Below are 115,343 nucleotides of genomic sequence, written 5' to 3' on the forward strand. Positions count from 1 at the left end.
CATTAAGCCAGGACAGTTATGATTGCGTTAACGGTCATTGCGAGGAGAGAAGCGACGAAGCAATCCTTCTGTCCCAAACCAAACCTGCAAAGAAAAACGGTCATTAGGAAGAGCTAAGCGATGAAGCAACCCTTTGGTCCTAAACCATTCCTGCAAAAAACTTGTTATAAATCTCCATTTATTTTATCTTGCCATATAAATTCTTTTTCAGACGAATACTGTTGCTGTCCTTATGCATGTATTTTCATCTAATTCCTATAACTATGAAAGCAAAATACTTTCTGACTGTACTCTTGTCTTTCTCTTTTTATCTTTTGTCTTCCCAGGTACCTGAAGGCTTTAATTATCAGGCCATAGCGACCTATTCAGGAAGTCCTGTTACAACAGCTATCACTGTCCGTATTACAATTCAGGAATTGGAAACAGGTGGAGTGACTTACTGGATTGAAGATCACCTCGGTGTTATACCTAATTCCCAGGGATTGTTCAATATTATTGTCGGAACAGGAAGTAAGGTAACTGGTTCAACAGCCGCCGCATTCGCTGATATTGACTGGAGTGTATCGACAAAGTATCTGAAGACCGACATAGACTACCTCGGATGGAAACCTATGGGTGTATCTAAGTTGCAATCAGTACCCTATTCAATGGTTGCAAAAGACCTTGTAAACCCGGTTGATAAGCTTGGAATAAAGGGTGTGACAACCAATATGGAAGAGGCTCTGTTTGAAGTTAAAAATAAGGATGGTCAGACTGTGTTTGCAGTCTACAATGAGGGAGTCAGGATATATGTTGATGACGGTTCAAAGGGCTCAAAGGGTGGTTTTGCAATCGGGGGGTTTGATGTGGAAGGAAAAGGATTAGTCCCGGGACCAGAATTATTGGTTGTAGATCCGACTAAAATCAGAATGTATATCGACAAGGCCGCTGCTGTAAAATCACCAAAAGGAGGATTTGCTATCGGTGGATTTGGAGAAGCAAAGGGCGATGAACAGACCTATATGAGGATTACAAATGATTCAACAAAGTTTTTTATTAATGATGATCCTTTAGGCAAGGGGCCGAAGGGAGGTTTTGCCATTGGAGGTTTTGATGAAGCAAAAGGAGTTAAGAACTTCTTCAATGTTGAGAGTCCGTTAGCGACACCAGCCATTATTAATCCATCTCAGAACAGAATATTATTTCATCCTCTGAAGAACGCATTTCTGGTTGGCAGGGTCTTAATTACTGATGTAAATAATGTTGGAGAAAACTCATTTGTGTCTGGCTATGAATCAATTGCAAAAGGAAATTTCTCACAGGCACTGGGTTATAAGGCAAAAACAGCTGGAGAGGGTTCAACAGCAATTGGGAATGATGCATACGCACAGGGAAAAAACTCATTTGCTTTTGGTGACTCAGCATTTGTATTAGCTGACGATGCTTATGCTATCGGAGCGGGGGCCCTGGCTACAGGAAGAGGATCGTTTGCAATTGGTTCAAAAGATAAACTGTTTGGAGATAATTTTGAGTTGTCAACTTCCGCAACCGGACTTCTGTCTATGGCAATAGGGTTAGATGCTGATGCCGAGGGATCGGAATCATTCGCAGCCGGAATTGGTGTAAAAGCAACAGGAATTGGTTCAATTGCTCTTGGCCGGTCTGCCATGGCAAGTGGTGATTTTTCAATGGCACTGCAGGGCACGGCAAGCGGAATGGGGTCTATTTCTATCGGAGGAGGGACTGCTACTGGTTTAAATTCTTTAATTATAGGACTGGGAACCTCAAGTGGTTGGAGCTCGGCGGTTATCGGTAACGGAGAAGCTTCAGAAGAATATTCAATTGCTCTTGGAAATAGTGCAACGGCTACAGGAAAGTTTGCTATAGCAGCCGGACTTGAAACAACGGCTCAGGCTGCAGGAAGTTTTGTAATAGGTTCATATAATGTTATTTCAGGCAACAATACTACTTTAATAAACACTGATCCGGTATTTGTAATTGGAAACGGGACTTATGTAACACCTTCAAATGCATTTACCGTTCTGAGAAACGGAAAAACAGCAATTGGTCACGATGCACCCACACAGATGCTGGACGTAAACGGGCAGGTAAGGATCAGAGGCGGAAACCCTGTTGCAGGTAAAGTCTTAACTACTTCAGGGACTGACGGAACGGCTACATGGGAAAATATAGTAATAGGTGCCCATAATCATAGTACAGCAGATTTAACATCAGGAACCTTGACTGTTGCCAGGGGAGGAACCGGTGATAATAGTTTGACAGCAAATAAAGTCCTGGTTGGAAACGGGACCTCTGCATTATTACAGCCTACTAATCTTCATTGGGATAATACGAACTCCAGTCTTGGGATTGGAACAGCTTCACCTGGTACATACAAACTTAGTGTAACATCCTCGCTTGGTGGATTAACATCAGCCACCGGTAATTTTGAAAATACAAATACAACAAACGGGATTGCACTAAAGGCAACAACAAATTCTTCTGATGGCACAGCCCTTTTTATTCAACAGGGCACAGGATATTCCTTAAGGTGTGATGGTTATGATCCTTCTTGGTTTGTGGCGATGGCAGTAAAAGGAAGAAATGTTGGGATAGGTACATCATCACCAGGACAAAGACTTGACATTATCGGAGGTTATGGACGTGTTGAAACAGGGTACAGTTGGTTAACCAATTCAGATATCAGGTATAAAAAGAATATTTCAACACTTACAAGTTCTCTCGAAATGGTTATGAATCTTCGCGGAGTAAGATTTGATCTCATTGATGATGAAGATATTGTCAAAGGTTCGGGAAAGTACATAGGTTTTATTGCTCAGGAGCTTGAAACAATGTATCCTGAATTTGTGGTAACAGAGTCAAATGGCTATAAGTCAGTTGCATACGATAAAATGAGTGCAGTGCTTGTTGAAGCTGTTAAAGAACAGCAAAGTCAGATTGAAGCCCTAAAGGCTGAACTCCAACAGATCAAAGCCCTGCTTCAAAATCAGGACTAATGTAATTTAGTTTTGACTGACTTTCAGGGGTTGCTTCGGCACTGCGTGCCTCGCAATGACGTGCACATAAGTTTATTTTGTCCTTTTGCCATGACAATTATGAAAACGTTAACGGTCATTGCGAGGAGCTCAGCGACGAAGCTACCCTTGAACCTATAAAAAAAACTTGGTTTAAATTTCCATTTATTTTAACTTTCCAAGCAAATTGCTTGTTTAATACATGTAGAGAATATCATTTTCAAATTTTCAAACTGATTAATTTTCAAATTCTCATACCTATGAAAACTAAACTCCTCTTGACCGTCCTTTTGTCTTTTTCCTTTTATCTTTTGTCTTCTCAGGTCCCTCAGGGCTTTAATTACCAGGCTCTTGCCGGTGATGCATCAGGTAATCCGATAAGGAACACAGTGCTTCAGGTAAAAATAAGCATCCTGTCAGACACTATTGTTCCAAAAATATTGTGGGAAGAGTTACATTCAACAGTAAAAACAAATGCGCATGGGGTATTTTCCCTGGTAGTGGGATCAGGAGTCAGACAAGCGACATCTACTGCACTTACTTTTAAAGCAATTAACTGGTCAACTGCCCAAATGTTCCTCAAGACACAGATCTTTTATCAGAATGCATGGAAGAGCATGGGTAATGCAAAACTATGGAGCGTGCCTTATGCTATGGTGGCTTCAAATTTTTCTGCAAAGGTCGATAAGTTAAAGGTAAGCGGACTGGCCACATCTCCTGATTCAGCACTCTTTGAAGTAAAAAATCTTAATGGACAGACTGTTTTTGCAGTTTACAATGAAGGGGTTAGGGTTTATGTTGATGATGGTATTGCTAAAAGCCCGAAGGGTGGTTTTGCTATCGGCAGTTTCGGAACAGACAAAGGTGTTTCTCAAAACTACCTTACCGTTAATTCTGATAGTGTAAGGGTATATGTCGACAAAAAAACAGGAAAAGCACCCAAAGGAGGGTTTGCCATTGGTGATTTTGGAAGTGCCAAAGGTGCATCCGAGAGCTTTATGCAGCTTACTCCTGATAACTATTTCATTGGACACAACAGTGGTAAAAACATTACTACCGGGAAATTTAATGCCTTCCTGGGATACCGATCAGGTTATAAGAATACTTCAGGATCATCCAATACATTTTTCGGTGATTCAGCCGGACTCAATAATACTTCCGGAATAGAGAATTTATTCATGGGCAAAAATGCCGGACTTGGTAATAAAGATGGCAGCTGGAATGTGTTCCTTGGTAAGGATGCAGGTTATGCCAGTGAAACAAGTGTATCCAATGTTTTCATAGGAAATGAAGCAGGCAGAATGGCAAAGCATACTGCAACAAGCACTGCTTCTTATAATGTTTCAATAGGTACTCTCGCCGGATACTATAATAATGGAAATTTTAATGTTTTTGTCGGACAGGAAGCAGGTTATTCGAATGAAAAAGGAAAGCAGAATGTTTTCATCGGAATGGGTGCCGGATATTACAATGATACAGCAAGTTACAATGTTGCCATAGGCACTGATGCCGGTTATAATAACATGGGAAAAGCAGGTGTCTTCATTGGAAACTTTGCAGGTTATAACAATGTGGGGGCTAACTATAATGTTTTTATTGGTAATAATGCAGGAACAAGCACGAATTCAGGTGATAAAAACGTTATTCTGGGAAGCGATGCCGGTTATGATAATACAACAGGAAGATTCAACACTTTTATAGGTAATCTGAGCGGTTCCTCGAATACCACAGGTGGCTGGAATGTCTATGTGGGCAACAGTGCGGGAGAAACTGCAACCGGAAACTATAATACAGTTATGGGAAATGTTGCAGGACAGGCGGTTACCGGAGATTATAATACAATTTATGGTTTTCAGTCAGGCTACGAGACCACCTCAGGTATTGGAAATGCATTCTTTGGTCATCAGTCAGGTCATGAAAATATTTCCGGTTCTTACAATACATACATCGGACCCAGCGCAGGATATTATAATACTTCAGGTTCAAAAAATGTCATGATCGGATTCGAAGCAGGCGCATATGAATATGGAAGCAACAAACTTGTTATTGCAAATGGCTGGTCATCAACACCAAGCTCATCATCCCTGCTTTATGGCGACTTTTCAACATCCCAGCTCAGGTTAAACGCAAGTGTTGGAATTAATGCTGCTCCATCAACTTTCTATAATCTGTATGTTTCAGGTTTGGTATATGCAACAGGCGATTTTTGGACCGGATCTGATATACGATTAAAGCAAAATGTTAAGTCGATTGATAGAGATGGAGTCATTGATAAGGTGAAAGAAATGGATGTTATAAAATACAATTACAATACAGAAAGTTCAAAGGGTATTCCTTCTGAGGAAAATAAATACATAGGGATTATTGCCCAGGAGATTGAGAAGTCTTTCCCTGAGCTCGTCAGAACCGATGAAAAAGGGTTTAAAGCAGTAAATTATAACGGTTTAACAGCTGTCCTGCTTCAGGCCATAAAAGACCAGCAGAAACAGATTGATTTGCTAAAGGAGGAAGTTGAAATGCTTAAGAAGAAATAGGGGCTCCTCCTGCGCTAAAGCTACGGAGGACGCGGTGGGTGCTGGGTGCTGGGTGGGTGCTGGGTGCTAGTCGCTCAGCGCTCTAATCTCAACGCTCTACGCTCTACGCTTTACGCTATGCTCTGTGCTCTGTGCTCCGTGCCCTGTGCTTACTTATCAATGACCCCCGACCCGATAACCTCATCGCCCTCATACCATGCCGCGAACTGACCGGGGGCAATGCCGCGCTGAAGAGTATCGAATACAATATACATTCCGTTTTCGCGGCAGAAAAGACGTGCTTTCTGCAGTGGCTGACGATACCTTATCCTCACCATGTATTCACGGGTTTCACCCGGATGCATTTGCATATCAGTCCTGATCCAGTGTGTTTCATCTTTTCTTATGAAAAGGCCCTTTCTGTTGAGTCCGGGATGTTCCTGTCCTTCACCTACATATACAATATTATCGGCTACATCAGTGGCAATAACAAACAGAGCTTCCTTATGTCCGCCAACATTCATTCCCTTCCTCTGACCAATTGTAAAAAAATGAGCGCCATTGTGCTGACCGATAACTTTGCCATCTGATCTTACATAACAGGCCGGATCAGTAATATTTGTTAACAATTCATCAGTGACATCATTCTCAATCCCATCAACCTTCGCCCTCCGAAGTTTTAACGAAGGAGGGTCAACTATTTCTATTATATCCCCTTTCTTAGCCTCAAGTTTCTGCTGAAGAAAAGTCGGAAGATGTACCTTACCTACAAAGCAGATCCCCTGGGAATCTTTTCGCTGAGCCGTTGCCAGTCCAAGTTTTTCTGCTATTTCCCTTACTTCAGGTTTTTTAAGATCGCCAACAGGAAAGAGGGCAGTGGAAAGTTGTTCCTGGCTGACCTGGCATAGAAAATAACTCTGATCTTTATTACTGTCTGTTCCTGCAAGCAGTCTGTGAACAAGTGTACCATTAACACTTATTGTTTCCTTTCTGCAGTAATGTCCGGTGGCAACAAAGTCACCGCCAAGTTTTCTGGCTTCCTCAGCAAATGAATCAAATTTTATCTCTCTGTTGCAGAGTACATCAGGATTTGGAGTTCTTCCTTTTTCATATTCTGCAAACATATAGTCGACTACCCTCTGACGGTATGGTTCGCTCAGATCAACCTGATGAAATGGTATTCCGAGCTTTTTGGCTACCATCTCAGCAAACATAAGGTCATCTTCCCAGTGACAATCACTTTGAAGCAAGCCGGTTGTATCGTGCCAGTTCTTCATAAACAGACCTATAACCTCATAGCCCTGATCTTTGAGTACCCACGCTGCTACGCTTGAATCCACACCACCTGAAAGCCCTATGACAACCTTCTTTTTCACTTTGCAAATATAGCAAAAGTTAAGCCCCCTTTAGGGGGTTTGGGGGCAAAAATATCGTAACTTTAGTCCATGGGAAAAGGTACTCTGACCATATACAGCGCATCGGCAGGATCGGGAAAAACATACACACTGACAGGCATTTACCTTTCAGCACTCTTCAAATCGAGATATAATTACCGGAGGATTCTTGCGGTTACTTTTACAAATAAAGCTACCGCTGAAATGAAATCGAGGATACTCGATAATCTTCATAAAATCTCTGCGGGAGAAAAATCAGAATACCTGTCTTCACTGATAGCCGAAACAGGAAAAAGTGAAGAGTTTATCAGAACCGAGGCCAAAGCAATCCTGAATTCAATTCTTCACGATTATTCACGGTTCTCAGTATCTACAATTGATAGTTTTTTTCAAAAAATACTCAGAGCTTTTGCAAGGGAAGCAGGATTGCATTCAGGATTCAATATTGAGCTCGATCACAGTGTAATACTGTCAGCCGCAATTGATGAGATGATTGATTCTGCCAAAGATAACCCGCAGCTGAAGAAGTGGCTGACAAGCTATGCGATGTCAAATATTGATGATGAGAAAAGCTGGAACCTGAAGAATGGTATTACACGGCTTGCAGACGAGCTGTTTAAGGAAAAATTCAAGATCCTTTCTGAGAGCGAAAGATCAAATCTTGAAAACAAGCAGTTCCTGCTCGATTATATTGAAAAGATAAAATCGTTGATTGCATCATTCGAAAAGAAACTTACCGAATCAGGGACTCTTGGTTTGATGATCTATTCGACATTTGAGCTAACAGATGATATGTTTTACCGGAAGGGACAGGGAGTTCCCCGGTTACTGAAGTCCTTTGCCGCAGGGAATATTATTGCGCCAAACAGCTATATCAGGGAAGTTATGTCTGATCCGCCACGATGGTCGACCGGGAAGATGGCGCCGCAGCTTCAGGATGCAATAAGCGATGGCCTGGAAAATATTGTCAGGGAAGCAATAAGCTACTATGATGAGAACATAAAAAAATATAATACTGCCAGTGTTGTACTTAAAAATATTTATGCATTAGGTATACTCTCGGATGTACTGTATTACGTACACAGTATAACGACATCTGAAAACAGCTTTCTTCTTTCGGATGCTGGTGACGTCCTGAATCTTATTACTAAAGGCGACCAGTCTCCCTTTATTTACGAAAAGGCAGGCAACAGATTTGAGAACTTTATGATTGATGAGTTTCAGGATACTTCAATTATTCAATGGAATAATTTCAGACCGCTCATAGAGAACAGTATGGCTGAAGGGTTTGATAATCTTGTGGTTGGCGATGTAAAACAGTCAATTTACCGTTGGCGAAACAGCGACTGGCAGATCCTTGGACGGGTACTGAACAGTCAGGTTGATAATGACAGGTTTCTAAGTAAACCACTGACAACAAATTGGAGAAGCAGTTCAAATATTATCAGTTTCAATAATTCACTGTTTACGATAATACCCCGGCAGGTGGACCAGTCACTTTCTGAAGATAATCTTACTGTAAGTTTTGCTGATCTCTATTCTGAAGCAGTACAGATCGATCCGGGTAAAAAGCCCGGCGGATATGTTCGGCTTGAATTCATTGAGAATGACAAGGAAAAGGAATGGCAGGAGACTGTTCTTGAACGTCTGCCCGGCATAATCAGAACACTTCAGGATAAGGGCTATGGGGCGTCAGATATTGGCATTATTGTAAGGGATGGAAAGGAGGGGGCAAGGGTTCTCAAAACGATCATTAACCACGCAAATAATCTGTCTGACGGGGAAAGAGTTCAGTACAATTTCAGTGTTGTTTCAAATGATTCTCTGCTGCTTTCCAATTCCCACGTTATTAACTTTATCATTTCGGTTCTTACAGTTGTTAATGATCCTTCCGACATGATCAGCAGAGCTGCAATGCTCCGTTTATATCTGATGGCTAAAGGTGATGAAAATGCAGACAAGGCTCCTCTTGTAAGCAATAATCTGATTGAGGATTCACAAAGATTTTTTCCTGAGGATTATGTTATTACTCTTGAAAGAATAAAACAAATGCCTCTTTTTGAGGCCGTTGAGAATATTATCGGCTTCTTTCATCTTGGTGATTATTCCCGGAATGTGGCTTACCTGAATACTTTTCAGGATTATGTTGTTAGTTTTTCAGGAAGCGGAAATTCTGATTTTCATTCTTTCCTCGACTGGTGGGAAACTACCGGAATAAAGAAATCAGTTGTTCTGCCATCGAACCAGGAAGCTATGCGCATACTTACCATTCATAAATCGAAGGGTCTCGAGTTTAAGGTGGTAATTCTTCCATTCCTTTCGTGGAATCTCGATCACATGGCTTCAAATCAGCCTGTTCTGTGGGTAACTCCATCAGAACCGCCATTCAATGAGTTAGGAGTTCTACCTGTTAAATACGGTAAGGATCTGTCCGAGACAATTTTCAGTGATTCTTTCAAAGAAGAAAAACAGTCTGTCTATCTCGACAATATTAACCTATTGTATGTGGCCATGACAAGGGCGATAGATGTTATCTATGGATTTTCGGTAAATAATCCGAGATCTGAGAGTACCGTAGCAGGTATTCTGAAAAATGCTGTCAGTGCTGTTAGCAGCGGAGTGGATTCCGTAATGCCTCTATCAAAGTATTATGATGCTGAAAAAGGTGTGTTTGAATATGGAGAGATTACAGAAAACAGAAGGGCTGATCTTACTCCTGTTAATATTTCTTCTAAGGATTATCATGTTAGTCAGAAAATGGAATCATTAAAACTCAAACTTCATGGCGAAAATTATTTTTCTGGTGATGATGCAGAACTCAGGAAGAAAATTAATTACGGTAAGTTAATGCATGAGGTATTTGAAGGCATAAATACCCCGGATGATCTCCCTCTCGCAATCAGGAAACTCGTTTTGGAAGGAAAACTGCCTGAGGAAGAGTCAGGTAGTCTCGAGAAACGAATCCTTTCCCTGATAAATACACCTGAGGTCTCAGAATGGTTTAATCCGGGAAATGAGGTAATGAATGAAGCTGGTATTCTTTTAAAATCAGGTGATACCAGAAGGCCCGACAGGGTGATTTTTAAGGATGGAAAAGCAACCATAATCGATTTTAAATTCGGAGAGGAGAGTGACCGCTATATTGAACAAGTTGAGCTCTACCGCCGTTTAATAGTTGATATGGGCTATAATAATACCGAAGCTTTTATCTGGTACGTCGACAAAAATAAAATTGTATCTGCTTAAATGTCAGTAATAATCAACGAAAACAGGGTTTTTCCATGGGGGCATGATCGCAGATTCAATGCATATTCAAACTATTTCAGAAGGATCTATGGAGCCAGGGTTCAGAAGGTTTCAATCGATGCCGGGTTTACTTGTCCTAACCGCGATGGTTCGAAAGGGTCTGGAGGTTGTACTTATTGCAATAATGATGCATTCAATCCGTCATATTGCCTGCCTGAGAAATCTGTCTCTCAACAGATTAAAGAGGGAGTAGAGTTTCACAAATGGAGATACAGTGAGGCTGTTTCATATCTTGCTTATTTTCAGGCCTTTTCAAATACTTATGCGCCTGTTGAAACTCTCAGAAATCTATATGAGGAGGCTTTGAATTTTCCTGAAGTTATAGGACTTATTATCGGAACCAGACCAGACTGTATTGATGATGAAAAGCTGGCACTGATAAAAGAGCTCTCTTCCAGTAACTATGTTGCTGTAGAGTACGGAATAGAATCGTGTTACAACAAAACACTGAAAAGGATAAACCGTGGTCATTCATTCGAAGAAGCTGTCGACGCGGTTGAGAGAACAGCTTCTCTTGGAATAAATACTGGTGCTCACTTTATTTTCGGATTGCCCGGCGAAACCAGGGATGAGATGCTTGACCAGGCAGAAATTATTTCACACCTTCCCCTGAAAACGGTTAAGTTTCACCAGCTTCAGATTATCAGGGGTACGGCTATGGAGACGGAATTTCAGCTCAATCCTGCAGATTTTCAGCTGTTTGGATGGGATGAATATCTTGAATTCTTCATACGATTTCTTGAACGACTTAATCCCAACATCGTTGTAGAGCGTTTCACAGGCGAAGCTCCTCCAAGGTTTCTGACAGGAGAGGGGTGGGGCAAGAAGCGTACCGATCAGATTGTCAGTCTTATTGAGAAGAGAATGGAGGATTTGGATACCTGGCAGGGACGACTCTATCAAGACAAAATTTAACTGCCCCCTGCCCGCTCCGCGGCCTTCCCCCTAAAGGGGGATTAATTCCGTAATATATTGAAATATAGATATATGCATAGATTAGCCCCCCTTTAGGGGGGTTGGGGGGCAAATTCCTCCGCGGCTCTCTGCGGTAAAATCATTTACTATCAATTTAACTGTATTCCCTCCTTCGATATTTATCTGGAATCCATTCCTCAAATCTTCTCCTGAAACAAACATTTCAGTTTTACTGTTATCGGGTTTTATACTGTAGGTTTTTCCTTTTTCAACAGTAAAGTACTCCGGAAACTGATTGATTCTGGGCCAGTCGACTGGCAGATGCAGAAAATCAGAATGTCTTTTATTATCAAACATTATTCTGCCCTTCCAATCCTCGGCAGCATAAATTGTAATGTAAAGCAACCCGTTTTTCTGTTCTGCACCTATCTCTAGATCGCTTCTCCATGGCTGCAGATATGTTCCCTGAGTCTTCCACAGGCAATACATTATTGTTGTACGGGCAAAGTTACCGTCTCCATGCCAGCCCTCAATAATTCCTGAGGGTTGCTGCTTGTTCCACATCACTTTTATTTCGCTGTCGATCCATAATTTTGCCGATGCCACCGGTTCTCTGGTGTAAAGATTAAGTGCACCCTCTATTGCATCTGCATAGCCGTCCTGACTGGTGCCTTCCCATGCAAAATTTCTGTATTTTTCATTTAGAACACCCAGAGCTTCCAGCACAGGAGTTCTGTATTTTTCAATTTTGTCGAGAAGGTAAACAGTATAAAAACCGTTTAGTGTATAACCGAAGTTATCTGCTGTTGCCGCATCAACAGGTTTCCCATTAACCGGATCGACGGAATTATAGAAAAGGCCGTCCTTGTTCCTTCCGATTTCAAGGATGCGGTCAAGCATTTCATATAATGGTTTTTTATAAGTCTCTTTTTTTGCCTTATCTGAATAGGAAACAGCAGCATATAACTCACACAATCCCGATACAATTTCACAGCCATGATCTCTTAGTCGTAATACCTTGAAATTACGAGTAGGATGGTTGTTTCCTAAAAGATAATAATCGCCAAGTCTGACAGCAAGGTCAAGATATTTTTTCTCACCTGTGATCCAGTATAATCGTGAAAGAGACTGAAGCATATCTCCGTTTACCTCAGGATCGTCAGAAATAATATTCCCATAAGGAGTTCGCATTGGAGCATATTTCCAGCAATCATCTACAATAGAAATCATCCTTTCTGACCATTCACTTGGTCCCAACCATTCGAATAGAGGTATTAGTCCGTCCTTAACATACTCTGCCGAACCAAATATTATATCAGATATTACAGTATCATTATTTGCAAATCCTTTCTTTGAAAAGGAATAAGTATCGGGAAGTGAGCCTAGTCTCGACGTCAGTCTCTTTTCCGTTTTAAGCATCTCCGTCATGGTTCCTTCGTACAGATTTCTGTCGAGAAGTGCTGTTGTAAGTACCATAAATGGATAATTATCAGCAGCACAATCCTTTGCATTCCAAATGTCTTTACTGTTTTTGTCATTTATATTACGCGGAATCAGACCTGTTGCCGGGTCTCTGAGAGTTAGCCATCCATTTACAAATTTCAGGCTGCGGTTAAATCCTTCATTTACAAGTTTACCGTTTTGTATTGCCTGGTTAAAGATCTTCTCAGCGTCCTCTGTATTTGAACCTGCTGACTGAGCTAATCCGTTAAGTGTAAATGATACACTTAATATAAATAAAAAGTAAATAGATTTCATTTGAATATCTTTAGGTCTAAACAAATATAATCACTTTAGGGGTGTCCCGTAAGCTTCGTTTGATTAAATTTGAGATCATTTAAAACTCTTGACCGCAAGACTGCACGACCGCAAGACCGCAAGACAAATGTACATGGAATATTTTCTCGAAAGCATAGCCAAATCACTTCATTCAGAGTACGGAAACGCTCTTAACAGGCACTGTCTGGTCTTTCCGAACAGGAGGGCTGGTCTTTACTTTCTGAAATATCTTGCTGCAAGGATAGATAAGCCGGTATGGGCTCCGTCGATACTCACAATAAATGAGTTGTTCAGGTCATTTTCCTCTTTACAGGTTGCAGGTAATGAAACACTTCTGTTCGAACTTTATAAAATATACCGCAGAATAAGCAAGACGCCAGAAAGTTTCGATGAGTTTTATTTCTGGGGCGATATGCTGCTAAGCGATTTTGATGATGTTGACAAGTACCTGACAGATGCATCTGCATTATTCAGTAATGTGCAGGACATCAGGAATATTGATCAGCAATTTGGTGGATTAACCGGGGCTCAGGTAGAGATACTGAGAAGGTTCTGGGTAAACTTCGATCCTGAAAAGCCGACAAATGAAAAAACAGGTTTTATCAGCCTCTGGTCCATTTTATTAACTCTCTATACTGACTTCAGAGATGTTTTAAGGAGTCAGAACCTTGCTTATGAAGGAATGGTTTTCAGGGAGGTTGCAGAAAAATCTGGTGCAATTCTAAAAGATGTAACGACCTGGGATCTTGTACACTTCATTGGATTCAATGCTCTTAATGAATGTGAAAAAACAATAATGCTGAGTTTAAAGCGGGCTGGTAAAGCAAGATTTTACTGGGATTATGATAACTCCTTTATTAAAGAAGGCAACCACAATTCAGCAGGCTTCTTTTTACAGGAAAACCTTAAATTGTTTGGCAATGATATGCCTTCCGATTGGTCGTATGATACCATGCTGTCTGTATCGTCAATAAAAGTTAAACGTCGTGTAATTGAGGCATCATCAGATGTGGCGCAGGTGAAACTTATCTCCCAATTGCTCGCAGAATTGCCCGATCTAACATCGGGGAATGCCCACCATACAGCTGTTGTTCTGGCAGATGAGAATCTCCTTATGCCAGTACTCACAAGCCTGCCGGAGGATACAGGTGACATTAATATTACCATGGGTTATCCTCTTAAACAAACCCTGGTTTATACTCTTGTCAGACACCTGATGGAGCTTCAGAGAACTTCCCGCGTGACTGATGGTGTTATACGATTCAGTTACAAAGAAGTAATAAATGTACTCCGGCATTCGCTTATGAAAGGATTTCTTGATGAGTCGGATGAGATTATAGCAGAAGAAATTATAAAGAACAATCTGGTCTGGATACCGGCTTCAAGGTTCTCAGGTTCAGTAAATCTGTCAGGGATTTTCATCAAGCCTTCAACACCTTCATCGCTTGCTGAATATTTCAGAAATATCCTTTCACTTATTGCCCTTGATGAAACTTATCTTAAGGATCAGTCGGCGGATAATGCTGTTCAGAGAAGTATAAGGAATGAGTTTATTTACAGGATTGTAATATCAATCAACAGACTTGATCCTATCGTAAATAGCGGGGATGTAACTTTCACATCTGAAACTTATATCAGAATCCTAGACAGGATGCTTCGTATGCAGTCTGTTCCATTTTCCGGAGAACCATTGTCGGGTGTTCAGATTATGGGAATTCTGGAGACAAGAGCCCTGGATTTCAGGAATCTGATAATGCTTTCAGTCAATGATGGTGTGATGCCGGCGTTATCCTCAGCTTCCTCCTTTATCCCCTTTACTCTTCGCGAAGCCTTCGGACTTCCATCTGTCAACCATCAGGAGTCGGTTTATGCCTATCATTTCTACAGACTTCTTCAAAGAGCAGAAAATGTGACTTTTACATATAATTCTAACTCTGAAGGATTAAGAAGTGGTGAAATGAGCAGATTTATTCTTCAGATGAAATATGATGATCTGCTGAAACCTGATTTCTCTGATCTTAGCTTTGAAATCAAGACTCAAAGCCCGGTAAGTGAAGTCCTGAATAAAAGTGAGGAGCATAATAATATTCTTAGATCAAGGTATCTGGCTGAAAACAATGGCAGGGTTTTGTCTCCTTCAGCAATTAATACCTGGCTCTATTGCCGCATGAAATTTTATTACCAGTATGTCAATCTTTTAAAGGAACCAGATACGGTAGTAGCAGATATTGATCCGGCAATGCTCGGGAATATTTTGCATGACCTGATGAGGAGGCTCTATACTGAATACAAGGGAAGGGTGCTTTCTAAAGAGACTGTGCATACTATATTAAGTAACGAAGTCTTACTTCAGAATACAATTAATGAGTCGATCAGTGCGGAATTCAATAAGAGCAGCGAAGGCTTTATCAACGGAAATGAATTGATAGTGAGGGATGTATTATTAGTCTACCTGAAAAAAATCCTTAATACTGATGAGAAGCTGGCCCCAATTACTCTTATGAATCTTGAAGATTCTTTCAGTGTAAAAATTGATACAATTTCAGATGGAAAAGATATCGGTATAAGGACCGGCGGAAAAGTAGACAGAATTGATATGGTATCGGGTGTAACAAGAATAGTCGATTACAAAACCGGTACTGTGGCAGAGACAGTAAACTCAATAGCTGACCTGTTTGCCAATGACAGAAAGAAAGATTATGACGGATGGCTTCAGACTCTGTTATACTGTGAAGCCTGGTTTTCATCAAATAATTCAAAAACACTCTATCCTTCAATTTACAAAATAAAAAAATTGTCAGGTGGCGTTTTTTCAGATAAGCTGAAACTCAGGACAGAAAGTAAATCAGAGCTGATCGTTGATGATTATAGTCTTGTAAGGGAAGAGTTTTTATCGGAATTAAAGCGTATAATTTCTGAGATCTTCAGTATGGATGAACCTTTTATTATGACGACTGAAATAAGGGCAAAATGTTCATACTGTCCGTATCAGAAATTATGCATGAGGTAAATAATCAATGAGTCGCAGTTATCGTTTTTTTTATAATTTGGCTAATTCTTTATATGCTAAACAGATGGTTACAGGGTATTCCAGTTATACGATTGAAGTAAAAAATGTAAAGTTCATTGCGGATGATGGCCGTACCTGCCCGAGAACTGCAATAGTAACACTTCACGATGAAAAGGGTGAAGAGGTTGGAAATGAGTTGTTTGGTGCAGTTGATGTTAACCAGATTTATACTCTGATCAAGGAAGGCAAAGACGTTAATCTGGATAATTTTTATATTTCTGAGTTTTCCCTCTCATCTTACAGAAGGCATAACGGACTTGATAAAAAAGAACCGGTACTGATAAAGGGATTCTCTGCCAAGAATGCTTTTTTTGAAGCAAAGGTGAGTACAGATTTTTCCTTCTCTTCTTTTCCTGATGGTGAGATAAGTTTTGATGGCACCCATTTTGCGCGTGGTAAAGTACTCTTTAACGGATCTGCATTCGGCAAAGGGAATGTGATCTTTTCTAATACACTCTTCAGAGATGGAAATATTGAGTTTACAGGATCTGTTTTCGGGGAAGGCGATTTCTTGTTTAAAAACTCAATAATAAAAGATGGAGTAAAAGATTTTCAGGATATCCAGTTTGGTAACGGAGAGGTAAGCTTTGCAAATACCGAGTTTAACAGAGGGGAATTACTCTTCATAAACACACGTTTCAATAGCGGACGATTTAATTTTAAAGTGGCCAGGATAGCAGGAGGTAAGGTTGACTTTCATTATTCTGTTTTTGGCGATTGCGAGATAATGTTTGAACGTACCGAATTCGGTAACAGCAGAGTTGATTTCAGGACTGTTGACTTTGGTTCAGGTAGGATAAATTTTAACCGTTCGGTATTTGGTAACGGCGAAGTTGATTTTGAGGGAGCTTCGTGTAAATCAGGTAAGATCCAGTTCAAGAAAGCTGAGATGGGTTCAGGTCTTAAGAATTTCAACCTTATGGAGATGGAGGATACCGACATAAGTTTTGAAAGAACTGAATTTGGCGATGGCGATGTAACTTTTTATGAATCAAAATTTAATACCCTTTCACTAAAGTCCTGCCATCTTGATCATTATTTTGATCTCAGGCTTGCAAAAGCAAATCTTCTGGATATTACAGATACCATTGTAAGGGATATTATTGATCTTGAGCCATATGATTTCCCCGTTGAAGTTAAAACTCTTGATATGTCGGGTATGAGGCTTCTGGGAAAATTATACATTGACTGGAGGCATAATAAGTGTAAAGAAGCCATCATCGGACAGGAGGGAACTACACTGCGTCAAAAGGCTGACCAGTTCAGAATACTAAAGGAAAATTTCAGAAATACAGGAAAGTATGAAGATGAAGATGAGGCTTATATTATGTTTAAGCGTTATGAGGCAAGCTCCATACTTACAGAACAGAAGGAAAAGGGTGGAATTAAAAAGATAACCAGTTACATTCCTTACGGATTTCAGTGGTTTCTTTTTGACAAGATCGGTCTATATGCTACATCGCCTGGAAGAGTTCTTATCAGTGTGGTATTCTTCTGGATGTTTTTTGGATCAAGCTATTATGTTGCTGAACTGATCGGACTGGGAAAAACCGTTTCATCGGTAGGTAATCCTGATAATCTCACAGTATTTGTCCAATCATTCTATCATGCAGCGATTACCTTTTTCACTATTGGATATGGTGATACTTACCCAATGGGTTTTAGTCGCATTATTGCAAGTTTCGAAGGATTTATGGGCGTATTTATGATGTCCTACTTCACAGTTGCATTTGTCAGAAAAATACTCAGATAGAGTTATTCCATTTCACGCTGAAGTGCTGCCATCTTAATGGCTGTAACAGCTGCTTCATCACCTTTATTGCCGTGTTTACCTCCGGCTCTGTCTGCTGCCTGCTGCTGGTCATTAGTTGTGAGAACACCAAAAATAAAAGGGAGATTATACTCCATATTTAACTGAGTAATGCCCTGTGTTACTCCCTGGCAGATATAGTTAAAATGAGGTGTTTCACCCTGAATAACACATCCGAGACAGATTACCGCGTCGAGGTCGTCGTATTCAGCGAGAAACTGTGCACCGAGAGTAAGCTCAAAACTGCCGGGTACATGTTTGATAACAATATTATTATCTGTTGCACCATGTTTCTTCAGGGTACTGATGGTGCCATCGAGTAATGCCCAGGTTATTTCTCTGTTCCAGTCAGATACAACTACTCCAAACCTCATTTTTTTTGCGTCCGGGACACTTTCCGGATTATAAGCTGAAAGATTGGTGGTACTCATTATGATGTGGTTTAAAAATAAAACGCATCAGTCTCTGATAAATTGAGCCGGATGCGTTGTTTTATAATTGAAAGGTCGCTCTTTGAAAAACTACTTGATAAGAAGCTTTACCCTTGCAATGTACTTGTCGATTGTTGTACCTTCAGTGCTCTCCGGATACTCAGTCTCTATTCTTTCATATACTTTAAGTGCCTCTGAAAACTTTCCGCTTAATTCATATAATTCACCGGCTTTCAGAAGATAAACAGGTGTATTAAATGAATTCTTTGCAAAGTCAGCAGCTTCAAGATATTTAGCAATTCCCTTTTCTGTATCACCCAATTCAACATAAGCGTCACCTGTGGCACCAATAGCCAGCGATCCAATCACTTTATCCTTTTTAGAATATTTATTAAGATAGTCAATTGCTTCCTGATAATTTCCCAGATGCAGATTGCAAATGCCGGCACCATAGAGTGCAAGATTTCCTGAACTGGTAAATTTATAGTCTTTTGCTATATCGATAAATCCCAAATAGTTACCATCGCCATTAAGAGCAAGTTTCAGTGAGTCCATTTCAAGATAGCGTTCAGCCTGATACATCTGTGACTGAGCTTCTGAGTTCCTGTTATTAAGATACATCTTGCCTAGCCATACCAGACCTACAACTGCAACAATAACTCCCAATCCGATTATTAAAGTTTTATAATTCTCCTCAAGAAAATGTTCTGTCTTGCTCAGTGTCTGTTCAACGTTTGAAATAGTCTGTGGATTTTCGTCCTTTTTGTTCTTAGCCATACTGGTCTTTACTTATTTACTTCAAAAATTTCCACCGCAAAAGTAATTTTTTTCGGGTAATTCTGAAACAATTATTCTAAAAAATAGAAAATAAGGTGAATTGAGTGTTTCTTTTTAACTTTGCATTCAGAATGATAACTTATTTTCAGTTTGAATGTATTTAAAAAAGCTTTCCCTGACTAACTTCAAAAACTATGAGCTTAATGAGCTTGAGTTTTCTCCTAAAATAAACTGTTTCACAGGCAATAATGGAGTTGGCAAAACAAATATCCTTGATGCCATCCACTATCTGTCTCTTACAAAAAGTTTTTTTAATAATATTGACAGCATAAGTATCAGGCATGGTGAGGAATACTTCATAATTCAGGGAACATTCTCAAGAGACGGTGAAGATGATACGATTTACTGTGTATTTCAGCGACAGAAGCAGAAATTGCTTAAGCGTAACAACAAGGAGTACCAGAAACTTTCAGATCATGTCGGGAGATATCCTGTTGTTATGATTTCACCAGCCGACAGTGCTCTGATAACAGAAGGAAGTGAAGACCGCAGAAGGTTTATGAATAAGATCATCAGTCAGTATAATTCTGTTTATCTCGATTCAGTTCTAAGATACAGTAAAGCTCTTCAGCAGCGGAATAAGCTTCTTAAAGATTTCAGATCCTCCGGAAAGTTTGACATTGATGCGCTGGCTATATGGGACTCCCAACTGGTGAAATATGGTGAGTATATTTACACTGAACGGAAAATCCTTGTAAATGAACTTATTCCGGTATTCCAGGAATATTATTCGATGATCTCATCCGGAAGAGAGAAAGTGAGACTAAAATACAGGTCGCATCTTGACGATTGTGGTTTTCAGGAATCTCTTGATAACTCTTTGTCAAAAGACAGGTTTCTTGAGTATACAACCGTTGGAATTCATAAAGATGACCTTGTACTTGAGATGGATGATTTTCCTGTAAAATCTCTCGGGTCACAGGGTCAGCAGAAGTCCTACCTGGTTGCACTTAAACTTGCCAAATTTGATTATATTAAACGAAAAGCCGGTTTCTCACCGGTACTGTTACTTGATGACATTTTCGATAAATTTGATGCTGACAGGGTGGAGCAGATAATCAGGCTGGTGGGTAATCACCGGTTCGGGCAGATATTCATTACAGATACTCACCAGAACAGGCTCCAGGATATTCTCTCTTCACATAATGCTGATTATAAGCTTTTCAGAATAGCAGACCTGACTATTGAAGAAGTAGCTCATAACGGGCTGGCATAAAAATGAGAAGGAGTAAAACCATATCTCTTGCCGAGGCACTTAAGGATTATGTCAGAGAGATGAATCTCGAAGGCAAACTTAATGAAGTAGGAGTCATTAACTCCTGGGAAGAGGTAGTGGGAAAAGCAATAAGCTCCCGGACTTCAAAGATTTATATCAAAGATCACATCCTATATGTTCATCTGAACTCGTCCGTTGTGAGGAATGAACTATTAATGCTTCGTCAGGCAATCAAGGAGAAACTCAACGAAAATGCTGGATCTGAAGTAATTAAGGATATTGTTTTTAGATAATTATCTGACCTCCTGATCCTTGATACAAATTTGCAAACAGGTATTATGACACTCCTGCTGAAGGCCGGAGATCCCTCATCCATTCACTCGATATCCACTTGTTATTTAGATGTTTGCTGGGTGAATTGATTCGGGATGACAGGTTGTTTTGGTTCATAGGGAGGAAGGAAGAAACGGCGGTTTGCTCTTAAAAATATGAATTCTGAATTCCCCCGGGGCAAACCGCCGTTTCTTCCTTCCTCATACCTCTCACCAAAAATGGTGTCATCCTGAATTCATCCTTCCTGAAATTTCTCAATATCCCACAATTAGAAAAGGATGAATGAAGGATCTCCGGGGTTCAGCAGGAAATTATCATATATTTATTAGTCGCCCTTAATCTTTTATAATATACTCCCCCATTGAAATCAATATCGACTTTTTCAGGTTTTTATTCGAAACTAAATGAAAGCTTTTGCCAGCATAATTCAGAATGGCCTTATTGTTTCCAATATCAATTCTCACTTCTGCAGTATTATCATTATGTAATATGAAATCAGCCAGCAACAATGCTTTCTCAATACCATCGCCGCGTTTGAAATTCCAGACCTCATCAGGCAGGGCCAGTCGTTTGGAATCATAGATTGATTCATTAGGAAAGGTCTTCAGAATGTTGTATACTTCTTCTGTACTTTTCCCGTTCAGATCAATAAAGCATACCGGATTTCTTTCAATTGCTGCTTTTATAAACGGCAGCCAGTCTGTTCTGTCCATCTGTCTGTACACATACATAGCCAGAAGGGCCTGCTCAGATTTATCAGCAAGTTTATTTATGTGTGATATGATCTTATCCCTGGTGTCGTCAGTTGAAATATGCAAGGCTGTTGTGCTAATATATTCCTTGTTAAAAAGAGGAATCCTGGGATCGACAGAAATGAAGTTCTTAATTTCAACAAACATTTCATGAATTATAGATTCATATTCAGCACCTGCTGATTTAATAAATTCTTCTTCAATCTTTTTGAGAGTTTTCCCTGAACTGTTATCAAGGATATCCTCAAAATTGTTCAGCAGTATCTTTCCCTGAATGGGGCTGAGGTGAAACTCGTCACCCTCAATTTCTTTTACAAGAGCTGCTCTGGTTTCAGCGGATGCGTTGAATTTACTGTTGTGTTCATATTCAAACATTTTTTCAAGAGAAATGAATCTTTGTTTCCCTGAGCAGTCGCACATGTACTGGAAAAGAGATTTGTACCTTGATTTAAATCTCAGGAAATTAATAAAAATGAGATTTGTTAAATCAGTAACCAGAAACTCTTTTAGTTTAACGGAAAAGTGCTCATAGGCTTCCCTGTCTATAGTAGCCTCATTGTAAAGTGTATGTATATAACCAGAGATATGCGATACAATGGTTACCTTCTCATTCTCCATAGCTCTGCGGGCTTTTTCAGAAAGAGAGGTACCGTTAAACCACATGTTTTTAGTTACAATGCGTCTGTTGTTTGTTATGAGGCCATCTTTTTCAATAATAAAATTCTGTGAATGGAGCGGTGTGGCAATCAGAAAAATTTTCTCCAGGGGAATTCGTCCGACTACAAACATAGCTGCTGCATAAAGTGCAGATAATGAGACGCATTCTCCGGCACCAGTTGTGAAATTTTCCTTGTGCCTGAATGCTCCCATTGCCTCAATGGTTTCTGTTTTCCAGTAAGGGATTACGTCGGTATCAAATTTGTCAAGCCCAAAATGTTTTCTTATATCGATATCAAAGTAATACTTATCTCCTTCATAACCGAATAAGGCATTTGACTGTCTAAGCAACTCCACATCGAAAAAGTCGCTGAACCTTTCTATCTCATCTGTTTTGGTAGTAAGTCCCCATGTAGAAAGATCCAGGTTAAATACATAATTCTGGATAATATATTGCTTTATTCTGTTTGCTTTGTTTGTAAAGCTCTTCTTTTCAATATCCTTAAACCATGGGTCATCTCTCCATTTCCATAGTTCCGGAGACATTATATCTGCAAGAACAAGAGGATAAAACAGATCAGGAAATATGAATATCTCCATATCTGAAAGAGTATAAGCAGAAGAGTACTTTTCAAGAGTTTTTCTGTCGGAAAAGTCCTTTTTTAGAATTGAGTTCATAAATTGTTTTAAGTCTACAAGTCTAATAACACTTAATGGTTATTAAAGTTTAATAGAACCTCTCAATTCCGGAAAAGAAGAAGTTAGCTTCTATAATAGCGTTTTCATAACTGTCTGATCCGTGGACCGCATTCATCTGAACAGAAACTGCAAAAGTTTTACGAATCGTTCCCGGTTCTGCTTTGCTTGGATCAGTCGACCCTATGAGCTTTCGAAATGCTTCAACTGCATTCTCATGCCTTAAGATCATAACAACCACCGGCCCTGAGGTCATAAATTCAACTAAACCTTCATAAAAAGGTTTGCCCTTATGAACAGCATAAAATGATTCGGCCTGGGGAACTGTCATCTTAACCATACGCATGGCAGCAATCTCAAAACCGCCTTCATTGATCATTGCAAGGATAGGCCCGGTTTTTCCTGTTCTGACTGCGTTTGGCTTAATTATCGAAAATGTAAAGTCGCTATACATATCTTGCTTATTAGGTACTTAACTACAAAATTGGTCTTCAGGAATATTTTTTATCTTTAACAACTTAAAAACAGTAGCAAAAGTGATAGATTTATCCAAATATACAAAAGAATTATCGAAACTTTTCTCTTCGTCCGGGAATATACTCCTCATTTGTCATATAAATCCCGATGGCGATGCAATAGGTTCGCAACTCGCTTTATTTCATTATCTGAAATCAACTGGTAAGAAGGTCACAATGTTATCACCCAATCATCTGCAGGAGTTTTTAAAATGGATGGATGGAGTAGAGGAGATAAAAATCTTTATTAAGGAACAGCGAAAGTGCCGTAAGATTATTGCAGAAGCTGACCTGATAGTGATGCTCGATTTTAATCATCCGTCAAGACTTGGTGAAGCCCAGGAGGCAGTTCTGAAATCAAAAGCCAGGAAAGCTATTATAGATCATCATCTCGATCCGGCTGATTTTGTTGATCTAATAATTACGATGCCATCAAAATGTTCTACATCAGAATTGGTTCATGAGATTATTTGCGAATTGAATGAGGAACCTTTTATCAGCAAACCATATGCAGAATCTTTGTATGTCGGGATTGTGACTGATACTGGTAACTTTGAGCATGGAGCATATTCTCCGAGAACTTTCAGGATTGTTGCTGAACTACTTGAGGCGGGAATCGAAAAGGATAAGATACTGAACCTGATCTATAACAACTTTTCTGCCGATCGTCTTCGCCTGCAGGGCTATGCATTGAATAAGAGGATGATTGTTCTCCCTGAACTAAAAAGTGCCTATATTTTTCTTACTAAAGAGGATTTAAAGGAATATAATCATGTTAAAGGAGATACCGAAGGATTTGTGAATATGCCTTTGTCGATAAAAGGAATTCATTTTGCTGCTCTTTTCATCGAAAAGGATAACTTCATAAAACTCTCTTTCCGTTCAAAAGGTAAGTTTCCCTCGAACGAATTTGCCTCACTCTATTTTGCAGGCGGCGGGCACCTTAATGCTTCGGGTGGCGAATTTTTCGATACTCTTGACAATACAATAGCTCATTTTCTTACAGCTCTGAAAGAGAATTACTGGAGATTTGAGGAATAGCTAAAGTCCTATGCAAAAGATACTTATATTTTCATACTTCATCTTATTTATTCTTTCATCATGCCGGAATGCCTCTGAAAAGCCTGTTGTTGATAACAAACCCGGAACGGATGAAATGGCTGAACTAAACAGATATTTTGTACAAAAGGACAGGGAGAGGATTCAAAATTATGCAGAACGGAAAGGATTAAATTTAATAGAGTCACCAACAGGTCTGTGGTATCAGATTATCAAACAGGGTGATGGTACTGGCTATTCAGATAATGACAGGATTGTCTTTGAATATGAATGTTCACTGCTTGACGGAACCAAATGTTATTCATCACAAACACTTGGTCCTAAGGATATTGTATTGGGAAGAAGTAGTCTTGAACCAGGATTAAATGAAGGTTTAAGAATGCTTAAACCCGGCGGAGAGGCTATCTTTATTTTACCGCCTTTTCTTGCTTTTGGTTTGCCTGGTGATGGAAAAATGATTCCTTCCAGAGCTGTTATTGTCTATAATGTTAATATCTTGCAGCCCGAATAATTTTATTAAAAATAATGCGTTAAATAACAATCAGTAAATTTTTAAAATTCAGTTTATGATGAAGAAAAATAGTTTTATTTCACTCTTGATTATTTCAACAGTTCTGGCCTTTACTCTCATTTCTTGTGATCCATCCAAAAAATATATTGAACAGGAAGAAGATCAGATCCAGGATTATCTGAAAAGCAATCCTAATCTGTCATTTGAGCAGAAACCAAGCGGTTTATATTATGTTACTATTCAGCAGGGTACAGGTATAATACCTGTTAAACATGATACTGCTTATATTAAGTATACCGGCAGGTTTCTCAGCGGAAATATTTTCGATACAAATGTAGGCACCAACGATACACTTTCTGTTCCTGTCGATGAAGGCTGGATGATTCAGGGTTTTGATGAAGGTATTACATATATGAAAGTTGGCGAAAAAGCACAACTTCTGATTCCATCGAAACTGGCCTATGGGCCAACCGGTTATTACTTAATTGGTGGTTATACTCCGCTTCTTTTTGATCTTGAACTTGTTAAGGTAAAAAGAGGAACAGGTAAATAGGCCTACTGCATTACAAAAACTACCAGCCTGTCATTTATTGTTGGTAAATCTCTCTTCCATTCGGAGATTTTCATGGTTCTTATTGTCTCTGTGGGTAAAGTAATATCAACAGCAATGCAGAGCCTTGTATCATGCTGACAGGTTGTTACTATCGTTTCAAGCAGTTTCTGGTTTCTGTATGGTGTCTCCATGAAGATCTGGGCACACCCTTCACCTGCTTTTCTTTCAAGTTCTTTTAGCTTATTTGTCCTCTCAGCAGGTTTTACAGGAAGATATCCGTTGAAGGTGAAATTCTGTCCATTAAGTCCCGATGAGATAAGAGCAAGAATAATAGAGGAAGGTCCTGATAACGGGGTGACTACTAATTTATTTTTATGGGCCAGAGCTACTATCTTTGCACCGGGATCAGCAATGCCGGGCAGACCGGCTTCACTCATTAATCCGATATCGCTGCCTTTTATAACCGGGTCAAGATATTCAGTGATATCAGACTCGCCGGTATGTTCATTCAATTCGAAAAAGACAGTGTCATCAATAGGGAAGGTCTTATCAATAAGTCTTAGAAACCTTCTTGCACTTCTTATGTCTTCAACGATAAAGAATCTTAATCCTCTTGTAATACTAAGCACTTTTTCAGGAATGACTTTTAAAAAGTCTTCTCCTCCTAATGTTACAGGTATGAGGTAAATCCTGCCTTTCATGATAATTTCATTCTGCTTTCAAATATAGTAATTATAAAGCTCGCGATCATAACAACAAAAAATATCCTACCTGTTGCCTTTTATTTAATTTTAGTATAGGTTTGTTAAGTAATATCTATAGTGTGAAAATAACATTTCTTGGAACAGGTACTTCACAGGGTGTGCCTGTAATTGCTTGTGAATGCAGTACATGTCTTTCTCAGGATGAGCATGATAAGAGATTGAGAACATCTTTGCTTCTGGAGACAGATGACACAACTTTGCTTTTTGATGCTGGACCTGACTTCCGGCAGCAGATGCTAAGAGCACATGTGACAAAACTTGATTCAATTCTACTGACACATGAACATAAAGATCATATAGCAGGATTGGATGATGTCAGGGCTTTCAATTATAAAAGTCAGGATGCAATAGATATATACGCAGAGGAAAGAGTTCAAAAAGCTCTGAAAAAGGAGTATTCGTATGTTTTTTCTGAATATCAGTACCCGGGTGTTCCGAAAATGAGACTTAATATGATTAACGATCATCCAATAAATATAAGGGGTATTGATATCCTTCCAATAAGAGTATTTCATTACAGGCTTCCTGTTTATGGTTTCAGGATCGGTAATTTTGCTTATATAACAGATGCAAACTACATTCCTGAGGAAAGCAAAGAGAAGTTATTTGGAGTTAAGTATCTGGTTATTAATGCTCTCAGAAAAGAAAAACACATATCTCATTTTAGTCTGAGGGAGGCTGTTGACCTTATACGTGAGATCTCACCAAAGAAAGCTTACATTACTCATATCAGTCACCAGATGGGGTTTTATGCCGATATTTCAAAAGAGTTACCTGCAGGTATTTCGCTGGCATTCGACGGATTGACATTTATGTGTAATGAATAATTCCTGAATTTTTGGAACTACTTTTTCTTGTAGTTTGAGTTCAGTTTTTTCTGATATCCAGGTGAAAAATAATACTTGTTTCGTCCCAACTGTTCTGTTTTTGCCTTTGATGATTGTTTCTTTTTCTTATAGTAAGTATTCTTTTTTGCAGGCGCACACGCTGTCACCAAAGCAATAAGCAGAAACATTAAAAATAACCTCAATATTTTTGTTGCTTTAGACATTACCACATCTGGTTTTGAATCATGCTTAAAAATACAACATTTTTATCTAAAAGAAAAAAATTGACAGATTATTATAACAAGCAGAGCGTTTTCAGTCATTCCAAGTCATTTGTTTTATAACTACTAAGTTTTATCTTGCACCAGGGAATATTGAATTTTATATAATGAATAGAATATTATATTTTTTCTGTCTGTCGGCAGTTGTGTCTGTTACGGCTTCATTTTCAGTCTATTCACAAAAACTTACTGGTTTAGATATTAACTCCAGGCCAGGCTTGGGTGTAAAAAGAATACTCCTTACAGACAGCCTGGGTGTTGATCTGTCAGGTATAAAACCTTTATATAGTTTTATATTGAACAAAACTCATCACAATTCAAATGAATTAGGCTCTGTTATAAATGGTGAAAAATGCATACAAATATTTGAAAATAAGGTACGTGTAACATCAGGAGCATGGTTGGTATTGGGAACCGGACTTCAGAGTGAGGTATTATTTGAAAACATAAGTAGCGATACAGTTTTTGTGAGCAATATAGTGCCCTTCGGTGAGGAAAATAATTCTGCCTTTATAACCGGAAGTGGCCCGTGGGATCTTGCACGAGCCTGGCTTTTCCGCCCTGAATATAATCCTGTAAGGGTTATTCTTCCTGATAATGCCTGGGAGTTGGGTTACTCATCATTCCAGATTGGAAACGGAATATCTGTATGTGCCCTTGCACGGCGAACTAAAATTGAAGGGGGACAGAGACAACGATACGAAACAATTCTGCCGCCTAAGGCAAAAGTAACTTATACATTATATGCTGAAGTTTTTAAAGGAGAATGGCAGAATGGCCTGCGTCTGATGTTCAGAGACAGATACCTTCATGACCTTGGTAAATTTGATAATTCAATGTTTGAAAGGGAGGATCTGAAGTGGATAAAAGAGAGCTATATTATTGTCCTTCAGATGGGATGGGACAGGGAGTTTTACGATAGGCTTACCGGAAAGTACACCTACCCTGAGGTTATTAAAAAAGGTATTGAAACATTCGGCAAAATTGATGTCTTCGGTATCTGGCCGACATGGCCCCGCCTTGGTCTTGACCAGAGAAATCAGTGGGATTTGTACAGGGATATGCCCGGAGGAACCGAACAGCTCAGGAGTTTTGTGAGAATGTCACGGCAGGCAGGGACAAAATTCTTTATTGCATATAATCCATGGGATAATAGTACAAGAAAAGAGGATCACTATATAGGAATGGCCCGGCTGATCTCTGAGACTGAGGCAGACGGGGTTGTGCTGGATACAAGAGGAAGTTCCAGTTATGAACTCCAGGCAGCAGCAGACAGCGTTAGGAAAGGAGTTGTAATGTACTCTGAAGGGATGGCAATAACCAAAGATATGCCAGGGATGATATCTGGACGTGTTCATAATGCAATTTATCTTAGCCCTGAGCTTAACCTGAATAAGCTGATCAAACCTGATTTTGCTATTTTCAGAGTATGTGATGTAGGAGAGGACCTAATACACAGGGAACTAGCTATTGCATTCTTTAATGGCTATGGCACTGAGCTTAATATGTTCAGACCCGGCGGACGGGATGATAATTACAGGGATGATCTTGATTACCTGGCACGTACAACTTTTATACTCAGACAGAACAATGATGCTTTTCTAGATTACAACTGGACTCCGCTTATCTCGACAACACTGGGTGATGTATTTGTAAACAGATGGAAATCCGGATCAAAAACAGTTTATACTGTTCTGAATATGAGACCTGAAGGAATCGACGGAAAGCTTTTCAAAATAGATTATTCCCCTGAAAAGCACTACGTTTCAATCTGGAATCATGAAAATCTGACTCCTGTAAAGGAAAAGGAAACTTATTATCTCCCATCGAGAGCGTCAGGCTGGAATCCCTCTTTTTCAGGAACAAGAAGAGAAGGGTCAGTTGATTGTATAGCTGAATTTCCGGTTATCATGAAAGCCGGGATCGCCGGTGATTCAGTGCTGATTAAAAGTAGCGGAACAGGAATAATTAAGATATGGAAAGGGGATCCGTCATATAAGACTCAGTATAAGGAGATTGCAGAAGTATCAGACACAGCTGTAAGAATCAGGGATCTGTTCGGATTTTATGAAGGGAAGATAGTGCTTCAATTGATTGAAAAGGAGAGGCTTAAGGATGAAATTGTGCTTGATTTCAAGGGTGGTAAGCCATGGTTAATAAGCAAGCCGGTCCCCACCAAAAAAGCTCTGGTAGTGCCCCCCGATATGGTTTTGGTACCTGGTAAAGATTTTTCATTTAATGTTACTTCAAATGATGAGTTCATTCCGTATCCGGAAATCAGCGGTAAGATAATTGCAGTGGATAGTTTCCTTATAGACAGGTATCCTGTAACAAATGCTCAGTATTATGAGTTTTTAAGCAGTTCAGGTTACAGACCAGCCGATACGGCACGCTATTTAAGGCACTGGCAATCAGGGATATTTAAGCAGGGACAGGATAAATATCCTGTTGTGAATGTCAGTTATGAGGATATGATGGCTTATGCCCGGTGGGCAGAGAAAAGACTACCTACTGAAGCTGAGTGGCAGCTGGCAGCACAGGGAAGTGATAATCGAAAATGGCCATGGGGTGATGAGTTCCATGGAACATATTGCAATAACTCTTTTACACGTCCTACTCCGGTAGATGCATTTATTAAAGGTCAGAGCCCATATGGTGCAATAGATATGGTTGGCAATGTATGGCAAATGACAGGAGATATGTATTTTAATGGTACTAACTACTTTACTATTATAAGGGGAGGCAGCTATTATAAACCTGAATCAAGCTGGTGGTATATACAGGGAGGACCTCAGCCGCTTGATAAAACACAAATGCTGTTAATGGTTTCGCCAGGCTTCGACAGAAGTTCAACAGTAGGATTTCGTTGTGTTAAAGATCTGGATAGCAGTAACTTTAAGGACAAAAGACAAAAGTGATGGCAAAGGGCTCAGGGCTCAGAGCTCAGAGCATCAGAGCGTCAGACCTTTAATTTCTTCTCAATTTCGTTTATCTGGTTCCTGAAGTGTTTATCGGTATCAATAAGGTTATTTACTGTTTTACAGGCATGAAGTACTGTAGCATGGTCTTTTCCGCCAATATGTGAGCCTATACTCGCGAGGGATGCTTTTGTCAGGCTCTTCGAAAAATACATTGAAACCTGTCTTGCCTGAACAATTTCTCTCTTTCTTGTTTTTCCCTGAATCAGGTCGATTGGTATTTTATAATAATCGCAGACAATTTTCTGGATATATTCAATTGTTATCTCTCGGCGAGCTGTACTGATAAGTTTCTCGACCATCTGGCGGGCAAGGTCAAGTGTTATCTCTTTTCTGTTCAGTGTCGACTGTGCATATAATGATATCAGAACTGCCTCTAATTCCCTGATGTTATTCGAAATATTTATCGCCAGAAATTCAAAGATCTCCTCAGGTAATTCAATACCGTCGTTATATGCCTTCTTCTTTAAAATTGCAAGCCTGGTTTCATAATCTGGTCTCTGGAGGTCTGCCTGCAGTCCCCATTTGAATCTTGAGAGCAGTCTCTGTTCCATTCCCTGAAGTTCAACCGGAGGTCTGTCGCAGGTGAGTATTAATTGTTTTCCTGACTGATGCAGATGGTTGAAGATATGAAAGAATGTATCCTGAGTCTTTTCTTTGCCGGCAAACTCATGTACATCATCAAGAATGAGTACATCAATCATCTGATAGAAATGCAGGAAGTCATTCTTGTTGTTGTTTCTGACTGATTCAACAAACTGAGTCTGAAATTTATTGGCATTTACATAAAGAACAGTTTTATCAGGGTGCTTCTCCTTAACAAGGATACCTATTGCCTGCGAGAGATGAGTCTTTCCAAGTCCTGAGTCACCATAAATCATCAGAGGATTAAAAGCTGTTCCTCCCGGATTGTTACCAACAGCGATACCGGCTGATCTGGCAAGCCTGTTGCATTCGCCTTCTACATAATTGCTGAAATTATAATCGGGATTTAATTTTGGATCAAAATGTACTTTTTTTATACCTGGTATAACGAATGGATTCTTGATAGAAGGCTGTGTAACATCAAAAGGCACCTGGACAGGTCTGTTGTTTAAATCAGTTTTGTTGCGTGAAGGATATCTGACCGTATATGGCTTGCCATCAGAGTAGTTACTGTTCTCCATAACGACGTTATACTCGAGCTTGGCGTCTGTACCGATCTCTCTTCTGAGGGTTTTCCTGAGAATATCAATATATTGTTCTTCAAGGTACTCGTAGAAAAACGGGCTTGGTACCTGAATTGTAAGGATATTGTTTTCCAGTTTTAGAGGGACAATCGGTTCGAACCATGTCTTGTAACTGATGGATGGAATGATGTCCCGTATAATAAGAAGACAGTTATTCCATACGTCGTTGTGTGACTTATTCATGAAAATTGGTTTTTTAAAAAAAAAGTTAAGGCGGAATCAAGCCGATTCACGTAGCAATATTTGTAAAAAAAAAACTAATAAAAAAAATTTTTTTTGCTTGACTTTCTCAAAAAAAGTATATGTTTTTAATGATCAGCAACTTATGAATAAATATTTTTTTTATTTAGATAACTATTTGATTATTAAGCGTATATGAAAGAGCTAGTTGGTTTGTTGGTGTAATCCAATTCATTATGAATTCTTACTCAAAATTCAACATGAAGTGTTTAAAATGCGGACTATTTTGCTATGTATTCAGATTTACTTTTTAAGGTCAAGATAATCTGAATTTTAGTAAATTTTTATTTAGGTGGTATGTTCTTCTTACCGAACAGAGAAAAGTGAACATATCGTTTGGGATTCTCTTTCATATCGAGTAAAAGTACATTTAGACTCTCCAGACTGTTGGTAAGGTTAGTATAAAGTGTATCGTTTGTCATAAATTGGCCTGCACTTCCTTTACCATTATTTAGGTTATCTATTAAGATACTGGTTTTCTCGAGGCTCTCTTTCAGTTTCGACACCGATGTATAAATATCAGCAGCAGCAAGAGTATCGGTAATTGCTTCAAGGTTGTCAAAAGTTTTGCCCATGCTGGCTGAATTATCCGAAAGCATCTTTGTGAATTTGTTAACATTATCAAGAGTGGCCTTAAGTTCTTTTTCTCTGGAGCTCAGGATATTATCCAGGCTTTCTGTTGTTCCGTTGAGATGGGCAACAGTACCTGCAATATTTTTCCGGAATTCAGGATCCATTAGATCATCAACAGAAGTAATTACAGAATCAAGAACAATCAGCAGATTTGATATTTTATCTTTCAATGGTAATAATTCTGTTTCAACTTTATCCATTACAGATGCTGCCAGTCTTCCCGGTATAGTATCTCCATCCTCATATATTCCCGGTCCGTTGCCATAAACGAACTGTACCTTCATTCCTCCGAGAAGAGATACCGGGACAATCTCTGCATAAGTGTTTTTCGGAAGCTTGAAGTCTTTACTTACTGAAAATGATACAAGCAGCCTGCCACTCTCCGGATTAACAAAATCGATTGACTGAACAACTCCAACTTTATATCCGTTAATTTCTACCGGACTCGATTCTGCAAGCCCGCCTATTTTATCATATACTGTATAGTAATAAGCTGAATTGGAAAAGAAATCCTTCCCCTTAAGGAAATTGTATAACCATATAAAGACAATAATTGTCAGAATTGTCGTAACACCAACCTTTACTTCGTTTGAGATCTTTTTCATTTACTGATATCTTTTGTTTTTTTCTTTTTTTGCTCAAGAGCCTGCTGCAAAGGTAGTATTTTGTTCTCTTTTACTGCAATTACAAAAGCATCGGGATAAATAGCTGCAAGCTTTTTTCGATACTTAACTGCATCATTATACTCTGCAAACCTGCCACTTGCATATTTAAACCTGTCGGCTGAATTTAATTCAATTACATCTGTTAATCCTTTAAAATTCTCAGGTTTTATTTCTGTCTGGGATGCCGAAGCTGCAACCTGAATCATGAATTGGATCTCAGCTGAAGGTAGAGCATCAGGTTTTACCGTATTCTGATTCGGTACTGTATTCTGTTCCTTAACTGCAGATATTCCGCTTTTGTTATCAAGTTCATTTACATATTCCCTGCAAGCCCTGAATATGGAGGAAGCTATAAAATCCTGCCCCTGTTTTGAGTTTAGAAATTTTTCTTCTTCAGGGCTGGTAATAAAGCCTGTTTCTGTAAGTACACTTGGCATTGTTGTCATAAACAGAACTAAGAATCCGGCTTGTTTTACTCCCCTGTCTATTCTCTTAATCTTCTCCTTGTACTCTGTCTGGATTTTTGATGCGAGACTTGTGCTTTGTTCCTGGTAAATATTTTGCATGAGAGTGAACATTATGTATGATTCCGGTGATTTAGGATCAAAGCCTTCATACTTTGTGGAATAGTCATTCTCAAGCATAATTACCTCGTTCTCCTTCATGGCTACCTGAAGGTTTTGTTCATCCTTCGAAAGTCCCATTATGAAAGTCTCGGTCCCCCTGATATTCTTTGCATTTCCCCAATTGGCATGTATTGAGATAAAAAGGTCAGCCTTGTTTTTATTGGCAAAGGATGCCCTGTCCTGCAATTCAACGAAGGTGTCGTTCTTTCTGGTATACAGTACAGTTACATTATTGAGATTCTGCTCCAGGTATTCCCCTGTCTTTAGCGCAATTGCAAGTGCAATATTCTTCTCAAAGCTGATGGCTCCCTGCGCTCCAGAGTCCCTTCCGCCATGTCCGGCATCGATAACTATAACCCATTTTTTCTGATCTTTTACGGTTGCAGCGGAAACCGAATAAATTGTTAAAACAAGAAAAATGAAAAACAATTTTATACTATATATATTAATGGTATGAAGTTTGTCGTTTTTAATTCCTGTATCCATTTTTAGTTAGTGTTTTTTATTAGTTTTGCGCTGGCATCCCGGTATCACACAAAAACTATACAAAAATAACATTTAAGTTGTATTTTTTTAAAGAAAAGCGGTTACTTGTAGTGTTCCTGGTAATGGTCCAATCTCTCTCCTTATTTTCTCAGGAAGGAAAGATGGTTGCTGATACGTTACTAATTCATAAGGATTCGGTAATTGTTGATACCATACTTACCAAACCCAGAAAAGTTTCTGAAAATGCTATCGATGCGAAGGTTACCTATTCCACATCTCAGGAGGGATATATAAAGAGGGATGTTATAAACAAGAAGGTCACTCTTGTTAATACAGCAGTTGTAAATTATGGGGAGATTGAAATCAAGGCTGATTCAATTCATATTAATATGAGAGCTAATACTCTCTATGCTGTTGGAAGAAAGGATACAACAGGAAAAGTTGTTGGTAAACCTGTTTTCAAGGAAGGCTCTCAGGAGATCGAAGCTGATGAGCTGACCTATAACTTTAAGACGAGAAGAGCTATTGCAACAAATATTATTACCAAACAGGAGGATGGCTTATTGCACAGCCAGTTTACAAAACTTCTTGAAGACGGTACCTCAAATATCTCTAAGAGTACATATTCAACCTGCGATGCCGATACTCCTCACTTCTATATAAACCTCCCAAAGGCACGTGTCTACCCGGGTAAAAAGATAATCTCCGGTCCCGGGAACCTTGTTCTTGAAGGAATACCACTGCCGCTATTCATTCCCTTCGGATATTTTCCTGTCCAGACCAAGAAAGCAGCATCAGGTCTGTTGATTCCCAGGATAGGACAGGAGAGGGAGCGTGGCTATTCACTTACTGAGGGAGGCTACTATTTTGCGGTAAACGATTATTTCGATCTGTCAGTTAAAGGTAACCTGTACTCGAACGGCACCTGGATGGCAACTGCAATGTCGAGCTACAATAAACTATATAAGTATAACGGCAACTTCTCATTCAGTTATGCCGATAATAAAACGGGGCACAAGGGATTGCAGGATTATTCTGCATCCAAGAACTACCGGCTGGGCTGGACTTTCAATCAGGATCCAAAATCCTCACCGGGTTCGAGGTTTTCAGCCAGTGTGAATATGAGTTCAAGTGAATTTGACCGCAATAACAGCTATTCAGTTGCAGAGCATATAACTACTTCCCGACAATCAAGTATCAGTTACTCCAAATCGTGGGATGGCACACCCTTTAACCTTTCAACAAGTATGAATCACAGTCAGAACGTTGCAAATAAGACTGTGGCGCTTAACCTGCCGAAGGCTAATTTTAATATGAACAGGATCTATCCGCTGAAAGGAAAAAATAGCTCAGGCCCGGCAAAATGGTACCAGGAATTACAGTTCTCTTACTCGGCATCTCTTGATAATCAGATTAATACAAAAGACAGCCTGCTGTTTACAAAATCTGTTTTTGATAATATGAAAACAGGTTTTAAGCACGAAGCACCACTTAGTTTTCAGATTCGTCCGTTCAGAAATTTTTCAATCTCTCCATCAGTAACATACACAGGAGTTCTTTATACCCAGAAGATCGAAAGAGTTTGGGTACTCGATGATCCAAAAACAGGTGAGCGTGTGGCAAAAGTAGTAAATGACACCTCACGGGGTGTTTTCTACGGACAGGCATTTAATCCTTCTATCGGAGCAAGCTTTAGTCCTCAGATATTCGGAACATATCAGTTTACCAATCCTGATTCCAGGGTACAGGCTGTAAGGCATGTTATCAAACCCTCAATGAGTTTTAACTATGTACCTGCGTTGAAAGGATTAAGTTCTGATATGTACAGGCAGGTGCAAGTAGATACACTTGGTATCAGGAAGCAAGAGTACTCAATATTTGATGGTAATATTTTCGGAACCCCTTCTGCTTCAAGTAAAAGCGGAAACCTCTCATTGAGTCTTGTCAACATTATTGAAGCCAAGGTTTTCGCAAAAGATGATACTACAGGTAAAGCAGAGAAAGTTAAGATCATTGATAACTTCGGCATAAATACCTCTTATAATGTTTTTGCTGATTCTCTTAAGTGGTCGCCTGTAACAATGCAATTGAGAACCACTCTATTTAAGAACATCAATATTTCTGCAAGTGGTGGTTTCTCATTATATGGAGTAAATAGTAAGGGACAGCCAATAAAGACCTTTGCATATGAACAGAATGGTAAGCTTATGAGGCTTACAAATTTCCAGACAGGCCTTGACCTGAGTCTAAGTGATCTGCTGAAAGGTAAAAAGGACAAGAGCACAGCAGATGCAGGCGGAGCAAAGAATGCCTTTGATCAGGGAACGGGTCCGAATGCAGGAATGCCTGGTGGAGAAATGCCCCAGGGTGGAGCAACAACTACCGACCAGTTCGGATATCCTAAATTTAATATTCCATGGACTCTTAACATGAGCTATAGTCTGAACTATTATAAGGCAGGTTTGAAACCCACTATTCAGCAGGCAGTAACATTTAGTGGTAATGTAACGATCACTAAAAAGATGTCAGCCACATATACCAGTGGTTATGATTTTACGGGAAAAGAGATTACAATGACACAGATTGGCATGACCCGCGATCTTCATTGCTGGGAGATGAGTTTCAACTGGGTGCCTAACGGAACTATGAAGATGTGGAACTTTACTATCAGGGTGAAGGCTGCCGTGTTGGGTGATCTCAAATACGAGAGACGCAAAGATTATCACGATACCTATTAGCAGAGACGCCATGCCTGGCGTCTTTGTAAAAAAAAAGAGACGCCAGGCATGGCGTCTCTACATCAATACAATAAGGATGTTTTATTCTCCTTTTATTTCAAATTCTACCTCTACTCTGACCTCTCGGTGAAGCTTGATAATTGCTTTGTAATTACCAACTTCCTTAATCTGATCTTCAGGTAGTGTGATGTTTTTACGGTCAATGTCAAATCCTTTTTCTTTCAGCGATTCAGCAATCTGAATTGTATTTACAGAACCGAAAATCTTACCTGAAGTACTTGTTTTTGCACCGACAACAATCTTAAGACCAGCCATCTTGGTGGCAATCTCCTGAGCAGCAACTTTGATCTTCTCTTCTTTATGTGCTCTCTGTCTCAGATTTTCAGTATGCATCTTCTTTTCTGATGATGATGCCTGAACAGCATATCCTCTTGGTATAAGGAAGTTTCTTCCGTAACCGTCTTTTACATTTACTATATCGTCTTTCTGCCCCAGCTTATTGACGTCCTGTAATAAAATAATCTCCATAGTTAGTCCTCCTTATTTTAATAGGTCAGTTACATAAGGAAGAAGAGCAATGTGCCTGGCTCTTTTAACGGCTTTTGCCACTTTCCTCTGATATTTAAGTGATGTTCCTGTAATTCTGCGTGGCAGAATTTTTCCCTGATCGTTCAGGAACTTTTTAAGAAACTCAGGATCTTTATAATCAATATAACGGATCCTGTTCTTCTTGAATCTGCAGTATTTCTTCTTCTTGATCTCTACCGTTGGGGGAGTCAAATATCTGATTTCTGATTCGTTCTGTGCCATGTCTTATTCCTCCTTCGATTTACCTGATTCTTTTTGTCTTCTCTTCTTCTCTGCATATTCGACGGCAAATTTTTCCATCCTGAAAGTTAAAAACCTGATAATCCTTTCATCTCTGCGATATTGGACTTCGAGTTTTTCAATTAGATCGCCTGTGCCTTTAAACTCAACCAGATAATAGAAGCCTGTAGACTTCTTCTGGATGGGGTAGGCCAGTTTTTTTAGACCCCAGTTCTCTTCATGAACGATCTCACCGCTGTTGTCGGTGATGACCTTCTTGAATTTCTGTACCGCTTCCTTCATCTGGTTCTCAGATAAAACGGGAGTTGCAATGAAAACGGTTTCGTACTGATTCAACATAGTAATTAATTATTTATTGGTTTAATGATTTTGGTCCGCAAAAGTACAATTATTTTGCATAAATCAAAAATTATCAGTGAAATATATTAAGAATTTTGATTGCCCGCAAAGACGCAGAGACGCAAAGAAAATTACTTAGCGCCTTAGCGCCTTAGCGAGAAATAAAGCAATTTTATTATATTTGTCTTTCAACATTTTTGAGAACGAGAGTCAGTAATTTATGGAAAATTTCATTGTTTCAGCCAGAAAGTATCGTCCAGCCACATTTGATATGGTTATTGGTCAGGACTCTATTACTAACACGCTGAAAAGTGCAATAAAGAACAAACATCTGGCGCAGGCATATTTATTCTGCGGTCCGCGTGGAGTTGGCAAAACAACATGTGCCAGGATTTTTGCCAAAACTATAAACTGTGTTAATCTAGGTGATAATCTGGAAGCCTGTGATAAGTGCGAATCATGTCTTTCGTTCAATTCTTCCCGATCATTTAATATTCATGAGCTTGATGCCGCCTCAAATAATAAGGTTGAGGATATCAGAAGTTTAAATGACCAGGTGAGGATTCCTCCGCAGATTGGAAAGTACAGCATTTATATAATCGATGAGGTTCATATGTTGTCCTCTTCTGCTTTTAATGCTTTCCTTAAGACGCTTGAAGAGCCACCCTCACATGCCATTTTTATTTTAGCTACAACTGAGAAACATAAGATAATACCTACAATATTATCAAGGTGCCAGATCTTCGACTTTAACCGGATCAGGATTGAGGATATTGTAAGCAGGCTATTGTATGTTGCAAAAAATGAAGGAATTACTGCAGCAGAGGAAGCCCTGCACGTAATCGGGCAGAAAGCTGATGGCGCTATGCGCGATGCATTGTCAATATTCGATCAGATTGTTAGTCTGAGCGGAAAAGCTGTCTCCTATAAAGATGTGATTGACAATCTTAATGTGCTTGATTATGAGTATTATTTCAAAACGATTGATGGTGCTATCCGCGGTGATGTATCAACTGTATTGCTTACATATAATGAAATACTTGAGAAAGGTTTTGATGGTCATAATTTCATTTCAGGGCTGAACAGCCATATGCGTGACCTGCTCGTTAGTAAGGATGAATCTACTTTGTCTTTGCTGGAGGCAACGCCTGCTGTAAAAAAGAAATATATGCTGCAAACAGCAGATTGTACTGTCGATTTTCTGTTTAAAGCCCTTGAAATAGGCAGCAATTGCGACCTTTCCTACAAAAGCAGTAAGAATCCCCGGCTTCATGTAGAGCTATCACTTATTCGTTTATGCAGACTGACTGACGATCAGACTGATATCCCTGAAAAAAAAAAGTCTGACCGGAAACAAATAGATTCAGATCCTGAGGAATTGCCCTTACCATCAAAATCAGAGATCATAAGGCAGGAGGAAAAACCTGTTGAAAAGAGGGTGATTGCTGATGACGCACCGGTTGGTAAACATGAACCGGTTATTGATCGGCCTGCTAAAGCTTTTTCAATTAAAGAACTGATTTCTGATGAAGTAGTCAGTACTGAAAAAGTATCTGAAACGACAGAATTAATTGTAAATGAGGAAAAACCGCTGCCCCGTATAGAGTTGACACCGGAAGCTTTTGAAACTGCCTGGATGGAGTTTAATGATCAGCTTAAGGGAGAGGGAACCAGGATAATAAGCATGTTCAAGACCATTAAGCCTGAATTTGAAAATGACCAGACTATTAAGATTCATCTGAGTAATGCTGCTCAGAAAGACACGTTTATATTAAACTATAAACAACGACTTATCGCATTTCTCGAAAGCAGGTTTGAAGTGCCATCTATTGATATTGAAACTACAATAGACCTGGTTGAAACTAATGATGTTTTGTATACCGATGAACAGAAATCATCTTATCTTTTTAATAAATACCCTGTCCTGAAGGAGATGAAAAAGACCTTTAACCTCGATATTATTTAAGTTTCCCGGGTTTCAAAAACTTGATGAAAAGTGAAAAAAGGAACTGAAATATCTGCCGGACCCGTTGATCTGAAATTACTTTCAGACGATAAGATTATTTCAGATCATATCATTAATCATTCGAGGTCGATGATCAGTATCATTAACCGTGAGTATGTTTACGAAAAGGTTAATTCCACCTTCTGCAATGCTCATCAGGTTGCAATGGATAACGTTGTTGGAAAATCGCTCGGCGATGTATGGGGCCAGGATACTTTCAGGGATGTGATTAAAGAGAACCTTGATCTCTGTTTTGGAGGAAAGACAATAAAATATGAGGCCGCATTCAGCACAGCAGGTTCTGGTAAAAGATTCTTCGAAGTTGTTTTCAGGCCAATCATGGTAAAGGAAGGTGTGATAACTCATCTTCTTGCAGAAACATTCGATATTAATGACCTTAGGCAGTCAGAGCTGGCTGCTCTTGCTAAAGAAGAGGAGTTAAGAAAGTTTGAAACAAATCTTCCGATCGGTTTTCTGAGATGCGACCCTTCAGGCAAGATAATACACGTCAATAAGGCCTTCCTGAAAATAATGGATTGTAAAGTTGAGTCTGCCATAACTTCCAGGAATTTAAAAAACTTTTATCCCGACGACTCCCTTTTCTATCTTCATCTCGACCAGCTAAATGACAATAATGTACAAACTTTTGGCAGAGTAACTCTGAGAAATTGTTCAGGCAAAGAAATCCCATGCAGGCTTAGTGGTTTTATGGCAATGGATGAGACCGGAAATCAGTCGTTTATTGACTTTGCAGTAGAAGATTCTTCAAGGGAACTGATGCTTGAAAACAGATTGTTACAGGCGCAAAAGCTTGAGACTATTGGTGCACTGGCAGGTGGAATAGCACACGATTTTAACAATATTCTTGCTACTATTTCGGGATACGCTGAAATGTTACGCGAGGATCTTCCTAAAGATTCTGACTTGTCAGAAAAAGCAGGCAAGATTCAGGGAGCAGTAATTAAGGCGAGGTCAATTACAAACCAGATTCTTACTTTTAGCCGTCAGGTTGAGCAGGAAAAAGTTCCGGTAAGAGTCTCGGAAGTTCTTTCAGAGACTATAGGCTTTGTCAGATCAGCTGCTCCCTCAAATATTGTTATCAAGAGCCGTATCACAGGCAAAAAAGCAAATGTATTTGCCGATCCTACACAATTATTCAGGGTGTTTTTAAACCTCATGACAAATGCAGTACAGTCGATGGAGGAAGGAGGCGGTACCTTGTCTGTTAGTATGGAAATTGTCGAGGGAAAACTAATCAGACATGAACTTAATAAGGATATTGTTGCTGATGAATATGTTCTTTTGGTATTTAAAGATACCGGTAAAGGAATGGAGCCATCTCTAATTTCCCGGGTATTTGAACCATTTTTTACCACCAGGGAGGTAGGTAAAGGAACGGGCCTCGGATTATCTGTAGTTCACGGTATAATAACTGAGCTGGAGGGAGAAATATTAGTTTCAAGTAAAAAGGAAAAGGGATCAGTATTTTATGTATACCTGCCTGTATCAAAGCAGTACCCTGATTTTTCAGCTAAAACTGATAGAAAGAAGAAAATACTTTTTATCTCCGGAAATAAGCATGAATCCAGGATTTTATCACTGGCACTTCAGAACAGTGGCTATAAATTAATCTACACTTCAGACAAAAAGAGCTTTATAAAAGTTATGTCATCTGATAGTGAGCGTCCTGATCTTATTGTATATATGAGTGATTCAAAGCTTATTAAGCCGGCAGATCTTATTGGTGTTTTTGAAAAGATGAAAACAAATACACCTTGTATTCTTATCAATGATCCTAATCAGGGATTATTAGAAGAAAAAATACTAAATTCGGGAATTGTAATGCAACAACTGATAAAACCTGTCTCTCTCAGAGAAATTGGAAATGCAATTCAATCATCCCTGAAGTGAGACCAGCAAGTACAAGTTATATACTATATTTTAAAATCATATAAATAATAAAATGCCGGGTATTCTGATTGTTGAGGATGATAAGGAACTAAGAGAGATGCTTAAAGTGTCTCTGATCAGACATAAGTATTCAGTTCTTGAAGCTACTGACGGTAAAGATGCCATTTCGCACTTCAAACCGTCCATCATTGATCTCGTTGTTACTGATCTTATAATGCCAGAGGAAGATGGATTGAAAGTAATTATGAAGCTGAGGGAATTAAAACCGCAACTCAAGATTATTGCTATCTCAGGGGGAGGTAAAGCTGGTCCCGGCAGCTACCTTAAGCTTGCGAAAGCTCTTGGTGCAGATGCTGTTTTTTCAAAACCTTTTTCAATAAATGATCTCGTTTCGAAAATAGAGTCGCTCCTTACAAGTGAACAACTTAACTGAAATTGCTGTTATATTTGATAATTAAATTCATACAATTATGCTAAAGAAAAAAATTGAAGATATCTGCAACAGACAGGTAGAGAGAGAAGGTTTTTCATCAAACCTTTATATTGCCATGGCATCATGGGCTGAGAATAATGGTTTTAGCGGTGTAGCTGCATGGTTATACAGCCAGGCTGAAGAGGAGAGATTGCATATGATGAAATTCATTAAATATATTAATGAAAGGGGAGGCAAAGCAGTAATGCCAGCGTTGAAGAAGCCTGCTGCTGACTTTAAAAGCGTTGAAGATGTATTCAAAGAAGTCCTGAAACATGAAGAGTTTGTAACTGCAAGTATAAACGAAATAGTTGCCCTTACACTTGATGAGAAGGATTTTAATACCCATAATTTCCTTCAGTGGTTTGTTATGGAACAGGTAGAGGAAGAAGCTTCCGTGAGAACTATCCTTGATAAGGTACGTCTTGTTGGAAAAAATAATATGTACCAGTTCGACAGGGATATTATGAGTCTCAGGACTCCGGCAGCCAATGCGCAGACTACTCCATGAGAAGATACCAATACTGGTTTTCTGTAATTCTGTTTATCTTTTTAATTTCTTCTGTTAAAGGACAGGAGTACATAAGGAATTCTTCAATAACAGGTATTTGTTATGCCGGAGATAAGGTAACCAGAATTTATATTCCTCCTCCTGATTCTTTTTTCAAAAAGTCGGGGTCAAAAGGTGGTGGCTCTATTACCTTTTACTATACCGGATTCACAACCCAGGCTAAAGCAGCTATGGAATATGCAAGGCAAATTCTTCAATCAATGTTGCCAGCTGATACTAAACTGACAATTGTTGCCAGTTGGGAGCCTATCTCTACTTCAGGCGTTCTTGCTAATACTTCTATTACCGGATATGCTGCAGGCTGGGGTATTGACGCTCTGAATCCCCTCGCATATTACCCGGTAGCACTTGCTGAGAAGATAGCAGGTGAGAGTCTGAATCCTGATCTTCAGGGTGATATGGAATTAAGAGTAAATAGTTCAAGTTCAGTCAGCTGGTATTTAGGCATTGATGGAAAGACACCTACAACCCAGTACGATCTTGTAACAGTAGTGATTCACGAAATTCTCCACGGACTTGGCTTCTTTGACAGCATGAGCACTGATGACAAAGTAGGGTATTATGGCTCAGGTTCATTACAGATACCTATGATTTACGATACTTTCGTTGAATCTCTATCAGGGAATAAGCTTACTGATACATTAAAATACCTTAATCCTTCAACTGCTCTTCGTACCGAACTCACCGGTGGTCAACTCTGGTTTAACGGACCTCTTCTTCATAATTATACATCCGGGTCCAGGGTAAAGCTTTATGCCCCGTCAACTTTTGATCCTGGTTCAAGCATTTCACATCTTGATGAAAGTTCAACTCTCAAAATTAATGGATTGATGACTCCTTTTATTGATAGGGGTGAAGCTATTCACGATCCTGGTAAACTTACTTTATCGATCCTGGGAGATCTCGGCTGGATAAATACCCGTATTGAGCACACACCATCTGAAGATACTGAACAGCATATCAGTAACCTGCCATTATCTATAAATGTGGTGTCTGATACACTTTTCAACAGAAATAATGTGGGGTTAGTATATTCATTTGATGGTTTTAAGAACATCGATACGATATACATGACCTCGCCAGCGTTAAATAATACTTTTTCAACAGATCTGAATATCACTGCCTATAATACTGATCTTCAGTATTATTTTTTCGTGGAAGATTACTTTCACAGAATCTTCCGGTCACCATCATTGTTCGAAATGTTCAGATACAATGTTTATATTGGTTCAGATACTGTGAAACCTGTAATCTCTCATAATCAGGCTGATTATTACCTGGAAACTGTGAATGAAATTAATATTGAAGCTATTGCCTATGATAATATCGGGATTGATACTGTCTATCTTGAATACAAAATGAATGACGGTACTTTAAAATATCTTGGTTTTAAGCAGAACGCTGATACTTTTAAACTGTCTATTAATGCCAGACTACTCAATCTTAACGGAGGAGATACTTTAAAATATCGTATATACGCCAGGGATGCTGCAGCTTCCCCTAATACTACAGTTCTGCCAGAAAATGGCTATTTCAGGACAGGAATAGAAGATATTTCTGACGTTGTTGACGGTTACTCAACAGATTTTTCAAATGCATATACAGACTTCCTTAACAAAGGGTTCGAAATTCGTAAGCCAATTAATTTTACAAGGAATGGCCTTCATACCAAGCACCCTTACGTTAGTCCGGAATCTAATGACGCCAGCATTGAATATTTTGCGTTGCTTCGTCATCCTCTGAAATTTAAGGAATCAGGTCTTCTGATACGATTCAATGAAGTTGTACTTGTAGAGCCTGGTGAAACAGGATCTGTTTTCGGATCGGATGATTTTTATGATTACGTAATTATTGACGGGTCAAAAGATTTTGGAAAGACGTGGTTTGCAATGATAGATGGCTACGACAGCAGGTATAACTCATCCTGGCTGACAACTTACAATAATACAATATCAGGCCAGAATTCAACTGCTTCAGCTACAGAAGCGATGCTCCAAAAGCATTTTATATATTATAAACCTTCTGACAATATTTCAGCAGGTGATACTTTATTGTTAAGATTCAGACTTTTTTCAGATCCTTTCGCAAATGGATGGGGCTGGGTAATTGAAGATCTGAAAATAAATGCTCTTATAGATAATATTGAAAATAAATTCAATGACCAGCTTGCCGTATATCCTAATCCGGGGAATGGTATTATAAGTTTAATTGATTATAAATCAGGGAGTATTACCGGCAGAACAAGAAAAGTAAGTGTGTACAACTCCGCGGGTATTTGCATAATAAATAGTCAAATCGCTGATGATACAGGACCACTTGTAAACATATCTGCTTATCCGGCAGGTATTTACATCATTGTATTATATCGGGATGATGGTATTAGGACCTTTAAATATAGTCTGATTAAATAAAAAAGGAAAAACCCCGCAATAATGGCGGGGTTTTTGCATAAAGTGATTTTTCAGAATTCAATATTGGAAAATAAAGTTAATTTTGCTGGATATTTAAAAAAACTGTAAATCATCTAAAAATGAGCATTATAAATAATGTTTTAGGGCTTTTTCTGGGTAACAAATATGAGAGGGATTTGAAGGAGATTAATCCTTATGTTGAAAAAATCAGGACAGAATATGAAAAATTGGGTGGTATTTCGAATGATGCTCTCAGAGTTTTGACAGATGATCTTAGAAAGGTGATTTCGAAAGGAATTGAGGAGTATGAAAATGAAATAAAATCACTCTGGTTAAAAGCTGAAAGTGAAGAAGATGTTTACCGGAAGGAAGAGATTTACAATGAGATAGATAAGATCGAAAAGCAGGTAAACGAGAAGCTTGAGGAGGTTCTTGACTCTATAGTCCCTCAGGCTTTTGCTATCGTTAAAGAGACAGCAAAACGATTTAAAGAGAACAGTGTTATTGAAGTTACTGCACGACAATATGACAGAGACCTGGCAGCTACAAGAGAGAGTATAGTAATAAAAGGCGACAGAGCCCTATGGAGCAATAAGTGGATAGCAGGTGGTAATGAGATTACCTGGGATATGGTTCATTATGACGTACAGCTTATTGGTGGCGTTGCCCTTCACAAGGGAAAGATTGCTGAGATGGGAACAGGTGAAGGAAAGACAGTTGTTGCAACACTCCCGGTATTTTTGAATGCTCTTGCCGGAAGAGGTGTTCATATTGTTACAGTTAATGATTATTTGTCAAAACGCGACTCCGAATGGATGGGACCAATTTATGAGTTTCACGGACTTACCGTAGATTGTATAGATAAACACCAGCCAAATTCACAGGATAGACGTAAAGCCTACAATGCCGATATTACATTCGGTACAAATAACGAGTTCGGATTTGACTACCTGAGAGATAATATGGCAATTAATCCGGAGGATCTTGTCCAGCGCAAACACCATTATGCAATTGTTGATGAGGTTGACTCAGTGCTGATCGATGATGCCAGGACTCCGCTTATTATTTCCGGACCAACAGCAAAAAGTGACACGCAGCAATTTGATGAGCTTAAACCAAAAGTTGATAAGCTGGTTAGTGCACAAAAAAGGCTTGTCACCCAGATACTTGCAGATGCAAAAAAACTAATTGCTGATAACAAGAATGATGAAGGCGGTCTTCTTCTGCTCAGAGCATATAAAGGACTCCCGAAGAATAATGCATTGATAAAATTTCTGAGTGAGGAGGGAAACAAATCACTCCTTCTCAAGACGGAAAACTTTTATATGCAGAATAACAATAAGGAGATGCCCAAGGTGACCGATGAGCTCTACTTTATTATAGATGAGAAAGCCAACTCAATTGAACTGACTGAAAAGGGTCTCGATCTTATTTCTACTTCTGTTGAAGATGCCAGCTTTTTTATTCTTCCTGATGTCGGATCTAAAATTGCTGATCTTGAAAAGTCAGGTTTATCCGATAAGGAAAGGCTCAGGCTTAAGGATGAATTGCTCCAGGATTATTCAGTAAAATCTGAGCGTGTTCATACCATGACCCAATTGCTTAAAGCATGGACACTTTTCGACAGGGATACTGAATATATCGTTGTCGACAATAAGGTTAAAATTGTGGATGAACAGACCGGCCGCGTTCTGGAAGGAAGAAGATACTCCGACGGACTCCATCAGGCAATCGAAGCAAAAGAAAATGTAAAAGTTGAAGCTGCTACCCAGACATATGCAACAATAACTCTCCAGAATTATTTCAGGATGTATCATAAACTTGCCGGAATGACAGGTACTGCTGAGACTGAAGCCGGTGAGCTCTGGAATATCTATAAGCTTGATGTTGTAGTTATTCCGACAAACAAACCGGTAGTTCGATTCGACAGGGAAGATCTTGTTTATAAAACGAAAAGAGAGAAATATAATGCTGTAATTGATGAGATAGCAGAAATGAACCGTTTGGGGCGTCCGGTACTGGTTGGTACAACTTCTGTTGAGATCTCTGAATTATTGAGCAGGATGCTTAAGATGAAAGGGCTGAAGCATAACGTGCTGAATGCCAAACTTCATCAGAGGGAGGCTGAAATTGTAGCTGAAGCAGGGAAGACTGGTACGATTACTATTGCAACAAACATGGCAGGTAGAGGTACAGATATAAAGCTGACTGAGGAAGTTAAAAAGGCTGGGGGACTGGCAATTATAGGAACTGAACGTCATGAATCAAGAAGGGTTGACAGGCAGCTTCGCGGACGTGCAGGACGACAGGGAGATCCCGGTTCATCACAGTTCTTTGTTTCTCTTGAGGATGAGCTTATGCGACTTTTCGGGTCTGAAAGAATTGCCGGTATAATGGATAAGCTTGGTCTGAAAGACGGAGAAATGATTCAGCATTCGATGATTACAAAATCTATCGAACGGGCTCAGAAAAAAGTCGAAGAAAATAACTTCGGGATCAGAAAAAGACTGCTTGAATATGATGACGTAATGAACTCCCAGAGGGAGGTTATCTATAAGAAAAGACGTCATGCTCTGCTGGGCGACAGACTTGCAGTTGATGTGGCCAACATGATGTTTGATGTAACTGAGAACCTTGTCGATGTGTATCATGGTGATGGTGATTTTGAGGGATTCGACTTTGATCTTATACGTTCATTTTCAATGGATTCTCCTGTTAAAGAGGATGAGTTTAAGAAAGTTAACTCCGCACAGGCTACTGAAAAAGTGTATGCAAAAGTACTGGATACTTATAAAAGAAAAGTTGAATCCATTTCCGCTCAGGCATATCCTGTACTTAAAGATGTTTACGACAGAATGTCGCATGTATATGAAAATGTTGTTGTGCCGATCTCAGATGGTGTGAGGGTATTTCAGGTGGTGACAAATCTAAAAGCGACAGCAGAATCTGAAGGACGTGAATTGGCAAAATCTTATGAGAAGACTGTTGTCCTTGCAACAATTGACGATGCATGGAAAGAGCATCTCAGGGAGATGGACGAACTGAAACAATCGGTTCAGAATGCAACCTATGAACAAAAGGATCCTCTGCTTATCTATAAATTCGAATCCTTTGAATTGTTTAAAACAATGATAACAAAGGTAAATAAGGATGTTGTTAGTACACTCATGAAGGGTCATATTCCTACTCAGGATCCTGAACAGGTAAAAGAAGCTCAGAGAAAGAGACAGGTCGACATGAGTAATCTCAGAACATCCAAGAGTGATTTCTCACAGTACAGCAGCACTGGAGGAGGATCAGCTGAAAAAAATCAGAAAACTGAACCTGTAAGGGTAGATAAGAAAGTTGGCAGAAATGATCCCTGTCCCTGCGGCAGCGGGAAGAAATACAAGCAATGTCATGGTGCCGGTATGATGGAAGCCGGCGCCTGATGGCCGGCGTCTCTTACTTATTAACCTCTTCGATGGCTTTCTGTATCCTTGTATAGATTGTTCTGCTTACCGGTACAAGCGGTAACCTGAGATTATTCTGGCAGATATTCATGAAACTCATCATCGCTTTCACTCCTGATGGATTTCCTTCAATAAAAAGAAGTTCAATCATCTCGAGGAAACGGAACTGTAATTCGCGTGCAGATTTGAAGTTTCCTTTAAGTGAATGAGACACAATTTCGCTCGTCTGGGAAGGAAATGCATTAGCCAATACGGAGATTACACCAGCTCCGCCGACAGCAATTATCGGAATCGTCATCATGTCATCACCAGATATAACAGCGAAATTATCAGGTTTGCCTTTGATTATTCGCATTATCTGGCTTATATCGCCTGAAGCCTCTTTAACTCCAATAATATTTTCGCAGGCATGTGCAAGCTCCAGACAGGTGTCGGAGGTAATATTGCAACTTGTTCTGCCCGGAACATTGTAAATGACAAGTGGGAGAGGACTGCTTGTTGCTATTGCCTTAAAATGCTGAAAAAGACCCTTTTGACTTGGTTTATTATAATACGGAGCAACTGACAAAATCCCGTCAACACCTGTAAGATTGGAATGCCTGACACTATTTATAACTTCCTGCGTGTTATTTCCTCCGATTCCTACCATCAGGGGCACTCTGCCGTCAATTGTCTCAACTACGTAAGAAATAATGGCTTTCTTCTCATCTTTTGTCAGGGTAACTGATTCTCCAGTTGTTCCCAGAGCTACAATATAGTTTACTCCGCCTCCGATAACATGGTTTATCACCCGGCCTAAAGCAGCGAAATCGATGCTTGAATCATTCTTAAAAGGTGTAACTATCGCAACTCCTGTTCCTTTAAATCTTTTCATTTTTCTATAGATGTTTTTTCTTTTATTTCTGTCCCTGAATTTATAATCTCAAGATATTGAACTATTTGACTTAGGTAATTGTCGATATCAACAGGTTTTTTTATTTCCATCATCAGATCAAAAGGATATTCTGACGATTCAGAATCAAATAAGCCTGTTTTTAGTCCGGCCTTAGCAAGTGAAGTAATAAACTGAAGCGGAAATATCTTTTTGAAATTGATGTCAATCAGTACATCAAAATTTGTATTCATAAACTTATCTGATTCTGAAGAAACCGGCTGATAAAAGAAGTTAATTTCCTGCTTCCTGAGGCAGGTCAGATACCTAATTGCTGTATACTGGTCGGGCAGTTCTTTCCCCGGAAAGTATCCCAGAATCTTAACTTCAATACTTCTCTCACTCATTTTCAGATGGAACTTTGATAATGCAGTAAAATCCTCAGGTCGTGAGGCATCCCAGACGATTCCGATTTTTTTTACATGACTAATATTCGAATAGGAAACATTTCGCTTTGTTTTTGCCAACTTATTATCAAGTATCCTTTTCCCGATTTTTAGCCTCACTTTTTTAAATAGTTCCATATTGCAAACCTAAGAGTTTTTTATTAAAATCAGTATGCTATGCTTATTAATCTTCACCGATTATTCTCAGGAATTCAGCCTCATTAATCAGAGGGACTCCCAGCTCAAGTGCTTTCTCTCTTTTTGATTCTCCCATGTTCTCCCCAGCTAAAATAAAGGATGTATTACCGGATACGGAAGATGTGTTTTTACCACCATTTCTTTCAATAATATCTTTGTATTCATCTCTGGTATGCTTCAGAAACACACCAGAAATAACAATTGATTTTCCATCAAGGCTTGTTCCTTTTAAGGTTTCTGTCTTTTCCTCACTGAACCTGACACCTTTGCTTTTCAGTCGCGCAATTATCTCCATATTTTCAGTATCAGAGAAATATGTTTGAATACCTGCAGCTATCTTAGGTCCTATCTCATGCACTTCAGTAAGTTTATCTATATCCGCATTTATAAGATCTTCAATGCTTTTGAATTCTTTTGCGATCGTTTTTGCAACCGTTTCCCCGACATGCCTGATTCCCAGTGCGAACAGAACACGATGATAAGGAGTCTTAATCGATTCCCTGATACTTTTGATGATGTTTGTAGCTGATTTTTCTCCCAGTCTTTCCAGGGGTATCAGCTGTTCTGCCTGAAGGTCATAAAGATCAGCAATGTTCCTGATGATATTTTTACTGAAGAGGAGGTCGATAGTCTCTTCCCCTAATCCGTCAATATCCATTGCTTTCCTGCTTATGAAATGTTCAATTCTGCCTTTTATCTGTGGGGGACAATGAAGATAGTTTGGGCAAAAATGGTTAGCCTCGCCTTCGTTCTTAATTAAAAGTGTACCACACTCAGGACAATTGGAAATAAATTCTATTTTTCTGCTCTCTTCATTTCTGAAAGAGTGATCGACGCCTACTATTTTGGGAATAATTTCACCTCCCTTCTCAACATATACCATATCGTTAAGATGAAGATCGAGAAGCGCAATCTGGTCAGCATTATGCAAAGTAGCCCTCCTTACTGTTGAACCGGAAAGAATAACAGGCTCGAGGTTTGCAACAGGTGTAATATTCCCTGTTCTTCCTACCTGGAAGGTAACTGTAAGCAATTTGGTTGTGGCTTCCTCCGCTTTGTACTTATATGATATTGCCCATCTGGGCGACTTTGCAGTAAAACCCAGCTCTTCCTGTTGCTTAAGTGAATTTACCTTTATTACCACACCGTCAATGTCATATGGGAGGTGCTTTCTTTCTGAATCCCAGTGAGCAATGAAAGTAAGTACATCATCAATTGTGCTACAAAGTTTTATGCTGTCGGGAACATTGAATCCCCAGGCTGAAGCTTCCTTTAAATTTGAAAAATGATCCTCATAAGGAAGTTCCTCTGAAAGAAGAAAATAGACCATGCAATCGAGGGTGCGAGAAGATACAATCTTAGGATCGAGCAGTTTTAGTGTTCCTGCTGCAGCATTCCGTGGATTAGCAAACGGAGCAATTCCGGCTGCACTCCTTTCTGAATTTAACCTGTCAAATACAGCCCTGGGCATAAGTATTTCACCCCTGATGACAAATTCATCAGGAATCCCCTTATGTGTGATCTTTAATGGAATGCTTCTGATTGTTTTCACATTCAGGGTAACATCATCGCCCTTTGAGCCATCGCCTCTGGTAAGTGCCCTGTAGAGTATCCCGTTTCTGTAAGTGATGCTTATTGATGCTCCGTCAAATTTCAGCTCACACACATATTCAACAGGTTCTGTTATTGTTTTCCTTATTCTGGAGTCAAATTCTCTGAGTTCCTCTTCATTATAGGTATTACCAAGTGAGAGCATCGGATATTTATGTTCATATTGAATGAACTCTTTGGTAATATCACTGCCGACCCTTTTTGTTGGCGAATCAGCTGAAATAAATTCAGGGAACCTCTTCTCCAGGGTGTCAAGTTCATTGATCAGCAGATCATATTCAAAATCTGAAATTACAGGCTTATTGAGAACATAGTAATTGTTATTATGTTCTTCAATTTCCCTCCTTAGCTTCTCTATTCTGCTTTTAGCTTCAGCTTGTTTCATATTTTATACTTAGTTCCAAACCCCTTCAACTGAATATCCGCACTTCTTACACTTCCCGCCCTGAATGGTGTTTGCTGCAATCCTGTAACCTTCTCTTTCCACCAGGCTTGAATTGCATGAAGGGCAAATAGTGTCAGACATCTCGTTCCCGGGAATATTTCCGGTATAGACATATTTCAATCCTTCATCTTTGGCAATACTGTAAATTAACGACAGTAAATCAACAGGTGTCGGAGGCAATTGTTCGAGTTTATGAAGAGGGTAGAACCTGCTGAAATGAACAGGAGTGTTTTTAAAACCATTTTCTCCAAGCCATCTGCACATTTTTCTAATCTCATCAGTATCATCACTCCATCCGGGAATAACAAGATTTGTAATTTCCAGCCAGACTCCCATATCTTTAATAATCCTGAGGGAGTCGAGAACAGGCTGCAGTTTTCCTCCGGTAAGCTTAAGATAGGTACTTTCGTTGAATGCCTTCAGGTCAATATTTGCTGCATCAATTACACCACAAAGGTGCTTTAAAGGTTCGGGATTTATGTAACCATTTGATTTGATGATGTTTCTTATTCCAGCTTTTCTTGCGAGGGCAGCAGTTTCATAAACATATTCAAAAAATGTTACAGGCTCTGAATAGGTGTATGCGATTGATTTACAGTTATTTCGTTTGCATTCTTCTATCACCTTCTCCGGCATCAGATCATAGTTTCTGGTTTTATCAGGACTGGTTTGAGAAATAGTCCAGTTCTGACAATTAAGGCAAACCAGGTTACATCCTGCTGTAGCAATAGAGTAAGCTCTGGAGCCCGGAATAAAATGGTACAGAGGTTTTTTTTCAATGGGATCAACGCTTACTGAACAGGGATTACCGTATGCCAGTGTATATAGTTTTGAGTTATGTACTTTCCGGTTATTGCATTTGCTTAATTCTCCCTCTTTCAGTACACACTCGTTTGGGCAGATTCTGCACATTATTCCGCGGGCTGTCTCCTCCTGGTACATTGCAACCCTTTTGTAAATGCCCTGCTGTAAATATAGATTTTCCGGAATAAAAGCCTGACAGGGCAGGCAAATCATACCAGCTGAAAAAGCCATAGATCTTTTGATAAAAGTGCGTTTGCTGATATTGATTTTTATTGGTTCCATTTAACCTTGCATTTTAACCTTTGACTTTGAACTTTGAACTTTAGGCTTTCGTCTCCGGTCTACCGTCTTCCGTCTTAAAACTACTACTTGTTACCAATTGTACCAAAAAGAATTCCTGCAAATATCATTATTGATAATAAATATATTGAAACAACTGTTCCAAACAGAGGAACTGTAAAACCTGATAATAGTATGAATCCGAAAGCAGAACCTGATAGGTCAGCACTATAGGTGGCCGGGCATGAAGTCTGATCACCTTTATTCATCGTTAGCATTCTGAAAATACTGCCTGTGACTATCGCCGGAACAAGAGCAGAAAGCGATAACAAAATGACCACCGTAATCCGATTTTCCAAATCAAGAATGTAATTGTACAACAACCCGGCTATTATGTAGAAAACTATCAGCATTAAGCACTTTCTTATTACGGTTATGGAGTTTATGAATCTGTTATCTGATATGGCTCCGATTGCGAGACCTGCCATCATACTCGCTATTATTAAGCCTGTTAGCTGATACATATTCCCGATTGTAAGCTGCAGAGTGACAAGAAGTATTATCTCAAAACCAGCCATAGCTGAAGCAGTAAAGTACATCGTCATATTTCTCTTTCTTACAGTAAGAACAGGTGCTGCGAAGAATAGTATTATAATGATTAATACTGGGGTCTTCTCATTTAGATTTTTACTGAAATTATAGGCCTGGAAATGATAATTTGCAATTGGAAACTCAGCACTGTTCTGCCTGACATTTCTGTCCATAAGTGCAATCGTCTCCCTTGACTTTTGACCTATAATATCATCAGCCAGATAATCAGGTCCGACATAAATATTTTGGATTTTTCCTGTCTCAATCATGCTGCAAAATGAAGTGGATAATTCGTTATCACTCGCAATGAAGTATAATTTGTTTCCGGCAACAGGCATAACCTTTTTAAAGACTGCTGAGAGACTGTTGAAAATTGATGAATAGAGATTCAGCGATTCTTTGTTAAGATAATAATCACCCGGACCTGGTGAACACATAAAAATCCCTCCGGGATTGAGATGCTGCTTAACGTCATTAAAAAATTCTGTTGTGTAGTACCTGTTAAGAAGAAGAGTAGATGGAGGTGGAACAAGAACTATTACAACATCAACATTTTCCTTCATGCTTTTTATATATCTGAAAGCATCACTGTTAATTATAGTCAGATCTTTTGTCAGTGAATCTTTTCTGATATTTTCCAGACTGATCAGAGCCGGATCACGTTCGATATAAAATATCTTTTTTACAGGGTATTTTAGTATTTCAGGCAGATGTGATTTAAGGGATCCTGAAATGAGCAGTACTTTTTCCGGAGCCGGTCTCTGGATCATTGCATAATGAATATTTTCCTCCTTTTCTGCTGCATCATTCTTATATGAAAGTAAGCGCTGGTTATAGTATGTGCTTGATTCTCCCTTATATTCACCCTTTGAGATATTTCCATAAGGTGTGTCCTTTGAATACTTAATTCTGAGTCCGGGCATTAGTAACTGTCTGAAAAAAATATCAGGATTGGAGAGAATTATCACTGAGGCAATACAAAGTATTAATACTCTTGAAAATATTTTTAGTCTTTTGTTTATGATGTAATATGTAATGAGAGCGTAACCATGTGACATCACTATCAGAAGCAGCAAAATCTGGTAAGTATTAAGCAACCCTGCAGTAAGAATGGGAATCAGTAAACCTGATAATATGCCTCCGGCTGTCTCAATTGCGAATGATTTTCCCGCAACAAAATTGTTTTCAAAAGCAGCAAGAGTTGTTAATTTAATAAAGGTAAAGCCTGAAACGAGACAGAACGGAATAAGGACCAGTAATGTGAAAATTATACTTTCGAGAAGTGATGGAGTTTGTCCCGGATTAAGATAAAGCCTTGATAAGAGAACCAGCATTATAAGTGATATAAGAGGACTTAAGGAGAAGATCAGGTTAATCCGTTTTATATCAAAGTGTAATGATCTTCCTGCTAATGCAGAACCTGCAGATGAGCCGATGAGCCAGGATGCAAGGAATATACCTGTAATTAATTCATATCCCCCTGCAATATTGATCATCTCTCTGATCAGCAATAATTGTATTGCAGTGCTGAAAAAGCCAATTAAAAACAGATTTGTGCCTATATCAACATGGACAGTTGTACTATTTCGGATGCGATTCGTGGCACTTTCCTGTCGGTCGAAAATTCCTTTGAAGTATGGGAGATGCCATATAAAATGGATGATTCCCGTAAATGCCATACCTATCCCAAATTCCACATGCCATTTCAGTATTTGCTTTACAAAAGGAATATCCCACTTATAACTGATTTGCAGGGCCATAAATAGTCCGGCAAGAGCTGTAAGTATGAACGAAAGAGCAAGAATAGAATTCCACAACTTCCTGTGAGTCTGATTAGTGTAGAAACCGTTCCGGTAGAACAGGTAGCTAATTAAATAAAAGAGGGAAGTTATAATTCCGGTGCCTATGACATGATACATGACTATTTTCTCTTTTCTTCGAGAACGACTCCTTCATAGATAAATAATTCGGCATCTCTCCATCCGTCCCATCCGAGTCCTGCCTTGTCCCTCGAAGTGTATCCAAGAAATTCCTCAATGCTCCATCCATTCTCTGTTGCGACCTGGGGCAGCATGGTTCCCGATCTGGAGTCCTTCCTTATATAAATGCCATGTCGACCAAGGATGATCTCCTCTGGTTTATTAATTCTTTTAAGCGGACCAAGAACAGTTATCTCCATCTCTGCCACACCAAGTTCTTCAGATGTTAAGGGAGAAAACCGCGGATCTTCAAAAGCCGAGGAAAAGGCTGAAGCCCTTACAGCTTCATATAGTGGATCCTTAGAAATAAATCTGCCAATGCATCCTCTTAGTCTTCCTTCAATTTTCAGAGTGACAAATGCACCCATGGGTTCCTTTAAGTGGTCAGGAATCTTTCCGGCATCAATCCGGCTTTCATTTTTACCTGAAAAACCAGATTTAATGCTGTTCCCTGCAATAGAGAAGAGTATTTCCTTTTCCTTTTCAGTGAATGAAAATGACTCCTGAATATTTCCGGTCTTTTCTTTTTTCTGATTATTGTCGAAAAGCACAATGGCATTATAGCCAACAACTTCATCTTTGCTCCCGTATGATGAGTCTCCTGAATTTGTGTAGTCAATAATTTTGTACTGAAGACTGGTGTTCTTTTCTGATAGATAGAGTAGTGTAAGTCCGGAGCTCCATCCGCACATACTTGTTGCCAGACCGTTTATCTGTTTCTCAGAATTCTTTTGTAAAGAGGTAAGAAAAGTCTTAGGATTGCCTGAGGCAATTCCATGCGCAGTAGCTTTGTCGGTCTCAACCGCATCCTTATAAGAAGGGTAATGTGAAAAATCGCTGCTGATTATAAACAGATTCTCATTTGTGAACCATGGTCTCAGTGCCTCAGCTATTTGCTTTATAGTCTTTTCATTATCCGTGCCAATAATAATAGGAATAATCGGAGGCAGGTTAGTGAAGTATGACTGGATTAATGGAATCTGTACTTCAATACTATGCTCGCTGATATGCGATTTTACCGGAAAATTGAAAACACTATTCTCTTTAATTAGTTTATTGCCAATTTCTTTGTTTACAACAGCTTTCCCGAGTGGTGTGATATAATCCCCTGTATTGTAGACTGAAGCTCCGTCGAAAGCCATAACATGACTTGAACCAATTATAAAAATGTTCTTATATATTGTACTTTTGGGTATAGCAGATAACGCAGCAGCTGCCGTATTACCAGAAAATATATAACCGGCATGCGGAGAAATAATGGCCCTGACATAACCTGGAACGTCCGGCTTTTTACATTTTTCAAATAGCAGGTTTATATCTTTTATTAAAATCTCTTTATCGGCAGAATAGAATCTGCCAGCTGCAACCGGCTGCCTGTCGGTTGAATTATTCTGTGAATAGGTTTCCATAATAGTGAATATTGAGAACAAAACCACTAGTACTATTCTCATAGAAATAAGTTATTTTGACCAATTAAAGTTAGGTCAAAAAACTGAAGAATAAATGATTTGAAATAGATTTTTAGAGATGAAAATCAGATAAGAACGATTGATTCTTTCAGAACTTCTCCCTTTTCATCGGTGCCGTAGATTTTTATTCCCATACTAAGACCTGGTGTGCCAATCATATCAATTATGGGACTAAGGGCATCTTTTAGATCTTCAACCTCCATATTATCATATTCTTCAATATTGAAGTAAAGGTGAATCAGTAATGTATATTCACTTTCCTGAATAGATGATAAGGCTTTTACTATTTTGGCAAGCCAGATTGAAGAAGAAGTATTGAAGTATTCAAGATTAAATCGAAGGTTGGTTGTATGCCGCGGGTTTTTAATATAAGCCAAGACCCATTTTAGCACATTTTCATACAGATCAGCAGCGTTTTCAGGGATCGACCTGCCGGAAAATATCAGCTCTCCAGTCAGATGATTTAAATCAATCTGAGGGGTTTTTACTGTGGGTTCAACAAAATAACTCTTTAGTTCCACATTATTGATATTAATCCGTTTAAAAATATACTAAGTGAACATCTCAAAAGTATAACATCTTTTTAATAATGGTATTCTCTTTAATCAAAAAGAACTGCTCGGTAGTCAAATAAATCAATCGTTTGGTATAAACCATCTGAACTGATAGGCTTTGTATGTTCCTTTTGATAATTTTTATTGCTAGTCAATTCATTAAAATGTTATCTTTGCAGGCTGAAATTTGAAAAGAAAAAATGGAGATTATCCTTAAAGAAAAGGTAAAAGAAGCTGTTCAGATTATTTATAACAGCAAAGTTGAAGACGATCTGATACAGATTCAGGAAACCAGAAAAGACTTCAAAGGTGATTTTACCGTAGTTGTTTTCCCGCTTTTGCGTTTTTCAAAGAATACTCCGGAAAAAACCGGAGAAATGATCGGATCATATATTGTTGATAACTATCCTGCTGTATCAGGTTTCAATGTCATAAAGGGTTTTTTGAATCTTGAAATTTCAGATAAATGGTGGATTGAGTATTTCGAACAGATGGCAGTTGAGAAGAGTCATCTTGAAAGCTGTCAGGTCAAAAATCCAGAGACAATTCTCGTTGAATATTCATCGCCAAATACAAATAAGCCATTACATCTTGGCCATATCAGGAATAACCTCCTGGGATTCTCATTGTACCGTATAATGTCTTCATGCGGACATAAAGTAATCAAGACTAATATTGTTAACGACAGGGGAATTCATATCTGCAAATCTATGCTTGCCTGGCAGAAATTTGGTAACGGAGAGACACCTGCTTCATCAGGAATGAAAGGTGACCATCTCGTTGGCAAATATTATGTTCTTTTTGAGAAGGAATACAGGGCACAGATAGAGGAGATGGTGAGGGCTGGTGCAAATGAAAATGATGCAAAGAATTCAGCTCCTCTGATGAAGGAGATCCGCGAGATGCTTCTTAAGTGGGAGGCAGGCGATAATGAAGTGATCACTCTCTGGAAAATGATGAATTCATGGGTATATGCCGGTTTTGATGAGACTTATAAGAGACTTGGTGTAGATTTCGACATAATCTATTATGAATCTGATACATATAAAACTGGCCGGGATATCGTTCTTGATGCTCTGAAAAAAAATGTTCTTTATCAGAATGAAGATAAATCTATCTGGGCTGACCTTACACCTGAGGGCCTTGACCAGAAGCTTCTCCTTCGTTCAGATGGAACTGCTGTCTATATGACTCAGGATCTGGGTACAGCGGTTGCCCGATATAATGAATATAAATTCGATAAGAATATTTATGTGGTTGGAAATGAACAAAACTATCATTTCCAGGTACTTAGAGCAATTCTTAAAAGAATGGGATATAGCTGGTCCGATGGTCTTATCCATTTCTCATACGGAATGGTTGAGCTGCCTGAAGGAAGGATGAAATCGCGTGAGGGTACGATTGTTGATGCCGACGACCTGATTACTGAGATGCAGGAGACAGCAAGGGAAGTCTCTCTGGAACTCGGAAAACTGTCTGATTTTTCAGATATAGAAAAAGAGGACATTTTCCGTAAAATAGGTCTGGCAGCTCTAAAGTATTATATTCTTAAAGTTGATCCCCGTAAGAATATGACTTTTAATCCTGCTGAATCGATTGATTTTAATGGAAATACAGGCCCGTTCATTCAGTATACCTATACCAGGATTAAGTCTGTTTTCAGAAAGGCTGAGCAAACAGGTGTTCATTTTGATTCAGGAAAGTTGTCCGAAACAAAAGCAGGGGAGAAGGAGATTGATCTGATTAAGTTACTCAGAAAGTTCTCTGAAACGGTATCAGCTGCTGCCAATGATCAGAGCCCTGCATTAATAGCAAATTACTGTTATGATCTTGCAAGGGAGTATAACCAGTTCTACCACGATTTTTCAATTCTTGGTGAAACTGATCCTGATATCAGAAACTTCAGACTTGTATTGTCAAAAGTAACAAGTGAAATACTTTTTACGGGAATGTGGTTATTGGGAATTGAGATGCCGGAGAGAATGTGAGAAGTCGGAAGACTGAAGACGGAAGACGGAAGAAGAAAACTTCGGACTTCGGTCTCCGGTCTTCGGTCTCAGGTTTATTAGAAATGTATATAATTAAATATCATATGTTTGAAAATCTAAGTGAACGGCTGGAGAAATCCTTTAAACTATTAAAGGGACAGGGCAGGATATCTGAAATAAATATCGCTGAGACACTTAAGGAAGTACGTCGTGCACTTCTCGACGCTGATGTTAACTTCAAAATTGCAAAACAATTCACTGATACGGTTAAACAGAAGGCTCTGGGGCAGGAGGTACTGAAGTCGGTTAATCCATCTCAGATGATGGTAAAAATAGTCCACGATGAGCTTGTTGATCTCATGGGTGGAGATAAGACTGACATCAATATTAAGATCAATCCATCGGTGATTCTTATTGCCGGACTTCAGGGGTCAGGAAAAACAACCTTCAGCGGAAAACTTGCTAAATGGGTTAAAAGCAAAAGAAGTAAGAATCCGCTGCTTGTTGCCTGTGATGTTTACAGACCTGCTGCTATTGAGCAGTTGAAGATAATTGGTGCCCAGATAGAAGTTCCGGTATACACTGAAGATGGGAACCTCAATCCTGTTACTATTGCAAAAAATGCAATCAGGGAAGCTAAGCTGAAGGGACATGATCTGGTAATTATAGATACGGCAGGACGTCTGGCTATTGATGAGCAGATGATGAATGAGATTGCAGCAGTCAAAGCCGCTGTTTCACCTCATGAAATACTCTTTGTGGTAGATTCAATGACTGGTCAGGATGCTGTCAATACAGCAAAGGAATTCAACGACAGACTTGATTTTGATGGAGTTGTTTTGACAAAACTTGACGGTGATACAAGGGGAGGAGCTGCCTTATCAATAAAGTCGGTAGTTAATAAACCGATAAAATTTGTCAGCTCAGGAGAAAAAATGGATGCAATTGACATCTTTTATCCTGAAAGGATGGCTGACAGGATCCTTGGAATGGGTGATATAGTTTCTCTTGTTGAAAAAGCTCAGGAGCAATTTGACTCCGAGGAAGCTAGAAAACTCCAGAAAAAAATTGCTAAGGACCAGTTCGATTTTAACGATTTTATCGCGCAGATTCAGCAGATTAAGAAAATGGGTAATGTCAAGGACCTTATGGCTATGATTCCTGGTGTCGGCAAAGCTGTGAAAGATCTTGATATCGATGATAATGCGTTTAAGGGAATTGAAGCTATAATAAGAAGCATGACTCCTGAGGAAAGAATTAATCCTGTTGTACTTAATGGAAGCAGGCGCAAAAGAATTGCTCTGGGAAGCGGAACAAGCGTTCAGGAAGTTAATAAACTGCTGAAACAATTTGACGAGACAAGAAGGATGATGAAAATGATGACTAAACCTGGCAATGCAGCCAGACTTATGGGTAAAAAATAATCTCCTGATGTATATTACAATTGATGGTAAAAAAGTTGCAGCTGACATCAAGCTTGAAATTGCTGAAGAAGTCAGAAAAATTAAAGCTTCAGGTAACAAAGTTCCTCACCTGGCTGCTATTCTCGTTGGCAACAATGGCTCGAGTGAATCTTATGTTGCTCATAAAGTAAAGGATTGCGCAGAAGTTGGTTTCATGTCAACACTTATCCGTTTCGGGAATGAAGTCAGCGAGGATACCCTTCTTGCTAAGATCTCCGAACTTAATAATGATTCAGAAGTAGATGGTTTTATTGTTCAACTGCCTTTGCCCTCGCATATATCTGAAAATAAGGTAATTGAAGCAATTGATCCTCAGAAGGATGCAGATGGCTTTCATCCTGTTAATCTTGGAAAAATGGTAATCGGTCTGCCTTGTTTCTTACCGGCTACACCATTTGGCATTATTGAACTCATTAAGCGATATAAGATTGAAACATCAGGGAAATATTGTGTAGTAATCGGCAGAAGTAACATTGTGGGAAGGCCTGTAAGTATCCTGCTTTCCCAAAAAGGAATTGATTCAACCGTTACAGTTGTTCACAGCCGGACAAAAAATATTGCTGGTATTGTACGCCAGGCTGACATCATAATTGCTGCTATTGGATCTCCCGGGTTTGTTACCGCTGACATGGTAAAAGATGGTGCAGTAGTGATAGATGTTGGGACAACCAGAATTCCAAATTCTGAAACAAAATCAGGCTTTAAACTTGTGGGAGATGTTGATTTTGAGAATGTTGCAGGTAAATGTTCTTTTATTACACCTGTTCCCGGAGGAGTTGGTCCAATGACGAGAGTATCACTGCTACGGAATACCCTTATAGCAGCATCTAAGAAGCATCAATAATAAAACTAGATTATTCTCCCGGAAATTCTATTCCGGTGAAATACAGGTCAAATCCGCCTTTTCCACCTGGTCTGGACGATGAGAACATCAAAAAATAATTCGAAAAATCTGGATGATAACCGATTACCGGCCTGTATTCGTCTGATGAAGTATTTATGCCCGGACCAAGATTAATCGGAGCTCCCCATTTTCCCTTTTTGAAAAGAGAGTAGTACAAATCATATCCGCCAAGTCCGCCTGGTTTGTCTGATGCAAAAACCATTACTTTTCTGAAAATCATCGGACACTTATCGTTGCCTGTGCTGCTGACACTGTCTACTACTGTTGAACTGGCAAACTCTTTGTTAAACCATGTTGATATTTCCATCTCTGCAGGCCTGCTGTGGAGAAATATATCGAAGTTACCGTTTCTGTCTGAAGTAAAGTATGCAGAATCCTGATTACTGTCGAGACTAAAATATGCATCATCGGAAGCAGTATTAAAGATTTTTACAGGAGTGGGGCCTTCCACATCAGGAAGTATTGTTCCGTATAAGGGGCGGTTCCTCACATAATACAAGTCAAGATTGCCCTGTGTATTAACTGAAGAAAGGACCATGTATTCAAATCCGTCAATTGAACTGAAGAATCTGAAAGGTCCGAAATCGTTACCCGCTGTCTGGGCTTTGTTAATGAGCCTGTCGAGGAACGAATTGTTAAGCATACTGGCTTCCATTTCAAATGTACCGTTGGTCTGATCAAAAGTAAATGCCAGTCCTCCCTGTTCAAGGTCAAACTGCCCGCCTGAGCTCCTCCTGTTGCTTGAGAATATTATTGGTGAACTGCCTGAGAGTTGATACAAGCCAACATTATAATCATCGTAGGCTGTATTTAATTCCTTCAGATTCATTACTGTATCAGGAAATGTGCCTGTAGGAAATTTTACAGGATCCTCGGCTTTCTTGCAACCGCTCGAAATGCCTAGAAATATTAATATGCTGATTACAAGAGCTATATGTAAATTGAAATTCATTTTTTTCATATCCTGATAAGAATTATGATCTATACAAATATATTAATATAAAATGAAAAACCGGGAGATTCCCGGTTCTTCGAAGGTAGAATTTAGGTTAATTCTAGGGTAAATAGGGTATATTTTAATAATAGTTTTATCGTTACAGTAAATAGATGAGTTTTTTGCAGATGTGGTTGCGTTTGATGTATAAAAAAAAGTCAATAAGATATCAACATATTGTATTGTGTTGTAAAACAGGTGTTTATAAAAATATTAAAATGTTAATAATTGCTCTGGTATGTAAACCCCCTTAAAAAAATTAGTGTTAATTTTGTAGCCATATTTTGTGTGCTATGGAAGATGATAAGTATGGGTTTTCCTACGAGGATGAGGTAAAGCATGCCGTGCAGAAATTTGAGAGAATGAAGAAAAATAATGAAAGTTATTTTTTTGATGTTATTGAATTTGAGACTATTATTGATTATTATATTGAAAGCAATAATGCTTTGAAAGCATTTGAAGCCGCTACTCTGGCTTCCGAACAGCATCCCAACTCCGTATCATTACAATTAAGAAAGGCGCGTGTTTTACTTGATAAAGGCAGGGCTGTTGAAGCTCTAAGATTGTTGAAAAGACTTGAGAACATTGAACCTGGCAATCACGAGATTTATATTGCAAAGGGAACAGCTTTTGGCATGCTTGGCGACATAAATGGTGCCAAGAAAATGTTCGATTTCTCACTTACTCTTGACACAGATGACGTAGAGAACATACTTTTTGCCATCACCTCTGTGCTTCAGAATCTGAATTATTACGAACATCTTATACCATACATGCTTCGGCTGGTTGAGATGGAACCGGAATTCAAAGCTCATCTCTACGATCTTGCTTACGCATACGAGAAGATCGAGGATTTCGAGAACAGTATCATCTACTATCTCAAATATCTTGAAGAGGAACCATTTTCAGATAGTGCCTGGTATAATCTTGGCATAATTTATAACAAGATGGAGATGTTCGAGAAAGCCATGGAGGCTTATGATTATGCTCTTGCCATTAATTCGCAGAATACTTTTGCCCTTTTCAATAAAGGAAACATTCTCAGTAATACCGACAGATTTGCCGAGGCAATACCTGTGTACCACGAATACCTTGAAAACGAACCTGAAAGTTTCGAGGCAATGACTTATCTGGCAGAGTGTTATGAAAAGACTGGTGAGGTTACAATGGCCAGAAAATATTATCAGGAAGCGATAGAACTTGCTCCTGAATTTGCTGATCCATGGTTTGGACTCGGAATAGTAGCTCTCAACACGGGAAACACTGATGACAGCCTTATATTTTTCAGAAAAGCAGTACGTCTTGATGATGAAAATCCTGAGATCTGGTACCTGCTTGGAAAAGCTCATTATGCAAAAGGAGAAAAGAAGGCAGCCCTCAGATGTTTCAGAGAGGCTTTAAAGCTGGATGCCTATTACGATGAGGTCTGGGCCGATCTTGGAAAAATAATTCTGAAGGATGGTCTTGGTGAAAAAGCGTTGCCATATCTTGAACATGCATATAAGGTTACAGGCGATTTGCCAGGTATTAATTATCTGCTTGCTGCATTTTACCTTAATACCGGCAATGGCGAAAAAGCATATAAACACCTTTCAATAGCTATTGATCTTGATAAGGATTTATTCTCAGATTTTGAAGAAATTTTTCCGTCAGAACTTTATACAAAAAAAATTAAAAAGCTCCTGGAGGGCCTTTCAATTCTTCCTTAGTACTATTAATTCTTATACAATATGAAAATTATTCTTCCTTTTATACCTGAAAGACCCTCGAAGCCAAGAAATTCAGGTATCACGATGGTAATGGACAAAGGCCTCAGTGTCAGGGAAGCAGAAGACTTTATGTATGTGGGAAGCGAATATACCGATATGGTCAAACTTGGTTTTGGTACATCCCTGGTTACACCTGGTTTTGAGAAGAAAATTCAGATTTATAAGAAGGCCGGAGCTGTTCCTTACTTCGGAGGCACTCTCTTTGAAGCTTTTATTGTCAGGAACATGTTCAAAGAGTTCGTTGATTTTATCGATAAGAATGAAATAGACCTGGTTGAAGTCTCTGACGGATCTTACGACATAGATCATAATCAGAAACTTGAGTATATAAGTAAACTGGCTAAGAGAGGTACTGTGATCTCTGAAGTAGGTTCAAAAAAGAAAGATGTAATATATTCACCTGAGCAGTGGGTGGCAATGATGAAATCTGAACTTAATGCAGGGTCAGTTAAAGTGATTGCTGAAGCGAGGGAATCAGGAACAACAGGAATCTATAATGAAGACGGCTCAATTAACAATGAGATAATCAGTGGCATATCAGAACATGTAAAACTTGAAAATGTTATCTGGGAGGCTCCTCTGAAATCGCAACAGGCATGGTTCATTAAACATTTTGGGGCAAACGTTAATCTGGGCAATATTGCACCAAACGAAATCATCCCTCTTGAGACCCTTCGTCTTGGTCTGCGCGGTGATACTTTCTTTCAGTTCCTTCCGGAAAAACTAAAGCAATAACCAGCAATGAGGAAATTCGGACTCATTGGGTATCCATTGGGACATTCGTTTTCCAGGAAATATTTTACTGATAAGTTTCATAATGAGCATATTACTGATTGCTTATATGAAAATTTTCCATTGACCGACATCAGTCTGATAAAGGAGCTTCTTATGAATGAACCTGATCTGGCAGGTTTTAATGTCACAATCCCTTACAAAACTGAAATAATAAAATATCTCACCAATATCTCGCCTGAGGCCAATGAAATAGGGGCTGTTAACGTTGTAAAAATAAGCAGGAGCGGGGAAAAGACGGAGCTTTCAGGATTCAACAGTGATATTACAGGTATAAGGGTTTCATTGAGTTCATACTTAAATAAGGATCTTAAAAATGCACTGGTATTTGGAACTGGAGGCAGCTCAAAGGCTGTCTGTTTCGTACTAAGAAAGATGGGGATAAAGGTGATCACTGTTTCACGCACCAGGAGCACAGACTCAGTCTCATATTCCGATATCGATTCTGCTTTAATTAGGAAATCCGGATTAATTGTGAATACCACTCCTCTTGGAATGTATCCCAATGTTGAAACATTCCCTGAGATTGATTATAGGTTGTTGGGAAAGGACCATATTTTGTTTGATCTTGTTTATAATCCGGAAATAACAGCATTTCTCAGAAAGGGATCAGAGAGGGGATGTTCTGTTATCAGTGGTTTGAAGATGCTTCAGTCGCAGGCAGAAAAATCGTGGGAGATTTGGAATGACACTAACCTTTAGTACTTCAATTATTATGTGTTTTTATTAATTTTAGGAAGTGTAAAGAAAAATTCAGATCCGGCTCCCTTCTCAGATACAATCCAGATTTTTCCTCCCATTTTTTCAATAAGTTTTTTGGAAATAGACAATCCTATACCCATACCTCCGAATTTTCTGGAATGTGTATCATCAAGCTGTCTGAAGGTATTGAAAATAACTTCATGATCCTTCTTATCTATACCAATACCAGTATCTCTGACATAGAATTGTAGCATATTTTCCTGCTGATTTTCGGGCTTTGAAAACCCAAATTCGATATATCCCTGGTCAGTGAATTTCAGCGCATTTCGAAGAAGATTTATCAACACCTGTTTTACTTTACGGCCATCAGTAATAATATATTTGTAATCAGGCATATAAGTGAGGTTCAGATTCAGGTTTATTCCAGTTTTTTCTTCTTTCAGGATTTCACCGTGAATGATGTCTTTCACTTCATTCATGATAGCAACTATATCAGTCTTTTCATTATGGATTTTGATCTGACCAGTCTCAATTATTGCAGTATCGAAAATATCTTCAACCAGGCTTAGCAGGTGCTGACCACTCCTGTAGATGATATTTGAATTGGTAACAGTCTCTTCATCAGTACTTGTTTCGGCTATAAGATTTGAAAAGCCCATAATTGCGTTCAGAGGTGTCCTTAATTCATGTGAGATATTTGCAAGAAAGGCAGATTTAAGCCTATCGCTTTCTTCTGCTTTTTCTTTTGCAGCAATTAGTTCAGTCTGTGCCTTTTTTTTATCTGTTATATCATTTGAAACAGTAAGAATACCAGGTTGTCCGTCGGGGAGCAAAATCATAGTCTCGTAAATGGAGACTACACATGTTGTGCCATCTTTCCTGAAATTGCTGACTTCATGTTTAAGTGTCTTACCCGAGAGGATATTCTGGATATTTTGTTCAATTTCACCATTATTCTCAGGTGCTGCAAAAAGTCTGATATTGTTGCCTATGACCTCTTCCCTTGAGTAGCCAAGTGTCTCGCAAAAGGCAGAATTAACTTCGATTATGGTTCCATTCTTATCAATAAGGATTATTCCGGCAGGAGACAATTCAAAAATGACTCTGAACCTTTTTTCACTTTCACTGATAACTTTCTCCAGTGCTTTTCTTTTTTTCTCTTCCATTAGCACTGCACTTGCTTTGAATGAAAGGTAGAAGAAAGTAAGAATAACGACTGCTATAATTAATGAGATAATGTACAATCTGTTTCTAAAAGATTTTAATGTTCTATAAATCTCTTTCTCTGGAGTAGATATTAAAATAGTCCAGAATGTATTGCCCAGTGAAACTCTGTAAAAAGCTATAAGGGTGCTAACTTCCTTATTATCCCTGTCAGAATAGGATTTTATACTGCATACCGCAGTTCCTTCTGATTCGTTTTTTGTTCTTTTTATTAAATAAGTTAAGTCCTGAGAATCTTCAAATAGTTCAGACGCCATTTTGCCTGTTACCTCTTCATCCGGATGATAAAGAGTAACTTCTTTTTCACTGATAAGCCAGCCAAAACCTGTATCTTTTGTTTTTATATTCTCAATATAACGTCTGCCAAGTTTTTCCAGAGGAATAAGTATTGCAATGCTTCCTTTATATATACTGTCTTTGATTATTGGTATGTGATAAGCAATAGCCTCAAATCCCTGTACAGCTGTGAATACATCACTCACAGTAGGCTTTTGTGTATGCATAATCTCCTTTATATGCGACTGACCCGAAATATCCTGATTTAAGGCTGAGTTATTATATGGGAAGGTATACCTGAGTATCCCTTTTGAATCGACAATAGTAATTGCTTCTATTTGATCGGAATGGCTTAAATAAAATGCCTCAAGCAGTCTTCTTCCCTGATCGTTTAAATCAGCAATATAATTCAGATCAGATAAAAACAGAAGCTCACGCTGATAGTAAATAAAGAAGCCTTCAATACCTCTTGATGCCTGTTTTGCGAGTGCAAATTGCTCAGCATTAAATTCCTTCAGGCTGCTTTGTTTTACATCTCTATAGGCTGAATAGAAGAGACTGGCAAAGAATACACATAACAGAGGTATAAGCAGAATCTTTACTAATGGTCTCATTTTTAATACATTGATAAAAGATATTCTTTAGTATCAATAATCAAATATCGCAATTTTAAACGATCTTATTAAAAACTACTGCTAAAAAGAATTCTGCTGATCTTTTCTTAAAGACCTGAAATCATAGAAAAAAGATGGTGGATTAAATTAGCCGTCAATAGTTCTTCTGGCACCTTTTCTTCTGGTCCAGTATCTAGGATCACAGTTAACACACTCCTGTTTCCAGTATCCGGGAGTCACATATGTACCTTCTTTTGTTTTGAGCTGTTTCTCATAAATTGCAAATACCGGATTAAACAACAAGTCAGTAACTCCGATGGTATATTTTTTTTCTGCGTCAGGATTTTCTGTTGCCTCCTGCATATCTTTTACTTCCAGATTATTAAATGACAGGAGGTCGCTCAGAAACGCAACCCTCTCAAGTGTTGCCCCCGATTCAACAATGGTGCATCTTACACCATCAATCTCGGCTATTATATGTTTTGCATTATTTATTGCCATAATTTTAAAATTTTTAGTCAGTCATTGCGAGCGCAGTGAAGCAATCCTTATACCCCAAAACTCAAATTTCTGATCATTTCAAACAAAATACTTGCAAAGCCTGTAATAACCATACCGGCCACACATATTCCAAGTGCAAACCTGGTGGGGAAGTCAGTTCTGAATTTTTCAATCGGACTATCACTCTTATTAATAAACATTGCCTTAACCACCAGAAGATAATAGTATAATGATATAATAGTATTAAGTACAGCAATCAATACCAGCAGGTAATACCCTTTTTCAGCTGCAGCGGTGAACAGGAAGAACTTACCAAAAAATCCTGCAACAGGAGGTATCCCTGCAAGTGAAAACAATGCAAGCGTCATTATAAGGCTTAAACCGGGATTAGTCTTATACAGACCATTGTATTCATCGATATTCTCTTTTCCTGTTTGATTTGAGATTGCAATTGCAACTCCAAAAGCTCCAAGATTGGAAAATATATATACCAGTACATAATATATCACTGATGCCATTCCAAGTTGATTTCCGCCAATAAAACCCAGAAGTATATAACCAGCCTGTGAAATACTTGAAAATGCAAGGAATCTCTTTATATTTTGCTGACGTATGGCAAAAAGGTTACCAATTGTCATTGTAAGTATTGCCGTTACATATATTGTCTTTTGCCATGTTAGCATGATAACAGGAAATACAGTATATAAAAGGATCATAAGTATGAAGACTGCAGCACCCTTGGAAATAACAGAAAGGTATGAAGTAATATTAATTGGCGACCCTTCATATACATCGGCTGTCCATAGATGAAATGGCACGATGGAGATTTTAAAAGCCATCCCTGCAAAGAAGAAGATGAATCCCAGAATCTGGAGATTTGCGTTTACAAAAAGTGCAGCAACCTCTGAAAAATAGAAAGTCCCGGTTGTACCGTAAATCATTGATAATCCGTATAACAGGATCCCTGATGACAAAGCTGATGAAAGGATCAGCTTTATACCCGCTTCTGCTGATTTGTTTTTGTAACGGTCGAAAGCCGCAAGAGCAGCAATTGGAATTGTTGCAAGTTCAATACCGATATAGAACATTAGGAAATGACCTGAGGAGATCATAAAATTCATCCCTATAAGAGTCGAAATCAACAGGATATAGTACTCGCTGATTTTTTCAGAGTTCTCCTGTTTATTCAGCCATGTAACAGATTGTACAAATACCAGGAATGCACCGATGTTGAGGATATTCTTCATCAGCAGGGTTGTGCCTGAAGAAATATACATTCCTCCGAAAAGGCTGCCCGTTGGTGAAGGTATAAAACCGGCAAGCGTAATGATGCCGAAAATGATAATGGAGAAGAGACTGATGCCTTTCTTCTTATCAGGATTACCGAAGATCTCTGCAATCAGTACCAGAAGAGCGGCAACTATCAGCAGCAGTTCATGGCGCATTACTAAAAAGGTTCCTAAGCTCATATTCTTGTATTATTCAAAATTCTTAAAGTCAAAAAGGATTAAGTGCTACTATCTTGTCAACAATAGGCTGAAGACTGGTTCCGATCATTGTTGATAACCAGAATGGTGCCAGACCAATGGCGGCAACAGACCCGATCAGAGTTACCACTGATACCTTCTCAAACCATTTTGCGTCGGTAAGATGTTCATGGTGTTCATTTGTGGTGGGGCCTAATAAAAGAATTGCCACCACCCTCAGGATATACACAGCTGTAATAACTATCGAGGAAACAGCCAGAATGGTAACGATTCTGTAGAATAGTTCGGGATGCTGGAAAGCCCCTACGAAAATTGTCATCTCAGCAACGAATCCGCTTAAGCCCGGAAGACCTAATGAAGCAAGGCCTGCAATTACATAACATACTGATAAAAATGGAATAACCTTCATAAGTCCGCCCATTTCATTTATCATCCTTGTGTGAGTCCTTCCGTAAAGCATTCCAATAAGAGCAAAGAAAAGTGCTGTCATGAGTCCGTGTGAGATCATCTGTATAATTGCACCATTCATTGCAGTCTGATTCATCATAAGCACTGCAAATAACACTAGTCCGCAATGACTTACTGATGAGTATGCATTGATATATTTCAAATCTTTCTGTGCTATGGCTCCGAAAGCTCCGTAAACAACACTTATTGATGTAAGGATTATAAATATCCACGATAGCTCCTTGGCTGCTTCCGGCATAAGGAAAATTGCTACCCTGAATGCTCCATAACCTCCCAGTTTCATAAGTACTCCTGCATGGAGCATTGAAACAGCAGTGGGAGCAGAGGCATGTCCGTCAGGTGACCATGTGTGGAAAGGGAAAAGTGCTCCGAGGACTCCAAATCCCACAAAAGTGAGAGGAAAGAATATTCTCTGCGCTGATATTGGCATTGTGATTTTAGAAATCTCTAGAATGTTGAAACTCAACTGCCCCCCATCAGGTGCTGAGTTGAAGTAGATCCCCAGAAGTCCTAATAAAAGTAAGGCTGAGCCACCCATTAGCATAAGGGTCAGCTTCATTGCCGAATATTCTTTTGGTCCGCTGCCCCAAATTCCAATCAGCAGATACATAGGAATAACTGCCAGCTCATAGAACAGGAACATTGTAAACAGATCGATTGAGATAAAGAATCCGAATACTCCGGTAGCAAGGAGAATAAGAGAGATAAAAAACTCTTTTGTCAGAAATTCAACTTCCCACGATGCAAATATCCCTGCAAATACAACAACTGATGTAAGTGCAATCATTGCAACAGAGATTCCATCAACACCAACAGCGTAGTGAATGTTAAGGCTCTTGAACCATAAGTAATCCGTTACAAACAGCATCTCATCGGTGTTGCCGCCATGACGGGCTGAAAGATACATATATACCAGAACAGCTGCCATTACTAACTGAAGTCCCATTCCAAAAGCTGAAACAAGACGTACCTGACGTGTGTCTTTAAGAAACAGGATAGCAGTAATGGTAAGTACCGGAATTACTACAAACAGTGTTAAAATATCCATATTTAAATCTCTTTATCTTAATAATAAATTATTTCCACAGGTATATGAAAAGTATCGCAAGCATAATCGCTCCTGTAATAAAAACAAATGCATATTTCTGAAGCTGCCCCGATTGAAAATCTCTTATTTTGAAGGAAACAGTCTGGGTTACATTGGCTATTGCATTCATTGTAGCATCTACAATGTGTCTGTCAAACCATGCTACAGGTTCTGATATGTATCTGAAAATGATCTTTTTAGTTACAAAAAGATAAACCTCATCCATATAAAATTTATTATATGCCCATTTGTAGCTGTATTTGAAAGTTGCGGCAAGTTTGTCGGGGATAGCGCTCTCCTTTTTATACATCACGAATGCAATTCCAATACCAAGCAATCCGATCAGAACAGATGGAATTGCAATAATCAGTTCAAGGTGTGTCTCAAATCCTTTACCATCGGATGTAACAAGCTCATTGAATGGAATAAACCCGGTAAACACAGCTGCAATAGCAAGAATAATAAGAGGAATTGTCATTGTCGCCGGAGCCTCATGAGGTGTATGGTGATAATGTGTATCTCTTCCCCAGAAAATACTGAAGTATAACCTGAACATATAGAATGCTGTGAGTCCTGCAACAGCATATTCCACAGCGAATAGAAGTTTATTATGATGAAATGCAGCTGTCAGTATCTCGTCTTTGCTGAAGAACCCTGATAATGGCGGAATACCTGCAATTGTAAGACAGGCAATTAAAAAAGTCATGTGTGTGATAGGCAGGTATTTACGGAGGCCTCCCATTTCGGTCATATGGTTGCTGTGTACGGCATGTATAATTGCGCCGGCGCCAAGGAATAACAATGCTTTGAACATGGCATGTGTGAAGAGGTGAAACATTGAAGCCATGTATCCTAGTCCATCGTGCCCGCCATAGCCCGATACCCCCAAAGCAAGCATCATATATCCAATCTGCGACATTGTTGAATATGCCAGGACTCGTTTTATATCAGTCTGGGTACATGCAATTACAGCTGCAAACAATGATGAAAAGGCACCTACGTAAGCAACAACATTAAGAGCTACCGGAGCAGCAATGGAATATATAGGAAACATCCTGGCAACAAGATATACACCGGCAACAACCATTGTGGCAGCATGAATAAGAGCCGAGACAGGAGTAGGGCCCTCCATAGCATCGGGCAACCAGATATGGAAAGGGAACATTGCTGATTTACCAACACCACCCATGAAAACGAAGATCATTGACCATGTCATTATTGAAAGTCCAAGGAATCCGATGCCTGTTCCCTGACTAATTGCTGATCCAGATGGATCGGTAAGAGTTATAAAATCAAATGTTTTAGTATTGAATGACAATATCAAAATACCAATGAGGAATCCAAGGTCGGCAAACCGGGTAACAATAAAGGCCTTTTTTGAGGCTCTTACAGCGGAAGGTTTCTGGTAATAGAAGCCGATTAAAAGGAAAGAAGAGACACCTACAAGTTCCCAGAAAATATACATCTGGAAAATATTGGTTGCCAGTACAAGTCCGAGCATTGAGAAGCTGAAGAGCGACAGGAATGCAAAGAATCTTTCAAATCCCTTTTCTCCTTTCATATATCCAAGACTGTATATATGAACCATGAAAGAGACAGTAGTTATGACTACAAGCATCATAACTGAAATAGGATCGAGCAGAATCCCTATGTCGATATGAAGTTTATCGGTTAACTGAAGCCATACGGTGTTTGCAGCGGTAATTTTCTGATAAGCATCGTCTATCTTCTCCGTTAAGAAAAAGTATTTGTATGCTGTTATATAGGATAACGCTGTGATAATAGCAAGTCCGGTTGTTCCGATAATTCCGGAAAACTTTGGAAAATATTTGTGTCCGGCTAACCCCAGAAAAATAAACATCAGAAAGGGTAGCAGCAGAATCCAGATTGTATAGTTGAAGTTTATCATATTTACGGTTTCCTGATAGGTATAGTAATCAATATTTCATTTCGTGTACATCTTCAACATTGATGGTAGTGAACCGTCGGTAGATGTTTATAATTATCGCTATTGCCACAGCAGCCTCTGCGGCAGCAACTGCTATTACAAACAGGCTGAAGAACATACCCTCCAATTTATGCGGGAAAAGATATCTGTTAAATGCAAGAAAGTTTATATTAACTGAGTTCAGAATCAGCTCAACCGACATTAAGATAGTTATAAGGTTCCGGCGGGTAAGGAAACCATAGACTCCGGTAAAGAACATTATCGTTGCCAGAATCAAAAAGTATTGTAGTGGAATTCCTGTATTCATATTATTCCTTATTTGTTGTTGGTAAATCACTTCTTTTCGGCCCGCCTTTTTTTGCAACCACAATAGAGGCGATCATAGCAGCAAGAAGAAGAATTGAGATGACTTCAAATGGGAGTACATAACCATCCTTGTCGACTGACAGCAGGCTTAATCCAATCTCTCTCATATCAATTTCTTTTGCTGCTTCAGTAGTTGCTGAGAAGTTATAATCAAGTATTGTTATTATTGACAGGATAGCTCCGGCAATTGCAGCCAGGGCTGAAAACGCTGTCTTTTTCCAGCCGTAAGGTTCAAATTTCTGGCTGATATGACTTGTGAGCAATACTGAGAAAATGATCAGAACAACAATACCCCCGGCATAAAGAGTTAGCTGAACCCCTGCCAGGAACTGGTAGTTAAGCATAAAGTAAAGTCCTGATGTGGAAACCAGAACGAAAAGAAGATAGACTGCAGCCCGAAGTATTCTACGGGTTGTTACTGTCAGCACTGAAAAGACAATTATCATTGCTGAAAACAAAATAAACATAATCTGGTTAGAGGCCATTATTCAACTCCTTTCATTAATTGGGAACCCGGTTTGTTTAATTGTTTTATCAGAAGGGTTCTGTCAAACACTGCATGTTCAAAATCCTGTGAAAAGGCAAGTGCATTTGAGGGGCATGTTTTCACGCATAACGTGCAGAAAGTGCACATGCCAAGCCTGTAGATATGCTTATCAATTATCCTTTTCTTTTTACCATCCTCGGTAACAATAGTCTTTGAAATCACTTCAATAGTACCATTCGGACAGTTTATTTCACAAATTCCGCAACCTGTGCATTTATGTTCATTCTTTTCATTGTGGGGCATAACAACCTCGCCCTTAAAACGGTCGAACATAACCAGATCTTTCCGGTTTTCAGGATATTTTTGTGTCACAATAGCACTGGGTCTGAAGAAGTATGAACCAGTAACCTTCATACCAACCAGCAGTGACTTGACGCCAAAATATATTTCTTTAAAATAATTTATAATACTTCTCATTCAGAGATATATATTTAAGTTATTACAACTAAAAGTGCCAGCCCATTAATACCAGGAAGGCCATAATCAGTACATTGACAAGATTAATCGGCAACAAATATTTCCATTCAAGTGTCAGAAGCTGGTCAATTCTCAAACGCGGAAAAGTCCACTTGAACCACATCATCAGGAATATTACAAAAAATGTTTTTCCTATATACCATACAAATGGCGGAATGAAATCCATTACGTGATTAAATCCCTCCCATGAGCCTACGTGAAAAGGCATCCATCCTCCAAGAAAAACTGTTGCAGCAATTGACGCAACGATAAACATATTCATGTATTCAGCCAGGAAGAAGAAAGCGAATTTGATACCAGAGTATTCAGTATGATATCCTGCTGTTAGTTCTGATTCTGCTTCAGCAAGGTCGAAAGGTCCCCGGTTTGTTTCCGCGGTGCTTGAGATTAGAAACATTATAAAGGCAATAAATGCAGGAATATGTCCTTTAAACAGAAACCATCCGTCTCTCTGGGCCTCAACAATTACTGAAAGCTGCATTGAACCGGCCAGTATTACAATTGTTATAAGTGCAAGACCAACAGATAGTTCATAGCTCACAATCTGAGCTCCGCTTCTCATTGCACCGATCAGCGAGTATTTATTATTGCTCGACCAGCCTGCAATCAAAACACCGATAACACCCATCGATGAGACTGCAATAACATATAGCAATCCGATATTCATGTCAATTGCATGCAGTCCTTTTGCAAATGGGACAGCTGCCAGTGCCATGAAACCAGCGATGATAACTATGAAAGGAGCAAGGTTAAAAAGAAATTTGTCAGCATTTTTTATTGGTATCAACTCAACAAAAAGGAGTTTCACAAGGTCAGCTATTGTCTGGAAGATACCGAAAGGCCCAATCCTGTTAGGCCCAAGCCTGTTCTGCATGAACGCACATACTTTCCTTTCAGCATAGACCAGGAATAGTCCTACAACCGCATAGAAAAGCAGGATCACAACACCAACAATGACCATTTCAGTAACTGTTGTCCAGAATGGCGACATGACATTCTGTAGGCCGGTGTCTATCCCTTTTGTTAAAGATGAAAAGTCATAAAAAACTCTCCACCAGGGCTCTTTTGTTAAAAGAACGGAATTAGTAGCAACAATGTCAAACTGCATATTTTTGTCTTTTATCTTTTTTTTCTGTCTTCTGTCTTCTTCTACCTGTCGATATCCGGTATAACCAGATCCAGCGATCCTCCGATTGCCACAAGATCAGCTATCTTAAATCCTTTGGCAATGTGGTTCAGCACAGAGAGATTCACAAAATTTGGTGACCTGAACTTAACTCTGTAAGGGTTTTTGTTTCCATCACTTATAATATATACACCAAGTTCACCCCTGGCTGTTTCAACCCTTTGATAATACTCGCCTTCAGGCAGTTTAATTACCGGCTTCATCTTAACAGCATATGGCCCTTCGGGAATATTGTCAATAAGCTGTTCGATAATATTCATGGATTCCCACATCTCATCGATCCTGGCAATATATCTGTGATAGGTATCTCCTTCATTAAACAGGATTTCCTTAAATGTTATCCTGTCATATGCACTGTAGGGTTCATGTTTGCGCACATCACATGAAAATCCTGAAGCTCTTCCTGAAGGACCTGTAATACCGTATGATATAGCATCTTCGAGCGACAGGTTGCCAATTCCTTTACTTCTTTCGTGGAATATAACATTGCCTGACAATAACTGATCATATTCAGGTAATTTTGTCCTGAAATATTTTATGAATTCTTTTACCTTTTGCTGAAAGTCAGGATGGATATCATACATTAAACCTCCCGGACAGTTATAACTGACAATCATACGGCTTCCGCAAGTCTGTTCCCAGATATCAAGAATCTTTTCCCTGTCGCGCAGACCGTAAAAAAAGCATGTCAGGCCACCAAGGTCCATTCCGAAAGATGCCCACCAGAGCTGATGCGACTGTATACGGGTAAGTTCCGACATGATAGTGCGGATAACTTTTACCCTTTCAGGGATGTCAACTTCAAGTGCCTTTTCAACATTCAGACATACAGCTTCATTATTAATATGAGCTGAGAGGTAATCCATTCTGTCGGTAAGATGTATAATCTGAGGGTAGGTGATACTCTCGCACATCTTCTCTATACCTCTGTGTATATATCCTATATGAGGCTGAACACTTTTTACCATTTCACCTTTCAACGAAACTACTAGCCTTAACACTCCATGTGTTGAGGGATGCTGAGGACCCATGTTGATTACATATTCCTGCTGCTCGTCGGCTGTAATATTTTTTACCTTTTCTTCCATCATCTACTTGGTAACAATGTTAATATCATCAACATAGTCCTTACGTAATGGGAATCCCCATGAACTGTCAAGGAATAGTCTTCTCAGGTCAGGATGATTGGTAAACTTAATACCAAGCAGGTCAAATACCTCTCTTTCAAGAAAATCTGCAGTTTTCCAGATATCAGAAACAGAATCAAACTTAGGGTCTGTTCTGTCGGAAGTTCTTGATTTAATTACAATAGAGTGGTTGAGAACTGTTGATCTTAGATGGTATACAACACCAAGGTCCTGACCGTAATCAACACCTGTAATACAAACTAAAAAGTCAAAAAGCAGTTCCTTATTCTCGCGAAGGTTTTTAGCCACCGTATATAAACTATCTGGTGTTACATTTACCTCTGTGAATTGCTTGCCTTCGCTGATCTCAAGATCAGGATGGTTTTTCTTTAAAAATTCTCCTAATTGTATTTTATCCATTGAATATCAGATTTCTGAGATTATGGTCAGACTAAATTGAATCGTGTGAAGCATTTCTTTTCCTTCTGGATTTAATAGATTCGGTTTCAATTTTACGCTGAAGCTGCATCATACCATATAATAATGCTTCAGGGCGGGGAGGACAACCAGGTACATATACATCTACCGGAATAATATGCTCGACACCTTTTACTACGCAATATGAGTTAAGGAAAAAAGGACCTCCCGATATTGCACATGCACCCATTGCAATTACATACTTTGGTTCAGACATCTGATCGTAAAGTCGTTTCAGTACAGGGGCCATCTTATTAACGATTGTTCCGGCAACCACAATAACATCAGCCTGCCGGGGGCTGGCTCTGTAGACTTCCATGCCGAATCTGGCAAAGTCGTGACGCGGAGCTCCGGCAGCCATCATCTCAATTCCGCAACAACTTGTAGCGAAGGTAAGCGGCCATAGGGAGTTCTTTCTTCCCCAGTTTATCACATCATCAATTGTGGTCAGAAATACATTTGAATCCAGTTCCTTAAGAAGATCAAGGGTTTCATTATCCTTGAATTCCTCTCTTTTCATTCCTTTTATTCCCATATAAGAGCATGTTTTTTCCAGGCGTATAATAATCCAAGGCCCAGAATGAAAAAGAATATCACAATTTCAATAAAAGCAGTCATCCCAACCTCTTTCATTACAACTGCCCATGGAAACACCAGAACAGTTTCCACATCGAATACAAGAAAGAGAATGGCGAACAGGTAGTATCCGACATTAAACTGAAGCCATGTAACGCCCTCGGTTGGAATACCGCATTCGTATGGATCAAATTTTTGTGGATTTATTGATTTAGGAGCTACTATACCTGAAAAAATAAGTACAAGTCCAACAAATATAGCCCCGACAAGGAAAAATAAAATTAACCATTCATTACTCATAGATCATGGTATTTGGGTTATTGAAAGCCGCACAAACTTATTATAAAAATTGATTATTGTGAAATAATTAACAGCTTATAAAAGTGATAATTATCACATCAGTAAATCAGAAGCCATTTACAAAAAAATCTCATCAGGGTATTCAATTTCTGTCAGGAACAGTCCCTGTGCAGGAGCTGATTTCCCGGCTTTGCATCTGTCTTTTTTCAGAATGATTTCTTCAAATTCCACGAGAGTTATTTTGCCTGATCCCAGGTCTGTCATGGTACCAACAATAGCCCGTACCATATTCCTGAGGAATCTGTCAGCCCTTATTGTAAAAACAAGCCTGTTTTCCTGTTCTTCCCATTCAGCATTGTAGATCCTGCATATATTTGTCTTTGCTCCGGAATGCAGTTTGCTGAAACTGGTGAAATCTGAATGATTCAACAAAATATCACAGGCTTTATTCATTATGGAAGTGTCTAATACCCCATGAAGATACCAGCTCGAATTATTGAAGAATGGGTCTTTTGTTCTGGCTATGTAGTATTTGTATGTTCTTGATAAAGCACTGTATCTGGCATTGGCGTCAGCCCGGACCTTCCGTATTGAAGAAACTGAAATATCTGCAGGAAGGTGGCAGTTTAGTCTGAAAATGAGATTTTTATCTGTGTCAAGAGAAGCGGAATTACAATCAAAATGTGCGCAGAAAATGAGTGCATGTACTCCGGTATCAGTTCGTCCGGCACCTATAGTTGATATTTTTTCGTTAAGAACAACACTCATGGACTCATCGAGAATCTGCTGTACGGTAGTCGAATTTGGTTGTACCTGCCAGCCATGATAGGAAGTGCCTTTGTATGAAATGTATATGAAGTACCGCAAATCTGATAGGTTTTTGCAAATATAATCAATCTAAACTATCAGCTTTGTTTTTTCGAAAACGTGCTTTCATAGCATTAGTATAATTCAATTAAATTAATATATTTGTTCAGAACTCAAATAAACCTATCGAATCAATTAATTAACTAAAAAATTAAATAATGAAACAGCAATCAGAAAGCAATTTAAGACTTGGCATGACCCTTATGGCTATGATTTTTTTCATATTCGGGTTTATTACCAATTTTAACATCGCATTAAAAGATCAGGTTCAGGCGACATTTCAGCTTAGTAACTTCATGGCTAACCTTGTTAACGGAGTATTCTTTTTTGCCTACTTCGTATTTTCTTTTGCATGCGGTAAAATCATAAAGAAAACAGGTTATAAAATGGGAGTTATTATCGGGTTGCTCCTTATCGGATTAGGAAGTTTTCTGTTTTACCCGGCTGTAGCAGTACCTTCATATGCCTTATTCCTCGGCGCTGTATTCGTAATGGCAACAGGTGTTGTTTTTCTTCAGACTGCTGCAAATCCATATGTTGCGGCTCTTGGCTCAGAAGAGACTGCCTCCTCAAGGCTTAACCTTACACAGGCTCTCAACTCATTTGCAACTACAATGGCTCCATTTATTGTTGGTATTCTGGTACTCACTCCGGCTGCTATTGCAATGGGACCAACAGCTGTACAGGTGCCCTTCCTGGTAATCGGATCAGTTGTTGTTTTAATAGCCGTTGTTATCTTCTTCATGAAACTGCCTGAGATTATGGGCGGAGAGGAAGAAGTTGGTAAAAAGAGCATCTGGAAACGTACTCACGTATTATTAGGTGCACTTGCAATTTTCTTTTATGTAGGTGCAGAAGTTGGTATTTCAACTGCAATTGTACCTTATCTTAAACAGAGTGGTATGCTGATTGGTGAAGCTGCAAAACTCGCTGCAATGTACTGGGGCGGTGCAATGGTAGGAAGGTTCCTTGGTTCAATTAATCTTAGTGCCATGGAGAACCAGAAGAAATACATGTACTCTGGTTTTGTAATCGTTTTAGCTTTCTTTGTTGGCTGGTTAGTAACAAGCAGTCAGATTAAAGATGGTGTTTTTGTATTTGAATCATCACCAAAGAACGGTTTTATATTTCTTGGCATTGCAGTTGTTAACTTCATTGCTATGTTCCTTTCAAAAGGAAAAGCAAACATCGCTCTCGGAGTATTCGGATCAATTGCTGCTATTTTAGTTTTCTCTTCGACTGTCCTTGGTGCTAACGTAGGTATCTGGGCACTTCTCTCAATCGGTTTCTTCAACTCTATCATGTTCCCGAATATCTTTGCTTTAGGCGTTAAAGATCTTGACCGTTTTGAGATGCCGATGGCTTCAGGTATTATCAATACAATGATTGTGGGAGGATCTGTTGTTCCTTTGCTTATGGGTTATCTTACTGACTCTGTAAGCGTTCGTGCAGCATTAATTGTACCAGTGATATGTTATGTCTATATAGTGTTCTTTGCTCTGAAAGGAAGTAAAGTCAAATAATTTTAAAAAATAAAACGATCATAAAAATGAAAAGAGTAGCAATTGGAATTGATATTGGGGGAACCAATACAGCAATCGGAGTGGTTGACAGCGAAGGCAATGTTCTCTATGAAAGAAAGCCACAGATGGCAACTCCGCAGAAAAGCGAAAACCCTCATATGACGCAGGTTTTATCTGATACAATATTGGCAAAATACATTGCAAACCTTACTGAGGAAATTAAGACTGCCATTGCAATGGTTAAACAAATAAACTCCGAAATCGAAGTGATGGGTATTGGTATTGGTGCACCAAATGCCAACTACTACAGCGGAACAATAGAATATCCGCCTAACCTTCCATTTGTAGGAGTGGTTGGTTTTGCTTCACTTATTGAGAAAAATTTCCCTGAGTTTAAGTTCGTTAAACTTACGAATGATGCCAATGCTGCTGCTCTTGGTGAGATGATATACGGTGGTGGTAAAGGAATGAAAAACTTCGCCATGATGACCCTAGGTACCGGACTCGGAAGCGGCCTGATCGTTAATGGTGATTTAGTTTATGGTTCAGATGGTTTTGCTGGTGAATGTGGTCATACTACAGTTGTTCCCGAAGGACGTGTTTGCGGATGCGGCGGACGTGGCCATCTTGAAGCATATTGCTCAGCCACCGGAATAAAACGTACAGTTTTTGAGCTTCTTGCGAAATATAATGACTCAGCAAGCCCGCTGGCTAATGTTCCTCTGAATGAGATGACATCAAAAATAGTCTTTGATGCTGCAGAGAAAGGTGATCCAATTGCAAAAGAAGTTTTCGAGATTACCGGCGAATTACTGGGACGAGCCCTGGCAGATACAGTTCACTATCTGAGCCCTGAGGCAATATTCCTTTTTGGCGGCGCTGCTGCTGCAGGTGATTACATATTCAAACCGACAAAAGCAAGTATGGAACGTCACGTTCTTCCTGTATTCCGTAACAAGGTAAAAATCCTTCCTTCGGAACTTAAGGAAAGTTCAGCTGCCATAGTTGGTGCGAGTGCTCTTATCTGGAAAGAGCTGGAGAAAAGCAAATAAATCAGGCAGATATTAAAAAAAGAGGTTCACAATTTGTGAACCTCTTTTTTATTGTATATGATTGAGATTATCTTATTTTAGAACCTTTGGTGGCGAAGAAGATCAGGTATACATAGTATACAAAAATCAGACTTATAGCTGCCATTACCGAGCCTGTGGCAACCTGAATCTTTCCCATTATAAGTGTTAATATCGAAGCTCCGATAACAGAAGTAGCTATTACCCCTGAGGCAACTTTTGCATGAGGTCCAAGATCTTCCAGAGCAAGGTTATAGATTACAGGCCACATAATTGAGTGGAAAAGACCAGTGCCAAGGAAAAGCCACATCGCAATATTCGGAGCACTTGAACTGAGCGCGAATGAACCTCCGAGTAAAATTGCCCCGCCAATAGCACAAATAGTAAGAATCTGGCTGGCTTTATACTTTCTTAATATAAAGATGCCCAGAATACGACCTACCATCAAACCGCCCCAATAATACTTCAGCATATCTATAGGATTAATTCCCTGGATGCCAAGTTTTGCTGCATAGTCAGGAAAGAAACTGGAGATTCCGATTTCTATTCCCATATAGAGGAATATGGCCAGCGAACCAAGCCAGACATGTGTGTATTTAAATGCACTTGATTTATACTGTTTCTTTTCAGCACCTTCTGTTTCGTTATCGGACGTTTTAATTTCAGGCAGCTTCAGGAAAAACATAATTGCCAGAATCACAGCAGTTATGATACCGATAACCATGAACGGACCTTTTACTATATCCTTGATTGCCGAGTTTTCCATTTTGGAACCTGGCTCAAGTTCAGGAGTAACAAGAAGAATTGAAACAAAAATTGGTGCTATTACTGTAGCCACAGAGTTAAGAGCATTTGTAAGTGTTAAGCGGCTTGCAGCAGTTTCAGGACTTCCTAATGCATTAACATAAGGAGCAGCAGCAACCTGTAGTATTACAACACCTATTGCAAATACTGATACAGTGCTCAGGAAGCCGTAATAGCCCATAGAAACCCCTGGTATAATAAGGAAAAATCCGAGTGAAATCATTCCAAGTCCGGAAAGTACTCCATTCTTGTAACCGATTTTTGTCAGAAGAAAACCAACTGGCACAGAGAGGATATATGCCCCGTAGAAAAATGTGTTAGGTAACTGCTTCTGAAAATCATCAAGACCAAATGCGTTCTTAAGGAAATCGATTGTCGAGTTGTTCATTGTTGTAATGAAGCCGAACAGGAAGAAAAGCGAGGCCATTACAATTAGCGGAAACAAATAGCTTGGCTGTTTAGAGTTAGTCATAATTATAGTATTAATTTATTTAACATAAAATTTGTGTACGCAGGTTTGTTTATACACTTCACCCGGTTTTAACAGGGTAGAAGGGAAGGCTGGCTTATTCGGTGAATCGGGAAAGTTTTGGGTCTCGAGACATAATGCTGAACGCATGCCATATTCATGACCACCTTTACCTTTACTTCCGTCAAGCCAGTTACCGGTATAAAGCTGAACCCCCGGCTGTGTTGTATGAACTTCCATTACACGACCCGATTTTGATTCAAGGCATGTAGCCGCAAGGGTTAATTTTCCTGGTATCTCTTTGTTTATGATCCAGTTGTGGTCGTATCCCTTGCCATGCTTCAGCTGATCGTAACTGTCATTAATTTCTTTGCCTATAAGCTTTGGTTTAGTGAAGTCCATGGGAGTGCCGGCAACTGGTCTGAATTCCCCGGTTGGTATAAGTACTTCGCTGACAGGTGTAAATCTATCGGCATTAATAGTCAGCTGGTGATTCAGAATATCCCCGTTACCTTCTCCTGCAAGATTAAAGAAGGAGTGAGAAGCGATGTTTACATGTGTCGTTTTATCAGTTTTTGCCTCGTAATCAAGTACCAATTCATCCTCGCTGGTTAAAGTGTATGTAACCTTTAGAGTTAGGTTACCAGGGTATCCCATTTCATTGTCACAGCTTTCATATACCATCTCAATTGCCTGTTTATCTTGGGATTTAATTACTTCCCCTGCAGCAAATACCTGATTATTGAATCCTTCAGGGCCTCCGTGAAGTGAGTTAGGACCGTTATTAACTGGCAGCTGGTAAGTTTTACCATCAATACTGAACTTACCGTTAGCTATACGGTTGGCATATCTGCCACAAATAGCACCAAAATATGGATTGCCTTTAATATATTCATCAATAGACTCGTAGCCAAGAACAATATCTTCAAATTTCCCATTCCGGTCAGGAACATAAATACTTACAATTTTGGCTCCGAAATTCGTAATCTGGACAACAAGTCCATTCTTGTTTTTCAAAGTAAAAAGCGAAGTGGATTTCCCTTTAAATGTACCTTTGAAAGCGTCTTCCTTAATGTAGTTCATATTTCTTAAAGATCAATTTTATCAGCGCCTTTTTGCCTTATGAACAGGTTATGGCAGGAACCTTTCCCGAATACGTGTTCTAAGGTTGTGATGTATTTATTCAGCAGGTTCTGCGGAACAAATGCCTGTATTGTACCTGCAAATCCTCCTCCATGTACACGCCATGCTCCCTGTCCCTTAAGTACAAGCTCGCTTAAAGCAAGAGCAAGAGAAACACCCTGCTCTTTTACATTATTAACAGGGTAGATATTCTGGTTGTACATATAGGAACTAAAGCCTGAATCAACAACCATCCCGAGGAATGCTTTAAAATCATTTCTTTCAAGTGCAGCAACCTGATCTACAACACGCTGGTTGTCTCCCTGGAAGTGAATAGCCCTTAGAATTGCCCTGTCGCCAACTTTCTCACGGATTTTAGGAGTAATTTCCAATACCTGATCAATTGTAACCTGCCTGAGTACCTTTGCACCTAATTCAGCTGCGACAGCCTTCATATCAGTAGGCAGGGACGCGTATTCATCATTCAGATCTGCATGATTGCCGCCGGTATCGGTTATTACTAACGCAAATCCTGTAGAAACGAAATCGAAGTTGACCTTCTTTACTATGGGCTTGGAAGGATCTTTAAAGTCGATTGTGACAAGACCGCCTACAGCACATGCTGTTTGATCCATTAGTCCGCATGGCTTGCCAAAGAATACATTCTCAGCATATTGTCCGATTATGGCATTTTGAACTGCATCGAGTTTGCCATTATTAAATAAGTGGCTTACGATTGCTCCGATAAGGACTTCAAAAGATGCAGAGGAACTTAGTCCGGAGCCAACAGGTACTGCTCCATCAATGCAGCAGTCAAAACCTCCGATAGTGAAACCATTTTCTTTCAATCTGGCACAGATACCTCTCACAAGCGAACCTGAAGTGTAATATTCCTTTTTATCAGGCATGAGGTAATTCAGATCAACCTCAAACCTTGGATAACCAACAGATTCAATCCTGACAATATTTGAGTTGTTCTTAGCAGCCACAGCTATATTATCAAGGTTTACCGCACCTGCCAGTACCCGCCCGTAATTATGGTCTGTGTGATTTCCTCCTATCTCGGTACGGCCAGGTGAGCTGAACAGCATAATACCTGATGTGCCGAAGGCAGAATTAAACTTCTCGATAAGACTTTTATACCTTTGAGCCTGCTTTTTCAGGACCTCTTCACTGGTACCGTACAATTCTTTGAATGCACTGTTGTTACCATTGTTAATCTTTTCAATCATTAGCTAAAAATTTATCTTTTCTGTTTATGATATCTAACTAAATATTAGTCGGTTTTTTAATTAGTCTAAGGTAATTTTTTTTTAAATAGCTGATATCTTAAATTTTCTTAATAAGTTCTTTTATCTAAAAAACTTCACTTAATATCGTCACTATGGCCCTCATTATTATCTTTGCGAAGTACAAGTTATATAATACAAAAACCAAAAAATGAGAAGAGGATTTGCCAGTGATAATAATGCAGGTGTACATCCCGATATTTTAAAGGAGATTGTTGCTGCAAATATTGACCATGCAATTGGGTATGGTTCAGATTTATGGACAGAAAAAGCGTTAAATCTTTTTAAAGAGCACCTTGGAGATTCAACTGAGACTTTTTTTGTTTTTACAGGAACAGCTGCAAATGTATTAGGTCTTACATCTGTCACCAGATCATGGAATTCAATTATTGCAGCTTCCTCAGCCCATCTGGAGCAGGATGAATGTGGTGCTCCTGAAAAATTTACAGGAGGTAAAGTTCTTACTGTTGATACAGTGGATGGTAAAATAACGACTGATCTTATAGAGATACATATGCACGGTATTGACTTTGAGCATCATTCACAACCCAGGGTGATCTCAATCACCCAGACAACTGAGATGGGTACTGTATATTCTGTCTCAGAGATCAGGAAGATCGCCGATTATGCTCATTCCAGGGGAATGCTGCTTCATATGGATGGGGCGAGACTGGCAAATGCTGCAGTTTGTCTTAAATTACCTTTTAAGGATTTTACAACAGGTGCAGGAGTTGATGTGCTCTCATTCGGAGGTACAAAGAACGGCATGATGTTCGGTGAAGCAATCTGTTTCCTGAAGCCCGGATTATCAGATGATTTTAAATATATCAGGAAACAGGGAATGCAGCTTGCTTCGAAGATGAGATTCATTTCAGCACAGTATATAGGATATTTTAAGAATGACTTATGGAGAAGATGTGCTGAACATTCAAATGCAATGGCAGGGTTGCTGGCTGACAAACTTCAAGGAATCAGCGAAGTCAAAATTACCCAGAGGGTTCAGTCGAATGGTGTCTTTGTAATTATGCCGTCGGATGTGGCAGAACGAGTACGAAAGCACTATTTCTTTTACCCCTGGAATGAAAAAACTTCTGAATATCGTCTGATGACAAGCTGGGATACAACTGAAGATGACATTAATGATTTCATCGGGTTACTCTCAGCAGAGCTTAAAAAGTAAGATTACTTCTGACTTCTTCATTCGTTTGATCAATTGTTCTTACTTCAATTTATATAAATAAAAAAGGCTGAATCAATCGATTCAGCCTTTTATTATAGTGTAAAGTGTTTTACTTCAGCGTGAAAGTAATAGGTACCATGTACCAAACCGGAACTGGTTTTCCACCCTGTTTACCGGGTTTAAAAGCCGGAAGAGTGTTAACAACCCTTATAGCTTCAGCATCGAGTTCTGGATCAACACCTTTAAGAATGCTCACCTGGCTGACTCCGCCTTTTGCAGTAACACAGAAACGCACAATTACTCTACCCTGGATGTTGTTTTCTTTAGCAACTTCAGGATAATTTGTGTGTTCTCCGATATACTTAAGCAGTTCAGTGTCACCGCCCGGGAACATGGGCATCTCTTCAACAACTACGAATGGTACTTCTTCAGGTTCTGCTTCCTGTACCTCTTCTTTAACTTCAGCAACAACTTCAACAACCTCTTCGTTTTTAACTTCTGTCTGAGCTTCGTCAGCTGTCATAAGCTGTACGTCATCCTCAGGTTTCACAGAGTCAACAACTACTGGAGGAACATATTTAGCCTGCTGTACTACGTCTGCAGGAGGAGGAGGAGGAGGAGGGGGAGGAGCCACCTGTTCGGTAGGCTGATCCAGGTTCTCCAGTTTAATCTCAACCAGTCTCTCAGCACGTTTTGCCTGATTATCCAATGCTTTCGCATTGATATACGGAGTAATAATAGCCGTTGCCAGTATAATTATACCAATTGCCAGTGCAAAAAGTACTGTACGATTATATTTTTTCCTAAGGCTGTATGCTCCGTACTCCTTATTCCTTGCTTCGAAGACTATATCATCGAAAGCAGGTGCATTTACTTTTTCTTTTGCCATTTCTCTGGAGTTTTCGGTTATTTCGTGGAATCAGTCGCTGATGGTGTAATGCCTGTAGTCATCTCTACCATCTTCTCTTCATACCAGGCTATAGGCACAAATGTATAACGGGCAATTCCGCAGATATTCATCTCATCGAGGATATCAACAAAATTTCCGTAAGTAGCTTTTTTGTAAGCCTTAATAAGCACAATAGGACCTGTATCATCGTCCTTTTTAAGTTGTGCTATAGAAGCTCTTAATGAATCCTGGGAGATCTGAAGTTTTCCTGTTAAAACCTCTTGTTTGAACTCATCTATTTTCTTAAAAAGAGCTCTGTTTCTCTCTAGCAGTTTCATGCGTAAGCCAGTTGCTTCTGCGCTGTAATCTAACTCTGTAAGAGGAGGAAGATTATTATATTCCTCAGGTTTTACGTTTCCCTGGTACCAGTAAATCTTGTCATTCGGACCAAGAATCAGGTTCATGGTACGACTGGCAACTACAACCGGAGCTTTCTGATTCGGATCTTTGATCTTTTCAGGAAGGTTAATCTCCATAACCTTTGCTTTTGAAAAAGCAGTGGTAAGCATAAAGAAAGTGATCAGCAGACACATAAGGTCAACCATAGGTGTCATGTCAATATGTGGTGCATGCTTCTTGGCTTTCTTCTTCCCGCCAGCTTTTTCTTCTTGAATTATTTCAGCCATATCACTTCTGTATTTCTTCTAGATTTATTTTAGCACCTTCAAGACTTGTGATAAGATTGAACTTATTCACATTCTTTTCCTGCATAATATCAAGCACCTTCTGTACAATCGGAAAACCAGTTTTTGCATCACCTTTAATACATGCCTGAATGTTAGGATTCACCTGGCGTGCAAAAAGAACCCATAGAGCCAGCTGATTATCAAGGGAATCGATTGGAATTCCTGTCTGGAATACAGTTTTCTCCTTGTTCCCTTTAGCATTGAGGAACTCCTTCATCTGCAGGATAGGAACCCCGATTGAAGTTGGATATTTTTCAAAATCCCGAAGTTCAGATTCAGTAAATTCGATATTATATCTCTTGCCCATTTCAGCAAGAATTTTTGGTCTGAATTTGAATGCTGTATCCGGACCATTATCGAAGTTAATAAATACTTTGTCGTCTTGGGAAAGAAGAAGTGTAAATGTATTAAAATCAGGTGTTGGTTTTTCTGATATTGAATATGGTGTATCGATAGGAGCAGGTTCCTGCTGTCTCATTGTAGTTGTCAACATTAGGAATGTCAAAACTACCGAGAACAGGTCAACCATCGGCGTCATGTCGATATGTGGCGACTTTGTTGGTAATTTAATCTTTGGCATTGTAGCGTATATTAATTGTTTATAACCAAAAGATCAATTCTCATTACTTGTCTTTCAATGAAGCAGCAAAATTCTGTGTCAGGCTGAAACCAGCTTCATCAATTTTAAATGTATAAGAATCAATTGTGGATGAGAAATAGTTGAAAGCTACGATTGCCAGGGTAGAACCTGTAATACCAAATGCGGTATTAATAAGAGCTTCTGAGATACCTTCTGCAAGGGCAAGTGCATCTGGAGCACCTGACTGAGCAAGAGCAGCAAAAGCCTTGATCATACCAAGAACTGTACCGATAAGACCGATCAACACTGAAATAGAAGCAAGAGTAGAGAAAATAACCATGTTCTTTGAAAGCATTGGCAGCTCAAGTGCTGTAGCTTCCTCGAATGATTTCTGAATAGAAAGAATCTTCTGATCTTTCTCAAGTTCTTTGTCTTTCTGAAGGTCACGATAGCGGGCAAGACCAGCTTTCATAACGTTTGCAAGAGAACCTCTCTGTTTGTCACAAGCTTCCAAAGCCTCTTCGATTTTGTCTCCTGCAAGAAGACCCTGAAGCTGACTTACGAATGAATTAAGTCTTCCTTTACCTTTTGCTCTTGATAATGTGATAGTTCTTTCAAAAATGAAAATAATAAGAACTAAAACGCATGTCATAAGAATTGGAACAATTGCACCTCCTTTGTAGATGATTCCCAAATAGTTACCCTCTAGTGCTCTTCCCTCAGGATTGCCTCCCTCGAAATTAACAGGGTTACCCATAATCTGCGTGAACAAAATATAGGATACAATAAAAGCTATTAAAATAGCACTTGTTGCGAATACATTCTGCAACGCATCTTTGAACGAACTTCCTTGTTTACTCATTTTATCGATTTGTTTAGGTTTAAGATTTTTTTTACGATTTGCAAATATATATTTAGAATTGATATTTTCAAATATTGCAGGAAATAATGTTAAGTTTTTGGCACAGTTTAGAATAATTCTCTAAACTGTATGACCGTTAAGTTAACATTATACCCTGCTTCTTTTTTTGATTTATTCAGTTATTATCGTTATTAAAATGTTCTACTGTTCTAGTGTAACGTTGTAAACCCTCGATTTTGTTATTGGTATTTCTAGAGTTTTATAGCCTTTGGCTACAATTAAAAGAGTTTCTGAATCCTGTGGAATCTCAAATTTATACTCTCCTTTTGCGTTGGTAAGTGTTTCTGCTGCAGTATCTTTTACTCTAACTGAAGCATAACCAATTGGTTGTCCGGCTTTACTCTTGATAACACCTTTGATCTCGTTAGGATTGATACCTTTCTTAACCTGTGCTTCAAATTCACGTACATAAGCTAACTGACTCTTTGCAGAAGCATTGGCAGGATCAATTGCCAGCATCTTGTTAAATGCTTCAGTAGCCCTTGATAAATAAGGCAACCTTCCTTCGTTTGTCTTTTCATCCTTGGTTGATCTCAGTTCAATAGATCCGATTCCATAATATCCTTTAAGCTTGTTTTCCTTGCTGGTAGGATCAAGATTGATCATTCTGTTATAGTAATCCTTTGATTTACTCCAATTCTCATTCATCATGTGGTAATAGCTGAGGTAGTTGAAGGCTTCCATCATCTCATTTTCGTATTTTACTGAGTCAGTTTTTCCTACTTCAGCCACTTTCTCAAATTTAGGTTTTGCAAGACCTAGTTTTGTATCAGGATCCATTTTGGAATATGTTCTCGCAATCCAGAGATGAGCAGGTACATATGATGGATTTGTTTTTGTAATGGAGGTAAATAACGAATCCGCAGTCTTAAGTTTCTCTCCGTTATAATATGCACGGCCGATTCTCATCAGGTCTTCAGTATTATCTTTTGAAGGATCAAGAAGTTTGGCCCATGTTTTAGCTGCCATGTCAAATCTCTTATTGTTGTAATAGCTGTTGGCAATCTCATTCAGCAGGTTCTTATCTTCAGGTTTATAACTTAAAGCTTTACCATAGGCAATATACATCCTGTCCAGTTCAGCATCAGCCTTTACAACTTCTTTCTCGGCATTAGCAATTTTTGCGTTAAGTTCATCAGTTGCTGGCTTTGTTTTTGCTTTTTCAAGCTGAGATTTAAGTGAGTTGAGATCTTCAACCATTTTTGGATAACCCAGATTCCTCTTGGCAAGAATCCTTGCAAGATACAGGTAGTCTTTCTGAATTATACGTTCAGGAGCTACTGTTTTGAAGAGTGTCTCCATGTATGCCAAAGCTTTATTGTAATCCGGTGGATTCTTTTCATAGCATGAATAACCGGCGATACGGTTCATATATGATCTGGACTGGTCAACCGCAAAAATTTCTTCAACAGTTGTAATAACACCATCGTAATCTTTTGCATAGAAGAGGGCATTAACATATCTTGTTTTTGCAGGGATATTACCGGAAGTCAGATCGAGATACTTTTTAAAGTATTCCTTCGACTGATCAAACCTTTGTGCAAGAAGATAGACCTGACCAAGCTCTCTGTAAGCAGGAGCAAAGGCAGCATTTAACTCGATTGCCTGTTCAAAGCATGGTATTGCTGCAGTAAGCTGACGGCCCCTTACATATATAGTTCCGATTTTCATCTGGGCTGTAGGCGACTGAGGATCAGCAAACTGAGCCTGGTTGTAAAAATAAATAGCTTTTGAACCGTCATTCATTAGTATATAAATATCACCTGCTATCAAATAAACATCTCTGTTCTTATTGTCAATTTTAATTGCTTCCCTGATAAGTGGTAATGCTGCACCTGTGTCAACCGCTGCATCCTTAATGTAGGATTCTGCAATTTTTGCAAGAGTAAATGCATAGTCTTTGGCAGGGGGAGAGATTTTTTTAAGGTTTTTATATGGAAGGAGAAAGCTTTTTGCCTTGGCCCTCATTTCTGTAGCAGTCTTATTGTCTCCCAACAGGAAGGCTACTTTTGCAAGACCTATATAGTTAAGCGGATCATTTGCATTTGCACTTACGCCTTTCTGATATACTTCTTTGGCAGCAGTTGCAGAAACTATCAGTGAGTTGGAAATAGTATCAGCATAATAATCAGCCAGATAGTTTTCTCCAAGGTAAAAATAGTTCTTGCTGTTAGCAGGTTCCTTCTTGATAAGGTCCTGCAGCATTGCCTCGGCTTTATCATATTGCTCGCTCCTTGTAAGGAGGGTTGCACTATTGAGATCCTGTGCCTGGCTTCCAATTGCAAAAACTGTCAACATCACTGCCAGCAATGCTGCTGGTCTTAAAATTAAACGTTTCATAGCTATCGTAATTTTGTTGTCAATTATAGTGTATAAATTCTATTCAATCATCAATTTTCTAATCCCACGTACCTCGAACCCCGTACCCCGTACCTATTTCTTCACCTGCACCAGCCTTATCGGCATAGTAGCCGGAACTAATCCGGATTTTAAAACAATCCTCTGACCCTGCTCAGCACAGGCCCAGTTGATAAACCCGGAACCAAGGCCCGGAAATGTTTCTCTTGATATCAGATAAATCTCTCTTACAAAAGGATACGACTTATCATAAATAAAACCCTGGTGCGGACGGTAAAACGAACCGTCATTCATATATTTCTGAGAAACTGCAATGATATTGACTTTTTTTGTAAAACTCATACTAAGTGAGTCATCTTTATCACTTATCCAGTTTACACTGATAATACCTAAAGCATCAGGATTTCGAGATACAAAGTTAATAACCTCCGGATTACTGTTTACTGCAAAGAAATTTCCTTTGAGAGAATCTTTGATTCCAAATTCCTCTTTAAAGTATCTGATATTGCCTGATTTGTTATTATCAAATATGACACGGATTTCTCCAAGCTTTGATTTTAAATTTACATCTTTCCATGTTTTTACTTTGCCCTGAAAAATATCTTTTATTGTATTATAGGTAAGCAGGGTATCGGTATTAGATCGGTTTGTAACAAGTGCTAATGCATCATATGCAAAAGAAGAGGTTCTTGCAACTATAAGTGTGTCGCGCAGATACTGGATCTGATAATCTGAAAGCTTCTTGCTTGTTACAATCACCTTAACCGAATCATTCATGAAATCTTCAATTACATCAAACTCAGGTTTATACAACGCAGTAATTTCTGCATTTACATATAGATCTGTAAATGTAAAAACTTCTGATTCGATAAGTGGCTGAAATGATTCGTCTGCGACTATAGTAATATTTCCCCTTGTCGGTGTTTCATTAGTTCCTGTTTTTCCCATCTGACCGCATGCTCCCAAGAGCAAGAGCAGTCCTATTAAAGGAAGACCCAACTTTAAGGTAGATTTATTACTGTTCTTTCTGTCCACTATATTAAAGGTTGTGAAACTAATGTTCCGGCTCGCAATAATAATAAATTTTTGAATAACTGATACTCTGTTCATATCCTTAAAATTTGTCAAGTTTAAATATTTATCAGAAATATCACTGCAAAGTGTGTGCCAACTAAATTTTGATAAACAATCAAATCTCTGACCCCGACATTTAAAGTATCTGATATTTACTCATCGTTTTTGTCTTTTGTAAAAAAAACCTCAACTATTTTTAGATATGCCCTGAAAGTTCTGTATAATCCGTAAAAGATAAAAGTTATACCCATTATTACTATTACCGGCCTGTTTAGGCTACCCGCATCAAAGAAGAATAAAAGATAGATCCCGGCAGAAAGATAGAACACTACCATAAAGATTGAGAAAATTGCAGTAACCTGTTGCATTAATCGGTTCTCATTCATGATTAATAATTTTGGTCCAAATAAACAAAAAATCAAATAACAATCAAAATTAAACTAAATATTTCGTTATAACAAAAATATGATACAATATACATTGTAATTTTATAATATTTTGTTGTAGGGACGCAATATTTTGCGTCCCTACAATAACAATATTCCATCATCAAAATAATACGGAACTGTCTCCATAACTAAGGAACCTGAAATTATTATTCAATGCATATTTGTAGACTTCTTTCCAATTTTCTCCAATCCAGGCAGATATAAGAAGGAGCAGGGTGCTTTTTGGCTGATGGAAATTGGTTATCATGCCGTTTATGATCCTGAATTCATAACCCGGAATAATAATAATGCTTGTCGATGCCTCGAGAATTGATGTATTTCTTTTTTTCATGAATTCAAGTAAACTTTCCAGCGACTCTCTGGCAGAGATTTTTGAGTCAGTGCTATAAGCATCCCACTGACCAAGCGACAGAGGTTCTCCCGGGTTTACATTACTGCAGGCTATCTTAACGCCAATCCAGTAAAGCGATTCCAGAGTTCTTACTGAGGTTGTCCCCACAGGTATTATCTTTCCGCTATAATCGATAAGAAGCTGAATTGTATCTGCGGTAATATAGAAATGCTCACAATGCATCTCATGGTCATTAATGTTCTTTGTTTTAACAGGCTGAAAAGTTCCGGCTCCAACATGTAAAGTTAATTCAGTAAGTTTTACATCATTTTTACGAAGTTTTTCAAATACTTCTTCATTAAAGTGTAATCCGGCTGTCGGCGCAGCAACCGAGCCTTTTACAGAAGAGTAGACAGTCTGGTAACGTATATTATCCTCTTTTTCATCTTCCCTGTTAATATACGGAGGCAAGGGTATATGTCCGGCAGCATCAATTACCTCACCAAAACTTGTTAACGGCGAATCCCATGTAAATCTGATTCTCCAGGCTTCTCCTTCCTGACATACTTTCTCTGCCGAGAGTATATAGTCTTTTTGATTTATTGAGTAGGGAAGGAGCAGCTTTCCTTTTTTCCATTTTTTAAGATTCCCTACAATACACTTCCATTCCACAGGTCCGGTCGATCCAAACGACATCTGGTATTCAGCAGGAGAAAGCGGTTCGAGACATAGTATTTCAATCGCGGCTCCTGATTCTTTACGGAAAAGGAGCCTGGCACGGATGACTCTGGTATTATTAAAAACAAGCAGCGATCCCTTTGGAATGTAGTTATCCAGATTTCTGAAAATATCTTTTTTGATATTGCCCTGTCTGTAAACCAAAAGATTCGACATATCTCTTTCCCCCACAGGATATTGAGCTATCCTCTCCTCAGGTAAGTCATAATCATAATCTTCGATATTTATTGCTCCTCTTTCCATTAAATTAATTGACCTGCATTGTTTGCCGTGTGCCGTGTGTCGTGCGTCGTAAGTCGTGAGTCTTTAGTCGTGAATCGTGTGCAAAAGTAGTTAATATTTCTTACCTTTGCACCGCAGCAGGCTGTTCCATCGCGCCGTTCTGAGATTTATCAATAGGCGGTGAGGAAAGTCCGGGCAACAAAGAGCACCATACTTCCTAACGGGAAGATATCCGCGAGGGTATAGTTAGTGTAACAGAAAATAACCGCCTTAGGCGACGCCCCGAGCGTAGCCGAGGGGTAAGGGTGAAAAGGTGAGGTAAGAGCTTACCGGTCCGGGTGGCAACATCAGGAGCCGTACACCTTATGGGTTGAAAGACCATGTATACCGGCGATCAGGGCTGCTCGTCCAGTGCCGGGGGGTAGGTCGTAGGAGCACGGCAGTGATGCCGTGACCAGATAAATGATGGATACCGGTTTTAATATCTCTCGCAGAAACCAAAACCGTACAGAAACCGGCTTACAGGCCAGCTGCAAACAGAAAAGGCGCCCAAATCGGACGCCTTTTTATTTTATTCTATTTTCATGTAGAGACGCAATGCATTGCGTCTCTATCATATCCCTTGTCTTTTATAGGTAAAGACGCAATGCATTGCGTCTCTACAATACAACAAAAACCAAAATCATTATTTGATTTTAAAAACACTGTCTTCGATAGGAAGATTTACTTCAACTTTGTCAAAAATTATCATGAACTCCATACCCTGTGCTGATGAGGTTGTCTTCATAGGTAGAAGCAGTCCGTTAGTTTCTTTGTAATCAGATGGATATGAATCAACAGTTACAGTTGTTCCCTGTGAACTGACCGTGGTGCTGTTCTTAACAAGAAGATAGGATGCTTTGTCGATAAACATATCTGTTGTGTTTCCTCCATCCAGACTGACTTTTATCTTGAATGCAGGCTTGTCGTTTACATTTTCCTGTCCGACAAGTGTGAGTTTGCCCTCTTTCAGATATGTTGCCATGAAATTATTGAAAAGGTTGCTGGTCTGGGTCTGTTTAACCTGATCTGCAGACATTTCAACAGGTTCGGCGGAGCCTGTCATAGGATTGATTGAGTATCCTTTAACACCGTCAAATACAGATATCATTTCCTGTCCGTTGAAATTGGTGACAGTCTTGATTTTATTTGGATTTTTCATCCACATCTCAAGCGGAAGATCCATTCCCATCATCGACATCTTTCCGGTGATCTTGATTGTTGACAGAGCAGAAATTTTATCCTGCTTGTTGGCTTCTGAGTACTTTTTTACAATTTCTTCAAGTGATTGAGCATTGATAGCGGTTGCAATAATTAGTCCGGTAAGGACAAAAATGAGCTTTTTCATGTAATTGGATTTAAAATTTAAATGATTAAAATGAATTTATTGTTTTTCTTAATACGACAAGCCTGCCTAAAAGTAAGTCCATACCTGATAAGATCAGCATATTGGCACCATCTGATTTTGCAATTCCGGGATTCGGATGAGTTTCGATGAAAATTCCATCAGCCCCGACACTTATTGCTGCTTTGCCAATAGTCTCTATCATATCGGGTCTTCCTCCCGATACCCCGGCCTCCTGATTTGGCTGCTGAAGTGAATGTGTTATATCCATTATAACAGGAACTCCGATCTTCTGCATCTCCGGGATATTTCTGAAATCGACAACAATATCCTGATATCCGAACATATTACCCCTGTCAGTCAGCGTGATATTATTGTTTCCTGATTCTTTTACCTTTTCAACGGCGAACTTCATTGAAGCTCCTGAAAGAAATTGTCCCTTTTTAATATTAATCCACTTTCCTGTTTTCGCAGCAGCGACCAGAAGGTCAGTTTGTCTGCACAAAAATGCCGGAATCTGAAGAACGTCAACATAATCAGCAGCCATCTGTGCCTCATCCGGATTATGAATGTCAGTGATTACAGGAACGGAATACCTGTTCCTTACTTCAGCAAGTATTTTTAAGGCTTTTATATCGCCTATGCCTGAAAATGAATCACCTTTGGATCTGTTGGCTTTCCTGTATGATGATTTGAAAATAAAAGGAATACTGTATTTCTCTGATAAAGACTTAAGATGTTCAGCTGTTTCAAATATAATCGCCTCACTCTCAACAACACAGGGACCGGCAATTAAAAGAAAATTACCTGATTCTTTGAATTTTATTCCGGGAATATTTATTCCAGCTTTAGACATATTGTAACAAAATTAGAATTTTTTTTATAATAAAATGATAATGTCTTTTCTTTTCTCTGTGTAACTCTGTGCTTCTCAGTGTCTCTCTGTGACAGTTCTTTTTATTTCACAGAGATCCACAGAGGCATCACAGAGATTTCACAGAGATATTACTTATCATATTTGTAAATATCTTTCCACATTACAGATAATCTCTTTCTTATCTCTTCTTCTTTTGGATTAGCTCCCGGATCATAAAAAGTCCTTCCTTTTATCTCCTCCGGAAGAAAATTATCCTGAACAAAATTACCTGAATAGCTGTGTGCATATTTATACTCTTTTCCATACCCAAGGTTCTTCATTAGCCGGGTAGGGGCATTTCTTATATGTAACGGCACAGGAAGATCTCCTTCTGTCCTGACAGCCTCAATTGCGCTCTCAATGGCCATATATGATGCATTGCTCTTTGGTGAGGTTGCAAGATATACGGCAGCTTCAGAGAGTATTATTCTCGATTCAGGCCATCCTATTACATTAACAGCTTCAAAGCATGCCTGGGCGAGCAGAAGTGCATTCGGATTGGCAAGACCTATATCCTCTGCAGCAAGAATAAGCATCCTTCGTGCAATAAATTTCGGATCTTCACCGCCTTCAACCATTCTGGCCAGCCAGTAAACTGCGGCATTCGGATCACTGCCCCTGAGCGATTTAATGAATGCCGAAATAATGTCGTAATGCTGTTCTCCGTTCTTGTCATACATCGCCAGATTCTTCTGGACATGTTTCAGCACCTTCTCATTATTAATAATGATCTTTTCAGATGACGCTTCATCAGATTCCGAGCTTACAACAAGTTCAAGCGCATTATACAGTTTCCTCGCATCTCCTCCGGAGATTCTGATAAGAGCTTCGTATTCTTCAATTGAAATATCAAGTGCAGCAAGATATCTGTCTTTTTTAAGTGCCGTATTTGTTAATGATACCAGTTCATCTTCAGTCAGTGGTTGCATTACGTACACCTGGCATCTCGAAAGAAGAGGGGATATAACTTCAAATGAAGGATTCTCAGTTGTGGCTCCTATTAATGTTATTACTCCCTGTTCAACTGCACTTAAAAGAGAATCCTGCTGCGATTTATTGAAGCGGTGAATCTCATCTATAAAGAGTATGGGATTAGGTTGATTGAAGAATTGTTGTTTCTTGGCTTTTTCAATTGTTTCTCTAACATCCTTAACGCCTGAATGTACTGCACTAAGTGAAAAGAAAGGTCTTTTAAGTGTATTTGCGATGATGCCGGCCAGAGTGGTTTTGCCTACTCCGGGAGGACCCCACAGAATAAAAGAAGGAATATTCCCCGACTCAATTACTCTTCGCAGTACAGCATCCTTGCCAACCAGGTGTTCCTGACCGCAGAAATCTGCCAGATCCTTGGGTCTGAGCCTTTCAGCAAGAGGTTGATTTGCCAGCATCGAAAAAGATTTTGCGTAAAAGTAATAAAACAATTTTTCTTATGATAGTATTATGAAGCCATGCAACCTAAATTGTGACTTTATTGTTATACTTGTAATTAGAAAAAGTAATCTCTCATGCTAAGATCCTCAGTAGCCCTTCTTATTCTGATCTCACTTTCAGGTTGTTCCGGTAAATCCGGTTCCATAAATAACATAATTAAACAGGGCAAAGGAATTATTACAGATCATGGGATGGTGGTTTCTGCACATCCTGAAAGTTCACTTATAGGTACAAAAATACTACAGGCAGGAGGCAATGCGATTGATGCTGCTGTAGCTACTGAGTTTGCGCTTGCTGTATGCTATCCTGAAGCAGGTAATATTGGTGGTGGGGGATTCATGGTTATCAGACTTGCTGATGGAAATACAGATGTTATAGATTACAGGGAGAAAGCACCATTAAGTGCATCACGGGATATGTATCTTGATAAGGCTGGTAATGTTATTGAAGGCTTAAGTACTGATACTCATCTGGCCAGCGGTGTTCCGGGTACTGTCGACGGTATGATAACTGCTCATTCCAGGTATGGAGTACTTCCATTTAAGGATGTTATTCAGCCTGCTATTGATATTGCAGAAAAAGGATTCCCGCTTACCAGGGGACAGGCAGTCCGGCTTAATGTTGCAAAAACAATTTTTCTTGCAAGAAATGCTTCACGAACATCATTTATAAAGGATTCCCTATGGAAAGAAGGTGACACTCTTGTTCAGAAAGATCTTGCAGGAACACTCAGGCTGATCAGGGATTTTGGCAGGGATGGTTTTTATTCAGGTAAAACAGCCCGGCTGATTGTTAAAGAGATGAAGAGAGGAAATGGAATTGTCTCTGAACAGGATCTTAATGGTTATAAGTCAGTTACCAGAGATCCACTTACTTCAGATTATAAGGGGTATCGGGTAATCACAGTGCCTCCCCCTTCAAGCGGAGGGATAATTCTTATTCAGCTTCTTAAAATGACTGAAAAATATCCTGTTAAAGAGTGGGGATTTCATTCTTTTAAAAGTATTCATCTGATTGCAGAAGCTGAGAGAAGATCATTTGCTGACCGTTCAGAATATCTTGGCGATCCTGATTTTATGAGTGTAAAGTCAGATCAGCTTATTAACAGTGATTATTTGCTTTCCCGTATGAATTCATATGATGAAGAAAAGGCATCAGTTTCAAAGGATATTAAACCCGGATTGCCGGAAGCATATTCCAGCGAGGAAACAACACATTATTCGGTTGTAGATCAACTTGGAAATGCAGTTTCTGCAACCACAACTCTCAACGGAACCTATGGTAACAGTATCGTTGTCGACAGCGCTGGTTTCTTCTTAAACAATCAGATGGATGATTTTTCAACCAAGCCGGGAACACCTAATATGTATGGCCTGGTAGGAGGCGAAGTCAATTCGGTTCAGCCAGGAAAGAAAATTCTCAGTTCTATGACTCCGTCAATTGTTGAAAAAGATGGAAAACTTTTTCTTGTTGCCGGATCTCCGGGTGGATCAACGATACCTACCACTGTTTTTCAGTTGATAATCAACGTTATAGATTATGGGATGAGTATTCAGGATGCCACCGATGCCGGCAGGTTTCATCATCAGTGGCTGCCTGATCAGATCAGTTACGAGCAGGCTGCAATCGACAGTATCACAGTAGGGAAGCTGGCAAATATGGGGCATTCTCTCGTCAGGCGCTCATCTATAGGGAGCATTAATGCTATAATGATATTACCTGATGGGAGAAAGGCCGGTGGTGCGGATAAAAGAGGTAATAATTCATCATGCGGATACTAACAGTTTTGTGGTTCAATAATTTTTACTAAATTGCCTCAAATTTATTTTATTTAAAAAAAATAAATTAATACTTTTAACAATTGAAATATAGATTTTTAGTTAGAATCAGATTATTGTTATTGTATTTGAATACATTCAGATATATTCAGTTATGAAAAAAACACTGCTTATTGTAGGTATCATTCTGGCGGTAATCGTTGCCCTGCCGGTCATTAACCTGATCAGATGGACTTTTCAGTCGAAAAAGCCAATGAACATTATATTGGTAGACAAGACTGTTCCTAACATAGAAAGATTACATCATAAGTCTTTCAACTGGATTCTGACCAACGAAAGATTTGTTAAAAAGGAGAATAAATCAAGCTACTCGTACAGAAAGGATTACTACGGTTTCTACCCACAGAGACCATTACGTGACCATAAATGGGACAGAAATGATTATCGTCTGACAGATCTTATTAATCTGGCTGAAAATAACGATGCTGTCTATTTTGCTGACACTTATGGGGTATTTTTCAATGACTGGTACAGGGGAATAAATAAGAGCCGCAAGTCAAGAAAATTATACGGTAGTCTTAATAATAATGACTTCCTCCTCATTAAGGAGATGAAAGACAGAAATAAGCTTATTGTAATGGAGTATAACTCCTTCGACTACCCAACCGCAGCATTCGAATCTGTAAGGACACAGGAAAAACTTGGTATATCGTTCTCTGGCTGGACAGGTAAATATTTCCATACCCTCGATACAACAGGTCCTGAATTTCCAATCTGGATGACAGCTATGTACAGGAAAGAACATAAGAAACCATGGACGTTTACGAAGCCTGGAATAGTAATCCTCAGAGAAAAAAATATTATTGTTCTTGAAGAGGGAACACACCTGGCGACTGCTTTACCACAGATCATTACCAGCCCTGAGTACGCAGAAAAATACGGTGTTGCTGAGTCAGTTGCCTTCGACCAGTGGTTTGATATTATTGATCCTCTGCAGAATACAGTTATTTCAAAATACAAGATTGCCACTACTCCGATAGGAGATACATTGTTGGCCGTCAGTAATTTATTAAGTGAGTTTCCTGCTGTTACCCAGGAATCAGTTACAAAAACTGTATTCTATTTTTCAGGCGATTTTGCCAGTACTGATATTCCTTTCTGGATCTCCAGATTTAAAGGTGTTAACAAACTTAAAGGAATACTCTATTCTGATAAGCCTGAGGATACAAGAAGATTCTTCTGGCTCTATTACAGACCTTTGGTTAATGGAATATTTACCGAGTATTACGATTCCAAAAAAACAAAATAGAATAATATACGATATCAGAATGAAGGGACATGTCGCGGCATGTCCCTCTTTTTTGATACCCGCTCATTAATACAATTCATAATCTGTTAAATGAAAATATCAGTAATTCAATCCGACCTTGAGTGGGAAAACAAGTCAGGCAATCTTAAAAAGCTTGAAAAGCTGATAATTCCTCTCTATAATATGACAGATGTTGTTGTACTGCCTGAAATGTTCAATACAGGCTTTTCCATGCGTCCGGCAGAACTAAGTGAACCTGCTGATGGAGAAACACTTGTCTGGATGAAATCCGCTGCCTCAAAAGGTAATTTTGGTCTTTGCGGGAGCTATATGGTTCGTTCTGAAGGCAAATATTATAACCGGTGGGTGTTCGTATCCCCCGAAGGTGAGTCATGGTCCTATGATAAGCGACATCTCTTTAGCATGGGGGAGGAGAACAAGCATTTTTCAGCAGGAAAATCCAGATTGATCTTTACTTTCAGGGGTATCAGAATCAGTCCATACATCTGCTATGATTTACGATTCCCTGTCTGGAGCAGAAACAAAAATGAATACGATCTGGCAATATATTCAGCAAACTGGCCTGAAGCAAGAATAAATGTATGGGATACACTTATTAAGGCCCGTGCTATAGAGAATCAGTGCTTTGTTGCCGGATCAAATATTATTGGAACGGATGGAAATGGTATTAAGTATTGTGGTAATTCGGTGATTATCAGCCCGCGGGGAGAAGTTATCTCATTCGCTGAAACGGGTAAAACCTGTTCTATAACTTCAGATATCTCTCTTGAGGAGTTGACCGATTTCAGAGCCAAATTCCCTGTATCCAACGATGCCGACAACTTTTCCCTAAGTCTATAAACTAAGTTTCGGGGATGAATGAGAAATTTGATAAGAAAGTTTCCCCTCCTTTTGAAGCTAATCTTGCATCACATCTCAATTTGAGTAATTGCTTAAAGAGATAAGTAGATCCCTCGCTGGTGCTGCTAATGACATCTTCCTGCAACACATTCTTTATTAAATAATTACACTTTTGTAGCCAGCATTGATCTATTAATCTTATAATGAGAGAAGGAGATCCTTCATTCATCCTTTTCTAATTGTGGGATATTGAGAAATTATCAGGAAGGATGAATTCAGGATGACACCATTTTTGGTGTGAGGTATGTGTAAGGAAGAAACGGCGATTCGCGAGTGAAATATACCACGAATAAAATGTCGTTGCGAATCGCCGTTTCTTCCTCCCATGTCCCAAAAAATAACCTGTTCCAATTCCGAAAGGGCTTGGGAGGTTTGGAGGAAGGCCCGCTTAACAAGTTGTGTATAAAGATTAGCTTTCAAAAGGAGGGCCTGCCCCGCTTTTGGCGGGAGGAAATGTCACTTCCTCAGCGCCTCATAAAGCACCACCACCGGCGCCATCGCCACCCTGCCAGTCCCATCTTTTATATGATGTCTGCAGCTGGTACCCGGTGCAGCGATAATGGTTTCTGCATCAGAATTCCTCACTACAGGAAATAACACAAGCTCCCCAATCTTATTCGACAGCTCAATATGTTCCTTCTCGTAACCAAATGATCCGGCCATACCGCAGCAACCTGATGGAATCTCTTTAACAGAGTAATTAACCGGTATAGAAAGTATTTCAATACTGCTTGCAGAAGATGCTATTGCTTTTTGCTGACAATGACCATGGAGTAATATATTTGCCTTATTTTCAACAAATAAGCTGCGGTCAATTCTTCCTTCACGGTATTCTCTTGCAATAAATTCATCAACCATAAAACTGTTGAGAGCAATTTTATCGGCTGCCTCTTTCAATTCTGGCCCGGCAAGTTCCGGATACTCATCCCTGAATCCCAGAATAGCCGATGGTTCAATCCCCAGCAATGGCATATCCTTATTAATAATAGGGGAGAATACCCTTATATTCTCCTGAATTCTCTTCCTGGCACTCCTGACCAGCCCCTTTGATAAAAATGTTCTTGCGCTTACACTATGGTCAACAGTTACAACCTTATAACTGAGTGAGGTCAGTAACCTGATTGCAGCGATGCCTGCCTCAGTATCGTTATAATCAGTGAATTCATCAACAAACAGGCATACAGTGCCCTGTGGATTGACGGGGTTTATTGAGGAAATATTCTTTTTTATCCATTTCCTTAGTGTGGTTCTATATAATAAAGGTATCGACCGCTCAGAAGCAAAACCAATAACTTTCTTGAATGTTCCGGAGGTAATTTTGTTCTTCAAAACAAAGTTATAGACCGGAGGAACCAATGATCCGATCTTGTTAAATGCTGTAATGTAGGCAATTAACCTTGTTCTCAGAGGAATGCCGTGTTTGTCGTACCAGTGCTGCAGGAACTCTGATTTTATCTTTGCAATATCAACACTTGAAGGACATTCCGATTTACAGCCTTTACATCCAAGACAAAGATCCAGAACATCATAGATCTCCTTATGATCCCATGGATCGTCTCCCTGACTGATAAATTCGCGTACTACATTTGCCCTTGCCCTTGTTGTTTTATCCTCATCTCCGGTTGCCATGTAACTCGGACACATTGTGCCACCGATCTTTATCGACTTGCGGCAATCTGCTGAGCCGTTACATCTTTCTGCAGCTCTCACAAAACCATCACTTGAGGAGAAGTCATAGATTGTCTCGATTTCTCTTGTGAGCACCCCTGGAACGTATCGTAGTGAGCTGTTCATTGCCGGGGTATTTGTGATCTTCCCGGGATTCATAATTATCTGCGGATCCCAGCACTCTTTCACCTGTTTTAGCAGCTGGTAGTTCTTTTCTCCAATCATCAGGGGAATGAATTCACCTCTTAACCTCCCGTCTCCATGTTCTCCGCTGAGTGAGCCTCTGTACTTTTTTACAATTTTGGCTGTTTCGAGTCCGATACTTCTGAACAGCTCAACATCTGATGTTTTCTTAAGGTCCAGAATCGGCCTGATGTGAAGCTCCCCGGTACCGATATGTGCATGAAATACAGCCTCTTTGCCAAAGCCGGCAAGCATTCTTTCAATATCATCTATATACTCCGGCATCTGCTCAACATTAACTGCTGTATCTTCAATAAGGGATACCGGTTTGGGATCACCCTTCATATTCGCTAATACACCCAGTCCTGCTTTCCTCAGTTCCCATACTTTCGAAATGTCCTTCCCTTTAACAACTGGAAAAGCATACCCGTAACCGGCTTCCTTCAGAGCGCTTATCAGTTCAGAAGCAACAGTGTCTATTTCCTGAACACTATTTCTGGCAAACTCAACAATAACAATTGCTTCAGGATCTCCCTCTAGAAAGAATCTGTTATTTCTCTGACTTACATTATCCTCGGTAAGCTTAAGGATCTTGTTATCCATCATTTCCACGGCTCCCGGACCAAATTTCAGAGCGATAAGATTAGCAAGGAATGCATCGTTTCTTTTCTTCAGATGAACACATACAAGTGCCTTATTGACAGGTGGTAAAGGAACAAGATTAAGCTTAATTTCGGTTGTGACAGCCAGTGTTCCCTCTGAGCCGGTAAGCAACTTGCAGAAGTTGAATTTCTTCTCTGATTTATCATTAAATATTTCCGAATCAAGTAGCATGTCAATGGCATATCCGGTATTCCTTCTGGGTACTTTAGGATCGGGAAATCCTTCACGGATGCTGTTTTGATTCTCCTTGTCCCCAAGCATTTTTTTAATATTCCTGTATAAATCTCCCTCCAGATTGGTAAGATTACATTTTAATTCGAAAGACTCTTTATCCAGAGGCCCGAATGTGGCTTCACTTCCGTCGCTCAGAATTGTCTTTAATTCAATTGTATGGTCACGTGTGGATCCGTAAATAACAGAATGAGAGCCACATGCATTGTTGCCTACCATTCCCCCGATATTGCACCGGTTTGAGGTTGATGTCTCCGGCCCAAAAAACAAGCCGTGTTTTTTAAGTTCAAGATTGAGCTCGTCAAGAACAACGCCCGGCTCAACTCTAACCCATTTCTCCTCTTTGTTTATCTCTACTATCCTGTTGAGATGCCTGGAAATGTCTACAATTATGCCTGAACTGACTACCTGGCCCGCTAATGATGTACCGGCGGCCCTTACAGTGATACCTGTTTTTTCTTCCCTGGCAAACTGAAGTAGTTTTTTTATGTCCGAATTATTCTTGGGCCAGGCTACTGCAAGTGGCTCCTCCCTGTAGGCAGAGGCATCCGTAGCATAAATTGCTTTTGTTAAAGTATCAAACTTTATTTCACCATCAAGATTATTGGCAAGAGAATCAAGTCGTGACAGAAGGTTGTTCATGTAGATTAAAATATTTGAGCTGCTAAATTAGAAAAATGATTTGATCGTGGTTTTATGTTTTGTTTTTTGTTAAAATTTAATTCTTAAAAAAATCAATAAATGATATTAATCATGTTATTCAAAATTGTTTAATAGAACTTTTTTTTCGTACATTTATAAAAAATATTTGAACTCATTAATATATTGATACACAATGGAATTATTAGATCGCATCAAACAAAATGCCAAGAAACACAACATGCGTATTGTGCTTCCCGAAGGATATGAAGAAAGAACAATTAAAGCTGCTGATATAGCAATTCAGGAGAATCTTGCCCAAATCATACTTATAGGCGATCCTGCTGAGATTATTTCACATGCAGCGAAACTGGGACTGAAGAATATCTCAAAAGCCACAATAATTAATCCAAAATCGCATGCCCGGAAAAATCATTATATTGATATTATGGTCGAACTCAGAAAAAGTAAGGGCATGACAAAAGAGGAGGCTTCCAAACTCATTGAAGATCCTCTCTATCTTGGAGTTCTGATGATTAAGGCAGGTGATGCCGATGGTGAAGTTTCAGGTGCTGATCACTCAACAGGCGACGTATTGCGTCCTGCATTCCACTATGTAAAAACAGCCCCTGGCATCTCAGTCGTATCAGGTGCATTTCTTATGATACTTCCTGATAAGAGTTTCGGAGAGAACGGAGTAATTATCTTTGCCGATGGAGCTGTTCATCCTAATCCAAATGAAAAAGAGCTTGCAGAAATAGCAGTGGCATCTGCTCATACTGCCAGGGCTATTGCCGGTTTTGAACCAAGAATTGCGATGCTTAGTTTCTCTACAAAAGGCAGTGCAAAACATGCAATGGTCGATATGGTTGTAAATGCTACCAGAATTGCAAAAGAAATGGCTCCTGACCTGCAGATCGACGGTGAATTACAGGCCGATGCTGCACTTGTTGAAGCGATTGGAAAAAGTAAAGCCCCTGGCAGTTCAATAGCCGGAAAAGCGAATGTTCTCATATTTCCTGATCTTAACTCCGGAAATATCGCATATAAGCTTGTGCAGCGACTTGCTCATGCAGAGGCAATTGGTCCTGTGTTACAGGGTATGGCCGCACCTATTAATGATCTCTCACGAGGTTGTTCAGTTAGCGATATAGTAAGCATGATAGCTATTACTTCAAACCAGGCAGCTGGATTAAAAAAATAAGAAAATAATATTTCGTATGGCAGAAAATACAGAAAAGCTTGAAGATTATGGCCTGTCTCATGAGAGTAAGACCAAAACAATGTTTTCAAGGGTAGGAATTGTTGGAGCGGGTTCAGTAGGACAAAATATCGCGAGAATGATAAGCTCAAAAGGAATGGATGTGATCTTCCTTGAGCTTAACCAGCAGAAGATAGATCAGGCATATCAGGAACTTGCTAAAGAACTTGACCGGATGATTGAGCGCTGGGGTATGACAAATTCTGAAAAACTTGGCATATTGTCAAGGATCAAGGGTACAATGAATTATAATGACTTTAAAGGGTGTGATATCGTAATAGAAGCCATTAAATCATCCAGCCGTGAGCATAGTCATGATATCAGGATGGCAATTTTGAGAAAAATTGAACAGCATGTTGACCGTAACACAATAATTGCTACAAATTCCTCAACACAGGTAATAACCGAACTGACTGCTGACCTTGAACACAAGGACAGATGTGTAAGTTTCCATTTCCTTACTCCGGAAGCAGATGCGAGGGTTGTTGAAATTGTTAAAGGTCTCTACACATCTCAGGAGGCTTATGATAATACTATAAAGTTTGCCAATCTTATTGGTAAAAAAGTTGTTCCTGTAAAAGAATCTCCCGGTATTATCAGTACACGACTTTTTGTTCCGCTTATAAATGAGGCTTGCGAAATACTGATGGAAGGTGTTGGAAGTATGGAGGATATAGATCTGACAATGAAAGTCGGTTTTGGCCTTCCTCTGGGTCCTTTTGAAATGGCAGACAAGATCGGTCTCGATAAAATCCTGCGCTGGTGCGAAAACCTTTATGATGAGTTTGGCGATCTCAAGTACAAGTCATCACCGCTTCTTAAAAAGCTTGTAAGGGCAAATCAATGGGGCAGACGCACTGGAAGAGGCTTTTATGAGTACAATAAGGATGGTGTGAAAATCACAAAGAATGTCTCACTTGAAAGTTAGGTATAACATTTGCTGATAATATTACTTTTATAAAACATTGATAATGAAAATATTAGTTCTTAATTGTGGCAGTTCATCTATAAAATATCAGCTCTTCGACATGGCTACTGCTGTAGTCCTGGCTAAAGGAATTGTTGAAAAAATCGGATTAAAAGGTTCCTTTTTGAAAAATGAAAGATTCGATGGTGACAAAGTAAAGCTTGAGGGTGAAATACTTGACCATCAGACAGGTATTGAATATCTTCTCGGCATGATGGTAAGCAAAAAGAGGGGGGTTATCAAGGACCTCAACGAAATCGATGCAGTTGGTCACCGGCTGGTACATGGCGGTGAACTGTTTCAGGAGAGCTGTTACCTCGATGATGTAACGATCAAAGGTGTCGAAAACTGCTCAGACCTTGCACCTCTGCACAACCCTGCCAACCTCAAGGGTATATATGCAATGAAATCAGTATTGCCAAATGTTCCGCAGGTTGGGGTATTTGACACATCTTTTCATCAGACTATGCCTGATTATTCCTTTATGTATGCATTGCCTTATTCCCTGTATAAAAAGTACGGTATAAGAAGATACGGATTCCATGGTACAAGTCACAGCTATGTTTCAAAGAGAGCCTGTGAGATTTTAAATGTTGATTATAAATCGAAAAAAATAATAACCTGCCATTTAGGTAACGGTGCATCTATTACTGCAATAAAGGATGGCAAATCGCTTGATACTTCGATGGGACTTACACCTGTAGAAGGACTTATCATGGGTACCAGATCAGGTGATGTCGATGCAGGTGCACTGACTTTGATAATGGAGAAGGAGGAGATCGATTTTGCTTCATTAAATACTCTCCTTAATAAGCATAGCGGAGTTCTTGGTGTTTCAGGTATATCATCCGACATGAGAGAAATTGAATCAGCAGCTGCAGAAGGAGATGAGCGTGCTATACTGGCATTAAAGATGTATGAATACCGTGTTAAGAAATATATTGGTGCCTATGCCGCTGCAATGGGAGGCGTTGATATTCTTATATTTACAGGAGGTATTGGCGAGAACGGTTCAGAGACAAGAGAAAACATATGTAAGGACTTTGAATTTATCGGTATCGATTTCGATAAATCAGTAAATGAAGGAGTTCGCGGCAAAGAACTCGTTATAAGCAAGAAAGATTCCAAAGTCACAGTTATGATAGTACCTACAAATGAGGAATTTGTTATAGCTTCTGAAACACGCGATATTGTTGATGCCCGCAAAGCCAAGTAGATAAATAAAATCTTAAAATACTATACAATGGTGTTAAAGAACCTAAATGACCTGAAACATCTTGTTGAGGGCGGACCAAAGAGAAAGTTAGTCCTCGCTGCAGCTCAGGATCAGCACTCACTGGGTGCTGTTATAAAAGCCTGGCATTCCGGCATAATTGAGCCGATACTTATTGGTGATAAGGAGGGTATTCAGAGCATTTGTGCTGCAAACAATTATGATATATCCGGATTACGTATTATTCATGAAACGGTGCCTGAGATGTCAGTTGAGATGGCTGTTAAGATGGTCAGTTCAAAACAGGCAGATATACTCATGAAAGGAAAGATAGGATCTTCAACGCTTCTGAAATGTGTACTGAATAAAGAGTGGGGACTGAGAACGGGGAATCTTTTGTCTCACTTTGCTCTTTTTGAAGTAGATACATATCCCAAGGTAATAGCAGTTACAGATGTGGCAATGAATATTGCACCGAATCTGCAGGATAAAATAGCCATAGTTAATAATTCAGTAGCCTGCCTGAACCGTTTGGGTTATGTTATGCCTAAGGTTGCTGTTTTGGGAGCAGTGGAGATGGTTAATGAGAACATGGAAGCCACTCTGCATGCTGCTCTTCTTTCAAAGATGAATCAGCGTGACCAGATAAAGAATTGCATTATCGACGGTCCTTTGGCATTTGATAATGCAATTAGCCTTGAAAGTGCACAGCATAAAGGAATAAGAAGCGAGGTTGCCGGAGATACAGATCTTTTACTTATGCCTGATATTGAGGTTGGTAATGTGCTCTATAAATCGCTGGTATTCTTTGCGAAAGCAAAGGTTGCTTCAATAATCCTTGGTGCAATGGCACCAATTGTACTTACATCCAGATCGGATTCTGAGCAGGCAAAATTCGACAGTATACTTTTAGCTGCCGCTTCCTGCAGATAATCAAAATATGATCAAGTCTCTCCAACAGTTGGAAGAAAAGGTGCTCAGTCTGAAAAGGAAGCATCGCATTGCAGTTGCCTGGGCACAGGATACAAATACTATTGGCGCTATTGATAAAGCTGTAAAAAAGGGATTTGCTGAGGCTCTGTTACTTGGCAATAAAACAGAGATCAAAAAGACCTGTCAGGCTGAGGGCATCAATTATAAGAACTTCACAATAATAGAATGTGAGAATGAAATTCTGGCTTCTGCAGAGGCTGTCAGATTAGCACGGAACAATGAGGCTGACGTGGTTATGAAGGGCCTTGTTGGAACCGATAAATTTCTCAAAGCTGTAATGGATAAGGAAAAGGGTATCATGTATCCGAATGCAGTACTTAGTTATGTAGGTGCCATGGAGATCCCTGCTTATCATAAGCTTCTCTTTATAACTGATCCTGCTGTAATTCCGTTTCCTGATCTTGATCAGAAAGTTGCCATGGCTGGATATGCAATAGAAATGGCGCATAAATTCGGAATCACTAAGCCAAAGGTCGCACTTATCAGTGCAACAGAAAAAAAGAGCCACCATTTTGCAAGCTCTGCAGATTACACAGCAATGTGCCAGTTGGCTGAAAGTGGTCAGATCATGAATTGTACAATGGATGGACCGCTTGATCTGTTCCTGGCATGTGACAAAAAAAGTGTTCAGATAAAAGGGGTTGATACCCCTGTGGATGGAGATGCTGACATATTACTGTTTCCGTCGCTGGAGTCGAGCAATCCATTCTATAAAGGTTTAATGCTTTTTGCAGGTGGTGAACTTGCCGGACTGATCAGAGGTACCACCAAACCGGTAATTGTTATGTCAAGAAGTGAAAGTGAAAAATCTAAGTATTACTGTATTGCCCTTTCATGCCTGATGGCTTAATATACAGTCAGTAAAGTGTATACATCTAAAGATATTGTATGGATATGTCAGAACGATTAATACTTGCAATAAATCCTGGTTCTACTTCAACAAAATTTTCCCTGTTTCAGGAAGATAAGCTGGTATTTGAGAAGAATCTGAGGCATACATCAGAGGAATTGAAATCTTTCGCGAAGATTACAGATCAGTTTCAGTTCAGAAAAGATCTCATTATGAATGAGCTGCTTGAAAGAAAAACAGATCTTAAATCGATAAATGCCGTAGTTGGAAGAGGGGGACTGGTAAAGCCAATCGAATCAGGAATCTATGTAGTTAACCAGCAGATGAAGGATGATCTCAGAATAGGTATTATGGGTCAGCATGCAAGCAATCTGGGAGGACTGATTGCTGATGAAATTGCTTCTTCTCTTCCTTCTGCCAGAGCTTATATAGTTGATCCTGTTGTTGTTGATGAGCTTCAGCCTGTTGCGAAGATCTCAGGACATCCTGAAATAACAAGACGGTCAATCTTTCATGCTTTAAACCAGAAAGCAGTTGCACGTATTTATGCTTCCTCAATCGGCAGGAGCTATGAAGATCTGAATCTTATAATTGCCCATATGGGCGGAGGAGTCAGCGTAGGAGCGCACAGAAAAGGGCGTGTTATTGATGTTAACAACGCTCTGGATGGTGAGGGCCCGTTCTCTCCTGAGAGGTCAGGTACGCTTCCTGCCGGACAACTGTCTGAACTATGTTACAGCGGCAGGTTTTCCCACGGTGAAATTAAGTCGATGCTAACAGGTAAGGGAGGGATGGTAGCTTACCTTGGAACCAACAGCTTTATCGATGTGTGGAAAATGGCGGAATCAGGTAATGAAAAGGCTAAATTGATTTGTGATGCGGCTGCATATCAGGTCGCAAAAGAGATTGGCGCAATGTCAGCCGTCCTTAATGGAGAAGTCGACGCAGTGATACTCACAGGGGGTATGGCGTATGAAGTACCTTATGTTAAGCAGATTGAGAAAATGGTTCAATATATTGCTAAAGTGGTTGTTTATCCGGGCGAAGACGAAATGAAAGCCCTGGCATTTAATGGCCTGCTTGCCCTCGATGGGAAGATTGAAATCAAAAATTATTCCTAAAGGATTTCGATTTACGGATTACTTAAAGCAACTGGCAGTATCTTACCATTGAACACCTTATGACCGGTTAATGCGAACTCCGCAATGAATTCACCCATTTCTTTCGCACTAACTGGGGCTCTATATCCCGGAAAAGCTTCCTCAAGCATCTCAGTCTGTACCGCTCCCAAAGCCAGGCAATTAACTTTTATCCCGTCAGCCTGAAATTCCATCGCCAGACATTCTGTAAGGCATGCCAGAGCAGCTTTTGAGGCGCTGTAATAGGAGAGCCCTCTGTACTTTGAACTGCCCTGAAAACCGCCCATACTTGATATATTGACTATATGTGACCCCTCAGCTAAAAGAGGCTTAATCAGCCTGATAAATGCTGCAGGACCAAAGAAATTAATCTCCATCATTAGTCTCGCTTCAAAACTGTCTGTTTCGGTAAAATCTTTTGAGACCAGCAGCCCTGCTACATTTATTAGGATATCTGCCTTTTTAAAATTACTTCTTATAATATTTAGCAATGAATCAGATTGTGCATCCAGATCTGCAAGATCAATAACCGCTGTTATCACATTGGTGTACTGTTCATTTATGTCATTCAGAGCCTTCTGGTTTCGCCCTGTCACCAGGATTTTATTATCAGGATTCTTAGCAAGTATATTCACAACTTCCCGGCCGATCCCTCTTGTTCCGCCATTGACAATTATGTTCATTTTAAATGTAGTTGAGTATATCTGTATCTGCAAAATAATCCTCTAAGATATTCAATAGTTATCTCCTTTGCAATTTACAGGCCCTGGCCTGAGTAATTCTGATTATGCAAAATTCCGAATTAGTAAATTAACAGATTTAGTCGCCTTTATCATATTAATTTAAAGATATTAATCTAATATTCTATATTTGCGAATAAATATTTAATTAAATATTGGTTAGGTTAATAAATATAAACAGAATAAGATGTTAAGCAATAAAGTGGCAATTATAGGTTGCGGAAATATCGGAATCTCGATTATCAATGGGTTACTAAAAGCAAAAACAATTGAATCTGAGAGTATTACTGCAACAAGAAGGAACATAGGAGAGCTCTCGGTCCTTGAAGGAACTGGAGTAAGGCTGACAAACGACAATGTAGCAGCAGTGAAAGCGTCAAGGCTGGTTGTAATTGCAGTAAAGCCATATAACATTGAAGGTGTACTTAACGAAATTAAAGACCATCTTATACCGAAACATCATATTCTGATATCGGTAACAGCGGGCATACCTCTAAACCAGATCTCCAAAACAGTGGGTGGTGAAATCACTGTGTTCAGGGCAATGCCAAATATCTCTGCAAGCGTTGGAAAATCAGTAACATGCGTTTGTCATAACGGAGCAGGTACCGTGGAATCTGAATCTGTAAAGGCTCTTTTTGATTATGTGGGTACAACAATGACAATAGAGGAAGATCTGATGGAATCTGCTACTATCCTTGGAGCCTGTGGCATTGCATATGTTTTAAGGTTTATCAGGGCAATGATTCAGGGAGGGATTCAGATAGGTTTTGATGCAGTAACAGCCAGTGCTATTGTGAATCAGACTGTAAAGGGTGCAGCAGAACTGTTAATTGAAGGACATCAGCATCCTGAATTTGAAATAGATAAGGTGACCACTCCGAAAGGATGTACAATTGTTGGTTTGAATGAGATGGAACATAATGGTTTCAGTTCATCTCTTATAAAAGGACTGGTGGCTTCATTCGATAAAATAGAAAAATAGGGGTTTTACATATCAGGATGGCAGTTTTTTCGTTTATTTGTAGCACTTACATTAATTGTTACAAAAAACATACAATGTTAAAACTCAGGAAATCATCCGGGA

At 39.3% G+C, this 115,343-nt stretch carries 90 protein-coding genes, 1 other RNA gene and 1 pseudogene (1 of these 92 running past the window's edge); 41 read left to right on the top strand and 51 right to left on the bottom strand.

Features of this window, described 5'->3' with window-relative positions; genetic code table 11:
- Nucleotides 1-263 precede the first annotated feature (263 nt).
- Both IPJ16_10125 and IPJ16_10130 read left to right on the top strand, forming a co-directional pair.
- Nucleotides 264-2,996 carry a tail fiber domain-containing protein gene (locus IPJ16_10125; GenBank protein MBK7627528.1) on the top strand — a complete coding sequence of 911 codons (2,733 nt, stop codon included), beginning with the start codon at nucleotides 264-266 and terminating at the stop codon, nucleotides 2,994-2,996.
- A gap of 278 nt (nucleotides 2,997-3,274) precedes the next feature.
- Nucleotides 3,275-5,548, top strand: coding sequence for a tail fiber domain-containing protein (locus IPJ16_10130; protein ID MBK7627529.1), 2,274 nt, complete (start codon nucleotides 3,275-3,277; stop codon nucleotides 5,546-5,548).
- A 149-nt stretch (nucleotides 5,549-5,697) separates the two neighbouring features.
- On the opposite strand, the gene mnmA is transcribed toward IPJ16_10130, so the two are convergent.
- Complete coding sequence (gene mnmA, locus IPJ16_10135) at nucleotides 5,698-6,912, bottom strand: tRNA 2-thiouridine(34) synthase MnmA (protein MBK7627530.1); 1,215 nt, start codon at nucleotides 6,910-6,912, stop codon at nucleotides 5,698-5,700.
- 60 nt (nucleotides 6,913-6,972) lie between these two features.
- On the opposite strand from mnmA, the gene IPJ16_10140 reads away from it, so the two are divergent.
- On the top strand, nucleotides 6,973-10,167 hold the full coding sequence (locus IPJ16_10140; GenBank protein ID MBK7627531.1) for a UvrD-helicase domain-containing protein: 3,195 nt from the start codon (nucleotides 6,973-6,975) through the stop codon (nucleotides 10,165-10,167).
- A complete protein-coding gene (locus IPJ16_10145; protein MBK7627532.1) occupies nucleotides 10,168-11,142 on the top strand; it encodes a TIGR01212 family radical SAM protein in 975 nt (324 codons plus the stop codon).
- 81 nt (nucleotides 11,143-11,223) lie between these two features.
- On the opposite strand, the gene IPJ16_10150 is transcribed toward IPJ16_10145, so the two are convergent.
- On the bottom strand, nucleotides 11,224-12,900 hold the full coding sequence (locus tag IPJ16_10150) for a hypothetical protein (GenBank protein ID MBK7627533.1): 1,677 nt from the start codon (nucleotides 12,898-12,900) through the stop codon (nucleotides 11,224-11,226).
- Between the two features lie 133 nt (nucleotides 12,901-13,033).
- On the opposite strand from IPJ16_10150, the gene IPJ16_10155 reads away from it, so the two are divergent.
- Complete coding sequence (locus IPJ16_10155) at nucleotides 13,034-15,931, top strand: PD-(D/E)XK nuclease family protein (GenBank protein MBK7627534.1); 2,898 nt, start codon at nucleotides 13,034-13,036, stop codon at nucleotides 15,929-15,931.
- 64 nt (nucleotides 15,932-15,995) lie between these two features.
- Nucleotides 15,996-17,744, top strand: coding sequence for a two pore domain potassium channel family protein (locus IPJ16_10160; protein ID MBK7627535.1), 1,749 nt, complete (start codon nucleotides 15,996-15,998; stop codon nucleotides 17,742-17,744).
- 2 nt (nucleotides 17,745-17,746) lie between these two features.
- On the opposite strand, the gene IPJ16_10165 is transcribed toward IPJ16_10160, so the two are convergent.
- Together IPJ16_10165 and IPJ16_10170 are read right to left on the bottom strand one after the other, a co-directional pair.
- Nucleotides 17,747-18,232 carry a 6,7-dimethyl-8-ribityllumazine synthase gene (locus IPJ16_10165; protein ID MBK7627536.1) on the bottom strand — a complete coding sequence of 162 codons (486 nt, stop codon included), beginning with the start codon at nucleotides 18,230-18,232 and terminating at the stop codon, nucleotides 17,747-17,749.
- A gap of 90 nt (nucleotides 18,233-18,322) precedes the next feature.
- Nucleotides 18,323-19,009 (bottom strand): tetratricopeptide repeat protein, encoded by a 687-nt coding sequence (locus IPJ16_10170; protein MBK7627537.1) that lies wholly within the window; start codon nucleotides 19,007-19,009, stop codon nucleotides 18,323-18,325.
- A 154-nt stretch (nucleotides 19,010-19,163) separates the two neighbouring features.
- Here IPJ16_10170 and IPJ16_10175 point away from each other — a divergent pair, with 154 nt between their 5' ends.
- Nucleotides 19,164-20,285 (top strand): DNA replication/repair protein RecF, encoded by a 1,122-nt coding sequence (locus IPJ16_10175; GenBank protein MBK7627538.1) that lies wholly within the window; start codon nucleotides 19,164-19,166, stop codon nucleotides 20,283-20,285.
- Between the two features lie 2 nt (nucleotides 20,286-20,287).
- Nucleotides 20,288-20,578 (top strand): DUF721 domain-containing protein, encoded by a 291-nt coding sequence (locus IPJ16_10180; GenBank protein MBK7627539.1) that lies wholly within the window; start codon nucleotides 20,288-20,290, stop codon nucleotides 20,576-20,578.
- A gap of 375 nt (nucleotides 20,579-20,953) precedes the next feature.
- Here IPJ16_10180 and IPJ16_10185 read toward each other — a convergent pair whose 3' ends face one another.
- Both IPJ16_10185 and ndk read right to left on the bottom strand, forming a co-directional pair.
- On the bottom strand, nucleotides 20,954-22,705 hold the full coding sequence (locus IPJ16_10185; GenBank protein ID MBK7627540.1) for a hypothetical protein: 1,752 nt from the start codon (nucleotides 22,703-22,705) through the stop codon (nucleotides 20,954-20,956).
- A 49-nt stretch (nucleotides 22,706-22,754) separates the two neighbouring features.
- The gene (gene ndk, locus IPJ16_10190; protein ID MBK7627541.1) at nucleotides 22,755-23,177 is read right to left on the bottom strand and encodes a nucleoside-diphosphate kinase; all 423 of its coding nucleotides are present in this window, start codon (nucleotides 23,175-23,177) and stop codon (nucleotides 22,755-22,757) included.
- Between the two features lie 82 nt (nucleotides 23,178-23,259).
- Between ndk and IPJ16_10195 the strand changes: the two genes are divergently transcribed.
- The 3 genes from IPJ16_10195 to IPJ16_10205 are packed head-to-tail and all read left to right on the top strand — an operon-like array spanning nucleotide 23,260 to nucleotide 25,361.
- On the top strand, nucleotides 23,260-24,279 hold the full coding sequence (locus IPJ16_10195) for a bifunctional oligoribonuclease/PAP phosphatase NrnA (GenBank protein MBK7627542.1): 1,020 nt from the start codon (nucleotides 23,260-23,262) through the stop codon (nucleotides 24,277-24,279).
- Between the two features lie 10 nt (nucleotides 24,280-24,289).
- Entirely contained in the window at nucleotides 24,290-24,808 is a 519-nt protein-coding gene (locus IPJ16_10200; GenBank protein ID MBK7627543.1) for an FKBP-type peptidyl-prolyl cis-trans isomerase, read from the top strand.
- Nucleotides 24,809-24,863: 55 nt separating this feature from the next.
- Complete coding sequence (locus IPJ16_10205) at nucleotides 24,864-25,361, top strand: FKBP-type peptidyl-prolyl cis-trans isomerase (protein ID MBK7627544.1); 498 nt, start codon at nucleotides 24,864-24,866, stop codon at nucleotides 25,359-25,361.
- 2 nt (nucleotides 25,362-25,363) lie between these two features.
- Here the strand turns inward: IPJ16_10205 and IPJ16_10210 are convergent, their stop codons facing one another.
- Nucleotides 25,364-26,062, bottom strand: coding sequence for an SAM-dependent methyltransferase (locus IPJ16_10210; GenBank protein MBK7627545.1), 699 nt, complete (start codon nucleotides 26,060-26,062; stop codon nucleotides 25,364-25,366).
- A 122-nt stretch (nucleotides 26,063-26,184) separates the two neighbouring features.
- Here IPJ16_10210 and IPJ16_10215 point away from each other — a divergent pair, with 122 nt between their 5' ends.
- Nucleotides 26,185-26,952, top strand: a complete 768-nt coding sequence (locus IPJ16_10215; protein MBK7627546.1) for an MBL fold metallo-hydrolase — start codon at nucleotides 26,185-26,187, stop codon at nucleotides 26,950-26,952.
- Nucleotides 26,953-26,969: 17 nt separating this feature from the next.
- Here IPJ16_10215 and IPJ16_10220 read toward each other — a convergent pair whose 3' ends face one another.
- Complete coding sequence (locus tag IPJ16_10220; protein ID MBK7627547.1) at nucleotides 26,970-27,176, bottom strand: hypothetical protein; 207 nt, start codon at nucleotides 27,174-27,176, stop codon at nucleotides 26,970-26,972.
- 164 nt (nucleotides 27,177-27,340) lie between these two features.
- Here IPJ16_10220 and IPJ16_10225 point away from each other — a divergent pair, with 164 nt between their 5' ends.
- Complete coding sequence (locus tag IPJ16_10225; GenBank protein ID MBK7627548.1) at nucleotides 27,341-30,151, top strand: SUMF1/EgtB/PvdO family nonheme iron enzyme; 2,811 nt, start codon at nucleotides 27,341-27,343, stop codon at nucleotides 30,149-30,151.
- A gap of 41 nt (nucleotides 30,152-30,192) precedes the next feature.
- Here IPJ16_10225 and dnaA read toward each other — a convergent pair whose 3' ends face one another.
- From dnaA to IPJ16_10240, 3 genes are all read right to left on the bottom strand, one after another.
- On the bottom strand, nucleotides 30,193-31,623 hold the full coding sequence (gene dnaA / locus IPJ16_10230) for a chromosomal replication initiator protein DnaA (GenBank protein MBK7627549.1): 1,431 nt from the start codon (nucleotides 31,621-31,623) through the stop codon (nucleotides 30,193-30,195).
- A gap of 341 nt (nucleotides 31,624-31,964) precedes the next feature.
- A complete protein-coding gene (locus IPJ16_10235; protein MBK7627550.1) occupies nucleotides 31,965-32,918 on the bottom strand; it encodes an MCE family protein in 954 nt (317 codons plus the stop codon).
- Nucleotides 32,915-34,090: an N-acetylmuramoyl-L-alanine amidase gene (locus IPJ16_10240; protein MBK7627551.1), complete on the bottom strand. Its 1,176-nt coding sequence runs from the start codon at nucleotides 34,088-34,090 to the stop codon at nucleotides 32,915-32,917. Before IPJ16_10240 ends, IPJ16_10235 begins: the two co-directional genes overlap by 4 nt.
- A 77-nt stretch (nucleotides 34,091-34,167) precedes the next feature.
- Here IPJ16_10240 and IPJ16_10245 point away from each other — a divergent pair, with 77 nt between their 5' ends.
- The gene (locus IPJ16_10245) at nucleotides 34,168-36,828 is read left to right on the top strand and encodes an LPS-assembly protein LptD (protein ID MBK7627552.1); all 2,661 of its coding nucleotides are present in this window, start codon (nucleotides 34,168-34,170) and stop codon (nucleotides 36,826-36,828) included.
- Nucleotides 36,829-36,909: 81 nt separating this feature from the next.
- On the opposite strand, the gene IPJ16_10250 is transcribed toward IPJ16_10245, so the two are convergent.
- The 3 genes from IPJ16_10250 to IPJ16_10260 are packed head-to-tail and all read right to left on the bottom strand — an operon-like array spanning nucleotide 36,910 to nucleotide 37,992.
- Nucleotides 36,910-37,356 (bottom strand): 50S ribosomal protein L9, encoded by a 447-nt coding sequence (locus tag IPJ16_10250; protein MBK7627553.1) that lies wholly within the window; start codon nucleotides 37,354-37,356, stop codon nucleotides 36,910-36,912.
- 12 nt (nucleotides 37,357-37,368) lie between these two features.
- Complete coding sequence (locus IPJ16_10255; protein ID MBK7627554.1) at nucleotides 37,369-37,638, bottom strand: 30S ribosomal protein S18; 270 nt, start codon at nucleotides 37,636-37,638, stop codon at nucleotides 37,369-37,371.
- Between the two features lie 3 nt (nucleotides 37,639-37,641).
- Nucleotides 37,642-37,992, bottom strand: coding sequence for a 30S ribosomal protein S6 (locus tag IPJ16_10260; protein MBK7627555.1), 351 nt, complete (start codon nucleotides 37,990-37,992; stop codon nucleotides 37,642-37,644).
- A gap of 223 nt (nucleotides 37,993-38,215) precedes the next feature.
- On the opposite strand from IPJ16_10260, the gene IPJ16_10265 reads away from it, so the two are divergent.
- The 6 genes from IPJ16_10265 to secA all read left to right on the top strand — a co-directional run bounded on the left by IPJ16_10265 (nucleotide 38,216) and on the right by secA (nucleotide 48,796).
- Nucleotides 38,216-39,961, top strand: a complete 1,746-nt coding sequence (locus IPJ16_10265; protein MBK7627556.1) for a DNA polymerase III subunit gamma/tau — start codon at nucleotides 38,216-38,218, stop codon at nucleotides 39,959-39,961.
- 30 nt (nucleotides 39,962-39,991) lie between these two features.
- A complete protein-coding gene (locus IPJ16_10270) occupies nucleotides 39,992-41,911 on the top strand; it encodes a PAS domain-containing protein (GenBank protein ID MBK7627557.1) in 1,920 nt (639 codons plus the stop codon).
- Nucleotides 41,912-41,963: 52 nt separating this feature from the next.
- Entirely contained in the window at nucleotides 41,964-42,344 is a 381-nt protein-coding gene (locus IPJ16_10275; GenBank protein MBK7627558.1) for a response regulator, read from the top strand.
- 37 nt (nucleotides 42,345-42,381) lie between these two features.
- The gene (locus IPJ16_10280) at nucleotides 42,382-42,894 is read left to right on the top strand and encodes a ferritin (protein ID MBK7627559.1); all 513 of its coding nucleotides are present in this window, start codon (nucleotides 42,382-42,384) and stop codon (nucleotides 42,892-42,894) included.
- Complete coding sequence (locus tag IPJ16_10285; protein MBK7627560.1) at nucleotides 42,891-45,365, top strand: T9SS type A sorting domain-containing protein; 2,475 nt, start codon at nucleotides 42,891-42,893, stop codon at nucleotides 45,363-45,365. Before IPJ16_10280 ends, IPJ16_10285 begins: the two co-directional genes overlap by 4 nt.
- A 119-nt stretch (nucleotides 45,366-45,484) precedes the next feature.
- The gene (secA, locus tag IPJ16_10290) at nucleotides 45,485-48,796 is read left to right on the top strand and encodes a preprotein translocase subunit SecA (protein MBK7627561.1); all 3,312 of its coding nucleotides are present in this window, start codon (nucleotides 45,485-45,487) and stop codon (nucleotides 48,794-48,796) included.
- 13 nt (nucleotides 48,797-48,809) lie between these two features.
- Here secA and IPJ16_10295 read toward each other — a convergent pair whose 3' ends face one another.
- From IPJ16_10295 to IPJ16_10325, 7 genes are all read right to left on the bottom strand, one after another.
- A complete protein-coding gene (locus IPJ16_10295; GenBank protein ID MBK7627562.1) occupies nucleotides 48,810-49,691 on the bottom strand; it encodes a 4-hydroxy-tetrahydrodipicolinate synthase in 882 nt (293 codons plus the stop codon).
- A complete protein-coding gene (locus IPJ16_10300) occupies nucleotides 49,688-50,272 on the bottom strand; it encodes a hypothetical protein (protein MBK7627563.1) in 585 nt (194 codons plus the stop codon). Before IPJ16_10300 ends, IPJ16_10295 begins: the two co-directional genes overlap by 4 nt.
- Nucleotides 50,273-50,318: 46 nt before the next feature.
- The gene (ligA, locus tag IPJ16_10305) at nucleotides 50,319-52,328 is read right to left on the bottom strand and encodes an NAD-dependent DNA ligase LigA (GenBank protein MBK7627564.1); all 2,010 of its coding nucleotides are present in this window, start codon (nucleotides 52,326-52,328) and stop codon (nucleotides 50,319-50,321) included.
- 9 nt (nucleotides 52,329-52,337) lie between these two features.
- Nucleotides 52,338-53,474 carry an AmmeMemoRadiSam system radical SAM enzyme gene (amrS, locus tag IPJ16_10310; protein MBK7627565.1) on the bottom strand — a complete coding sequence of 379 codons (1,137 nt, stop codon included), beginning with the start codon at nucleotides 53,472-53,474 and terminating at the stop codon, nucleotides 52,338-52,340.
- An 83-nt stretch (nucleotides 53,475-53,557) separates the two neighbouring features.
- A complete protein-coding gene (locus IPJ16_10315) occupies nucleotides 53,558-55,981 on the bottom strand; it encodes a hypothetical protein (GenBank protein MBK7627566.1) in 2,424 nt (807 codons plus the stop codon).
- 2 nt (nucleotides 55,982-55,983) lie between these two features.
- Nucleotides 55,984-57,492, bottom strand: coding sequence for an AmmeMemoRadiSam system protein B (amrB, locus tag IPJ16_10320; GenBank protein MBK7627567.1), 1,509 nt, complete (start codon nucleotides 57,490-57,492; stop codon nucleotides 55,984-55,986).
- Between the two features lie 83 nt (nucleotides 57,493-57,575).
- Nucleotides 57,576-58,031 carry a DUF1987 family protein gene (locus IPJ16_10325; GenBank protein MBK7627568.1) on the bottom strand — a complete coding sequence of 152 codons (456 nt, stop codon included), beginning with the start codon at nucleotides 58,029-58,031 and terminating at the stop codon, nucleotides 57,576-57,578.
- A gap of 233 nt (nucleotides 58,032-58,264) precedes the next feature.
- On the opposite strand from IPJ16_10325, the gene IPJ16_10330 reads away from it, so the two are divergent.
- The 3 genes from IPJ16_10330 to IPJ16_10340 all read left to right on the top strand — a co-directional run bounded on the left by IPJ16_10330 (nucleotide 58,265) and on the right by IPJ16_10340 (nucleotide 62,359).
- On the top strand, nucleotides 58,265-60,052 hold the full coding sequence (locus IPJ16_10330) for an arginine--tRNA ligase (protein MBK7627569.1): 1,788 nt from the start codon (nucleotides 58,265-58,267) through the stop codon (nucleotides 60,050-60,052).
- A gap of 104 nt (nucleotides 60,053-60,156) precedes the next feature.
- Complete coding sequence (ffh, locus tag IPJ16_10335) at nucleotides 60,157-61,476, top strand: signal recognition particle protein (GenBank protein ID MBK7627570.1); 1,320 nt, start codon at nucleotides 60,157-60,159, stop codon at nucleotides 61,474-61,476.
- Nucleotides 61,477-61,483: 7 nt separating this feature from the next.
- The gene (locus IPJ16_10340) at nucleotides 61,484-62,359 is read left to right on the top strand and encodes a bifunctional 5,10-methylene-tetrahydrofolate dehydrogenase/5,10-methylene-tetrahydrofolate cyclohydrolase (GenBank protein ID MBK7627571.1); all 876 of its coding nucleotides are present in this window, start codon (nucleotides 61,484-61,486) and stop codon (nucleotides 62,357-62,359) included.
- A gap of 10 nt (nucleotides 62,360-62,369) precedes the next feature.
- Here the strand turns inward: IPJ16_10340 and IPJ16_10345 are convergent, their stop codons facing one another.
- Nucleotides 62,370-63,371, bottom strand: coding sequence for a PD40 domain-containing protein (locus IPJ16_10345; GenBank protein ID MBK7627572.1), 1,002 nt, complete (start codon nucleotides 63,369-63,371; stop codon nucleotides 62,370-62,372).
- 335 nt (nucleotides 63,372-63,706) lie between these two features.
- Here IPJ16_10345 and IPJ16_10350 point away from each other — a divergent pair, with 335 nt between their 5' ends.
- The 3 genes from IPJ16_10350 to IPJ16_10360 are packed head-to-tail and all read left to right on the top strand — an operon-like array spanning nucleotide 63,707 to nucleotide 66,676.
- The gene (locus tag IPJ16_10350; GenBank protein ID MBK7627573.1) at nucleotides 63,707-65,122 is read left to right on the top strand and encodes a tetratricopeptide repeat protein; all 1,416 of its coding nucleotides are present in this window, start codon (nucleotides 63,707-63,709) and stop codon (nucleotides 65,120-65,122) included.
- A gap of 21 nt (nucleotides 65,123-65,143) precedes the next feature.
- Nucleotides 65,144-65,917 carry a phosphosulfolactate synthase gene (locus IPJ16_10355; protein MBK7627574.1) on the top strand — a complete coding sequence of 258 codons (774 nt, stop codon included), beginning with the start codon at nucleotides 65,144-65,146 and terminating at the stop codon, nucleotides 65,915-65,917.
- A gap of 6 nt (nucleotides 65,918-65,923) precedes the next feature.
- Nucleotides 65,924-66,676, top strand: coding sequence for a shikimate dehydrogenase (locus IPJ16_10360; GenBank protein ID MBK7627575.1), 753 nt, complete (start codon nucleotides 65,924-65,926; stop codon nucleotides 66,674-66,676).
- 11 nt (nucleotides 66,677-66,687) lie between these two features.
- Here IPJ16_10360 and IPJ16_10365 read toward each other — a convergent pair whose 3' ends face one another.
- From IPJ16_10365 to truA, 13 genes and pseudogenes are all read right to left on the bottom strand, one after another.
- Nucleotides 66,688-68,790, bottom strand: coding sequence for a PAS domain S-box protein (locus IPJ16_10365; protein MBK7627576.1), 2,103 nt, complete (start codon nucleotides 68,788-68,790; stop codon nucleotides 66,688-66,690).
- Nucleotides 68,791-68,937: 147 nt separating this feature from the next.
- Nucleotides 68,938-69,291 (bottom strand): hypothetical protein, encoded by a 354-nt coding sequence (locus IPJ16_10370; protein ID MBK7627577.1) that lies wholly within the window; start codon nucleotides 69,289-69,291, stop codon nucleotides 68,938-68,940.
- 47 nt (nucleotides 69,292-69,338) lie between these two features.
- On the bottom strand, nucleotides 69,339-70,736 hold the full coding sequence (locus IPJ16_10375) for an NADH-quinone oxidoreductase subunit N (protein MBK7627578.1): 1,398 nt from the start codon (nucleotides 70,734-70,736) through the stop codon (nucleotides 69,339-69,341).
- A 52-nt stretch (nucleotides 70,737-70,788) separates the two neighbouring features.
- Entirely contained in the window at nucleotides 70,789-72,294 is a 1,506-nt protein-coding gene (locus tag IPJ16_10380) for an NADH-quinone oxidoreductase subunit M (protein ID MBK7627579.1), read from the bottom strand.
- Between the two features lie 28 nt (nucleotides 72,295-72,322).
- The gene (nuoL, locus tag IPJ16_10385) at nucleotides 72,323-74,242 is read right to left on the bottom strand and encodes an NADH-quinone oxidoreductase subunit L (protein MBK7627580.1); all 1,920 of its coding nucleotides are present in this window, start codon (nucleotides 74,240-74,242) and stop codon (nucleotides 72,323-72,325) included.
- A gap of 28 nt (nucleotides 74,243-74,270) precedes the next feature.
- A complete protein-coding gene (nuoK, locus tag IPJ16_10390) occupies nucleotides 74,271-74,588 on the bottom strand; it encodes an NADH-quinone oxidoreductase subunit NuoK (protein ID MBK7627581.1) in 318 nt (105 codons plus the stop codon).
- A gap of 1 nt (nucleotide 74,589) precedes the next feature.
- On the bottom strand, nucleotides 74,590-75,132 hold the full coding sequence (locus IPJ16_10395) for an NADH-quinone oxidoreductase subunit J (GenBank protein MBK7627582.1): 543 nt from the start codon (nucleotides 75,130-75,132) through the stop codon (nucleotides 74,590-74,592).
- Nucleotides 75,132-75,611, bottom strand: coding sequence for a 4Fe-4S binding protein (locus IPJ16_10400; protein MBK7627583.1), 480 nt, complete (start codon nucleotides 75,609-75,611; stop codon nucleotides 75,132-75,134). The genes IPJ16_10395 and IPJ16_10400 overlap by 1 nt, the downstream gene beginning before the upstream one ends.
- 28 nt (nucleotides 75,612-75,639) lie before the next feature.
- The gene (gene nuoH / locus IPJ16_10405; GenBank protein MBK7627584.1) at nucleotides 75,640-76,662 is read right to left on the bottom strand and encodes an NADH-quinone oxidoreductase subunit NuoH; all 1,023 of its coding nucleotides are present in this window, start codon (nucleotides 76,660-76,662) and stop codon (nucleotides 75,640-75,642) included.
- Between the two features lie 158 nt (nucleotides 76,663-76,820).
- A pseudogene (locus IPJ16_10410) lies at nucleotides 76,821-78,404 on the bottom strand (NADH-quinone oxidoreductase subunit D).
- A gap of 31 nt (nucleotides 78,405-78,435) precedes the next feature.
- Complete coding sequence (locus IPJ16_10415) at nucleotides 78,436-78,981, bottom strand: NADH-quinone oxidoreductase subunit B (protein ID MBK7627585.1); 546 nt, start codon at nucleotides 78,979-78,981, stop codon at nucleotides 78,436-78,438.
- A 5-nt stretch (nucleotides 78,982-78,986) separates the two neighbouring features.
- On the bottom strand, nucleotides 78,987-79,337 hold the full coding sequence (locus tag IPJ16_10420; protein ID MBK7627586.1) for an NADH-quinone oxidoreductase subunit A: 351 nt from the start codon (nucleotides 79,335-79,337) through the stop codon (nucleotides 78,987-78,989).
- Between the two features lie 117 nt (nucleotides 79,338-79,454).
- Nucleotides 79,455-80,204, bottom strand: coding sequence for a tRNA pseudouridine(38-40) synthase TruA (gene truA / locus IPJ16_10425; protein ID MBK7627587.1), 750 nt, complete (start codon nucleotides 80,202-80,204; stop codon nucleotides 79,455-79,457).
- Between the two features lie 158 nt (nucleotides 80,205-80,362).
- On the opposite strand from truA, the gene IPJ16_10430 reads away from it, so the two are divergent.
- Together IPJ16_10430 and IPJ16_10435 are read left to right on the top strand one after the other, a co-directional pair.
- Nucleotides 80,363-81,727, top strand: a complete 1,365-nt coding sequence (locus IPJ16_10430; protein MBK7627588.1) for an MFS transporter — start codon at nucleotides 80,363-80,365, stop codon at nucleotides 81,725-81,727.
- A 26-nt stretch (nucleotides 81,728-81,753) separates the two neighbouring features.
- Nucleotides 81,754-82,779, top strand: coding sequence for an ROK family protein (locus IPJ16_10435; GenBank protein ID MBK7627589.1), 1,026 nt, complete (start codon nucleotides 81,754-81,756; stop codon nucleotides 82,777-82,779).
- A 67-nt stretch (nucleotides 82,780-82,846) separates the two neighbouring features.
- Here IPJ16_10435 and gluP read toward each other — a convergent pair whose 3' ends face one another.
- The 3 genes from gluP to IPJ16_10450 are packed head-to-tail and all read right to left on the bottom strand — an operon-like array spanning nucleotide 82,847 to nucleotide 86,424.
- A complete protein-coding gene (gluP, locus tag IPJ16_10440) occupies nucleotides 82,847-84,073 on the bottom strand; it encodes a glucose/galactose MFS transporter (protein ID MBK7627590.1) in 1,227 nt (408 codons plus the stop codon).
- A gap of 15 nt (nucleotides 84,074-84,088) precedes the next feature.
- Nucleotides 84,089-85,153, bottom strand: coding sequence for a galactose mutarotase (locus IPJ16_10445; GenBank protein ID MBK7627591.1), 1,065 nt, complete (start codon nucleotides 85,151-85,153; stop codon nucleotides 84,089-84,091).
- Between the two features lie 5 nt (nucleotides 85,154-85,158).
- Nucleotides 85,159-86,424, bottom strand: coding sequence for a galactokinase (locus IPJ16_10450; GenBank protein ID MBK7627592.1), 1,266 nt, complete (start codon nucleotides 86,422-86,424; stop codon nucleotides 85,159-85,161).
- Between the two features lie 208 nt (nucleotides 86,425-86,632).
- Here IPJ16_10450 and IPJ16_10455 point away from each other — a divergent pair, with 208 nt between their 5' ends.
- Complete coding sequence (locus IPJ16_10455) at nucleotides 86,633-87,661, top strand: low specificity L-threonine aldolase (protein ID MBK7627593.1); 1,029 nt, start codon at nucleotides 86,633-86,635, stop codon at nucleotides 87,659-87,661.
- 109 nt (nucleotides 87,662-87,770) lie between these two features.
- Here IPJ16_10455 and IPJ16_10460 read toward each other — a convergent pair whose 3' ends face one another.
- From IPJ16_10460 to IPJ16_10495, 8 genes are all read right to left on the bottom strand, one after another.
- Entirely contained in the window at nucleotides 87,771-88,550 is a 780-nt protein-coding gene (locus IPJ16_10460; protein ID MBK7627594.1) for an energy transducer TonB, read from the bottom strand.
- 17 nt (nucleotides 88,551-88,567) lie between these two features.
- On the bottom strand, nucleotides 88,568-89,236 hold the full coding sequence (locus IPJ16_10465) for a biopolymer transporter ExbD (GenBank protein MBK7627595.1): 669 nt from the start codon (nucleotides 89,234-89,236) through the stop codon (nucleotides 88,568-88,570).
- A 1-nt stretch (nucleotide 89,237) separates the two neighbouring features.
- Nucleotides 89,238-89,876: a biopolymer transporter ExbD gene (locus IPJ16_10470; protein MBK7627596.1), complete on the bottom strand. Its 639-nt coding sequence runs from the start codon at nucleotides 89,874-89,876 to the stop codon at nucleotides 89,238-89,240.
- Nucleotides 89,877-89,919: 43 nt separating this feature from the next.
- Nucleotides 89,920-90,738, bottom strand: coding sequence for a MotA/TolQ/ExbB proton channel family protein (locus tag IPJ16_10475; GenBank protein ID MBK7627597.1), 819 nt, complete (start codon nucleotides 90,736-90,738; stop codon nucleotides 89,920-89,922).
- A gap of 201 nt (nucleotides 90,739-90,939) precedes the next feature.
- Nucleotides 90,940-93,138 (bottom strand): tetratricopeptide repeat protein, encoded by a 2,199-nt coding sequence (locus IPJ16_10480; GenBank protein ID MBK7627598.1) that lies wholly within the window; start codon nucleotides 93,136-93,138, stop codon nucleotides 90,940-90,942.
- A gap of 93 nt (nucleotides 93,139-93,231) precedes the next feature.
- A complete protein-coding gene (locus tag IPJ16_10485) occupies nucleotides 93,232-94,266 on the bottom strand; it encodes a substrate-binding domain-containing protein (protein ID MBK7627599.1) in 1,035 nt (344 codons plus the stop codon).
- Nucleotides 94,267-94,382: 116 nt separating this feature from the next.
- The gene (locus IPJ16_10490) at nucleotides 94,383-94,616 is read right to left on the bottom strand and encodes a hypothetical protein (GenBank protein MBK7627600.1); all 234 of its coding nucleotides are present in this window, start codon (nucleotides 94,614-94,616) and stop codon (nucleotides 94,383-94,385) included.
- Nucleotides 94,617-94,779: 163 nt separating this feature from the next.
- Entirely contained in the window at nucleotides 94,780-95,991 is a 1,212-nt protein-coding gene (locus tag IPJ16_10495; protein ID MBK7627601.1) for an S-adenosylmethionine:tRNA ribosyltransferase-isomerase, read from the bottom strand.
- A 113-nt stretch (nucleotides 95,992-96,104) separates the two neighbouring features.
- On the opposite strand from IPJ16_10495, the gene rnpB reads away from it, so the two are divergent.
- An RNA gene (gene rnpB, locus IPJ16_10500) (RNase P RNA component class A) lies at nucleotides 96,105-96,508 on the top strand.
- Nucleotides 96,509-96,655: 147 nt separating this feature from the next.
- Here rnpB and IPJ16_10505 read toward each other — a convergent pair.
- The 3 genes from IPJ16_10505 to IPJ16_10515 all read right to left on the bottom strand — a co-directional run bounded on the left by IPJ16_10505 (nucleotide 96,656) and on the right by IPJ16_10515 (nucleotide 99,658).
- A complete protein-coding gene (locus IPJ16_10505) occupies nucleotides 96,656-97,357 on the bottom strand; it encodes a hypothetical protein (GenBank protein ID MBK7627602.1) in 702 nt (233 codons plus the stop codon).
- 25 nt (nucleotides 97,358-97,382) lie between these two features.
- Entirely contained in the window at nucleotides 97,383-98,210 is an 828-nt protein-coding gene (gene kdsA / locus IPJ16_10510) for a 3-deoxy-8-phosphooctulonate synthase (protein MBK7627603.1), read from the bottom strand.
- Between the two features lie 149 nt (nucleotides 98,211-98,359).
- Entirely contained in the window at nucleotides 98,360-99,658 is a 1,299-nt protein-coding gene (locus tag IPJ16_10515) for a replication-associated recombination protein A (GenBank protein ID MBK7627604.1), read from the bottom strand.
- A 234-nt stretch (nucleotides 99,659-99,892) separates the two neighbouring features.
- Between IPJ16_10515 and ggt the strand changes: the two genes are divergently transcribed.
- From ggt to IPJ16_10530, 3 genes are all read left to right on the top strand, one after another.
- Nucleotides 99,893-101,482, top strand: coding sequence for a gamma-glutamyltransferase (gene ggt / locus IPJ16_10520; GenBank protein MBK7627605.1), 1,590 nt, complete (start codon nucleotides 99,893-99,895; stop codon nucleotides 101,480-101,482).
- A 151-nt stretch (nucleotides 101,483-101,633) separates the two neighbouring features.
- Nucleotides 101,634-102,788 carry a hypothetical protein gene (locus IPJ16_10525; protein ID MBK7627606.1) on the top strand — a complete coding sequence of 385 codons (1,155 nt, stop codon included), beginning with the start codon at nucleotides 101,634-101,636 and terminating at the stop codon, nucleotides 102,786-102,788.
- 90 nt (nucleotides 102,789-102,878) lie between these two features.
- Nucleotides 102,879-103,649 carry an amidohydrolase gene (locus IPJ16_10530; protein MBK7627607.1) on the top strand — a complete coding sequence of 257 codons (771 nt, stop codon included), beginning with the start codon at nucleotides 102,879-102,881 and terminating at the stop codon, nucleotides 103,647-103,649.
- Between the two features lie 516 nt (nucleotides 103,650-104,165).
- Here IPJ16_10530 and IPJ16_10535 read toward each other — a convergent pair.
- Nucleotides 104,166-107,096, bottom strand: a complete 2,931-nt coding sequence (locus IPJ16_10535; GenBank protein MBK7627608.1) for an FAD-binding protein — start codon at nucleotides 107,094-107,096, stop codon at nucleotides 104,166-104,168.
- 193 nt (nucleotides 107,097-107,289) lie between these two features.
- Between IPJ16_10535 and pta the strand changes: the two genes are divergently transcribed.
- From pta to buk, 6 genes are read left to right on the top strand one after another with little or no spacing between them, the layout of a single operon-like run.
- Nucleotides 107,290-108,297 carry a phosphate acetyltransferase gene (gene pta / locus IPJ16_10540; protein MBK7627609.1) on the top strand — a complete coding sequence of 336 codons (1,008 nt, stop codon included), beginning with the start codon at nucleotides 107,290-107,292 and terminating at the stop codon, nucleotides 108,295-108,297.
- A 16-nt stretch (nucleotides 108,298-108,313) separates the two neighbouring features.
- Nucleotides 108,314-109,282: a 3-hydroxyacyl-CoA dehydrogenase family protein gene (locus IPJ16_10545; protein ID MBK7627610.1), complete on the top strand. Its 969-nt coding sequence runs from the start codon at nucleotides 108,314-108,316 to the stop codon at nucleotides 109,280-109,282.
- Between the two features lie 43 nt (nucleotides 109,283-109,325).
- The gene (locus IPJ16_10550) at nucleotides 109,326-110,537 is read left to right on the top strand and encodes an acetate kinase (GenBank protein MBK7627611.1); all 1,212 of its coding nucleotides are present in this window, start codon (nucleotides 109,326-109,328) and stop codon (nucleotides 110,535-110,537) included.
- Between the two features lie 27 nt (nucleotides 110,538-110,564).
- Complete coding sequence (locus tag IPJ16_10555; GenBank protein MBK7627612.1) at nucleotides 110,565-111,467, top strand: bifunctional enoyl-CoA hydratase/phosphate acetyltransferase; 903 nt, start codon at nucleotides 110,565-110,567, stop codon at nucleotides 111,465-111,467.
- Between the two features lie 7 nt (nucleotides 111,468-111,474).
- On the top strand, nucleotides 111,475-112,377 hold the full coding sequence (locus IPJ16_10560) for a phosphate acetyltransferase (GenBank protein ID MBK7627613.1): 903 nt from the start codon (nucleotides 111,475-111,477) through the stop codon (nucleotides 112,375-112,377).
- 44 nt (nucleotides 112,378-112,421) lie between these two features.
- The gene (buk, locus tag IPJ16_10565; GenBank protein MBK7627614.1) at nucleotides 112,422-113,498 is read left to right on the top strand and encodes a butyrate kinase; all 1,077 of its coding nucleotides are present in this window, start codon (nucleotides 112,422-112,424) and stop codon (nucleotides 113,496-113,498) included.
- Between the two features lie 11 nt (nucleotides 113,499-113,509).
- On the opposite strand, the gene IPJ16_10570 is transcribed toward buk, so the two are convergent.
- Nucleotides 113,510-114,199 (bottom strand): SDR family oxidoreductase, encoded by a 690-nt coding sequence (locus tag IPJ16_10570; GenBank protein MBK7627615.1) that lies wholly within the window; start codon nucleotides 114,197-114,199, stop codon nucleotides 113,510-113,512.
- A 244-nt stretch (nucleotides 114,200-114,443) separates the two neighbouring features.
- On the opposite strand from IPJ16_10570, the gene proC reads away from it, so the two are divergent.
- Together proC and IPJ16_10580 are read left to right on the top strand one after the other, a co-directional pair.
- Entirely contained in the window at nucleotides 114,444-115,241 is a 798-nt protein-coding gene (gene proC, locus IPJ16_10575; GenBank protein ID MBK7627616.1) for a pyrroline-5-carboxylate reductase, read from the top strand.
- A gap of 74 nt (nucleotides 115,242-115,315) precedes the next feature.
- A protein-coding gene (locus IPJ16_10580; GenBank protein ID MBK7627617.1) for a hypothetical protein crosses the window boundary here: on the top strand, nucleotides 115,316-115,343 show its start. 569 nt of this gene lie beyond the right edge of the window; 28 of the gene's 597 nt are visible here — the first part of the coding sequence; it begins with the start codon at nucleotides 115,316-115,318; the stop codon falls past the right edge of the window.

Source organism: Bacteroidales bacterium (assembly GCA_016709865.1).
Taxonomy (GTDB): domain Bacteria; phylum Bacteroidota; class Bacteroidia; order Bacteroidales; family VadinHA17; genus LD21.

Coding starts and splice junctions, on each gene's coding strand:
- IPJ16_10240 (MBK7627551.1), bottom strand. CDS start 34,090: ATGGATACAGGAATTAAAAACGACAAACTTCATACCATTAATATATAT.
- gluP (MBK7627590.1), bottom strand. CDS start 84,073: ATGACTAACTCTAAACAGCCAAGCTATTTGTTTCCGCTAATTGTAATG.
- IPJ16_10495 (MBK7627601.1), bottom strand. CDS start 95,991: ATGGAAAGAGGAGCAATAAATATCGAAGATTATGATTATGACTTACCT.
- IPJ16_10450 (MBK7627592.1), bottom strand. CDS start 86,424: ATGATTGAAAAGATTAACAATGGTAACAACAGTGCATTCAAAGAATTG.
- amrB (MBK7627567.1), bottom strand. CDS start 57,492: ATGAGAATAGTACTAGTGGTTTTGTTCTCAATATTCACTATTATGGAA.
- IPJ16_10165 (MBK7627536.1), bottom strand. CDS start 18,232: ATGAGTACCACCAATCTTTCAGCTTATAATCCGGAAAGTGTCCCGGAC.
- IPJ16_10365 (MBK7627576.1), bottom strand. CDS start 68,790: ATGAGACCATTAGTAAAGATTCTGCTTATACCTCTGTTATGTGTATTC.
- pta (MBK7627609.1), top strand. CDS start 107,290: ATGGAATTATTAGATCGCATCAAACAAAATGCCAAGAAACACAACATG.
- nuoL (MBK7627580.1), bottom strand. CDS start 74,242: ATGATAAACTTCAACTATACAATCTGGATTCTGCTGCTACCCTTTCTG.
- proC (MBK7627616.1), top strand. CDS start 114,444: ATGTTAAGCAATAAAGTGGCAATTATAGGTTGCGGAAATATCGGAATC.
- IPJ16_10350 (MBK7627573.1), top strand. CDS start 63,707: ATGGAAGATGATAAGTATGGGTTTTCCTACGAGGATGAGGTAAAGCAT.
- IPJ16_10170 (MBK7627537.1), bottom strand. CDS start 19,009: ATGGCTAAGAACAAAAAGGACGAAAATCCACAGACTATTTCAAACGTT.
- IPJ16_10460 (MBK7627594.1), bottom strand. CDS start 88,550: ATGGCAAAAGAAAAAGTAAATGCACCTGCTTTCGATGATATAGTCTTC.
- IPJ16_10250 (MBK7627553.1), bottom strand. CDS start 37,356: ATGGAGATTATTTTATTACAGGACGTCAATAAGCTGGGGCAGAAAGAC.
- IPJ16_10480 (MBK7627598.1), bottom strand. CDS start 93,138: ATGAAACGTTTAATTTTAAGACCAGCAGCATTGCTGGCAGTGATGTTG.
- IPJ16_10295 (MBK7627562.1), bottom strand. CDS start 49,691: ATGAAAAGATTTAAAGGAACAGGAGTTGCGATAGTTACACCTTTTAAG.
- IPJ16_10380 (MBK7627579.1), bottom strand. CDS start 72,294: ATGGATATTTTAACACTGTTTGTAGTAATTCCGGTACTTACCATTACT.
- IPJ16_10200 (MBK7627543.1), top strand. CDS start 24,290: ATGCAAAAGATACTTATATTTTCATACTTCATCTTATTTATTCTTTCA.
- IPJ16_10545 (MBK7627610.1), top strand. CDS start 108,314: ATGGCAGAAAATACAGAAAAGCTTGAAGATTATGGCCTGTCTCATGAG.
- IPJ16_10340 (MBK7627571.1), top strand. CDS start 61,484: ATGTATATTACAATTGATGGTAAAAAAGTTGCAGCTGACATCAAGCTT.
- IPJ16_10515 (MBK7627604.1), bottom strand. CDS start 99,658: ATGCTGGCAAATCAACCTCTTGCTGAAAGGCTCAGACCCAAGGATCTG.
- IPJ16_10435 (MBK7627589.1), top strand. CDS start 81,754: ATGAAAAGAGTAGCAATTGGAATTGATATTGGGGGAACCAATACAGCA.
- IPJ16_10300 (MBK7627563.1), bottom strand. CDS start 50,272: ATGGAACTATTTAAAAAAGTGAGGCTAAAAATCGGGAAAAGGATACTT.
- kdsA (MBK7627603.1), bottom strand. CDS start 98,210: ATGTCTAAAGCTGGAATAAATATTCCCGGAATAAAATTCAAAGAATCA.
- IPJ16_10485 (MBK7627599.1), bottom strand. CDS start 94,266: ATGAACAGAGTATCAGTTATTCAAAAATTTATTATTATTGCGAGCCGG.
- IPJ16_10140 (MBK7627531.1), top strand. CDS start 6,973: ATGGGAAAAGGTACTCTGACCATATACAGCGCATCGGCAGGATCGGGA.
- IPJ16_10175 (MBK7627538.1), top strand. CDS start 19,164: ATGTATTTAAAAAAGCTTTCCCTGACTAACTTCAAAAACTATGAGCTT.
- IPJ16_10455 (MBK7627593.1), top strand. CDS start 86,633: ATGAGAAGAGGATTTGCCAGTGATAATAATGCAGGTGTACATCCCGAT.
- IPJ16_10255 (MBK7627554.1), bottom strand. CDS start 37,638: ATGGCACAGAACGAATCAGAAATCAGATATTTGACTCCCCCAACGGTA.
- IPJ16_10275 (MBK7627558.1), top strand. CDS start 41,964: ATGCCGGGTATTCTGATTGTTGAGGATGATAAGGAACTAAGAGAGATG.
- amrS (MBK7627565.1), bottom strand. CDS start 53,474: ATGGAACCAATAAAAATCAATATCAGCAAACGCACTTTTATCAAAAGA.
- ffh (MBK7627570.1), top strand. CDS start 60,157: ATGTTTGAAAATCTAAGTGAACGGCTGGAGAAATCCTTTAAACTATTA.
- IPJ16_10155 (MBK7627534.1), top strand. CDS start 13,034: ATGGAATATTTTCTCGAAAGCATAGCCAAATCACTTCATTCAGAGTAC.
- IPJ16_10555 (MBK7627612.1), top strand. CDS start 110,565: ATGGTGTTAAAGAACCTAAATGACCTGAAACATCTTGTTGAGGGCGGA.
- IPJ16_10375 (MBK7627578.1), bottom strand. CDS start 70,736: ATGCGCCATGAACTGCTGCTGATAGTTGCCGCTCTTCTGGTACTGATT.
- IPJ16_10445 (MBK7627591.1), bottom strand. CDS start 85,153: ATGAACTACATTAAGGAAGACGCTTTCAAAGGTACATTTAAAGGGAAA.
- IPJ16_10315 (MBK7627566.1), bottom strand. CDS start 55,981: ATGTATCATGTCATAGGCACCGGAATTATAACTTCCCTCTTTTATTTA.
- IPJ16_10180 (MBK7627539.1), top strand. CDS start 20,288: ATGAGAAGGAGTAAAACCATATCTCTTGCCGAGGCACTTAAGGATTAT.
- IPJ16_10225 (MBK7627548.1), top strand. CDS start 27,341: ATGAATAGAATATTATATTTTTTCTGTCTGTCGGCAGTTGTGTCTGTT.
- IPJ16_10415 (MBK7627585.1), bottom strand. CDS start 78,981: ATGAAAAGAGAGGAATTCAAGGATAATGAAACCCTTGATCTTCTTAAG.
- IPJ16_10280 (MBK7627559.1), top strand. CDS start 42,382: ATGCTAAAGAAAAAAATTGAAGATATCTGCAACAGACAGGTAGAGAGA.
- IPJ16_10205 (MBK7627544.1), top strand. CDS start 24,864: ATGATGAAGAAAAATAGTTTTATTTCACTCTTGATTATTTCAACAGTT.
- IPJ16_10475 (MBK7627597.1), bottom strand. CDS start 90,738: ATGAGTAAACAAGGAAGTTCGTTCAAAGATGCGTTGCAGAATGTATTC.
- IPJ16_10355 (MBK7627574.1), top strand. CDS start 65,144: ATGAAAATTATTCTTCCTTTTATACCTGAAAGACCCTCGAAGCCAAGA.
- IPJ16_10220 (MBK7627547.1), bottom strand. CDS start 27,176: ATGTCTAAAGCAACAAAAATATTGAGGTTATTTTTAATGTTTCTGCTT.
- IPJ16_10400 (MBK7627583.1), bottom strand. CDS start 75,611: ATGAGAAGTATTATAAATTATTTTAAAGAAATATATTTTGGCGTCAAG.
- IPJ16_10370 (MBK7627577.1), bottom strand. CDS start 69,291: ATGGCAATAAATAATGCAAAACATATAATAGCCGAGATTGATGGTGTA.
- IPJ16_10125 (MBK7627528.1), top strand. CDS start 264: ATGAAAGCAAAATACTTTCTGACTGTACTCTTGTCTTTCTCTTTTTAT.
- IPJ16_10525 (MBK7627606.1), top strand. CDS start 101,634: ATGAAAAAAACACTGCTTATTGTAGGTATCATTCTGGCGGTAATCGTT.
- nuoH (MBK7627584.1), bottom strand. CDS start 76,662: ATGTCGCCATTCTGGACAACAGTTACTGAAATGGTCATTGTTGGTGTT.
- IPJ16_10560 (MBK7627613.1), top strand. CDS start 111,475: ATGATCAAGTCTCTCCAACAGTTGGAAGAAAAGGTGCTCAGTCTGAAA.
- IPJ16_10420 (MBK7627586.1), bottom strand. CDS start 79,337: ATGAGTAATGAATGGTTAATTTTATTTTTCCTTGTCGGGGCTATATTT.
- IPJ16_10130 (MBK7627529.1), top strand. CDS start 3,275: ATGAAAACTAAACTCCTCTTGACCGTCCTTTTGTCTTTTTCCTTTTAT.
- buk (MBK7627614.1), top strand. CDS start 112,422: ATGTCAGAACGATTAATACTTGCAATAAATCCTGGTTCTACTTCAACA.
- IPJ16_10395 (MBK7627582.1), bottom strand. CDS start 75,132: ATGGCCTCTAACCAGATTATGTTTATTTTGTTTTCAGCAATGATAATT.
- IPJ16_10235 (MBK7627550.1), bottom strand. CDS start 32,918: ATGAAAAAGATCTCAAACGAAGTAAAGGTTGGTGTTACGACAATTCTG.
- IPJ16_10265 (MBK7627556.1), top strand. CDS start 38,216: ATGGAAAATTTCATTGTTTCAGCCAGAAAGTATCGTCCAGCCACATTT.
- IPJ16_10185 (MBK7627540.1), bottom strand. CDS start 22,705: ATGAACTCAATTCTAAAAAAGGACTTTTCCGACAGAAAAACTCTTGAA.
- IPJ16_10550 (MBK7627611.1), top strand. CDS start 109,326: ATGAAAATATTAGTTCTTAATTGTGGCAGTTCATCTATAAAATATCAG.
- secA (MBK7627561.1), top strand. CDS start 45,485: ATGAGCATTATAAATAATGTTTTAGGGCTTTTTCTGGGTAACAAATAT.
- IPJ16_10505 (MBK7627602.1), bottom strand. CDS start 97,357: ATGAAAAAGCTCATTTTTGTCCTTACCGGACTAATTATTGCAACCGCT.
- nuoK (MBK7627581.1), bottom strand. CDS start 74,588: ATGAATACAGGAATTCCACTACAATACTTTTTGATTCTGGCAACGATA.
- ndk (MBK7627541.1), bottom strand. CDS start 23,177: ATGTATAGCGACTTTACATTTTCGATAATTAAGCCAAACGCAGTCAGA.
- IPJ16_10330 (MBK7627569.1), top strand. CDS start 58,265: ATGGAGATTATCCTTAAAGAAAAGGTAAAAGAAGCTGTTCAGATTATT.
- dnaA (MBK7627549.1), bottom strand. CDS start 31,623: ATGAATAAGTCACACAACGACGTATGGAATAACTGTCTTCTTATTATA.
- IPJ16_10160 (MBK7627535.1), top strand. CDS start 15,996: ATGGTTACAGGGTATTCCAGTTATACGATTGAAGTAAAAAATGTAAAG.
- IPJ16_10430 (MBK7627588.1), top strand. CDS start 80,363: ATGAAACAGCAATCAGAAAGCAATTTAAGACTTGGCATGACCCTTATG.
- ggt (MBK7627605.1), top strand. CDS start 99,893: ATGGTGGTTTCTGCACATCCTGAAAGTTCACTTATAGGTACAAAAATA.
- IPJ16_10470 (MBK7627596.1), bottom strand. CDS start 89,876: ATGCCAAAGATTAAATTACCAACAAAGTCGCCACATATCGACATGACG.
- IPJ16_10210 (MBK7627545.1), bottom strand. CDS start 26,062: ATGAAAGGCAGGATTTACCTCATACCTGTAACATTAGGAGGAGAAGAC.
- IPJ16_10345 (MBK7627572.1), bottom strand. CDS start 63,371: ATGAATTTCAATTTACATATAGCTCTTGTAATCAGCATATTAATATTT.
- ligA (MBK7627564.1), bottom strand. CDS start 52,328: ATGAAACAAGCTGAAGCTAAAAGCAGAATAGAGAAGCTAAGGAGGGAA.
- IPJ16_10145 (MBK7627532.1), top strand. CDS start 10,168: ATGTCAGTAATAATCAACGAAAACAGGGTTTTTCCATGGGGGCATGAT.
- IPJ16_10360 (MBK7627575.1), top strand. CDS start 65,924: ATGAGGAAATTCGGACTCATTGGGTATCCATTGGGACATTCGTTTTCC.
- IPJ16_10285 (MBK7627560.1), top strand. CDS start 42,891: ATGAGAAGATACCAATACTGGTTTTCTGTAATTCTGTTTATCTTTTTA.
- IPJ16_10535 (MBK7627608.1), bottom strand. CDS start 107,096: ATGAACAACCTTCTGTCACGACTTGATTCTCTTGCCAATAATCTTGAT.
- IPJ16_10530 (MBK7627607.1), top strand. CDS start 102,879: ATGAAAATATCAGTAATTCAATCCGACCTTGAGTGGGAAAACAAGTCA.
- IPJ16_10570 (MBK7627615.1), bottom strand. CDS start 114,199: ATGAACATAATTGTCAATGGCGGAACAAGAGGGATCGGCCGGGAAGTT.
- IPJ16_10490 (MBK7627600.1), bottom strand. CDS start 94,616: ATGAATGAGAACCGATTAATGCAACAGGTTACTGCAATTTTCTCAATC.
- IPJ16_10150 (MBK7627533.1), bottom strand. CDS start 12,900: ATGAAATCTATTTACTTTTTATTTATATTAAGTGTATCATTTACACTT.
- IPJ16_10465 (MBK7627595.1), bottom strand. CDS start 89,236: ATGGCTGAAATAATTCAAGAAGAAAAAGCTGGCGGGAAGAAGAAAGCC.